This window comes from Niallia taxi (assembly GCF_032818155.1).
GTDB classification, from domain to species: domain Bacteria; phylum Bacillota; class Bacilli; order Bacillales; family Cytobacillaceae; genus Niallia; species Niallia taxi_A.
On the sequence record NZ_CP102589.1, the window covers coordinates 253,015 to 347,500 of the forward strand.

The 94,486-nt window shown below is 39.8% G+C and carries 100 protein-coding genes, 8 tRNA genes, 5 rRNA genes, 1 riboswitch and 2 other annotated features (2 of these 116 running past the window's edge); of the genes, 7 read left to right on the forward strand and 106 right to left on the reverse strand.

Annotated elements, in window-relative coordinates; genetic code table 11:
- The 7 genes from sat to NQZ71_RS01260 form a co-directional block, all read right to left on the reverse strand.
- Positions 1 to 709, reverse strand: partial view of a sulfate adenylyltransferase gene (gene sat / locus NQZ71_RS01230; RefSeq protein ID WP_275009660.1) — the 5' portion only. 440 nt of this gene lie to the left of the window's left edge; 709 of the gene's 1,149 nt are visible here — the first part of the coding sequence; the start codon lies at positions 707 to 709; its stop codon lies off the left edge, out of view.
- Positions 710 to 788: 79 nt separating this feature from the next.
- Positions 789 to 1,862, reverse strand: a complete 1,074-nt coding sequence (locus tag NQZ71_RS01235; RefSeq protein WP_186304150.1) for a sulfate permease — start codon at positions 1,860 to 1,862, stop codon at positions 789 to 791.
- 22 nt (positions 1,863 to 1,884) lie between these two features.
- Positions 1,885 to 2,601 carry a phosphoadenylyl-sulfate reductase gene (locus NQZ71_RS01240; protein ID WP_317011208.1) on the reverse strand — a complete coding sequence of 239 codons (717 nt, stop codon included), beginning with the start codon at positions 2,599 to 2,601 and terminating at the stop codon, positions 1,885 to 1,887.
- Between the two features lie 114 nt (positions 2,602 to 2,715).
- A complete protein-coding gene (locus NQZ71_RS01245; RefSeq protein ID WP_127740649.1) occupies positions 2,716 to 2,865 on the reverse strand; it encodes a YezD family protein in 150 nt (49 codons plus the stop codon).
- A 94-nt stretch (positions 2,866 to 2,959) separates the two neighbouring features.
- A riboswitch (SAM riboswitch) is annotated at positions 2,960 to 3,073 on the reverse strand.
- Positions 3,074 to 3,276: 203 nt separating this feature from the next.
- Positions 3,277 to 3,699, reverse strand: a complete 423-nt coding sequence (locus NQZ71_RS01250; protein ID WP_260054744.1) for a CBS domain-containing protein — start codon at positions 3,697 to 3,699, stop codon at positions 3,277 to 3,279.
- 111 nt (positions 3,700 to 3,810) lie between these two features.
- A complete protein-coding gene (locus tag NQZ71_RS01255) occupies positions 3,811 to 4,395 on the reverse strand; it encodes an ECF transporter S component (RefSeq protein ID WP_144457504.1) in 585 nt (194 codons plus the stop codon).
- 147 nt (positions 4,396 to 4,542) lie between these two features.
- A complete protein-coding gene (locus tag NQZ71_RS01260) occupies positions 4,543 to 5,451 on the reverse strand; it encodes a LysR family transcriptional regulator (RefSeq protein WP_144457506.1) in 909 nt (302 codons plus the stop codon).
- A 292-nt stretch (positions 5,452 to 5,743) separates the two neighbouring features.
- Here NQZ71_RS01260 and NQZ71_RS01265 point away from each other — a divergent pair, with 292 nt between their 5' ends.
- Together NQZ71_RS01265 and cysI are read left to right on the forward strand one after the other, a co-directional pair.
- Entirely contained in the window at positions 5,744 to 7,570 is a 1,827-nt protein-coding gene (locus NQZ71_RS01265) for an assimilatory sulfite reductase (NADPH) flavoprotein subunit (protein WP_317011717.1), read from the forward strand.
- Between the two features lie 24 nt (positions 7,571 to 7,594).
- A complete protein-coding gene (cysI, locus tag NQZ71_RS01270; RefSeq protein WP_260054743.1) occupies positions 7,595 to 9,319 on the forward strand; it encodes an assimilatory sulfite reductase (NADPH) hemoprotein subunit in 1,725 nt (574 codons plus the stop codon).
- Positions 9,320 to 9,359: 40 nt separating this feature from the next.
- On the opposite strand, the gene NQZ71_RS01275 is transcribed toward cysI, so the two are convergent.
- The 14 genes from NQZ71_RS01275 to sigW form a co-directional block, all read right to left on the reverse strand.
- Entirely contained in the window at positions 9,360 to 10,007 is a 648-nt protein-coding gene (locus NQZ71_RS01275; protein ID WP_260054742.1) for an SDR family oxidoreductase, read from the reverse strand.
- Between the two features lie 108 nt (positions 10,008 to 10,115).
- Entirely contained in the window at positions 10,116 to 10,826 is a 711-nt protein-coding gene (locus tag NQZ71_RS01280) for a YjjG family noncanonical pyrimidine nucleotidase (protein WP_144457512.1), read from the reverse strand.
- Between the two features lie 102 nt (positions 10,827 to 10,928).
- Entirely contained in the window at positions 10,929 to 11,819 is an 891-nt protein-coding gene (locus NQZ71_RS01285) for an aminoglycoside 6-adenylyltransferase (protein ID WP_317011209.1), read from the reverse strand.
- Between the two features lie 4 nt (positions 11,820 to 11,823).
- The gene (locus NQZ71_RS01290) at positions 11,824 to 12,507 is read right to left on the reverse strand and encodes a YukJ family protein (protein WP_144457514.1); all 684 of its coding nucleotides are present in this window, start codon (positions 12,505 to 12,507) and stop codon (positions 11,824 to 11,826) included.
- Positions 12,508 to 12,669: 162 nt separating this feature from the next.
- Positions 12,670 to 13,473: an ABC transporter ATP-binding protein gene (locus NQZ71_RS01295; RefSeq protein WP_127740632.1), complete on the reverse strand. Its 804-nt coding sequence runs from the start codon at positions 13,471 to 13,473 to the stop codon at positions 12,670 to 12,672.
- Positions 13,473 to 14,510: a FecCD family ABC transporter permease gene (locus tag NQZ71_RS01300; protein WP_317011210.1), complete on the reverse strand. Its 1,038-nt coding sequence runs from the start codon at positions 14,508 to 14,510 to the stop codon at positions 13,473 to 13,475. Before NQZ71_RS01300 ends, NQZ71_RS01295 begins: the two co-directional genes overlap by 1 nt.
- The gene (locus NQZ71_RS01305) at positions 14,507 to 15,547 is read right to left on the reverse strand and encodes a FecCD family ABC transporter permease (protein WP_144457518.1); all 1,041 of its coding nucleotides are present in this window, start codon (positions 15,545 to 15,547) and stop codon (positions 14,507 to 14,509) included. The genes NQZ71_RS01300 and NQZ71_RS01305 overlap by 4 nt, the downstream gene beginning before the upstream one ends.
- Positions 15,540 to 16,592, reverse strand: coding sequence for an iron-siderophore ABC transporter substrate-binding protein (locus NQZ71_RS01310; RefSeq protein WP_144457519.1), 1,053 nt, complete (start codon positions 16,590 to 16,592; stop codon positions 15,540 to 15,542). Before NQZ71_RS01310 ends, NQZ71_RS01305 begins: the two co-directional genes overlap by 8 nt.
- A 252-nt stretch (positions 16,593 to 16,844) precedes the next feature.
- Positions 16,845 to 18,647 (reverse strand): glutamine--fructose-6-phosphate transaminase (isomerizing), encoded by a 1,803-nt coding sequence (gene glmS / locus NQZ71_RS01315; RefSeq protein ID WP_317011211.1) that lies wholly within the window; start codon positions 18,645 to 18,647, stop codon positions 16,845 to 16,847.
- 457 nt (positions 18,648 to 19,104) lie between these two features.
- Entirely contained in the window at positions 19,105 to 20,454 is a 1,350-nt protein-coding gene (gene glmM, locus NQZ71_RS01320; protein WP_144457523.1) for a phosphoglucosamine mutase, read from the reverse strand.
- Positions 20,455 to 20,497: 43 nt separating this feature from the next.
- Positions 20,498 to 21,814, reverse strand: coding sequence for a CdaR family protein (locus NQZ71_RS01325; RefSeq protein WP_317011212.1), 1,317 nt, complete (start codon positions 21,812 to 21,814; stop codon positions 20,498 to 20,500).
- The gene (gene cdaA / locus NQZ71_RS01330; protein WP_317011213.1) at positions 21,811 to 22,632 is read right to left on the reverse strand and encodes a diadenylate cyclase CdaA; all 822 of its coding nucleotides are present in this window, start codon (positions 22,630 to 22,632) and stop codon (positions 21,811 to 21,813) included. Before cdaA ends, NQZ71_RS01325 begins: the two co-directional genes overlap by 4 nt.
- 233 nt (positions 22,633 to 22,865) lie before the next feature.
- The gene (locus NQZ71_RS01335; protein ID WP_144457527.1) at positions 22,866 to 23,513 is read right to left on the reverse strand and encodes an anti-sigma factor family protein; all 648 of its coding nucleotides are present in this window, start codon (positions 23,511 to 23,513) and stop codon (positions 22,866 to 22,868) included.
- Positions 23,514 to 23,530: 17 nt separating this feature from the next.
- Positions 23,531 to 24,094 carry an RNA polymerase sigma factor SigW gene (gene sigW / locus NQZ71_RS01340; RefSeq protein WP_127740614.1) on the reverse strand — a complete coding sequence of 188 codons (564 nt, stop codon included), beginning with the start codon at positions 24,092 to 24,094 and terminating at the stop codon, positions 23,531 to 23,533.
- A gap of 454 nt (positions 24,095 to 24,548) precedes the next feature.
- Here sigW and NQZ71_RS01345 point away from each other — a divergent pair, with 454 nt between their 5' ends.
- Positions 24,549 to 24,707 (forward strand): aspartyl-phosphate phosphatase Spo0E family protein, encoded by a 159-nt coding sequence (locus NQZ71_RS01345; RefSeq protein ID WP_127740612.1) that lies wholly within the window; start codon positions 24,549 to 24,551, stop codon positions 24,705 to 24,707.
- 132 nt (positions 24,708 to 24,839) lie between these two features.
- Here NQZ71_RS01345 and NQZ71_RS01350 read toward each other — a convergent pair.
- From NQZ71_RS01350 to NQZ71_RS01405, 12 genes are all read right to left on the reverse strand, one after another.
- Positions 24,840 to 24,912, reverse strand: a tRNA-Lys gene (locus NQZ71_RS01350).
- A gap of 1 nt (position 24,913) precedes the next feature.
- Positions 24,914 to 24,988 (reverse strand) — tRNA-Gln (locus tag NQZ71_RS01355).
- A 32-nt stretch (positions 24,989 to 25,020) separates the two neighbouring features.
- A tRNA-Tyr gene (locus tag NQZ71_RS01360) sits at positions 25,021 to 25,104 on the reverse strand.
- 34 nt (positions 25,105 to 25,138) lie between these two features.
- Positions 25,139 to 25,214, reverse strand: a tRNA-Thr gene (locus NQZ71_RS01365).
- 30 nt (positions 25,215 to 25,244) lie between these two features.
- Positions 25,245 to 25,320, reverse strand: a tRNA-Val gene (locus tag NQZ71_RS01370).
- A 10-nt stretch (positions 25,321 to 25,330) separates the two neighbouring features.
- Positions 25,331 to 25,405, reverse strand: a tRNA-Glu gene (locus NQZ71_RS01375).
- A gap of 17 nt (positions 25,406 to 25,422) precedes the next feature.
- Positions 25,423 to 25,495 (reverse strand) — tRNA-Thr (locus NQZ71_RS01380).
- A gap of 30 nt (positions 25,496 to 25,525) precedes the next feature.
- A tRNA-Asn gene (locus tag NQZ71_RS01385) sits at positions 25,526 to 25,600 on the reverse strand.
- A gap of 10 nt (positions 25,601 to 25,610) precedes the next feature.
- Positions 25,611 to 25,727, reverse strand: a 5S ribosomal RNA gene (gene rrf / locus NQZ71_RS01390).
- A 229-nt stretch (positions 25,728 to 25,956) separates the two neighbouring features.
- Positions 25,957 to 28,891: ribosomal RNA gene (locus NQZ71_RS01395) — 23S ribosomal RNA — on the reverse strand.
- Positions 28,892 to 29,221: 330 nt separating this feature from the next.
- Positions 29,222 to 30,771 (reverse strand): 16S ribosomal RNA (locus NQZ71_RS01400).
- Together the 16S, 23S and 5S rRNA genes with 8 tRNA genes alongside form the textbook arrangement of a ribosomal RNA operon.
- Positions 30,772 to 31,042: 271 nt before the next feature.
- Positions 31,043 to 31,276, reverse strand: coding sequence for a hypothetical protein (locus NQZ71_RS01405; protein WP_127742482.1), 234 nt, complete (start codon positions 31,274 to 31,276; stop codon positions 31,043 to 31,045).
- A 206-nt stretch (positions 31,277 to 31,482) separates the two neighbouring features.
- Here NQZ71_RS01405 and pdaB point away from each other — a divergent pair, with 206 nt between their 5' ends.
- Together pdaB and gerD are read left to right on the forward strand one after the other, a co-directional pair.
- Positions 31,483 to 32,232 (forward strand): polysaccharide deacetylase family sporulation protein PdaB, encoded by a 750-nt coding sequence (gene pdaB / locus NQZ71_RS01410; protein WP_144458313.1) that lies wholly within the window; start codon positions 31,483 to 31,485, stop codon positions 32,230 to 32,232.
- A gap of 164 nt (positions 32,233 to 32,396) precedes the next feature.
- Positions 32,397 to 32,969, forward strand: coding sequence for a spore germination lipoprotein GerD (gene gerD, locus NQZ71_RS01415; RefSeq protein WP_144458315.1), 573 nt, complete (start codon positions 32,397 to 32,399; stop codon positions 32,967 to 32,969).
- 35 nt (positions 32,970 to 33,004) lie between these two features.
- Here the strand turns inward: gerD and NQZ71_RS01420 are convergent, their stop codons facing one another.
- The 3 genes from NQZ71_RS01420 to NQZ71_RS01430 form a co-directional block, all read right to left on the reverse strand.
- Positions 33,005 to 34,048 carry an Mrp/NBP35 family ATP-binding protein gene (locus tag NQZ71_RS01420; RefSeq protein WP_186304185.1) on the reverse strand — a complete coding sequence of 348 codons (1,044 nt, stop codon included), beginning with the start codon at positions 34,046 to 34,048 and terminating at the stop codon, positions 33,005 to 33,007.
- A gap of 129 nt (positions 34,049 to 34,177) precedes the next feature.
- The gene (gene cwlD / locus NQZ71_RS01425) at positions 34,178 to 34,894 is read right to left on the reverse strand and encodes an N-acetylmuramoyl-L-alanine amidase CwlD (RefSeq protein ID WP_144458319.1); all 717 of its coding nucleotides are present in this window, start codon (positions 34,892 to 34,894) and stop codon (positions 34,178 to 34,180) included.
- 106 nt (positions 34,895 to 35,000) lie between these two features.
- Positions 35,001 to 35,441 carry a DUF2521 family protein gene (locus tag NQZ71_RS01430; RefSeq protein ID WP_144458321.1) on the reverse strand — a complete coding sequence of 147 codons (441 nt, stop codon included), beginning with the start codon at positions 35,439 to 35,441 and terminating at the stop codon, positions 35,001 to 35,003.
- Positions 35,442 to 35,621: 180 nt separating this feature from the next.
- Here NQZ71_RS01430 and NQZ71_RS01435 point away from each other — a divergent pair, with 180 nt between their 5' ends.
- Positions 35,622 to 35,873, forward strand: a complete 252-nt coding sequence (locus NQZ71_RS01435; protein WP_144458322.1) for a sigma-G-dependent sporulation-specific acid-soluble spore protein CsgA — start codon at positions 35,622 to 35,624, stop codon at positions 35,871 to 35,873.
- Positions 35,874 to 35,932: 59 nt separating this feature from the next.
- Here NQZ71_RS01435 and NQZ71_RS01440 read toward each other — a convergent pair whose 3' ends face one another.
- The 3 genes from NQZ71_RS01440 to NQZ71_RS01450 all read right to left on the reverse strand — a co-directional run bounded on the left by NQZ71_RS01440 (position 35,933) and on the right by NQZ71_RS01450 (position 38,797).
- Positions 35,933 to 36,703 (reverse strand): TraR/DksA C4-type zinc finger protein, encoded by a 771-nt coding sequence (locus tag NQZ71_RS01440; RefSeq protein ID WP_144458323.1) that lies wholly within the window; start codon positions 36,701 to 36,703, stop codon positions 35,933 to 35,935.
- 121 nt (positions 36,704 to 36,824) lie between these two features.
- Positions 36,825 to 38,303 carry a PH domain-containing protein gene (locus NQZ71_RS01445; RefSeq protein WP_317011215.1) on the reverse strand — a complete coding sequence of 493 codons (1,479 nt, stop codon included), beginning with the start codon at positions 38,301 to 38,303 and terminating at the stop codon, positions 36,825 to 36,827.
- Positions 38,303 to 38,797 carry a PH domain-containing protein gene (locus NQZ71_RS01450; RefSeq protein ID WP_275009682.1) on the reverse strand — a complete coding sequence of 165 codons (495 nt, stop codon included), beginning with the start codon at positions 38,795 to 38,797 and terminating at the stop codon, positions 38,303 to 38,305. The genes NQZ71_RS01445 and NQZ71_RS01450 overlap by 1 nt, the downstream gene beginning before the upstream one ends.
- A gap of 289 nt (positions 38,798 to 39,086) precedes the next feature.
- Between NQZ71_RS01450 and NQZ71_RS01455 the strand changes: the two genes are divergently transcribed.
- The gene (locus tag NQZ71_RS01455) at positions 39,087 to 41,624 is read left to right on the forward strand and encodes a LamG-like jellyroll fold domain-containing protein (protein ID WP_317011216.1); all 2,538 of its coding nucleotides are present in this window, start codon (positions 39,087 to 39,089) and stop codon (positions 41,622 to 41,624) included.
- Between the two features lie 110 nt (positions 41,625 to 41,734).
- Here the strand turns inward: NQZ71_RS01455 and rpsI are convergent, their stop codons facing one another.
- The 67 genes from rpsI to NQZ71_RS01790 form a co-directional block, all read right to left on the reverse strand.
- Complete coding sequence (gene rpsI, locus NQZ71_RS01460) at positions 41,735 to 42,127, reverse strand: 30S ribosomal protein S9 (protein ID WP_144458327.1); 393 nt, start codon at positions 42,125 to 42,127, stop codon at positions 41,735 to 41,737.
- Between the two features lie 21 nt (positions 42,128 to 42,148).
- The gene (rplM, locus tag NQZ71_RS01465; RefSeq protein ID WP_144458328.1) at positions 42,149 to 42,586 is read right to left on the reverse strand and encodes a 50S ribosomal protein L13; all 438 of its coding nucleotides are present in this window, start codon (positions 42,584 to 42,586) and stop codon (positions 42,149 to 42,151) included.
- Between the two features lie 208 nt (positions 42,587 to 42,794).
- Complete coding sequence (gene truA / locus NQZ71_RS01470; RefSeq protein ID WP_144458329.1) at positions 42,795 to 43,532, reverse strand: tRNA pseudouridine(38-40) synthase TruA; 738 nt, start codon at positions 43,530 to 43,532, stop codon at positions 42,795 to 42,797.
- A 12-nt stretch (positions 43,533 to 43,544) separates the two neighbouring features.
- The gene (locus tag NQZ71_RS01475) at positions 43,545 to 44,342 is read right to left on the reverse strand and encodes an energy-coupling factor transporter transmembrane component T family protein (protein WP_127742455.1); all 798 of its coding nucleotides are present in this window, start codon (positions 44,340 to 44,342) and stop codon (positions 43,545 to 43,547) included.
- Positions 44,339 to 45,211, reverse strand: coding sequence for an energy-coupling factor ABC transporter ATP-binding protein (locus NQZ71_RS01480; protein WP_144458330.1), 873 nt, complete (start codon positions 45,209 to 45,211; stop codon positions 44,339 to 44,341). The genes NQZ71_RS01475 and NQZ71_RS01480 overlap by 4 nt, the downstream gene beginning before the upstream one ends.
- Entirely contained in the window at positions 45,187 to 46,026 is an 840-nt protein-coding gene (locus NQZ71_RS01485; RefSeq protein ID WP_317011217.1) for an energy-coupling factor ABC transporter ATP-binding protein, read from the reverse strand. Before NQZ71_RS01485 ends, NQZ71_RS01480 begins: the two co-directional genes overlap by 25 nt.
- A gap of 388 nt (positions 46,027 to 46,414) precedes the next feature.
- The gene (gene rplQ, locus NQZ71_RS01490; protein ID WP_127742449.1) at positions 46,415 to 46,777 is read right to left on the reverse strand and encodes a 50S ribosomal protein L17; all 363 of its coding nucleotides are present in this window, start codon (positions 46,775 to 46,777) and stop codon (positions 46,415 to 46,417) included.
- Between the two features lie 59 nt (positions 46,778 to 46,836).
- On the reverse strand, positions 46,837 to 47,781 hold the full coding sequence (locus NQZ71_RS01495) for a DNA-directed RNA polymerase subunit alpha (RefSeq protein ID WP_127742484.1): 945 nt from the start codon (positions 47,779 to 47,781) through the stop codon (positions 46,837 to 46,839).
- A gap of 175 nt (positions 47,782 to 47,956) precedes the next feature.
- Positions 47,957 to 48,346, reverse strand: coding sequence for a 30S ribosomal protein S11 (gene rpsK, locus NQZ71_RS01500; RefSeq protein ID WP_009791303.1), 390 nt, complete (start codon positions 48,344 to 48,346; stop codon positions 47,957 to 47,959).
- A gap of 21 nt (positions 48,347 to 48,367) precedes the next feature.
- Positions 48,368 to 48,733, reverse strand: coding sequence for a 30S ribosomal protein S13 (gene rpsM / locus NQZ71_RS01505; protein ID WP_127742447.1), 366 nt, complete (start codon positions 48,731 to 48,733; stop codon positions 48,368 to 48,370).
- A gap of 22 nt (positions 48,734 to 48,755) precedes the next feature.
- A complete protein-coding gene (rpmJ, locus tag NQZ71_RS01510) occupies positions 48,756 to 48,869 on the reverse strand; it encodes a 50S ribosomal protein L36 (protein ID WP_000868344.1) in 114 nt (37 codons plus the stop codon).
- Between the two features lie 37 nt (positions 48,870 to 48,906).
- Positions 48,907 to 49,125: a translation initiation factor IF-1 gene (gene infA / locus NQZ71_RS01515; RefSeq protein WP_016204578.1), complete on the reverse strand. Its 219-nt coding sequence runs from the start codon at positions 49,123 to 49,125 to the stop codon at positions 48,907 to 48,909.
- Between the two features lie 850 nt (positions 49,126 to 49,975).
- Positions 49,976 to 50,626: an adenylate kinase gene (locus NQZ71_RS01520; protein WP_127742445.1), complete on the reverse strand. Its 651-nt coding sequence runs from the start codon at positions 50,624 to 50,626 to the stop codon at positions 49,976 to 49,978.
- A 66-nt stretch (positions 50,627 to 50,692) separates the two neighbouring features.
- Positions 50,693 to 51,988, reverse strand: a complete 1,296-nt coding sequence (gene secY / locus NQZ71_RS01525) for a preprotein translocase subunit SecY (protein ID WP_317011218.1) — start codon at positions 51,986 to 51,988, stop codon at positions 50,693 to 50,695.
- Positions 51,988 to 52,428: a 50S ribosomal protein L15 gene (gene rplO, locus NQZ71_RS01530; protein WP_127742435.1), complete on the reverse strand. Its 441-nt coding sequence runs from the start codon at positions 52,426 to 52,428 to the stop codon at positions 51,988 to 51,990. Before rplO ends, secY begins: the two co-directional genes overlap by 1 nt.
- A 32-nt stretch (positions 52,429 to 52,460) precedes the next feature.
- Positions 52,461 to 52,643: a 50S ribosomal protein L30 gene (rpmD, locus tag NQZ71_RS01535; protein WP_127742433.1), complete on the reverse strand. Its 183-nt coding sequence runs from the start codon at positions 52,641 to 52,643 to the stop codon at positions 52,461 to 52,463.
- A gap of 13 nt (positions 52,644 to 52,656) precedes the next feature.
- Complete coding sequence (rpsE, locus tag NQZ71_RS01540; RefSeq protein ID WP_127742431.1) at positions 52,657 to 53,163, reverse strand: 30S ribosomal protein S5; 507 nt, start codon at positions 53,161 to 53,163, stop codon at positions 52,657 to 52,659.
- Positions 53,164 to 53,187: 24 nt separating this feature from the next.
- Positions 53,188 to 53,550, reverse strand: a complete 363-nt coding sequence (gene rplR / locus NQZ71_RS01545) for a 50S ribosomal protein L18 (protein WP_127742429.1) — start codon at positions 53,548 to 53,550, stop codon at positions 53,188 to 53,190.
- Between the two features lie 32 nt (positions 53,551 to 53,582).
- Entirely contained in the window at positions 53,583 to 54,119 is a 537-nt protein-coding gene (gene rplF / locus NQZ71_RS01550) for a 50S ribosomal protein L6 (RefSeq protein ID WP_144458333.1), read from the reverse strand.
- A 31-nt stretch (positions 54,120 to 54,150) separates the two neighbouring features.
- Positions 54,151 to 54,549, reverse strand: coding sequence for a 30S ribosomal protein S8 (gene rpsH / locus NQZ71_RS01555; RefSeq protein WP_127742425.1), 399 nt, complete (start codon positions 54,547 to 54,549; stop codon positions 54,151 to 54,153).
- A 29-nt stretch (positions 54,550 to 54,578) separates the two neighbouring features.
- Positions 54,579 to 54,764 (reverse strand): 30S ribosomal protein S14, encoded by a 186-nt coding sequence (gene rpsN / locus NQZ71_RS01560; protein WP_009499044.1) that lies wholly within the window; start codon positions 54,762 to 54,764, stop codon positions 54,579 to 54,581.
- A 25-nt stretch (positions 54,765 to 54,789) separates the two neighbouring features.
- Positions 54,790 to 55,329 carry a 50S ribosomal protein L5 gene (rplE, locus tag NQZ71_RS01565; RefSeq protein ID WP_127742423.1) on the reverse strand — a complete coding sequence of 180 codons (540 nt, stop codon included), beginning with the start codon at positions 55,327 to 55,329 and terminating at the stop codon, positions 54,790 to 54,792.
- Positions 55,330 to 55,355: 26 nt separating this feature from the next.
- Positions 55,356 to 55,667 carry a 50S ribosomal protein L24 gene (gene rplX, locus NQZ71_RS01570; protein WP_127742421.1) on the reverse strand — a complete coding sequence of 104 codons (312 nt, stop codon included), beginning with the start codon at positions 55,665 to 55,667 and terminating at the stop codon, positions 55,356 to 55,358.
- Positions 55,668 to 55,703: 36 nt separating this feature from the next.
- Complete coding sequence (rplN, locus tag NQZ71_RS01575; protein ID WP_016204567.1) at positions 55,704 to 56,072, reverse strand: 50S ribosomal protein L14; 369 nt, start codon at positions 56,070 to 56,072, stop codon at positions 55,704 to 55,706.
- 40 nt (positions 56,073 to 56,112) lie between these two features.
- Positions 56,113 to 56,376, reverse strand: a complete 264-nt coding sequence (rpsQ, locus tag NQZ71_RS01580) for a 30S ribosomal protein S17 (RefSeq protein ID WP_127742419.1) — start codon at positions 56,374 to 56,376, stop codon at positions 56,113 to 56,115.
- Between the two features lie 20 nt (positions 56,377 to 56,396).
- Positions 56,397 to 56,600 (reverse strand): 50S ribosomal protein L29, encoded by a 204-nt coding sequence (gene rpmC / locus NQZ71_RS01585; protein ID WP_003351417.1) that lies wholly within the window; start codon positions 56,598 to 56,600, stop codon positions 56,397 to 56,399.
- Complete coding sequence (rplP, locus tag NQZ71_RS01590) at positions 56,590 to 57,024, reverse strand: 50S ribosomal protein L16 (RefSeq protein WP_127742417.1); 435 nt, start codon at positions 57,022 to 57,024, stop codon at positions 56,590 to 56,592. The genes rpmC and rplP overlap by 11 nt, the downstream gene beginning before the upstream one ends.
- 2 nt (positions 57,025 to 57,026) lie before the next feature.
- Positions 57,027 to 57,683, reverse strand: a complete 657-nt coding sequence (rpsC, locus tag NQZ71_RS01595) for a 30S ribosomal protein S3 (protein ID WP_127742415.1) — start codon at positions 57,681 to 57,683, stop codon at positions 57,027 to 57,029.
- A 3-nt stretch (positions 57,684 to 57,686) separates the two neighbouring features.
- Positions 57,687 to 58,028, reverse strand: coding sequence for a 50S ribosomal protein L22 (rplV, locus tag NQZ71_RS01600; protein ID WP_127742413.1), 342 nt, complete (start codon positions 58,026 to 58,028; stop codon positions 57,687 to 57,689).
- A gap of 18 nt (positions 58,029 to 58,046) precedes the next feature.
- Positions 58,047 to 58,325 (reverse strand): 30S ribosomal protein S19, encoded by a 279-nt coding sequence (gene rpsS / locus NQZ71_RS01605; protein ID WP_127742411.1) that lies wholly within the window; start codon positions 58,323 to 58,325, stop codon positions 58,047 to 58,049.
- A gap of 60 nt (positions 58,326 to 58,385) precedes the next feature.
- Entirely contained in the window at positions 58,386 to 59,216 is an 831-nt protein-coding gene (gene rplB / locus NQZ71_RS01610) for a 50S ribosomal protein L2 (protein WP_127742408.1), read from the reverse strand.
- A gap of 29 nt (positions 59,217 to 59,245) precedes the next feature.
- Positions 59,246 to 59,530, reverse strand: coding sequence for a 50S ribosomal protein L23 (gene rplW, locus NQZ71_RS01615; protein ID WP_144458335.1), 285 nt, complete (start codon positions 59,528 to 59,530; stop codon positions 59,246 to 59,248).
- On the reverse strand, positions 59,530 to 60,153 hold the full coding sequence (gene rplD / locus NQZ71_RS01620; RefSeq protein WP_127742403.1) for a 50S ribosomal protein L4: 624 nt from the start codon (positions 60,151 to 60,153) through the stop codon (positions 59,530 to 59,532). Before rplD ends, rplW begins: the two co-directional genes overlap by 1 nt.
- A 28-nt stretch (positions 60,154 to 60,181) precedes the next feature.
- A complete protein-coding gene (gene rplC / locus NQZ71_RS01625; RefSeq protein WP_127742401.1) occupies positions 60,182 to 60,808 on the reverse strand; it encodes a 50S ribosomal protein L3 in 627 nt (208 codons plus the stop codon).
- Between the two features lie 38 nt (positions 60,809 to 60,846).
- Positions 60,847 to 61,155, reverse strand: coding sequence for a 30S ribosomal protein S10 (gene rpsJ, locus NQZ71_RS01630; protein WP_009336571.1), 309 nt, complete (start codon positions 61,153 to 61,155; stop codon positions 60,847 to 60,849).
- Positions 61,156 to 61,543: 388 nt separating this feature from the next.
- Complete coding sequence (tuf, locus tag NQZ71_RS01635) at positions 61,544 to 62,731, reverse strand: elongation factor Tu (RefSeq protein ID WP_260055502.1); 1,188 nt, start codon at positions 62,729 to 62,731, stop codon at positions 61,544 to 61,546.
- Between the two features lie 111 nt (positions 62,732 to 62,842).
- On the reverse strand, positions 62,843 to 64,918 hold the full coding sequence (fusA, locus tag NQZ71_RS01640; RefSeq protein ID WP_127742397.1) for an elongation factor G: 2,076 nt from the start codon (positions 64,916 to 64,918) through the stop codon (positions 62,843 to 62,845).
- A 45-nt stretch (positions 64,919 to 64,963) separates the two neighbouring features.
- Complete coding sequence (rpsG, locus tag NQZ71_RS01645; RefSeq protein WP_127742395.1) at positions 64,964 to 65,434, reverse strand: 30S ribosomal protein S7; 471 nt, start codon at positions 65,432 to 65,434, stop codon at positions 64,964 to 64,966.
- A 41-nt stretch (positions 65,435 to 65,475) separates the two neighbouring features.
- Positions 65,476 to 65,898 (reverse strand): 30S ribosomal protein S12, encoded by a 423-nt coding sequence (gene rpsL / locus NQZ71_RS01650; protein WP_127742393.1) that lies wholly within the window; start codon positions 65,896 to 65,898, stop codon positions 65,476 to 65,478.
- A gap of 103 nt (positions 65,899 to 66,001) precedes the next feature.
- A complete protein-coding gene (locus NQZ71_RS01655) occupies positions 66,002 to 66,250 on the reverse strand; it encodes a 50S ribosomal protein L7ae-like protein (protein WP_144458337.1) in 249 nt (82 codons plus the stop codon).
- A gap of 189 nt (positions 66,251 to 66,439) precedes the next feature.
- On the reverse strand, positions 66,440 to 70,039 hold the full coding sequence (rpoC, locus tag NQZ71_RS01660) for a DNA-directed RNA polymerase subunit beta' (protein ID WP_260055501.1): 3,600 nt from the start codon (positions 70,037 to 70,039) through the stop codon (positions 66,440 to 66,442).
- Positions 70,040 to 70,159: 120 nt separating this feature from the next.
- Entirely contained in the window at positions 70,160 to 73,720 is a 3,561-nt protein-coding gene (gene rpoB / locus NQZ71_RS01665) for a DNA-directed RNA polymerase subunit beta (RefSeq protein ID WP_275009677.1), read from the reverse strand.
- Positions 73,721 to 73,965: 245 nt separating this feature from the next.
- A complete protein-coding gene (locus NQZ71_RS01670; protein WP_144458341.1) occupies positions 73,966 to 74,571 on the reverse strand; it encodes a class I SAM-dependent methyltransferase in 606 nt (201 codons plus the stop codon).
- Positions 74,572 to 74,699: 128 nt separating this feature from the next.
- On the reverse strand, positions 74,700 to 75,062 hold the full coding sequence (gene rplL, locus NQZ71_RS01675; RefSeq protein WP_127742383.1) for a 50S ribosomal protein L7/L12: 363 nt from the start codon (positions 75,060 to 75,062) through the stop codon (positions 74,700 to 74,702).
- 61 nt (positions 75,063 to 75,123) lie between these two features.
- A complete protein-coding gene (gene rplJ, locus NQZ71_RS01680) occupies positions 75,124 to 75,624 on the reverse strand; it encodes a 50S ribosomal protein L10 (protein ID WP_144458343.1) in 501 nt (166 codons plus the stop codon).
- A 29-nt stretch (positions 75,625 to 75,653) separates the two neighbouring features.
- Positions 75,654 to 75,798, reverse strand: a sequence feature (ribosomal protein L10 leader region).
- Between the two features lie 59 nt (positions 75,799 to 75,857).
- Positions 75,858 to 76,547 (reverse strand): 50S ribosomal protein L1, encoded by a 690-nt coding sequence (gene rplA / locus NQZ71_RS01685; protein ID WP_127742379.1) that lies wholly within the window; start codon positions 76,545 to 76,547, stop codon positions 75,858 to 75,860.
- Between the two features lie 114 nt (positions 76,548 to 76,661).
- A complete protein-coding gene (rplK, locus tag NQZ71_RS01690) occupies positions 76,662 to 77,087 on the reverse strand; it encodes a 50S ribosomal protein L11 (protein ID WP_141434103.1) in 426 nt (141 codons plus the stop codon).
- 173 nt (positions 77,088 to 77,260) lie between these two features.
- Positions 77,261 to 77,794 (reverse strand): transcription termination/antitermination protein NusG, encoded by a 534-nt coding sequence (gene nusG / locus NQZ71_RS01695; RefSeq protein ID WP_275009676.1) that lies wholly within the window; start codon positions 77,792 to 77,794, stop codon positions 77,261 to 77,263.
- 186 nt (positions 77,795 to 77,980) lie between these two features.
- Positions 77,981 to 78,163: a preprotein translocase subunit SecE gene (secE, locus tag NQZ71_RS01700; RefSeq protein WP_127742375.1), complete on the reverse strand. Its 183-nt coding sequence runs from the start codon at positions 78,161 to 78,163 to the stop codon at positions 77,981 to 77,983.
- 51 nt (positions 78,164 to 78,214) lie between these two features.
- Positions 78,215 to 78,358 (reverse strand): 50S ribosomal protein L33, encoded by a 144-nt coding sequence (gene rpmG / locus NQZ71_RS01705; RefSeq protein ID WP_127742373.1) that lies wholly within the window; start codon positions 78,356 to 78,358, stop codon positions 78,215 to 78,217.
- Between the two features lie 107 nt (positions 78,359 to 78,465).
- A complete protein-coding gene (sigH, locus tag NQZ71_RS01710; protein ID WP_127742371.1) occupies positions 78,466 to 79,125 on the reverse strand; it encodes an RNA polymerase sporulation sigma factor SigH in 660 nt (219 codons plus the stop codon).
- Positions 79,126 to 79,195: 70 nt separating this feature from the next.
- A complete protein-coding gene (locus NQZ71_RS01715) occupies positions 79,196 to 79,705 on the reverse strand; it encodes an NYN domain-containing protein (protein ID WP_127742369.1) in 510 nt (169 codons plus the stop codon).
- Positions 79,706 to 79,707: 2 nt separating this feature from the next.
- A complete protein-coding gene (rlmB, locus tag NQZ71_RS01720; RefSeq protein ID WP_144458345.1) occupies positions 79,708 to 80,451 on the reverse strand; it encodes a 23S rRNA (guanosine(2251)-2'-O)-methyltransferase RlmB in 744 nt (247 codons plus the stop codon).
- Between the two features lie 13 nt (positions 80,452 to 80,464).
- Positions 80,465 to 80,872 carry a Mini-ribonuclease 3 gene (locus tag NQZ71_RS01725; protein ID WP_127742365.1) on the reverse strand — a complete coding sequence of 136 codons (408 nt, stop codon included), beginning with the start codon at positions 80,870 to 80,872 and terminating at the stop codon, positions 80,465 to 80,467.
- A gap of 3 nt (positions 80,873 to 80,875) precedes the next feature.
- Positions 80,876 to 82,273, reverse strand: coding sequence for a cysteine--tRNA ligase (gene cysS / locus NQZ71_RS01730; RefSeq protein WP_144458349.1), 1,398 nt, complete (start codon positions 82,271 to 82,273; stop codon positions 80,876 to 80,878).
- Between the two features lie 8 nt (positions 82,274 to 82,281).
- Positions 82,282 to 82,923 (reverse strand): serine O-acetyltransferase, encoded by a 642-nt coding sequence (cysE, locus tag NQZ71_RS01735; RefSeq protein ID WP_144458351.1) that lies wholly within the window; start codon positions 82,921 to 82,923, stop codon positions 82,282 to 82,284.
- 110 nt (positions 82,924 to 83,033) lie between these two features.
- Positions 83,034 to 83,294, reverse strand: a binding site (T-box leader).
- Positions 83,295 to 83,339: 45 nt separating this feature from the next.
- Complete coding sequence (gltX, locus tag NQZ71_RS01740) at positions 83,340 to 84,797, reverse strand: glutamate--tRNA ligase (RefSeq protein ID WP_144458352.1); 1,458 nt, start codon at positions 84,795 to 84,797, stop codon at positions 83,340 to 83,342.
- A 75-nt stretch (positions 84,798 to 84,872) separates the two neighbouring features.
- Positions 84,873 to 85,355: a 2-C-methyl-D-erythritol 2,4-cyclodiphosphate synthase gene (ispF, locus tag NQZ71_RS01745; protein WP_144458353.1), complete on the reverse strand. Its 483-nt coding sequence runs from the start codon at positions 85,353 to 85,355 to the stop codon at positions 84,873 to 84,875.
- Positions 85,356 to 85,381: 26 nt separating this feature from the next.
- Positions 85,382 to 86,065, reverse strand: a complete 684-nt coding sequence (gene ispD / locus NQZ71_RS01750; RefSeq protein WP_144458354.1) for a 2-C-methyl-D-erythritol 4-phosphate cytidylyltransferase — start codon at positions 86,063 to 86,065, stop codon at positions 85,382 to 85,384.
- Positions 86,066 to 86,083: 18 nt separating this feature from the next.
- Entirely contained in the window at positions 86,084 to 87,163 is a 1,080-nt protein-coding gene (locus tag NQZ71_RS01755; RefSeq protein ID WP_144458355.1) for a PIN/TRAM domain-containing protein, read from the reverse strand.
- 222 nt (positions 87,164 to 87,385) lie between these two features.
- Entirely contained in the window at positions 87,386 to 88,765 is a 1,380-nt protein-coding gene (radA, locus tag NQZ71_RS01760; RefSeq protein ID WP_144458356.1) for a DNA repair protein RadA, read from the reverse strand.
- A gap of 106 nt (positions 88,766 to 88,871) precedes the next feature.
- On the reverse strand, positions 88,872 to 91,322 hold the full coding sequence (gene clpC, locus NQZ71_RS01765; protein ID WP_260055500.1) for an ATP-dependent protease ATP-binding subunit ClpC: 2,451 nt from the start codon (positions 91,320 to 91,322) through the stop codon (positions 88,872 to 88,874).
- Between the two features lie 24 nt (positions 91,323 to 91,346).
- Positions 91,347 to 92,414 (reverse strand): protein-arginine kinase McsB, encoded by a 1,068-nt coding sequence (locus NQZ71_RS01770; RefSeq protein WP_144458358.1) that lies wholly within the window; start codon positions 92,412 to 92,414, stop codon positions 91,347 to 91,349.
- Positions 92,415 to 92,417: 3 nt separating this feature from the next.
- Entirely contained in the window at positions 92,418 to 92,966 is a 549-nt protein-coding gene (locus NQZ71_RS01775) for a protein-arginine kinase activator protein McsA (protein WP_317011221.1), read from the reverse strand.
- Positions 92,967 to 92,990: 24 nt separating this feature from the next.
- Entirely contained in the window at positions 92,991 to 93,452 is a 462-nt protein-coding gene (locus NQZ71_RS01780) for a CtsR family transcriptional regulator (protein ID WP_127742343.1), read from the reverse strand.
- Between the two features lie 334 nt (positions 93,453 to 93,786).
- A 5S ribosomal RNA gene (rrf, locus tag NQZ71_RS01785) occupies positions 93,787 to 93,903 on the reverse strand.
- A gap of 75 nt (positions 93,904 to 93,978) precedes the next feature.
- Positions 93,979 to 94,486 (reverse strand): 23S ribosomal RNA (locus tag NQZ71_RS01790); it runs 2,426 nt beyond the window's last position.

Sequence of the window (94,486 nt, forward strand, 5' to 3'; positions counted from 1 at the left end):
ATAGCACTTGGTAGCTTTCCATACGCACATCTGCAGGAATATCATCTGATTTTGTTTCACCTACCAGCGGGTTCAAGAATAAACCATCTACTGTTTCCAAAGCAGTCTTTTGAATATATTCGTGTGCACGGTGCACAGGATTTCTTGTTTGGAAGCCGACAACTGTGCTCCAGCCTTTATTTTCGAACACTTCTCGCGTATCCTTTGGTTCCAAATAGAAGCTTTCAAATTTAGTGCGTTTTAGTTTTTTTAATAATTTGATAGCTCCTCCAACATACACATCGCCTCTATCAAATACTTTCTTCACACCTGGGTGATCCAAGTCTGCTGTGCGGTAAACAGCCTCTGCCTCTTTTGTTTTGTTTGGTGTAAATTTATCTTCCACTGTAAGTACACCATAGACCTCTCCATTATGAACAAGCTTAACTGTTTCGTTTAGTTCTAGATTATTTGCTTGCTCCTCTGAAACAGGAAGTGTAATCGGAATACTCCAAATTTGCCCTGAAGCAAGCCTCATATTTTGTACAACAGATTCATAGTCCTTTTGAGATAAAAATCCAGTCAATGGACTGAAAGCACCATTGCCGATTAATTCAAGATCACTTAATGCAACCCCATCGATTTCAAGCTCCTTCGTTAATCCACTGATATCATAATTAGGTTCCCATAAATTGATTAGTGTTCCTCCATGAGGTTTGCTTAATGCCATATTGTTTGCACCTATCCTTCCAGTTACTAGTTAGTTATATTATTAGTATTATATTTTAATAGAAACGGCTTTGACCCTATCAAATGCCGCCCCCATCCTCATATACAGAGCGACTGTCTTCCTTTATAGATTTAACAAGACTTAGTGTTCCTAATGTAGCGATACATACACTTGTCAAAACAAGTACATTGTAAAAATCATTTTTGATGAAAAGCTGCACAAGGCAATAGGATATGACGAGAGACAAAACAGGTGAAACAATCCATACCTTTATAATGCGATGAATCATTTGCTTTTTGAATAGCACCATTCCATTCTTTGCAACGCCAATGCCAATGATTGCTGTACTCGTAACTTGAGTCAGTGGCACAGGCAATCCGAAAATAGAGGCAATTGTTACTAACGTTGCTCCTATGCTGGAAATAATCCCGCCCTCAAGCTTGCTGAATTGGACAATTTTTTTTCCGTTTGTTTGCAGTACTCTTCCACCAAGCAGCATAGCACCAACACTGATTGCCAAGCCTCCTAATATAATTCCACTGTTCATCGAAATAAGGTTGGCTCCTACCATTGGTCCAACAGCATTAGCAACATTGTTCATGCCTGCCGAAAATGCTTCAAAAAAGCCAACAACAATAACAAAAACAGATAAGTACCGCTGCGATTTGCTTGCTTTAAGCCAGTTGTATTTCCTTTCAGCTCTTATAATCATTTTCCCTGCTGCAAGTGCAATCCCAAAAGAAATGAAAGGAATAAGAACCCAAAAGAAAACAATCCATAAAATATGTCCTATAAAAATACTTTTATATGCAACTCCAACACCAACAACACTGCCTACAGTGATTTCACTTGTTGATAAGGGTATTCCCATTAGATTTGCGATAAACAGGGAAAGGGCAGCAGAGGACAAAATAATCAAAACAATATTTGCGTTTAATAAGCTGCTCGGGATAAGGTCCTCCCCGATTGTCTTGACTACTTCGCTTCCCCCTAATACAGCTCCTAGAAAAATCGCCACACCACATATAAGAAGGGCGTGCCTTTTTTTCGGGATAGCACCTGAACCATATGCAACCCCAAGGCTTGCTGCTGCTCCACTTGCTCCGATGTTCATTGCAAAAAATAACGACATTAAACCGGCAAGAATAATCATCATAATAGTTTTTTCCCTCTAGTTATTGTAAATGCAGCCCACATTCTGTTTTCCCTTTTCCTGTCCATCTTCCAGAGCGTAAATCATCCATTGAGAACGCAGGCTGTGTGCATGTTCTGCAGCCGATGCTCGGATAACCATTATCATGAAGAACATTATAGTCAAGTTGGTTTTTATGAGCGTATCTCCATACATCCTTCCAAGTCCAGTGAATAAGGGGACATACTTTAATGCTTTTAAATTTTTTGTCTGTATTAATATACTCAGTGTTAGCCCTCGCACCGCCCTGTTCTCTTCTCAAGCCTGAAATCCAAGCTGTGGAACCAGAGAGAGCAGAATTCAACGGAATAATTTTTCTGATATCACAGCATTTATTAGGATTCGTTGTCCAAAGCTCATCTCCATACTGTTCCGCTTGCTCGTCCAAGGTCAATTCTGGTTTTTTCATTTCAATTTGCAAATGTGGATATTTCTTTTTCACTTTTGCAATTAATTCATATGTTTCCTTAAAGTGCACATCAGTATCTAAAAACACAATCTTAGCATTTTCTTTTACCTTCGATATTAGATCAATCAGAACGATTCCTTCTATTCCAAAACTGCAAGCATAAACAATTTCTTCTTCATAAGTATCATAGGCCCATTCCAGAACTTCCAAAGCGCCTTTTGTTTCCGTATCGCTTGGAAAGGCTGGCAGTCTATAACTATCGATATTTTCATAAGTTAATAGATCACTCAAGTTGCATACTCCCTTTCACTTTGTGTGCATTGCACCGTTTTACACGCGCAAAAAAGACAGCTTTAACACGATGCATATGTGCCAAAACTGCCTCTAGTTTCTCTAGTCAGCATTTTATTTACCAAGTCGAATTTTTTCACTTTTTTCAATTTGAATGACTTTTCCATCCTGAACAATTAAAGTAATGGAGCCGAACTTCATATTCTTTAACATTTCCTCCAACTGATCTTTAATTTTGTCCAGTTGATTTGTTGTTTCCCCCATTAACAAATCCCTCCTACAAACAAAAAACTGTTACTGTTAATCATGGCAATAAAAAAATCTTTCCATCTTCGGAAAGAAACAAGGTAATATCACTACCTTATCTTTCAAAATGGAGACCATTTTGTTGGACTTAGCACCTTGCCTTTTTTTTCAATTGCAGGTTGCTGGACATCATCGGGCCAATTCCCTCTGTCACTCTTGATAAGCAATGTTTTTTCTAAATTTTATCACAATTGATTATATTGTCAACAAGTTTTACTAGGTGTTTAGTCGGAATTAAAACATTAAACATTTATAATTTTCCAATAACCATATACTAGCATATGCAGAAATAAAATATAAGCAGCATGTCTTAAAAAACATAATGCCAAAAAAACCCACTTTTGACAGTGGGTCTTTTTTTTGTAGCAATTAATGGAGTGGATCAGATATATTACTTAAGGCTTGTCCTGCTTCATCAATGTGAATATTGACTCTTGCAAGGTCCCCAATTGCACAAATACCGACAAGCTCTCCATTCTCAACAACAGGCAGGCGGCGGATCTGCTGTTCTGACATGATGTTAGCACATTCATGAATATCCATATCTGGAGTGCAAGTTGTTACATCCGTTGTCATAACATCATGACAATGAACCGAATTACCGTCTTTGCCATCTGCAATTGCTTGGATGACAATATCACGGTCTGTAATCATTCCAATCACCTTTTTCCCTTCACATACAGGAACAATCCCAACATTAACATCACGCATAATTTTAGCAGCTTCCACGATAGCGTCATGGGGCTGACATACCTTAACATCAGTTGTCATTATCTCTTTAACAGTAGTCAAAACAACTCACCTCCAAAATTGATCTCTAATATTTTCCCGTTTTAAAAAAATATTATGACAGCCACCATTTATTGCCAATGATTAACATCACAAAAAAAGCAGCCAAGGCGGCTACTTTCTTAATCTTAATAACGGTTTTGAAATAATGGGCGCAAGTATACCGGAAAGGATTGCTTCTGTTACACCATTAGTACCTACAATTGTTAAAAGCGCAGGCAAGAGCTTATCCATGTCCATTTCTAAAAAGTTCGCATATGGCTCACGATAAAATAAATAGATCAGTCCAAGTACTAAAACAGTGTTTGTTAATGACCCGAGCACACCAGCAATACTCATTCTTACTGTTTCACTAAGCTTTTCACTAAGAATTCGATGAAATACATATGCAGCAACAACACCAATTAAAACCCGAGGCAGCACAGATATAAGCGGATTTGTGAAAACAATTGGCGCAATTGGACTAGTTGGAGCTACAAATGCTCTGATAAATGTGATAAGTCCCCAAATACCACCAACAATGGCCCCTTCCTTTGGTCCAAGGACAATTGCTGCGATAATGACAGTCACCTGAATAATCGTCAAACTAAGCGGTCCAATCGGTATATATCCTAAAAACGGGATCGTCGTTTGAATAATAATAATGGCAGAAAGCATCCCTAATAGGACAATTCGGAATGTCTTATTTTTCTTGTTCATAACTTAACTCCTTTTAACGAAAAAAATCTTCTTCGTTATCATACTACAAAATACGCAAGAGACAATAGGTGACAGACTAAAAAAAGCCTTATTTCTAGCTATTTGCGGTTTACCGTTTCTTATGCATTTTTTCATATAAAAGAATATCTATTTATCCTGCTCCTCTTCATGAAACGGATATTTCTTATTCAATGCTTGAATGAATGTTTTTACGTTTTGTTTTTCCTTCATAATTGGCGAATATACATAGGAGAGTGTCCTTTTGAATACTTCCTTCTCAAGAGTGATTGCAAAAAGATTGCCTGCCTGAATATCTCTTTCAATCACACATTTAGATAAAAGCGTCAAACCCATACCATTAATGACCGTTTCTTTAATTGCCTGGTTGCTGCTTATTGTCAGAAGTGTCCCTACCTTCAATGCGTTGGAACGAATTACATGATCCAAATACTCCCTTGTACCTGAACCTATCTCGCGAGTTATCCATGCTTGGTTTTGCAGGTCCTTCATAGGCACCTTTTCCTTATTAGCAAGTGGGTGCTTAGCAGAAGAAACAACAAACAGCTCGTCCTCCATAAAGGGATGGACAGAAATTTCCTTGTCATTTGTCTGCCCTTCAATCAGCCCAATATCAACTTGGTAGCGTCTTACTGACTCTACTACCTCTTCCGTATTACCAATTGTTACTTGTAAGGCCAAATCTGGATGAGTTGTTTGAAGCTCAAGCAGCAGTGGCGGTAATATATACTCACCTATAGTAAAGCTCGCACCTATTTTTAAATCTCCTTTAATGGCATGATGGTGCTCTAATATATTCTGCCTTGTCTGTTCATATAAAGTGATCATCTGAACTGCACAGTCATAAAGAATTTCTCCAGTAGGAGTCACCTTTAAATATTTTGGCGACCTTTCAAACAATTTAGTTTGAAATTCCTTTTCCAAATTTTTTATATGCAGACTTACACTTGGCTGAGACATCAAAAGAATTTCAGCTGTTTTAGTGAAATTCTTTACTTCTACAAGTGTGACAAATGTTTTTAACGCATCATATTGCAACAAAAACACTCCCTTTCATCAGATGAATTCATATTTATTATAATAGCTATTATTAAGATTATTAATAGCTCCAATAAGTTAAATGTATTTTACTAATTCTTTAACATCCAGTAAAGTACAATTATATATGCACTAAGAATATACTTTTTTTACAGAAAAAGATTCTGCCTAAAATCCGATTTGTCTTATTGGATTAATAAATTTAGAATCTAATCTTAGTTCCGAATGAAAAATATGATTAAAAATAACAAAGTTGAAAATGAATCGATTTTTTTTAAAGAGGTGAATATTGTTGCAATTACTAGTAACGAACAGTCCTTTTAACCAGGAACAGACAGAGCTGTTGAACCGTCTTTTGCCAACCTTATCCGAAAGTCAGAAAATATGGCTGAATGGCTATCTTTCTGCATCATTATCAGCCAGCGCAAATGCAGCCGTTCAAACAGCCGAAACTCCTGCTGCAGCGATGGCACCAGTTGCTGTAGAACCAGCCTCTAAGGAGGTCACAATCCTTTTCGGATCACAAACAGGAAATGCGCAAAACCTTGCCAAAAAAAGTGCGAAAATACTGACAGATAAAGGTTTTCAAGTTACTACATTATCAATGAGTGACTTTAAGCCAAATAATATTAAGAAACTCAATAACTTACTTATTATTGTCAGCACACATGGAGAAGGAGACCCACCAGATACAGCATTAACATTCCATGAATTCCTGCATGGCAAAAGAGCACCAAAATTAGAGAACTTAAACTTCTCCGTTTTGTCTCTCGGCGATAGTTCTTATGAATTCTTCTGTCAAACTGGTAAGGAATTTGATGAACGCTTAGAGGAAATCGGCGGCAAGCGCCTGTTACCACGCGTCGACTGTGATTTAGATTTTGAAGAACCTGCAAATGAATGGCTTGAAGGTGTGTTGAACGAGCTTGGAAACACAAGCACAGCCGCTCAAAGCGCAGAAACAAAAGAATTAGCAACAATCTCAGAAACAGAATATTCAAGATCAAACCCTTTCCTTGCAGAGGTACTCGAAATCCAAAACCTTAACGGCAGAGGCTCAAATAAAGAAACACTTCATATTGAGCTTTCGCTTGAAAACTCTGGTCTAACATACAAACCTGGTGACAGCCTTGGAATTTATCCAAAAAATGAGCCAGAGCTTGTTGACCTGCTGCTAACGGAGCTGTCCTTTCATGCACAGGAAACTGTTTCTATAAATAAAAAAGGCGAGATACGCTCCATTAAGGAAGCTCTGCTTTCCGAATTTGAAATAACTGTTCTTACAAAGCCTTTAATAGAAAAATACGCAGCGTACTCGACAAACGAATCGTTGCAGGATCTTCTTAAAAAGGAAAACCAGGAAAAATTGAAAGCGTATATTGATGGACGAGACCTGCTCGATTTAATTAAGGACTTCGGACCTTGGAATTTTACCGCGCAAACCTTTGTTGCACAATTACGTAAATTACCTGCCCGTCTGTATTCTATAGCTAGCAGCTATACAGCAAATCCTGAAGAAGTTCACCTGACGATCGGAGCTGTCCGCTACAACACACATGACCGAAATCGGAAAGGTGTTTGCTCCATTCTTTGTGCGGAGCGCTTAAACCCAGGTGATAAAATTCCTGTCTTTATTCAGGAGAATGAGAACTTTAAGCTTCCTGAAAATCCCGAAACTCCTGTCATTATGGTAGGACCCGGAACAGGAATCGCTCCATTCCGATCCTTCCTGCAAGAACGTGAGGAAGCAGAAGTTGAAGGAAAATCATGGCTGTTCTTTGGAGATCAGCATTTTGTCACAGACTTCCTTTATCAAACTGAATGGCAAAATTACCTTAAAAATGGGGTATTAACAAAAATGAACGTCGCATTTTCCCGCGACACTGCCGAAAAAGTTTATGTCCAGCATCGTATGCTTGAGCACAGCAAGGAATTATTCGAGTGGTTGCAGGAAGGTGCTGCAGTTTATATTTGTGGCGATGAAAAGCATATGGCTCATGACGTGCACCAAACATTAATTAACATCATTGAAAAAGAAGGCAATTTCAACCATGAAGATGCCGAAAAATACCTTGCAGCAATGCAGCAGGACAAACGCTACCAGCGTGATGTTTATTAAGATTAACTGAAAGGAGTTTTTCTAATGGCTAGACCAATACTAACTGCACCAGAAGGACCGCCCTCACCAAATGAACAATTAAAAATAGACAGCAACTATTTGCGCGGAAGCTTGAAGGATACGATGCAAGAGCAGCTAACATCAGGTATCCCACACGATGATAACGTGCTAATGAAATTTCACGGAAGTTATCTGCAGGATGACCGTGACCTTCGTAATGAACGTCAAAAGCAAAAGTTAGAGCCTGCCTATCAATTCATGCTTCGAGTTCGGACTCCCGGAGGTGTCGCAACACCTGAGCAATGGCTGAAAATGGATGATCTTGCTCAGCGTTTTGGAAACCAAACGTTAAAGCTTACAACACGCCAAGCATTTCAAATGCACGGTATCTTGAAATGGAATATGAAAAGTACGATTCAGGAAATTCACCAATCCATGCTTGATACCATTGCAGCTTGTGGTGACGTTAACCGGAACGTAATGTGTAATCCTAATCCATACCAGTCAGAAGTACATGGCGAGGTATTCAGCTGGTCTAAAAGATTAAGTGACTACTTGCTTCCACGCACACGCGCTTATCATGAAATTTGGCTGGATGAGGAAAAAGTAGCTTCTTCTCCAACAGTAGAGGAAGACATAGAGCCAATGTACGGTCCTGTTTATTTGCCAAGAAAGTTTAAAATAGGAGTAGCTGTTCCACCTTCCAATGATGTGGACGTTTACTCACAAGATCTGGGCTTTATCGCAATCGTTGAAAGTGGAAAATTGGTTGGTTTCAATATTTCCATCGGTGGTGGTATGGGTATGACACATGGTGATACAGAAACATATCCGCAGCTCGGTAAGGTTATCGGCTTCTGTGAGCCTGAGCAAGTATTAGAGGTTGCAGAAAAAGTAATTACAATCCAGCGCGACTATGGAAACCGTTCTGCACGTAAAAATGCCCGTTTCAAATACACAGTCGATCGCCTCGGCGTAGAAAATGTCAAAGCAGAGTTAGAATACCGCCTTGGCTGGAGCTTACAAGAAGCAAGAGAATTCCACTTTGATCACAATGGCGACAGATATGGCTGGGAAAAAGGCGTCAAAGGAAAATGGCATTACACATTATTTGTCGAAGGCGGCCGTATTAAAGACTTTGATGACTACAAGCTGATGACAGGCTTACGTGAAATCGCAAAAATCCATACAGGTGATTTCCGCCTAACTGCTAATCAGAATTTAATAATCGCTAATATTTCATCGAAAAATAAGAAAAAAATTACCGAGCTGATTGAACAATACGGATTATTAGATGGCAAGCGCTTCTCCGCGCTGCGCAGAAGCTCTCTTGCTTGTGTTTCTTTGCCGACATGTGGTCTTGCAATGGCAGAGGCTGAGCGCTACCTGCCTCGTTTAATTGATAAAATTGAAGAAATCGTTGATGCAAACGGCTTGCGTGATAAAGAAATCACCATCAGAATGACAGGCTGCCCTAATGGGTGTGCTCGACATACAATAGCTGAAATCGCATTTATCGGAAGAGGCCCTGGCAAATACAACATGTATCTTGGCGCAGCCTTTAACGGCAGCAGATTGAGCAAGCTGTACCGTGAAAATGTCGGTGAAGAAGAAATCTTAAGCGAGCTTGGTGTCCTTCTGCCGCGCTACGCAAGAGAAAGATTAGAAGGCGAACACTTTGGAGACTTCGTCATTCGTGCCGGTGTTGTCAAAGCAGTAACAGATGGAACAAACTTTCACGCTGTATAAACATATAAAAACGAGATAGGTAAAATCCTATCTCGTTTTATTATGCCAACCCATTAAAAGCTTCTGGTAGTTGTGCTTCCCCTGAAACCAAATCAAAGGAACGCTTATATGTTCTTGAATCATCAAGTGATGCTACTATCACTTTTGCAACATCTGCTCTCGGAATATAGCCTCTCGTGAGGTTTTCCTCGATTTGCACCAGTCCTGTACCAGGTTCATCTGTAAGACCACCTGGTCTGATAATTGTATAATTAAGCTTGCTAGCGAGCAACATACGGTCAGCATAATGCTTAGCAACATAGTAAGGTAAAATATGCTCATTCCAGTTTTCTCTTGTTTGTGCCTGTAAAGCACTAACCATTATAAAGCGTTCGATTCCAACCTTTTCAGCTGCCTCTATCGTTTTCACAGCACCGTCTAAATCAATTAATAACGTCTTATCAGCACCAGTGCTTCCACCAGAACCAGCAGTAAACACAATCGCATCACAGCCTTCCATTGCTTTGCTCAACTCATCAACACTTCCTTCTAAGTCTGCAAGCACTGCTTCCACACCTTGGCTTGTGTAAGCTTCCTTTTGCTCTGCTGAACGAACCATTGCACTGACAGTATGCTTATCCTCTTCCTTAAGCAAACCTACAAGGATTTTTCCAATCTTCCCGTTTGCGCCTACAACTAAAGTTTTCATATATATAACCTCCTTTTCTTCTATATAGATTGTCTCATTCCACCTATAATAACATCAAATAGTTTGACTCTATAAAAAAAAGGCCATCTGCAAAAGATGGCTCAACTATTAAACAGATTCTGTCTTCCTTGTAACTTCTAAAACATTGTAAAGCTCATCCAAGCTCTTCACTTCATAGGTAGGCTTCCATTCTGTTGTGTTTTCAATACCATTAGGATTCACCCAACAAGTATCAATACCTGCTAAAATGCCACCTTTAATGTCTGCAGTTAATGAGTCTCCAATAATCAGTGTTTCACTTAGTTCGCAATTAGGAATTCTCTCAAAAACAAAGTCAAAAAACCCCTTCATCGGTTTCTGGAAGCCTGTATCCTCTGATACAAAAACAGCTTTAAAAGATGGAAAAAGCCCTGACAGCTTTAAACGTCGATCCTGTGTTTGCGAAATACCATTTGTCACAATATACAAATCAAAATGGTCCTTCAGTTCTGTAATAACTTCCAACGCACCACTCATGAGATAATGTCCCTCTCCAAGTCCCCTGCGGTAATGCCTTTCCAATTCCGGGCCGTCAACTGACTTTCCAAGCTCCTTAAACAGCAGGGTAAAGCGCGTGTTGAACAATTCATCACTTGAAATCAGCCCTTCTTCAAAGGATTTCCAAAGTCGTTTGTTAATTTGCGAATAAATTTTATGGTTTTCAGCATCATATAAAACTCCTTGGCTTTCCAGCAGCATACTCAGTGACGCTCGCTCAGCTGCAGCAAAATCCAATAAAGTATCATCTACATCAAACAGCAATGTTTTGTATTTTCTCATGAAGTATTCCCCCTAAGCGCTAGAAAACTGCCTCTTTTACCTGTGCGCAATTCTATCTTCTAACTATATCGAAAGGGAAAACAAAAATAAAGACCACAGTCCTTAAAAGATATTTTCTGCATTAATAGGCATGCTCCTGAGTCGCTTCAAATATTTTGTCATTTTTATATCATCTTCAGCTGGATAACTTAAATTCTGCTGCTTTGCTATCTCTTCTCCCAGAAGCCTGAACAAGTCATTCATCATAAATAAGGACTGCCACATATTTTCATCACTACTGTCCCCGTAGGTCTGTCTATACATATCCCAATATTCTTCTGGTAAATATTCACGAAAGTATTTACCCATCTTACCTGAGCTCACCTGGAAATTATGATTCATGCCAATCCACCATGACACAATTTCATCAAGCATAGGTCTGACAATTGTTTCTGCCATATTTTTGGCATATGGAATCTCCTTGCGCCAAATTCCTTTTGCGACATTTTGCTGACACCACCAAAACTCATTGCAAACATGGAAATATCGTATGGCAGTTGGTTCCTTTACATAATAGCTGTGATCAGAGGCAAATGGTATTTCCGGGAGAATTCCGTCCTTATCAAGCAAAGGTATTGTCAGTGAATCTTTTCCATATTGCTCAAGCATCGCTTCCTTTGTCTCAATATGAAGATCAATCCGATTGCCGTCTGTAAACAGCATTAAATAACTATATGATCGGCTGACGTCCACCTCAAGACCTGCAGCTAAATCCATTCTATTAGGCTCCTGTAGCATGATAAGCTCGCCAAACACATGAATCCATGCTTCATCCTCTATAAAGAGTCCTGTTTTTGTGACAACATAAACAATATCATAATCCTGGAGAATATCCTTTTTAACCTTTGGGTTTGCTCTAGATCCATTCATATACACCGCTCTAATTCTGTTATCGCCTTTAGCTACATTAAGGATAAGCTCGTGCATTTCTTGTTCTGTTCTAATGACGCACACCCCTTTACTTTACCGTTAAATAACTGCAATCCTCAACAGGCTTAATAGCATGTCCGTTTTCATCTGTGCACCATGATTGTGATTGGAACGCAAGGAAAATACCTACCCAGCGATTTTCCCCCTCAAAGTGAATAAGGATGCCGCCATCCTGCCAAACACCATTATCCTTTTTCCATCTGCCCACATTGCCTTGATTCATATGAATATCATGAATGCCATTACCAGGCTTAAAGTGGAAATAACGATCAGCCAAATTATTCTCTGGCCCCCATCTTTCCCCAAAGGCATAGATAACAGCATTCCTTTCAAGCGCCTCTTTCACATAAAACTGCAGCTTCTCATTCAGGTCATTGTCCGCTCCATCAATATCTGCTGGTAGTGGAACCATTTTTTGAGGATCAAAGAGATTGCCTCTAACATAATCAAGTCCAATGTCAGGGTTATTATCTTTTATTAACGTAAACCCGTGTTTTAACGCAGGCAGCTTAGAGATGTCCTCTGAATTAAAATTTTCTCCCACATAGAAAAGAACCTCAGATGGATACGACTGTGACTCAATATTGACTGCAATCCGGTAATCGACGCCTTCATCGTCCCGTATATGAATTTGATAATGAGGATTTTCTCCGCTTCCCATCATCACATCAACTGCTTTACCCTTTAGCACACCGTACTTGTTTAAAGACATTCTAACTCCTCCTCTTATTTAATTTATAGCTTACTATCAAACCTTTTCGAGAGTCATTACGAATATCCTTTTTAAAAGTTACAATACAGCTAAAATAAGCACCAAGACCTAAACCAGCTAAAATAAAAAACCTCCAGTCTTCTTAAACTGGAGGGATTGCTATTATGGTTTAACATGATACCTGCCTTTAGGTACAACTAAAGGTGTTGCTGAAACAGGGTCATTAATAACTGTACAATTCAGACCAAATATCTCTTTTACTAATGTACTTGTAATTATCTCTGATGGCTTTCCTTCTCCTACAAGCTTTCCCTTTTCAAGGGCAAATATATAGTCAGCATAACGAGCTGACAAATTGATATCATGGAGAACCATTACAATTGTCGTGCCGTATTTCCGATTAAGATCTGTTAACAAATCTAATATCTCCACTTGATAAGTAATATCTAAAAAGGTTGTCGGCTCATCGAGAAATAAAATATCCGTTTGCTGTGCGAGTGCCATTGCAATCCAGACACGTTGTCTTTGACCGCCAGACAGCTCATCAATGTCATGATTTGCAAACTCCGTAATCTTCATGATTTCCATAGCTTCTGCAACGGCATCATAATCCTTTTTTGACCAGCCACTTAACAAAGATTGATGCGGGAATCTTCCACGGCCAATTAAATCAGCTACTGTTATCCCCTCTGGAACAACAGGTGATTGCGGTAAAATACCTAAAACCCGTGCTAATTGTTTTGGTGGAATTTTGCTGATTGCTTTACCATCAAGAGTAACCTCACCAGATGATGGCTTAATTAATTTAGCCAAGGTTTTTAGCAGCGTCGATTTCCCGCAGCCATTTGCGCCTATAATAACACTTATTTTATTGCTGGGAATTTTCAGCTCAATTTCGTTTAATATCATTTTATTATCGTAGCCGGCTATTAATTTTTGCGCTCGAAAATCATGTATCGTTTCCATTACAATTCTCCCTTCCGATTCATTCGAATTAATAGCAAGATTAAGTATGGTGCACCAAGCAAGCCTGTTATGACACCGACTGGAAATCTGTATACAAATGCAAATTGTCCAACTAAATCTGCTACTAAAACTAAGCTGGCTCCTACAAGACCTGCCGGCAAAATATTAGAGAATCCAGCGCCTACTAATCTATTAGCAATCGGTCCTGCAAGGAAGGAGACAAACGCAATGGGACCCGTTGTAGCTGTTGCAATAGCAATCATAAAGACAGAACTGACAATAAGTAAAACTCTTGTTTTATCTGTTGAGACACCAAGCGAAGATGCCATTTGCTCACCAAGCTCCAAAATATTCAATTGCTTACCTAACAAGAGAACAATTGGAGTAAATATAATGACTGTAATAATAAGTGGAGGCAATTCTTCTATTTTTGAACCATTAAGACTGCCATTAAGCCATCTAAGTGCTGCTGGAATATCCTGCTGTGAACCAATTAACAAAAGATAGGATATGACTGCATCAAGTATAGCCTGTATCCCTATCCCAATAAGAATTAATCGACCAATCGAAAAGGATTTTCCCCGAGAAAGCAAATACATAAAAACAACAGTTATGAGACCTGCAATAACAGAAGCAAAGGAAACAACTGCATTGCTCGTATGGAACATCGTAATACATAAAACAGCCGCAGCACTTGAGCCAGATGTAATACCTAATACGTTTGGGTTTGCAAGTGGATTACGCAGCATTGTTTGAAAGATGTAGCCTGCAACGCCGAAAGCAAACCCAGCAAATAGACCAGCTAGCATTCTTGGTAAACGTATCGTATTTACAGCAAAAGTAACACCTGCAATCCGCTCACCTGAAAGTGAACGAATCACTTCCTGAATCGGGTAAATAGTGTTTCCAAGCAAGAGCATCGCGCAGCAAAGAATACAAGTTAGCACAAACAGTAAGCTAGTAACTTGTATCCAGCGCCACCGTCTTTTCCTGATGCCTGTCATAATAAAGTTTATTTCACCAAATTGATTTTTCATAATGACCGCACTTTCGATTTCTTAGCTAATATAATGAGGATTGGTGCACCTATAAATGCCGTAACTACACCAACCTCGAGTTCTCCAGGACTAGCAATTAGTCTTCCAATGACATCAGAAAACGTTAAAATAATTGCCCCTGTAATAGCTGACATAGGTATTACAAAACGTACATCCGGGCCAAGAATAAGTCTCATAACATGTGTAGACATCAGACCAATAAAGCCAATTGGACCTGCTAACGCAGTAGCTGCCCCACATAGCACAACTCCACCTATTGCTCCTCCAAGACGCAAAAATCCAGGCCTCACACCGAGTCCTGTTGCAACATCATCCCCTAAAGCAAGAGCGTTCAATGCTGGGGCCGAAATAAAGGCAATAAGAATGCCAATAGCCAAAAAAGGAAGGAAGGTTGTGATGGAATTCCATGTACCTGAGCCTACACTGCCTACCTGCCAAAATCTGAATTGATCCATGGCATAAGAATTTGGAATTAAAATAGCGGTGACAAGGGAAGAGAGAGCTGCAGTTGTTGCAGCTCCCGCCAATACAAGCTTTATTGGTGTTGCTCCGCCCCGTCCCATTGAACCAATTCCAAAAACAAATGCTGCTGTTAATGCTGCTCCCAGTAAAGCGAACCAGATATATTGATTTGCTGTACTAATATTAAAGAATGCTAGTCCACAAACTACAAATAATGATGCCCCAGTATTCACACCAAGTATGCTGGGATCTGCCAGTGGATTTCGCGTAATAGCCTGCATCAGTGCGCCAGATACTCCAAGTGCTGCTCCGCATAACAAACTGAAAACCGTTCTGGACAAACGTTTACGTACAATATTTGCCCCAAACGAATCTTCATTTTTGCCAGTCAAACCATCTAAAATGTCTTGAAAACTGACTACACGAGCACCGAATGCTAGTGAAGCTACAATACAAGCAATCAACAATATAATGGATACAATTATAGTCAGCTTAAAGTTTTTTGGAACATGCAGGTCCATCTGTTTACCTTTTGGAACGAAGAAACTACTCATTTATTTTATCAATTGCTCCGCCAATTAGCTCAAGGTAATCATCAATAGTGTATTCGATTGAAAGCGGAGTTGGTGTTCCCGCAGCAACCAATGGTGTGTCACTTGCAATAAATGCTACTGAACCTCTTTTAACTGCAGGAATATTTCCAAGCAACGGATCAGCTTTAATTGTGTTATATAGCTCATCATTACCATAACCAACAATTACGTCAGCATCATTAAGAGCCTCTACGTTTTCAGCACTCAATTCTAGAGAATAACTGTTAGGGTCTGTAATTAAATCCTTCACACTATCTGGATAGTCTAGACCAAGTTCTTTTAAGAAGGCAACACGTGAATCAACTGGTGTGTATAGATGCAATTTAGACAAGTCATCTGCTGAGAAGTTAACCCAAACAACTTTTTTACCTTCAATTTGAGGGTATTTAGCTGCTTTCTCTTTAAGCATAGCTTCAATATCTGTGATAAGCTTTTCGCCCTCTTTTTTCATTCCCATACCAGTTGCATTTAATTCAACTTGTTCACGCCAAGTTGTTGCCCAAGCTGCAGTTGGATATGCAACAACTGGAGCAATTTCAGAAAGAGTATCGTAATCTTCTTGTGTAATACCAGAGTAAGCTGCAAGAATTACATCAGGCTTTGCATCTGAAATAGCCTCAAAATCAAGTCCGTCTGTATCTTGGAATACGTTAGGGTCTTTCACACCAAGCTCGTCCAGCTTTTCTGCTGTCCAAGGCAGTAAACCACTGTCATCTTGTACTCCAAAGTTTGCTGCTGAAAAACCTACAGGAGTCACTCCAAGAGCTAAAGCTACATCTTGATTTCCCCATTGGATTGTAACAACACGTTCTGGTTTCTTTTCAATAACCGCTTCGCCTAAAGCGTGTTTAATTGTTATTGGATATTCAGAATCTGAATTGGAAGAAGCAGATTCATTTTTATCTGAGTCATTCGATGAAGAATTTGAGCAACCTGCTAAAACCAGGATTGCTACAATTGAAAATAGCAATAGCTGAAGAAATGGATTTCTACGTTTTGTATGCATGACTTAATCCCCTCTTATATATTAATAGTTTATTAGTGGCAAAAGTGATAAAGGTACTTGCTTTTATAATTTATGTTAAGCACAGCTCGATTCACCACATTTTACAATGATTATCATTCTCAACTATAATAATTGTTTTTTACTTTTCTGTCAATTGTTTATTAAAAAGACAAGAATCTGCTTTTTTGGTTAACACTTACTTTTTAAAAAAACCCCTGCAGTCTGGAGACTACAGGGGCACTTAAATAATTATTATTCAACAGTAACAGATTTAGCCAAATTACGTGGCTTATCAACGTCACAGTCTCTATGAAGTGCTGCATAATAAGAGATAAGCTGCAGCGGTAATACAGAGATAAGGGGTGTCAATAGCTCATGCACAGCTGGAACGATAAAGCGGTCACCGTCCATTTCCAAGCCTTTCATAGAAATGATACACGGATTTGCACCACGTGCAACTACCTCTTTAACGTTTCCACGAATGCTCAAGTTGACACTTTCCTGTGTTGCTAAGGCAATGATTGGTGTTCCATCTTCGATTAAAGCGATTGTGCCGTGCTTTAATTCACCGCCTGCAAAACCTTCTGCCTGGATGTAAGAGATTTCTTTTAGCTTAAGCGCACCTTCTAGACCAACATAATAATCGATTCCGCGGCCAATAAAGAATGCATTTCTTGTTGTAGCTAGGTATTCTCTGGCAATCGTTTCAAGTTCTTCTTTTTGTTCAAAAACAACTTCCATTGCGTTAGCGATAATGCCTAGCTCATGCACTAGGTCAAAGCTGAATTCATAACCTTTGCTTCTTCCTGTCACTTCTGCAAGGATGGACAATACTGCCATCTGTGCAGTGTAAGCCTTCGTAGAAGCAACAGCAATTTCAGGGCCAGCGTGCAGAAGCAATGTATAATCTGCTTCACGAGAAAGTGTAGAGCCAGGAACATTTGTTACCGTGATAGCAGGATAACCAAGCTCCTTCACTTGTACAAGCACAGCTCTGCTGTCAGCTGTTTCTCCACTTTGAGTAATAAAGATAAACAAAGGCTTTTCAGAAAGCAACGGCATATTATAGCTAAATTCACTCGCAACATGAACCTCTACTGGAATCTTCGCCAAGCTTTCGATAAATTGCTTACCGAGCAAACCTGCATGATAAGAAGTACCTGCAGCAATAATATACAAACGGTCTGCTTCTTTAACAGCATCAATGATAGCCGGATCAATTGTCAGCGTCCCATCTTCAGCTCTATATTGTTGAATGATTTTGCGAATAGCAAGCGGCTGCTCGTCAATTTCCTTCAACATATAGTGTGGGTAAGTTCCTTTTTCAATATCGCTAGCATCCAATTCTGCCGTATAAGCTTCCCGGGAAATAACTTCTCCATCTAAAGTCTCAATAACTACTTTATCTTTTGATACAAGTACGATTTCTTTATCTACTAGCTCAACATATTGATCTGTCACTTGCAGCATAGCCATCGCATCGCTCGCTACTACATTGAAGTCTTCACCAAGGCCGACAAGAAGCGGGCTTTTGTTTTTGGCAACATATATTACATCTTTGTTTTGTTCATCTAATAATGCAAAAGCATAAGAGCCTTTTAGCATTTTTAATGTTTGCACAAACGCTGCTTTAACATCTTTGCCGCTTTCAACAAAGTGTTCAATTAACTGAATGACCACTTCTGTATCCGTATCGCTTTTCATTTCGACATCTGCCAAGTATTCCTTTTTTAACAGATCATAGTTTTCAATAACTCCGTTGTGAACAATTGTGAAACGATTAGAAGCACTTTTATGCGGATGTGCGTTTAATCTGCTTGGTACTCCATGTGTTGCCCAACGAGTATGGCCAATTCCTATTTCAGCAGTGACCGTTTCATCCACAACGCTGCGCAAATCTGCAATTCTGCCTTTTTCCTTGAAGACCTTTACTCCAGCCTCATTGCTAAGAGCAATACCTGCAGAGTCATATCCTCTATATTCAAGCTTTTCTAGTCCCTTTAATAAAATCTCTTTTGCATCCGGGTTTCCGATAATACCAACAATACCACACATACTTCTTTTCCTCCGTTCTAGGGGAGCAAGAAGCCTTACTAGGGGACAACTTGCTCCCCTATCTCTGTAATTTTTTATAAACATTTATATTAGCATGCCCTATTCTTTGTGCATTAAGTTGCCTTAATGTTTTAAAATAAAGCTCTCGATCTGCTACATAACCGGGAGGTATCCGCCGAAATATCGATAAACCTCCTCCTCGTCAACTAGCACACGCTTCGTCCACTGCTAGTTCAGGCGCTTTGTATAACTAATCTTCTTAATCTCCCTCCTTTTCTTCCATTTGCTTTTTTCACAAAAGCAGATTAATCATACCTTACTTACAAATAATTCGTCAAATACTAATACATAATACATATTACTTTTTATGAAAAAAGAGGATAAAGAAGATTCAATCAGCGAACTTCCTTACCCTCTATCCTATTCAGCTTATATAATAATGTGACTGAGTGACTTACTATTCCTTCAATCCCATTTCCTTTTCTACTACTTCAGCAATAATATTGACATATGCATCACATAATTCACTAGTAGGAGCCTCTGCCATTACGCGAACAAGAGGTTCTGTACCTGAAGGTCTGACTAAAATTCTGCCGTTTCCTTTCATGTCCTCTTCCACTTTACTGATGACTTCTTTTACTTTCTCATTATCTGTTACATGATACTTGTCCGTTACCCTTATGTTCACAAGTTTTTGCGGGAATTTTTTCATTTCTCCGGCAAGCTCTGATAAAGGCTTCTTCGTTGCTTTCATAATATTCACAAGCTGTAAACCTGTTAATAGTCCGTCACCAGTAGTATTGAAATCAAGGAAAATAATATGACCAGATTGCTCTCCGCCAAGATTATAACCATTCTTACGCATTTCCTCCACTACGTAACGATCTCCTACTGCAGTTGGAATGCTTTTAATACCATGCTGTTCCAAAGCCTTATAAAAACCTAAATTACTCATTACAGTGGATACAACGGTATCTTGCTTCAGTCGGCCAGTCTCTTTCATGTACTTAGCACATATATACATGATTTGATCCCCATCAACAATATCACCTTTTTCATCGACCGCAATCAAACGATCACCGTCGCCGTCAAATGCCAATCCAACATCAGCTTGCTTTTCCTTCAAGAATTCGGCTAATGTTTCCGGATGTGTAGAACCTACGCCATCATTGATATTTAATCCATTTGGAGATGCTCCCATTGTTGAAATGTCCGCATCCAAATCTGCAAATAAGTGCATAGCAAGAGCGGATGTTGCACCATGTGCACAGTCAAGGGCAACATGGATTCCTTCGAACTCTTCATCCACAGTTTGCTTTAAGAACTGAAGATATTTCTGACCGCCTTCGAAATAGTCATTAACTTGTCCAAGGTCAGCTCCAGTTGGTCTTGGTAGTGAGTCAACATCCTGATCAATTAATGCTTCAATTTCCAATTCCTGCTCATCTGAAAGCTTAAAGCCATCTGGACCGAAAAACTTGATGCCATTATCGGCAACAGGGTTATGGGATGCGGAAATCATTACTCCAGCCTGTGCTCCCAAAACTTTTGTTAAATAGGATACACCCGGTGTAGATATGACACCTAAACGCATTACCTCTGCACCAATGGAAAGCAATCCTGCTACGAGGGCTCCCTCCAGCATATGGCCTGAAATACGAGTGTCACGACCAATTAACACTTTAGGTCGATCTTGATCTTTTGTTAGGACGAAGCCACCGAACCTTCCAAGCTTAAATGCTATCTCAGGTGTCAGTTCACTATTTGCTACTCCTCGTACTCCATCCGTACCGAAATATTTACCCATTCCTAAATCGCTCCTTCTAACTAATATGAATCTTTATCAATTTTTAAGCATCTTTTTCCGTTATTGAAACACTTGCTGTCTCTTTTGCCAGTTCCCAGCTAATATCATCCGGACCTTCGACCATAATCTGGACCTCATGCTCCCCAGCAGACATTCCTGTCAGATCTAGAAACAGAGAAAAATCTGATGCAGCCAAGCCTTTTACAATGTCGTTTGCTCCTGTTACATCAAGGCTAGCGCTTTTATCAACCGGGTCTGTTATCTCAGCCTCAAACTCATTTCCCAAACCCTGTATACTTATTGGTATTCCACTTATTGTTCTCGTGCTCGTTTTTTCTACAGTTGCTGTCTCATCTGAATCCTCTTCCTCATTTGCAGATTCATTTGAACTTGTATCTTCCTTCCCTACTGTCACCTTAACGGTAGCAGTTACCAATTCTGGTTCTACAGCTGTTACCCCGTTTGAGATGATCACAGGAAGCTCTATATTTTGATCCTTGTCTATATCACTCAGGTCAACTTCAACTCTTGTACTGTCCACTTCTTTTAGTATATCTTCTGGACCTGAAATTGTCGCTTCTGTTTTGTTTAATGTTATGGAATCAATTGTAACATTAGCTGGCGGATCTCCCTTTTCCACAATATTGATTGGAACTGTTTTACTTGTTCTTGTTACAGGGATATTCACTTCCACCGTTTCTGGTTCCACTTCTACATCTAATTTATTTAAACTGCTGTCTAACGCAGATATTTTAGCTTTTTTGCTAATATCCTTGCTAGTCCCTTCTTCAAGCTCTACGTTTGCTTTCACATAAGCTATTTTGTCAATTTCATCTTTTGCACCTGTCACCGTTACAGTGGAAGGATTGATTGTTGCTGTTCCAGTCGAATAACCTTTTGCAATCAAGCTGCTGTTATACTCAGCTTCCACATTCACTACTTTTGAGACTTTTTCCTTCAATGTAACCTCGATAGTGGCCGGCTCGATGACTGCTTCCAGCTTATCAGAAAGATCCTTGACTTGAAGAGCAACCTCTTTTGTACCAATTTCCGCATCAGTCAAATCAACATACACTTCAAAATTCTTTTGGAGTCTTGCTGATTGAACATGGACAGTCGGACCTGTAAGTTTCACATCCACTGTTTCCGGAATTCCAGAAACAATAAGATTATCTGTATCGTAATACACTTTTACAGGCATATCCTCTACCAGTCCAGAGTCTTCTGAACCAGGGACGTTCACATCATTAGATTTGTCGCTGCCGTCGTATACATATAAAAACAGCAACAATGCCAATGCAAAGGCAATTACCTTCATAAACCAATTACTTTCTCCGATTCTGTCAAATAACTTATTCATTTATTCTTCCCCTTCCAGCCCCACTTAACAGAAGAAGCATGTCTGGCAGAAGGTGCAATTAACGCACTGGACAGTAGTTCTTTAAATGCTTCCAATTTAAGCTCTCGATGGAGATCACCATTTTTAGTAATAGATATGGACCCTGTTTCTTCAGAAACAATGATCGTTATGCTATCTGTTACCTCACTGATGCCAAGCGCTGCTCTGTGCCTTGTTCCCAGCTCCTTTGATATAAATGGACTTTCTGATAATGGGAGATAACAGGCGGCAGCAGCAATATTATTTTTCTGCAATATAACGGCACCATCATGCAGAGGAGTATTTGGAATAAAGATATTTATTAGTAATTCAGATGATATTTTTGAGTCTAAGGATATTCCGGTTTCAATATAATCATTCATGCCCGTCTCCCTTTCAATGGAGATAAGCGCACCAATCCTTCTTTTTGCCATATAATCGACTGCTTTTACAATGGAATCGACCACATGCTGTTGTGCCTGGTCTTCTGGTATTCCGCTTCGTGAAAAGAACTTTCCTCTGCCAAGCTGTTCAAGCGCCCTTCTAAGCTCCCCTTGGAAAATGATGATAAGCCCAAGAGCACCCCACTGAATCACTTGCTCCATCATCGTTCCCATTGTCTGCAAGTTAAAATAATCACTTAGCAGCTTTACAATCAGTATCACAAAGATACCTTTTAATAATTGGACTGCTTTTGTGCCCTTTACTATCATAAGGATTTTATAGATGACATACCACACAAGGAGAATGTCCACTGTATTCGCTAAATATTTTAAAAAAGGGAAATCTGCTAACGACATTTTCCTTCCTCCAAAGCATATATATTTCATAAGCAATCGCTGCTTCTTTTTGTTTACCTACAATTATCATATTATATCACATTTGCGTTTAATACCAATCTGGACAAACTAAATTTAAAAAACAGAAGAATGATTTAGGTAATTGTACATACAGAAAGGAAAAATCTTGATTTTATTATATGATTCATCTAATATTTTTAACCCAACTATTTACAATAGAAAAAACCCTGCAATCAATATGCAGGGAGACTTCCACTACTTCCTTCTTCACTTTTAAATACATTAGTTATATCCTCAAAAGTGCTCTTAATATAGTACCAAAGCCAATCAAAGACCTCATTTACTTCCTCTATCTCACCTGTGACCTGATTGGATGAGGCCATATATTTCTGCCCATTTATAACGGTGACATTTCCGTTTACTTGTCCTTCTATCTTTATATTACCGTTCCGAACTACAATGTCCCCTTCAACAACTTCTCCCTTAGGAACAATGACCGTATCATTTTCAACGACAAGATTAGGCTGCTTTGACACCGAAAATTCATGGTTTTCATTCCATGCAGAAAGGAGACTTGAAACCATCAGCACAATGAATAAAGATGCTGCTGCAAAAATAGGATGATTACGCACCCATCTTTTGAAAACTGCCTGTTTCTTTTCCTTTGGCAAAAGTCCAAGCACATTCTCTGTGAAATTTGCTGGAGCCTGTATATGGGAGGTGCTTTGAACTAATGCAATCGTCTTTTTCAATTCATGAAAATGAATTGCACAGTCCTCACACTCATCCAGATGTTTTTTTAACTTTAATTTATCTTGTTCTAGGATTTCTTCATCAAGATATTGATGCATATACTCTATAACTTCTGATGAACAAGTCATATTCTTTCACCTTCTTATTAGACATGCCGTAATTGCTTTCTTAAAGCTTCCCTTCCCCTGTGAATGCGTGTTTTCACTGTACCAAGAGGCAGCTCAAGAATTTCACTAATCTCGTTTAGAGACAGCTCTTCAATATATTTCAGTACAATCACAGATCGATATTTCTCTGGCAGCTTTGATATTTCACGCTGTATCAACGCTTGCAGTTCCAAGCTTTCCACATCTTCTTCAGGCAGCCTTGTATCTGAAGAAATTTGTGAGTACATATTCAGACCATCAGTACCTGGTACTTCAGCATCCAAATAATAGTCTGGCTTTTTCTTTCTAATCCTGTCGATACATAAATTTGTCGCAATTCGATAAAGCCATGTAGAAAACTTCAAGTCCATGTTAAAACGATTTATATTAACATATGCTCGAAGAAAGGCTTCTTGTGAAATATCCTCCGCTTCATGTCTATTCCCTAGCATCCGGTAACAAATTTGAAACACTTTGTCCTTGTAAATGTCAATAATATCACCGAACGCATTTTGATCCCCTTTTATCACTTGCTTAATTCTCTTTTTTATTAATGCTTCCATCTATTTACCCCCGCTCTAAATGCGGCTAATCGATTAATACGTATCGATAGCGAATAAGGTTTCACTTTTTTTTATATTTTTCCTATATTAGCTTAATAAATTTAATTCCAATGCTCCGAACAAAAAAAAAGAGTTAACAGAAATTATTCAATTGGATGTCTGCCCTTCCAAAAGAAACCAAAGTAAAAGAATAATGTTTTTTCTTGTAAAAACTTTTATATCCATCTTCCTTCTAAAGAGGAACAGGAAAGCAAGTCACTTTAAATATTTTTCTTCTTAATATGTATATTTACTACTTTTGAATGACTTTACTACTATTTTAACAAATTATGACAACATATGGTTTAATTTTTTTCAGATTGGTTATAAAAAAAGGGAATAATATGTTAAAATCATGACAATATAATTTTTTTCAGATAGAATGAAAATTAACTAATGGATGAGGGTGAAGCCAATGTGTGAGCAAAAGTTGTTAAAAGATATTGAGGAGCATCGAGAAAAGATGATCTATTTAGCAAATCTCACTTCTTTTTCGCACCCAAAAGTGATTGATATAAGCGCAAAATTAGACGAATTGCTGAATAAGTATGACAGTTTCATTAAAGCAAACTGATAAAATTCATTAACTGCGTAATATGCCTCCTATATACTATTACAGTACATTGGAATTAATGTCTCGCATATTAATGAATCAAAAATACATAAAAAAAACCAAGCAATAGTTTGCTTGGTTTTTATATAAGTATGAGCCATGCAGGATTCGAACCTGCGACCCTCTGATTAAAAGTCAGATGCTCTACCAACTGAGCTAATGGCTCTTGGCTGGGCTAGCTGGATTCGAACCAACGAGTGACGGAGTCAAAGTCCGTTGCCTTACCGCTTGGCTATAGCCCAAAAATAAAAGGACATTCTCTGTCCAATTGAAATGGTGGAGGGGGACGGATTCGAACCGCCGAACCCGAAGGAGCGGATTTACAGTCCGCCGCGTTTAGCCACTTCGCTACCCCTCCGAATATTGGATTACAATAATTCTTATTTCATAAATGGTGCCGACGAGAGGACTTGAACCCCCAACCTACTGATTACAAGTCAGTTGCTCTACCAATTGAGCTACATCGGCGCATATCTAAAATCTTCTATTATATTAAAATGGTGGAGGATGACGGGATCGAACCGCCGACCCTCTGCTTGTAAGGCAGATGCTCTCCCAGCTGAGCTAATCCTCCATATATATATTGGTGACCCATACGGGATTCGAACCCGTGTTACCGCCGTGAAAGGGCGGTGTCTTAACCGCTTGACCAATGGGCCTTTATTGTTTTGTTCTAAGCTTCCAACCGGGCTCGAACCGGTGACCTCTTCCTTACCATGGAAGTGCTCTACCTGCTGAGCTATGGAAGCAAGCTGCTAACATATTACTCAATGTTTTTATGGCTCCGCAGGTAGGATTCGAACCTACGACCGCTCGGTTAACAGCCGAGTGCTCTACCACTGAGCTACTGCGGAATAATGGTATGCCTGGCGACGTCCTACTCTCACAGGAGGAGAACCTCCAACTACCATCGGCGCTGAGAAGCTTAACTTCCGTGTTCGGTATGGGAACGGGTGTGACCTTCTCGCTATCGCCACCAGACTTTTTTAAGAACAGATTATATAATATCATATCCTTAAATATTTTGTCAAGGTTTTATTCCCTGAAAACTAGATTATGTTGTAAGAAAAAAGATATATGAGTAATCTTTCATGTCCAGCTTCAAAAGCTAAATCATACGGCTGTTTCACACACTCACACACAGTCTTACGACTGCTACTCGCGCGATCAACACCCTATCGATTTAAGCGGGCTTTTTCCGCTTTTCGTTTTAGTTAAGTCCTCGATCTATTAGTATTTGTCAGCTCCACGTGTCACCACGCTTCCACCTCAAACCTATCAACCTGATCATCTTTCAGGGATCTTACTAGCTTACGCTATGGGAAATCTCATCTCGAGGGGGGCTTCATGCTTAGATGCTTTCAGCACTTATCCCTTCCGCACATAGCTACCCAGCTATGCCTTTGGCAAGACAACTGGTACACCAGCGGTGCGTCCATCCCGGTCCTCTCGTACTAAGGACAGCTCCTCTCAAATTTCCTACGCCCACGACGGATAGGGACCGAACTGTCTCACGACGTTCTGAACCCAGCTCGCGTACCGCTTTAATGGGCGAACAGCCCAACCCTTGGGACCGACTACAGCCCCAGGATGCGATGAGCCGACATCGAGGTGCCAAACCTCCCCGTCGATGTGGACTCTTGGGGGAGATAAGCCTGTTATCCCCGGGGTAGCTTTTATCCGTTGAGCGATGGCCCTTCCATGCGGAACCACCGGATCACTAAGCCCGACTTTCGTCCCTGCTCGACTTGTAGGTCTCGCAGTCAAGCTCCCTTGTGCCTTTACACTCTACGAATGATTTCCAACCATTCTGAGGGAACCTTTGGGCGCCTCCGTTACTTTTTAGGAGGCGACCGCCCCAGTCAAACTGCCCACCTGACACTGTCTCCCACCCCGATAAGGGGTGCGGGTTAGAATGTCAATACAGCCAGGGTAGTATCCCACCAATGCCTCCACCGAAGCTGGCGCTCCGGCTTCCAAGGCTCCTACCTATCCTGTACAAGCTGTACCAAAATTCAATATCAGGCTACAGTAAAGCTCCACGGGGTCTTTCCGTCCTGTCGCGGGTAACCTGCATCTTCACAGGTACTATAATTTCACCGAGTCTCTCGTTGAGACAGTGCCCAGATCGTTACACCTTTCGTGCGGGTCGGAACTTACCCGACAAGGAATTTCGCTACCTTAGGACCGTTATAGTTACGGCCGCCGTTTACTGGGGCTTCAATTCAGAGCTTCGCGCGAACGCTAACCCCTCCTCTTAACCTTCCAGCACCGGGCAGGTGTCAGCCCCTATACTTCGCCTTACGGCTTCGCAGAGACCTGTGTTTTTGCTAAACAGTCGCCTGGGCCTATTCACTGCGGCTCTCTCGGGCTTGCACCCAAAAGAGCACCCCTTCTCCCGAAGTTACGGGGTCATTTTGCCGAGTTCCTTAACGAGAGTTCTCTCGCTCACCTTAGGATTCTCTCCTCGCCTACCTGTGTCGGTTTGCGGTACGGGCACCTTGAATCTCGCTAGAGGCTTTTCTTGGCAGTGTGGAATCAGGAACTTCGGTACTATATTTCCCTCGCCGTCACAGCTCCGCCTTCACGGTAATGGGATTTGCCTCATTACCAGCCTAACTGCTTGGACGTGCTAATCCAACAGCACGCTTACCCTATCCTCCTGCGTCCCCCCATCGCTCAAACGATTCATAAGGTGGTACAGGAATATCAACCTGTTGTCCATCGCCTACGCTCTTCAGCCTCGGCTTAGGTCCCGACTAACCCTGAGTGGACGAGCCTTCCTCAGGAAACCTTAGGCATTCGGTGGATGAGATTCTCACTCATCTTTCGCTACTCATACCGGCATTCTCACTTCTAAGCGCTCCACCAGTCCTTACGGTCTAGCTTCAACGCCCTTAGAACGCTCTCCTACCACTGACATCATAGATGTCAATCCACAGCTTCGGTGATACGTTTAGCCCCGGTACATTTTCGGCGCAGAGTCACTCGACCAGTGAGCTATTACGCACTCTTTAAATGGTGGCTGCTTCTAAGCCAACATCCTGGTTGTCTAAGCAACTCCACATCCTTTTCCACTTAACGTATACTTTGGGACCTTAGCTGGTGGTCTGGGCTGTTTCCCTCTTGACTACGGATCTTATCACTCGCAGTCTGACTCCCAAGGATAAGTATTTGGCATTCGGAGTTTGTCTGAATTCGGTAACCCGATGGGGGCCCCTAGTCCAAACAGTGCTCTACCTCCAATACTCTTACCTTGAGGCTAGCCCTAAAGCTATTTCGGAGAGAACCAGCTATCTCCAAGTTCGATTGGAATTTCTCCGCTACCCACACCTCATCCCCGCACTTTTCAACGTGCGTGGGTTCGGGCCTCCATCCAGTGTTACCTGGACTTCACCCTGGACATGGGTAGATCACCTGGTTTCGGGTCTACGACCACATACTCTATCGCCCTATTCAGACTCGCTTTCGCTGCGGCTCCGTCTCTTCAACTTAACCTTGCATGTAATCGTAACTCGCCGGTTCATTCTACAAAAGGCACGCTATCACCCATTAATGGGCTCTAACTACTTGTAGGCACACGGTTTCAGGATCTATTTCACTCCCCTTCCGGGGTGCTTTTCACCTTTCCCTCACGGTACTGGTTCACTATCGGTCACTAGGGAGTATTTAGCCTTGGGAGATGGTCCTCCCTGCTTCCGACGGGATTTCTCGTGTCCCGCCGTACTCAGGATCCACTCAGGAGGGAACGAAGTTTCGACTACAGGGTTTTTACCTTCTGTGACTGGCCTTTCCAGACCTATTCATCTACCCCGTTCCTTTGTAACTCCATGTAGAGTGTCCTACAACCCCAAGAGGCAAGCCTCTTGGTTTGGGCTAATCCCGTTTCGCTCGCCGCTACTAAGGGAATCGCGTTTGCTTTCTCTTCCTCCGGGTACTTAGATGTTTCAGTTCCCCGGGTCTGCCTTCAGTTACTCTATGTATTCAAGTAACGATACTATCCCATTACGGATAGTGGGTTTCCCCATTCGGAAATCTCCGGATCAAAGCTTACTTACAGCTCCCCGAAGCATATCGGTGTTAGTCCCGTCCTTCATCGGCTCCTAGTGCCAAGGCATCCACCGTGCGCCCTTTCTAACTTAACTTGTTTTCGGCTAAAGATAAACTTCGCATTTCTTTGTCAGCTTCTTCGCTGTGCTCCTCACGTACTCTCGTACGCTCCGGTGCTCACTCCGTCGCTTCCTCGACCTGCTCGTTTCTCTTTACCCTCAATTTCTCTAATTATTAGAGAATCTAAGATGGCGATTACTCGGTTTTATCTTGGTTCTTACTATACATAATCTAGTTTTCAAGGAACAAATCGGCTATTGATTAAATTACTTATCAATACCCTTGTGTTTTGAGGAATTGCTCCCTCAAAACTGAACAACAAACTGTCAACAATCTATGAATGGAATAAATCCATTTTTCCTTAGAAAGGAGGTGATCCAGCCGCACCTTCCGATACGGCTACCTTGTTACGACTTCACCCCAATCATCTATCCCACCTTAGGCGGCTGGCTCCCAGAAGGGTTACCCCACCGACTTCGGGTGTTACAAACTCTCGTGGTGTGACGGGCGGTGTGTACAAGGCCCGGGAACGTATTCACCGCGGCATGCTGATCCGCGATTACTAGCGATTCCAGCTTCATGTAGGCGAGTTGCAGCCTACAATCCGAACTGAGAATGGTTTTATGGGATTGGCTCGACCTCGCGGTTTTGCTGCCCTTTGTACCATCCATTGTAGCACGTGTGTAGCCCAGGTCATAAGGGGCATGATGATTTGACGTCATCCCCACCTTCCTCCGGTTTGTCACCGGCAGTCACCTTAGAGTGCCCAACTAAATGCTGGCAACTAAGATCAAGGGTTGCGCTCGTTGCGGGACTTAACCCAACATCTCACGACACGAGCTGACGACAACCATGCACCACCTGTCATCCTGTCCCCCGAAGGGGAACGTCCTATCTCTAGGATTGTCAGGAGATGTCAAGACCTGGTAAGGTTCTTCGCGTTGCTTCGAATTAAACCACATGCTCCACCGCTTGTGCGGGCCCCCGTCAATTCCTTTGAGTTTCAGCCTTGCGGCCGTACTCCCCAGGCGGAGTGCTTAATGCGTTTGCTGCAGCACTAAAGGGCGGAAACCCTCTAACACTTAGCACTCATCGTTTACGGCGTGGACTACCAGGGTATCTAATCCTGTTTGCTCCCCACGCTTTCGCGCCTCAGCGTCAGTTACAGACCAAAGAGTCGCCTTCGCCACTGGTGTTCCTCCACATCTCTACGCATTTCACCGCTACACGTGGAATTCCACTCTTCTCTTCTGCACTCAAGTCCCCCAGTTTCCAATGACCCTCCACGGTTGAGCCGTGGGCTTTCACATCAGACTTAAAGGACCGCCTGCGCGCGCTTTACGCCCAATAATTCCGGACAACGCTTGCCACCTACGTATTACCGCGGCTGCTGGCACGTAGTTAGCCGTGGCTTTCTGGTTAGGTACCGTCAAGGTACGAGCAGTTACTCTCGTACTTGTTCTTCCCTAACAACAGAGTTTTACGATCCGAAAACCTTCATCACTCACGCGGCGTTGCTCCGTCAGACTTTCGTCCATTGCGGAAGATTCCCTACTGCTGCCTCCCGTAGGAGTCTGGGCCGTGTCTCAGTCCCAGTGTGGCCGATCACCCTCTCAGGTCGGCTACGCATCGTCGCCTTGGTGAGCCGTTACCTCACCAACTAGCTAATGCGCCGCGGGCCCATCTGTAAGTGACAGCGTAAACCGTCTTTCAGCTTTTCCACATGAGTAGAAAAGGATTATCCGGTATTAGCTCCGGTTTCCCGAAGTTATCCCAGTCTTACAGGCAGGTTGCCCACGTGTTACTCACCCGTCCGCCGCTAACTTAAAAAGCAAGCTTTTTAAGTCCGCTCGACTTGCATGTATTAGGCACGCCGCCAGCGTTCGTCCTGAGCCAGGATCAAACTCTCCGATAAAGAGTAAGATTAGCTCATTGCTAAACTCTAGCTTTTGTTACTTGTTTTGTTTCTATAACGAAAGTTATAAAAACGATTATTGTTGACGTTTGTTTGTTCAGTTTTCAAAGAGCAATTTACGTCACTCTCTCAAGCGACTTTATCAATTTAACATAATCAAAATTTAATGTCAAATGTTTTTTTAACTATTTATTTTTGATGATTATGTCGAAGTGACGTTTATTAATATAGCAAGTTATCACATCTTCGTCAATAACATTTTTACTATTTTTTAAATTTTTTCATCCAAGTATTTATCGTCCTTAAGAATATAGTTCAAGCAGTCTTTTGGGGAAGCGATTCTTTTGAATAAGGAAAACAGTTCCTTATACCTTTCCACCATCGATTTTTTTACAAGTATATCTATTCTTTCGTCTCCTAAATCCATTAGTATTTCTTCTAATTCCCTTTTGATCATATATTCTATTTCTTTAACTTCCCTTTGACTCAATAATAGTCCTACCATATGGCTCCTCCTTGGTGTACGTATATAAAAGTGCCCGCATTTTGTAAACCTCCTAACCAAGACGGCTCAGAAACTCTACTAAGAAGTGACTTTGTCTCAGGTATTATTGCCATCTTATATTTTTTTATGAATAAACTTTTTGTTATTTTCATTTCTGTCTTTGCATAGGATGAACCAAGCAGTAAATTGGACGAGGTGAGATTAGTATGAACAAATTTTATGTACTGAATGGAAAAAGAGTAAAGCAATTGACATTAATTCTTGTTGTATCTTTTTTTACCGCTTGGTTTTTGTATATGGAAAATATCGTACAAGTACCAGTGTTCTCATCCAAGGATGGACCCAAAGCAGTTTACAAAGGAGAAAAAGGGATTGCATTAACATTCAACATCGGGTGGGGTGATGAAAAGGCTGAACCGATATTGGATATATTAAAAAAGGAAAAGGTGACCGCAACCTTTTTCTTAGCAGGATCTTGGGCAGAGCGACATCCTGATTTAATTGCAAGAATCTCGAAGGAAGGCCATGAAATTGGTATACTTGGCTATGATTATGTGGATTATTCAGAAGTAAAGGAAGAAAAGATAAACCAAGATGTTTCCAAAGCAAAAACAGCCTTTGAAAAACTGAAGGTCGAGAATATTTCCTTATTCAGAGCCCCAACAGGGCATTTTGATCAAAATGCGTTAACTATTACAAATCGATACAAATATACCCTTGTACATTGGAGTATTGATTCTAAAGATTGGACAAATCCAGGAACAGACCAAATTATTAAAAATGTCTCACCCGCCAAAAAGGGAGATATTGTTTTACTCCATGCGTCCGATTCTGCAAAACAAACAGCTAACGCATTGCCTGGAGTAATTGACAATCTGAAAGGAAAAAACCTTAAGTTTGTCACCGTTACAGAAATGCTGTCAAATGCTGACTCCAGCTCCAAAGAAGTAAATTAATCATCCTACAGTAAAGGCCCTTTCGTTAAGAATAAGGGTCTTTTTTCTTCTACCCCCCTCTTATTGCTTCAAAACTAACGCTTCAAACAATTTCGACGAATATTTTCTAAAAATAAAAGCATGCTAATGAATAGGGATAATTCCTTTTGAAAGGAGCAGCTGCAATGTTCAAAAAATACAGCATCGTTCTGCTTTTATCGCTTTCCATTTTGAGCGGCTGTTCAGCTGGAGAAACGGCACAACAGATGGATTATGATCAGACCAAAAAGATGGTAGTAGATATTTTAAAAACAGATGACGGAAAAAAAGCAATTCGTGATGTTATTGGGGATGAAGAAATTAAGGAAAATCTCGTAATGAATGAGGATGCGGTTACGAAAACCATTGAAAAGACTTTGGTTTCTGATAAGGCATCAAAATTTTGGACAGAGAAATTTAAAGATCCGGATTTTGCAGAAACAATGGCAAAAAGCATGAAAACAGAGAACCAAAAGCTCCTGAAAGACTTGATGAAGGACCCGGATTACAGAAAAATGATGGTAGAATTATTGCAGGATCCTGCAATAGAATCCGACTTGAAAAATGTGTTGAAAAGCACAGAATACCGGGAACATTTACTTGAGGTCATGCAGGAATCCATGGATACACCAGAATTCAAGAAGAAATTTCAAGAGATGCTTGATAAAGCCGCTAAAGAGGCAGCTTCTGGAATTGAAGTACAGACAATTCAACTCTAGTCCAAATATTAAAGCAGGGGAATCCCCCTGCTTTTTTATACATTATCTGCTTTTTCAATAACTTTTTTGGCTATATCTATATAAATACTGCCAATTCTATCTTGCTGTGAGTAAACAGAAGGAGCAAAATCGTCCTTGTCCCAATCAGGCTGGCCAAGCGGCAGTTGACCTAAAACAGAGGTTTGGAGATCCTCTGCCAGCTTCTTCCCTCCGCCTTTACCGAAGACATATTCCTTTTCACCAGTCAATTTACTCTCAAAATAAGACATATTTTCAATTACACCAAGAATCTCATGTTCTGTTTTTATTGCCATTGCTCCAGCTCTGGCAGCTACAAATGCGGCTGTTGGATGCGGAGTAGTAACAATTACTTCTTTACTGGAAGGCAGCATAGTATGTACATCTAAAGCAATATCACCAGTTCCAGGAGGCAAATCTAAAATCAGGTAATCTAATTCTCCCCACTCTACTTCCTGCAGGAAGCTTGTCAGCATTTTCCCAAGCATTGGTCCTCTCCAGATAATAGGAGCATTATCCTCAACAAAGAATCCCATAGAAATTACCTGAACGCCAAATCGTTCTACAGGAATAATTCTGTCATTTACCACTTCAGGCCTTTTTGTTATTCCCATCATATCAGGAACACTAAAGCCGTATATATCTGCATCAAGAAGACCTACCTTCTTGCCAAGTCTCGCCATGGAAACTGCCAAGTTAACAGAAACAGTCGATTTACCGACTCCGCCCTTACCACTAGCTACAGCTATATATGTGGGAAGCTTCTGACTATTGATATCAGTCTGTTCCGCTTGTATTTCTTGAACAAGCTGACTTGGAAGCTGCGCAAATCGCATTCCAACACTTTGTACTCCATTTTGCTTCAACATACCGACTATCTGCTGCTGCAATTCAATTTGTGCGGGAGACCCAATCTCTGCAACTGCCAGCTTAATGCTGACATGAGATTTTTCTTGATCCCACCTTAAATCTTTAATCGAATTCAATTCTAATAACGACTTATGTAAAAAAGGATCTGTTATCTGTTCTATCATGCGTTCAATAGCTTCTGCGTTTAAAATGACAATCCCCTCCCCTTTAATATTAGTATAACATAGAGAATGATAACCTTTGCATTTTTAAAATTCTGATATATATTCCCCGGGATATTACGATATTTACCTAAAAAGAACAAGGAGAATTAGCCTATGCTATTCCCCTTTAATTGCATCCTCATTTGAAAAGTATCGATTGACACCTTTATAAACAGATGCAGCTATTTTATTTTGATAATCCACATTCATTAAATTCTGCTTTTCTGCAGGATTAGAAAGAAACCCTATCTCAACAAGAGCACCCGGTTTCTCAGCATACTTCAATATATAGACACTACTTAACGGCTTTGCTTTTCTTGTTGTGTTTTCCAAGTTGTCTATTAGTTCAGCTTGAATAAATTTTGCCGCAACCTCGTTATCCTCTAGCTGTGGAGAAAAGAAAGTTTGTGCACCGCTCCACTTAGAAGACGGAATTGCATTCAAATGGATGCTTAAAAACAAATCAGCATCAGATGAGTTAATAATATTCAATCTTTCCTTAAGGTCAGCTACCTTCCGGTTACGATATCCCTTTACATCATCTCCTGCTAAATCCTTATCTTCTTCTCTCGTCATGATGACCAATGCACCTTGTTCTTGAAGATAATCACGAATCTTAAGGGATACATTCAGAGCAATATCTTTCTCTAACACTTCCTCATCACCTGCTCCGCCATCTGGCCCTCCATGACCAGGATCAATGACAATTATTTTCCCAGTTAAAGGCAGATTCCAAGCATCCCATGAATCATCATCCGAGAAATCAAATTGCAAAATGAAAAATAGAAGAATAAGCCCCGCTGTAAATATACTGATTTTTAATTTCTTATTCACTGTCCTAGTCAATCCCTCCTGCCTGTCCTTATCCTAAATATATGGGACAAGAAGGGGGTTTAGAACAAGCCTAAAAAAAAATCAAGCGGTGCGCGACCGCCTGATTTCAATGTAGCCTGAGCTTTCTTCTTTTATTTGCTTTATGAAATCCTTCTAACCACCATGCATCAACGAATTGTTCACATAAATAGTACAAAGATTCATTTTTACTGCTTTCTTCACTACCCCAGTATAAAAGAAAATGAAATAAAGTATCCTTTAAATGTTTATCTTCTTCCAAACATCTATTTTTAATCGTGGAGATATCCTCTCCCCATTCATTAAATTTGCTAAAGTTTGCACCTAATAAAAAGGCTTCTATTGCTACATCAAAGCACGCTTCCTCCATACCTTCGTTTATGATGACACTTTTCGTCAACTGAGAAGATCCAAAGTAATGAGCAACCTTCGCCTTTAAGTCCTTTAAAGAAAGCTCCTTAAGTACAGACCTTTCATATTTAATTTGTTTTTCTCTTTTTTTCAAATCGAAGTCCATAATAACTGTCACTGCTTTCACCTCTTAAAAATAGTTTCGACTAAATCCAAAGGGAAATTCAAGGAGAGATGTGATTTCCATATCCAATTAATATGGATGTTTCTATAAATGGAAAATGTATGTTGCTATTAATAAAACTAATAAAAATAAACCATAATAAAACTGAAAAAAATCAAAAGTAAGAGGTGCAGGATGATTCAATCTATAGCATATGTAAGAGAAGTTCTATCCCTATACACAGACCGTTCAGATACAGGAAAAAGCATTTATGGGAAAATGAAGAATGGACATTACAAATCAGAAGAAGCTTTTGTTCGAGATCTAACAGAGGAAGAGATTAACTTCCTCAATCAAGTGCTGGCAGAAGAAATTCAGCACGCAGAAAATGAACAAGATTCCGAAAGAGTCCACCATTTAAACGACATTTACGAGCTATTGTTTTAAACAAAAAAGGTCAGGCAGCGCACTAGATCTGAAGTCTAGTTATGCTGCCTGACCTGCCTTTAAAACCGTTCCTTATCATCTGTATCTTCCACATAAGGTTCATGCTCATATGCGGGTAAATCCCCAAAGCTCGTCATAATGCCCTCTTCATCTAAACTGTGCTCATATCTTTTATGCTGTGGATTAGGATATACAGTGATGTTTTTCCCCTCTATATCTACCCCAACAAAATTTTCATATTCCTCGACATACCCAACATTTTCGTAAGAATCAATAGAAAGATCATTATAGTGATCAACAGGATCGATAAAATCAGATGGAGTTTCTGAGGTCCCAAAGCTCTCAACATCCTGCCAGGAATCCTCTGCATCATAAGCTACATTTTCATCTTGTTCATCCATATCAAACTTTCCAAACGGCGGCATGAGCACACCCTCTTCAACTGGGCGCTCATGAGAGACAACTTTATCCGGAGTATGTTCTATACAGTATAAAGCCGTAGGAAGAGCCTCCAGACGTTCAAGAGGAATCTCCTTGCCGCATTCCACACATTTTCCGTATGTCCCATTCTGAATCGCCTTTAATGCATGAACCACGCCTTCATACTCAAATCTATAATGTTCATTTAGAGCAATATCTTTTTCTCTTTCATATAATTCCGTTCCTTCATCACCTGGATGATTATCATAGCTCGAAAGCTCACCTACAGAATCATGCGCGTGGCTTCTAATTAAATTTAAGTGATCATTTATGTCATATCTCTCTTCTATGTCTTGCTTATGTTCTTCTAACAGCGATTGAAAATCATTAAGTTGTTGTTTAGTCAGCATGAGATTTGTCCTTTCATTAAATCTTTTGCCTTATTAGTATGAACGAAAAAACCAAGAACATTGAAGGAAATATGTACTTGTATACACTTTAATTAATGGGGAACGATATAAAAAGATTTAATTATCGTTTATCAATACGAATGTCTTTTCCCCTCATCTTATACCAATAATAAAAGTCAACAGCCGCTTCGTAAGGGACATCCTTAATAGAAGTATGAACGATTGGCTTAGAGCGGTTAACGATCCCCATTTCTGCTAAACCAAACCGCCTTTGCCATCTGGACTGTGCCACTTCAACCTCAATAACTTTACTTCTCTTCGTAAGGAATAAGGACGTTTGGAGGCTGCCTGTTTTCAACTGCATATATTCATCTTTTACAATATAGCTGCTGTTTACAAAGTCCAGTAAGCGCAAAATATAAACGATCAGCAATACCGCAAAGGAGACATACCATAAGTTTTGCTTAAAGATAAGAAGTCCTATCAATGCTGCAAGCCACAAAATACTTGGTCTTAACATTTTTGCCACAAGCGCAGTTTTCGGTAAGCTTGTCATGTTTGGGATGATTTTATATTCAGGTAATAGTTCATGAACAATTTCATATGCCCTATTTACCGGTAAAAATGGGTATAAAGAATTTGTTTTCAAATCCTCTTCTCCTGTTTCACCTGCACTGACCAGTTTAACCTCAGCAAGTCGTAGGATTCTTTTCAGTGGTGATTGGATTACCTCAATAGCCTGAACCTTCTCTTTTAAGATGGAAAAAGCAACCTCGTCCACCAAACCCTTTCTAATATAAATCCTTTTACTGTCAGATAAAATCTGGTATTTACCATACCTCCAATAAGTAGTAATTACACCAAATGCAATTGCGATGAATGTAAAGATAACCAACGTAATAGCAATCATCCACCAGTATCTCATGATGGCTTTTAGCCAATCCCCCATAATGCTTGTGACTGGCAACAGGTCTTCAATATTGGAATATATCGTAAACACAACAGGTATAAGTGCAAAAAAGCTTAATGATGTGAAAGATGCCTTCAATACATCTTTTTTAGATGCAATAAAATGAATCTCTCTTTCATTCTGTGTCTCCACTATATAATCAGGATCCTTTTCCTCCTCGGAGGCTTCTGAAATTTCCTCATCATAAACACTTGATGCAATAGTCTCCAGCCAATCTGCTTCTTTTTTAGAAACAGCAGCTAATGCAATTGACCCATTATCGCCTGACTCCCCGGTCTCCATCGTAATGGAAGAAATATTGAATAGTTTATGGATAACAGTAGTACGCTTTTGAATATTTTGGATCTTACTTAAAGAGATTACCCGTTCTGATTTCTTAATGACACCAGATGAAATATGAATAGCCTCGTCTTTTACTGTATACCGGTAGAAACACCAATTAAAGAAGTTATAAACAATTGCAAAAAGAATAAACACGGCAAATAAATACTGGGAAGCAAGCCAAAGTTTGCTGTCTGTACCAAAATGAATAACGTAAAGAAAGAAAATGATTATAAAATTGGTTTTAATCAATGAAACGAAATCCAGCAGCATTTTTACCGGATGCAGCCTTGCTGTTCTTCCTTCCATTACTCCACTTCCTTAATCTTTGCATAATGAGCTATTTGGTTCCTTAGTTCTAGTGCTTCTTCTTCTGGGATAGCTGGAATTTGATGACTGCTTCCCATCGTACCGACAGAGATAGAATACAGCTTGTATTTTCTTAAAAGCGGCCCTTGCACAAGTTCAACCGACTGTACCTTTGTCATTGGGATGAGTTGATGCTGTTTTTTCCATATTCCTGATTTCAACTGGATGAATTCTTCGTCCACATCATAACGCCAATATTTCTGCTTTAACGACGGTTCAATAATAATTCCCCAGATTGCAGATAATACAGTTAAACCAATAAGGCCAAGAATAATCCAGCCAATCCAGTACGTCCACTCAAAATAATCATCTAAGTAATATAAAACACCAAGCACTACAAGTATCCCCACATTTATTATGGTCTCTGATATGCGCCAAACTTTCATTGCTTTTTCTGATATGCTTTTCTTCGGTTCCTCTATTTTAGAGTACATTCTAGCACCTCCTACTTATAATGTTAATACGATTTATCAGCGGATTAGTTCCTGTTTTTAATAGAAATATGCAGTTTTTGTAAAAAATAGGTCAATAGATTCTGTTCCACTAATATTGTTAACGTATGATAGATTATGAAAGCGTTTTTAATTTAAAAAACGAAAGGAGGTTCATACGGTACAATCTTACTTTGGAGCCGCTCCCCATACATAGTACAACGCCTCATAGAATTGGAGCTGTCCATTACAAGCACTATGGCTTCCATTTCAAAAAGAAGGAGTTATGTCGATGAGAAAAAGTAATTTGCGGCTTTTACTGACCGCCACTTTAGCTTTAGTACTTACTATTCCAAGCGCTGCATTTGCAGAAAAAACAAATCAAACAAACCTCGCCAGCGCAAAACCTGCAATTCCTGATTATCAAGACGTATCTGTCCATGATCCATCCATAGTAAAGGATGGTGATACTTACTATGTTTTCGGCTCACATATTGAAGCAGCGAAATCAGATGATTTAATCAACTGGGAAACCTTCACAAATGGTTATACAACTCCAAATAACAAGATATATGGTGACTTATCGAAAAACTTAGCAGGCTCTTTTAAATGGGCTGGAGAAGATGATTCTGACAGCAAGGGCGGTTTCGCAGTATGGGCTCCTGATGTTTTTTGGAATAAAAACTATGTCAATAAGGATGGCAGCAAAGGTGCCTACATGATTTATTATAGTGCATCATCCACTTATATACGATCTGCAATCGGCTATGCTGTATCACAAGACATTGATGGTCCCTATGAATATGTTGATACAATTGTCTATTCTGGTTTTACAAAAGAAAGTGCAAAAGACGCTAATAGCAATGTTGACAAAAAGTGGGTCAACACAAACATCCAAGGCTTAATTAATTCTGGAAACCTGAAAAGTGAAAATGACAACTGGTTTAATTCAGACGGCTCCTATAACAATAATCTTTATCCTAATGCTATTGATGCTAATGTGTTCACTGCTGCTGACGGCAAACTGTGGATGACATATGGCTCTTGGTCTGGCGGTATCTACCTGCTGGAGATAGATAAGAAAACCGGAAAACCAATCTATCCTGAGAAGGATGGCAAAACAAAGGACGGCAGAATGATTGACCGCTACTTCGGCACAAAAATTGCCGGCGGCTTTTACAAATCTGGAGAGGGCCCATATATAGTCTATGATAAAAATACGAAATATTATTATCTATATGTGACATATGGCTGGTTAGGTGCTGATGGCGGTTATAATATGAGGCTGTTTCGCTCCAAATCACCAGATGGCCCATATGTAGATGCAAGCGGCCAATCTGCGGTGCTACCTGGAAATGTAGACAATTCACCATATGGAAATAAGGTTATGGGAAATTTCCTGTTTGAACGGAGAATTGGAGATCCTGGTACTGGTATAGGAGTCGGCTACGTATCACCAGGACATAATTCTGCTTTCATTGATTCTGAAACAGGGCAGCATTTCTTAGTGTTCCATTCCCGCTTCCCTCAAGCAGGTGAAATGCACGAAGTGCGAGTTCATCAAATGTTCATGAACAGTGAAGGCTGGCCTCTTGCGGCACCATACCGCTATAGTGGGGAAAAGCTCGAAAAAGTAAATAAGCAAGCTTTGATTGGCCAATATCAGTTCATTAATCATGGAAAAACCTATTCAGGCGATATCACAGAATCTGTATATATCGAGCTGACTAAAAATGGAAAAATAATAGGAGATGTGACTGGTACTTGGAAAAAGACAAGTCATAATGAAGCGGAAATAAAAATCGATGACAATACCTACAACGGTGTGTTTGTCCGCCAATGGGATGAAGTATCCAAAAGCTATGTGATGGCATTTACAGCCATGTCAAACGAAGGAGTCACAATCTGGGGCAGTAAAATGGAAGATAAGACAGACAAGGAAATCGTACAGGATGTTAAAACTGACCTAAATCTTGGCGATACAGCTAACGTAGTTTCTAATATATCCTTACCGACAGAGGGAACCCGCCATACAACAATCACATGGAAAACCTCTGATTCAAATGTCATCTCAGCAACAGGTGCCATAACACGTCCCGAGGCTGGCGCTGCAAGTAAAGATGCTACGTTGACCGCAACCATTACAAAAGGCAAGTTCACAACAACTAAAAACTTTGTCATTACTGTTTTGCCATATAAGGAAAATGGTTTGGCTGCACAATACTCCTTTGAAGGAAATTTAAATGACAGCAATGCACAATTCGACAGCGGCATAATAACAGGAAATAGAATTGATAATACCGGTGGGACCATTTCCTATGCAGATGGAGTAAACGGCGGGAAAGCAGCAAAATTTGATGGTGCTTCAGGCATACGATTGCCAAACGGATTAATATCAAGCGACAGCTATAGTGTTTCCCTCTGGATTAAACCAGAACAGCTGACGCAATACACTACTACTTTCTTCGGTGCAAGAGACAGTAACAACTGGATAAGTCTCCTTCCATATGGTACAGGAAACGGTAGCACAGAAGTATGGTCAGGCAGCTCTACATGGTATGATGCATCAGTCGGCAGCCAAATAAAAACTGGTGAATGGACTCACCTAGCTTTTACAGTAGATAATGATGCTATTTCCGTGTACGTTAACGGAATAGAAAAGTATAAAGGCACAGGTTTCCCTAATATATTCACGACAGCAAATGCAAGCTTCAGTCTTGGTGTAAACTGGTGGGACTCACCATTTAAAGGTTTCATGGATGAATTAAAAATTTATGATGGTTCACTTACAGCGGAAGAAATAAGTAAGCTTGCCCAGGAAAATAAGTGAGTTTTAGAAGCCCCGTATGTAGGACATACGGGGCTTTTGATTAACATATAAGAACGAAAGAAAAAAAAGACCCTCAAGCAATAAGCTTGAGAGTCTTTTGAAAAGTAAAATTAACGTTTTGAGAACTGAGGTGCACGACGAGCGCCTTTAAGACCGTATTTTTTACGTTCTTTCATACGAGCGTCACGAGTTAACAATCCAGCACGCTTAAGTGTTGGACGGTACTCAGGATCTGCTTGAAGTAAAGCACGAGCGATACCGTGACGGATAGCTCCAGCTTGACCAGTGTATCCTCCACCGTTAACGTTTACTAGGATATTGTAGCTTCCAGTAGTTTCAGTAGCTACTAATGGTTGTTTTACAACTTCACGTAAAGCTGCAAAAGGAATGTAGTTTTCAATTTCACGACCATTGATGATGATTTGACCGTCGCCTGGTACTAAACGTACACGTGCAACGGAACTTTTACGACGACCAGTACCGATATATTGAACCTGTGCCATTTTTTTTACCTCCCTTATTAATTATCCGCGAAGTTCGTAAACTTCTGGTTGTTGTGCTTGGTGCGGATGCTCGCTACCAGCGTATACATGTAATTTTTTGAAGATTTGACGACCAAGAGAATTCTTTGGAAGCATGCCTTTGATAGCAAGCTCAAGCATTTTCTCAGGGTAGTTTGTACGCATTTCTAAAGCAGTTCTTTGCTTTAGTCCACCTGGATGCATAGTGTGACGGTAGTAAATTTTATCAGTCAATTTTTTACCAGTCAATTCGATTTTTGAAGCATTTAAAAGAATAACATGATCACCAGTATCCACATGTGGTGTGAAAGTTGGTTTATGTTTTCCACGTAGGATTGATGCTACTTCACTAGCAAGACGACCTAAAGTTTTGCCTTCAGCATCAATCACGTACCATTTACGGTCAACAGTGTTTGAATTAGCCATGAACGTTGTACGCATGAGTTTCCCTCCTGAATGTTTAAGTTTTTAATTTTTTTGTTGTTTTAATGATTTACGTCTATATGTTCACACAATTAAGTTTCCGGGGCTTAATGTGGGTTTATAATACATACCATATTATGATATATGCTAGAGTGCCATATGTCAAGAAAATGTTACACCAGGTTTAGTTGTTATGAAAATTTCTTTTCGGCTTGATATTTTCTACTTAATAGTAGACCTTCCATAAATACAATCCGTTTGCAGAAGCAGTCTTTCCTGCCGCTTTACGGTCTTTTTTCGTTAGAATTGCTTTAATGGATTCTGGCTTTCGTTTGCCTCTGCCTACGTCCAACAGTGTTCCAATAATGATACGCACCATATTATAAAGGAAACCATTTCCTTTAAAGCTAAAAATAAGCATATCGCCATCTTCCACTAGTTCCATTGACGTAATAGTCCTTACCTTATCTTCCTTGTCCGTCTTCATGGAGCAAAAGCTTGTGAAGTCATGTTCTCCAATAAAATATCCAGTAGCATCACGAATTGCCTCGATATCCAATTTATATGGATAATAATAAGCATGGTTACGCTTGAATGGATCTCTTCTTTCAGAGAGATGGATAAAATAACGGTATTCCTTGCCCGTTACATTGTATCTTGCATGGAAGTCCAAATTTACTGGTTCTATGGTGGAAAATACAATATCATGGGGCAGCAGTGCATTTATTGCAAGCTCCCACTTTCCAGCAGGTATATCCAGATCTGAATCAAAATGGATGACTTGTCCTTTTGCATGGACGCCCGCATCTGTACGGCCTGACGCTTGAATCTTTATTTCACTGCCTTTATGGAGCTTTTTTAAAGCTTTTTCTATTTCACCTTGAACAGTACGGTCTCTTGGCTGAAGCTGAAAACCACAGTATTCTGTGCCATCGTAGCTGACTATCCCTTTATATCTTTGCATCACTTTTCTCCATTATGATTTAAATACAAGCAGCAAAACTGCTACAAGTACTAATAATACTATCATGATACTATCCGATTGCTTCCAAACTAGCTGACGATATTTCGTTCTGCCCTCTCCACCTTGGTAGCCTCTCGCTTCCATAGCAGTAGCCAACTCCTCGGCTCTCTTGAAGGCATTGACAAAAAGCGGAATTAACAATGGAACAATTGCTTTTATTCTGCTTTGAATAGGACCACTCGAAAATTCCACCCCTCTTGCCATCTGCGCCTTCATTATCTTCTCCGTTTCATCCATGAGTGTTGGGATGAAGCGTAAAGATATGGACATCATTAAGGCAAGTTCATGGACTGGAAAACGAATCTTTTTCAGAGGTCCCAGCAATGTCTCCAATGCATCAGTCAGCTCAATTGGTGTTGTCGTTAATGTCAGCAAGGAAGTCATGATTATAAGCAGAAAGAAGCGTAGTGAGATGAGTATCCCCATCCTTAGTCCTTCTGAATAAATTTTTATCCAACCGTATTCAAATAATAGGCTGCCATCTTTAGTAAAAAACAAATGAAGACAGAAAGTGAATAATATAAGCCAAAGTATTGGCTTTAATCCTAGATAAATATATTTAAAAGGAACCTTTGACAACATAATCATCAAACCTACATAAGCAGCAAGTATAAAATAAGTGGCTGCATTGTTGGCCAGGAAAACAATACATATAAATAAAAATACAATTATAAGCTTTGAACGAGGATCCATTCTGTGCAGAAGTGAGTCAATCGGAACAAAACGACCTATTATCATTTTCCCCATCATTGATGATCCTCATTTTTCTTTAAGTAATCCGCTAGTTCCATAATAAATGTCTCCATATTTAAATGCACTTTATCAAGTTTAAAGCCAAGCTGTGATTCTAATTTCCTTTGAAATCTAACTATATCAGGAACATTCAATCCAATTTGCACTAAATCTTCGCTTTCCGAGAATATTTCCTCAGCAGTTCCTTCTCTATAAACATTACCTTTATTCATAATGACGATTTTGTCTGCATACAATGCTGCATCCTCCATACTATGTGTAACCAGTATAGTCGTCAGGTTTCGTTCTTTATGCAGTCTATAGAACATTTCCATGATTTCTTTTCTGCCTCTTGGGTCTAGACCTGCAGTTGGCTCATCTAAAACAAGCACCTCAGGCTCCATAGCCAGAACACCGGCAATTGCCACACGTCTCATTTGCCCGCCTGACAGATCAAATGGAGATTTGTTCAAATAGTCTTCCGAAAGTCCTACTTCCTTTAAAGCCCGTTTAGCTCTGATTTTTGCCTCTTCCTCTTTTACTCCAAAGTTCATTGGTCCAAAGCAGATATCTTTTTCTACTGTTTCCTCGAATAACTGGCTTTCTGGAAACTGAAAAACAATTCCTACCTTTTGGCGAATTGGAGCAAGGTTCTTGTTCTTACGGCCAGCTTCTATTAACCTGTCACCTATTGCAACACTTCCACTAGTGGGTGTTAACAAGGCATTCAAATGCTGAAGAATTGTGGATTTTCCAGAGCCTGTATGACCAATGATAGCCATATAAGAACCTGAGGTTATATTTATGTCCACATTCTCAATTGCCAATCTTTCAAACGGTGTATTCTCTTGATAACGATAGGCTACTTTTTGAAGTGAGATGTCCATAGCTCAGTCACCAACTCTTCTTCTGTCAATGTTATTTTGTCTACCTTTATCCCCTGCGCTTCAAGACCACTTCTTAGTCTTATGGCAAATGGGATATCAAGTCCGATTTCAATTAGTTCCTTCTCTAACTGGAAAATTTCAGAGGGCTTACCCTCCTGATAAACCTGCCCTTTATTCATGATGATAATCCGGTCTGCTCTTGCTGCTTCATCAAGGTCATGGGTGATAGAGATTACAGTCATATTTTCCTGCTTCAGCTCTTTTATTAAGTCAAGCACTTCCTGTCTCCCCTGAGGATCAAGCATAGACGTCGCTTCATCAAGAACAATAATGCTTGGTTTCAAAGCAATAACACCAGCAATTGCTACACGTTGTTTTTGTCCACCTGATAGATGGTGCGGCTCTTGATCAAGAAAAGATAGCATATTAACTTTTTCTAAAGAAGCTTCCACCCGTTTATGCATTTCCTCTCTAGGGATAGCATTGTTTTCTAACCCAAAAGCCACATCATCTTTAACTGTTGTCCCTACAAATTGATTATCAGGGTTTTGAAAAACCATACCTACTCTTTTTCTCGCATCCCAAACTGTTTCTTCTGATATGACTATGTCTCCAATGCGGATAGATCCTTCTTTTGTGAAATACAACCCGTTTAATAGCTTAGCAAGTGTTGATTTTCCTGAACCATTATGACCGACGATAGCTACCCATTCTCCCTCCTTAATTTGGAAGGAAACGTTATCTAGTGCCTTTGTCTGCTGATCTTCATACATAAAGGATAAGGAGTCGACTGATACCAAAACTTTATGGTTCATATAATACCCCACTCATTTTTCTTTTGCCAAAAAGAAAACTCGCCTTACGGGCGAGCTCTGAATTGGTTCTACATAAGATATAAATTTGAAGTAAATACCTATGTCCCTGAATACAGGAAATGTTGTAAATGAATCTTATGATATTCCTATTCTCGCACCCTGAATGCTTCTGTTAAAAACGAAAAAAGCCCGCACCTCCAATTCGACCTGAATTGCAGAGGTGCTAGAGCTAGACGAGACATTTGTTCTTTATTCTTTCCTAATGCTCATCGTAACACTCTGTTTTGGCTTGATAGCATATAGAATGAGACTACTAAAGAAAAAGGGTACTTGAACAAGTTTCATAGCAATATAAACTGTCCGGCACCCTATGTTCCTTAAATCTCTATTATACTAACTCGATAATTACCATTGGTGCACCGTCTCCGCGACGAGGTCCCATTTTCATGATACGTGTGTATCCACCTTGACGTTCAGTGTAACGAGCAGCGATGTCGCTGAACAATTTTTGAACAGCATCTTGGTTTTCTTCAACGTTAGCAACTTCATTACGTACGTAAGCAGCAGCTTGACGACGTGCATGAAGATCTCCACGTTTACCAAGTGTAATCATTTTTTCTACAACAGAACGAAGTTCTTTTGCACGAGCTTCAGTTGTTTCAATGCGCTCGTTGATGATTAAGTCTGTTGTTAAGTCACGTAACATAGCTTTACGCTGTGCGCTAGTGCGTCCTAACTTTCTGTAACCCATGTGTGATTCCCTCCTTTTGTTGTTATTCAAGCAGCTGGGTAATCAAAAACGGCTGTTTATCAGTCGTCTTTTCTTAGGCCTAAACCTAGTTCTTCCAGTTTATGCTTAACTTCTTCCAGAGATTTTCTACCAAGATTTCGAACCTTCATCATATCTTCTTCTGTCTTATTAGCCAATTCTTGCACTGTGTTAATTCCAGCACGTTTTAGGCAGTTATAAGAACGAACAGATAAATCAAGCTCTTCAATCGTCATCTCAAGAACTTTTTCTTTTTGATCTTCTTCTTTTTCTACCATTATCTCAGCATTTTGTGCTTCATCAGTTAAACCAACGAAGATGTTTAAATGCTCTGTCAAAATCTTTGCACCAAGTGCAATAGCATCTTGAGGACCTGTACTACCGTCAGTCCAAACGTCAAATGTTAGTTTATCATAATTAGTCAATTGACCAACACGAGTATTCTCAACTTGATAATTCACTCTAGAAACTGGAGTAAAGATAGAATCAATTGGAATTACTCCAATAGGTTGATCCTCACGTTTGTTTTGTTCAGCAGGTGTGTAACCACGACCACGCTTTGCAGTTAAACGCATGCGAAGATTTCCGTTGCTGCCCAATGTAGCGATATGAAGATCTGGATTCAAGATCTCTACATCACTATCATGAGTGATGTCCGCTGCAGTGACAACTCCTTCACCTTGCATATCAATCTCTAAAGTCTTTTCATCATCAGAGTAGATTTTAAGTGCCAGTTTTTTGATGTTCAATATGATAGATGTTACATCTTCCACGACGCCTTCAATTGTTGAGAACTCATGAAGTACCCCATCAATTTGAATGGATGTGATAGCGGCACCAGGAAGTGAGGATAATAGAATACGACGTAAGGAGTTACCCAAAGTAGTACCATATCCACGCTCAAGTGGCTCTACGACGAATTTGCCGTATTTGGCATCATCGTTGATCTCAACCGTTTCGATTTTTGGTTTTTCTATTTCGATCATCAAAATATACCCTCCTTCAAAACGTCGAAACCCCGGCTATATTAGTAACCGAAATTCCCCATGTTTACGTTCCCGCTTTGTGCACAACAACTGGGTTAATAATTCTGTACGGGCTTTTAAAAAGTTTTAATCAAATCCCAGTATAGACAAGGATAAATGATTTTATACAGAAAAATTAAACGCGGCGACGTTTAGGTGGTCGGCAGCCATTATGAGGAACTGGAGTTACGTCTCTGATAGCAGTAACTTCAAGGCCTGCAGCTTGAAGAGCACGGATTGCAGCTTCACGACCAGCACCTGGTCCTTTTACAGTTACTTCAAGAGTTTTCATGCCATGTTCCATTGATGTTTTAGCAGCAGTTTCAGCAGCCATTTGAGCAGCGAAAGGAGTAGATTTACGAGAACCTCTAAATCCTAGAGCTCCTGCACTTGACCAAGAAAGAGCATTACCATGTACATCAGTGATTGTTACGATTGTGTTATTGAATGTTGAACGAATGTGTGCAATACCAGATTCGATATTCTTTTTCACACGACGTTTACGAGTATTCGTTTTACGTGCCATTTAAAGTACCTCCTTTACGGATTATTTTTTCTTGTTAGCTACAGTCTTACGAGGACCTTTGCGTGTACGAGCGTTGTTTTTCGTGTTTTGTCCGCGAACTGGAAGACCACGGCGGTGACGAAGACCACGGTAGCAACCGATCTCCATTAGACGTTTAATGTTAAGTGAAACTTCACGACGAAGGTCACCTTCAACTTTTAATTTGTCAATGATATCACGGATTTTGTTAAGTTCATCTTCCGTTAAGTCACGAACACGAGTATCTTCAGAAACACCAGCTTCTGCTAATACTTTTTGTGCAGTAATTTTTCCGATACCAAAAATGTATGTTAAAGATATTACTACGCGTTTTTCACGTGGAATATCCACACCAGCAATACGTGCCATCTATATGCGCACCTCCTTATAATTAACCTTGTTTTTGTTTATGTTTAGGGTTTTCACAGATAACCATAACTTTCCCACGTCTGCGGATAACTTTGCATTTTTCGCAGATAGGTTTAACAGATGGTCTAACTTTCATTATCCTAACCTCCTTGATAGTACGGAGTGCAATCAGATTATTTAAAGCGGTAAGTAATTCTTCCGCGAGTCAAGTCATATGGAGATAACTCAACCGTTACTTTATCACCAGGTAAAATACGAATAAAATGCATGCGGATTTTACCAGAAACGTGAGCCAATACAGTATGACCATTTTCTAATTCTACCTTAAACATGGCGTTCGGCAAAGTTTCAGTGATTGTGCCTTCAATTTCGATTACATCGTCTTTAGCCATCGAATAAATTCTCCCTTCATTTTAAAATGCGAAATACTTAAAACTAACTATAGCAAAGTGTAGTTCTTCTCTTTTGTAACACGATCGGTGTACATCAACTACTCTGAACTGCTCTATAATATACTAATTTGTCATATAACTGCAACTAATAGATTATAACATAATGTTACACACACGTCGCTATTAATAACAAATTAATAATAAAAATTATAAACTTCCATCAGAATCGACCAATGTGACCACCAACACAGCTAATACTCGTTTAAATGAACTGCCATAAAGCTATATTATATGAAATATTTCTCGCAAACAGTACGATAGAAACAAATAGCCAGTGCTAACTGCGGCGTTTCATCATTTATCGTAATTTCCGCAAAAAAATAAAGTTAAAGCTTCTTCAAGAGTCTAACCGTATTCTTTGCATCACATACACAATTGCTTGATGAATTGCCGTTAAGATCTTCGCATTCCGATATTAAAGAGGAATTACCGATAGCGCACACCTGGTCCAATACCTTATGTCCATAATAGAAAGAATAATAGTTACCTTCTTCACTACTAGATAAAAAAGCAATTCAAGCGGAGCTACCATGAAATCCAAAATACTCTGCACCAATTATCTTAAATTGATTATTCTTCTAACTCACATAAACAGAACAAAGTTCATATTTATGCTTTACTTGTTACAGATATAACCATAGGAATTATTATACCTTTTGAAAAAAGGAAATGCATCATGTTTAGGAATAAACTCCTTAGCCATTTCATCCCAATTCTTCTATTTGATTCTCTGATTTTAGTCCATGCTAGAACAGATTAGTCTAAGCAAAAGTGTTTTATGAATTAAGGATTACTTTAAAGTACTTAGTAATTCATCCAAATCTGAAAATACTTTCGAAATATCTTGTTGGCCATTGATGTTTTTCAGATAGCCTTTTGACTCATAAAAATCAAGTAATGGTTGAGATTGTTTGATGTTAACATCCAAACGGTTTTTAACAGTAGCTTCGTTATCATCTGCACGTTGATATAACTCTCCGCCACAGCGATCACATGTTTCTGAATTAGCCGGCGGGTTGAACACTAAATGATAAGTGGCCCCACAGCTTTTACAGATACGGCGTCCTGTTAGTCTTTCCATTAATATTTCTTGATCAACTTGAACATTGATCACATAATCAAGTTTTTTTACTAAATCAGACAAAATGGATTCTAAAGCTTCAGCTTGTGGAACAGTACGAGGGAATCCGTCTAGAAGAAAACCCTTTTCACAGTCATCCTTACTAAGTCTTTCGCGAACAATACCAATTGTAACTTCATCTGGTACTAATTCACCTTTATCCATAAATGATTTTGCTTTTAGTCCAAGCTCTGTCTCATCTTTCATTGCAGCACGAAACATATCACCAGTTGAGATATGAGGGATGCCATATTTCTCGACAATCTTCTCGGCTTGTGTACCTTTGCCTGCGCCAGGGAGCCCCATTAAGACTAAATTCATGCGTATTCCCCCCTAAATAAAGTCTTGCACATATAATTCAAGGGACAAGCAGTCCCCTAAATTAATTTATTTAATAAATCCTTTATAGTGACGTTTAACTAGCTGTGATTCAAGCTGTTTCATTGTTTCCAGTGCAACACCGACAACGATGAGTAAACTAGTTCCCCCAATTTGAGCAGATTGCGGCAAGCCAGCAATATTGATAAAGAAAACTGGAAGAATAGCTATAACAGCTAAGAATAATGCTCCAACTAATGTTAAACGGTAAAGAACACGAGTCAAGTATTCTTGCGTACTCTTTCCTGGTCTGATACCAGGAATGTATCCACCTTGCTTCTTCAAGTTCTCAGAAACTTGTTCTGGATTAACTTGAATGAAAGCATAAAAATAAGTGAAAGCAAGAATTAATACTGTATAGATAACCATTCCAATAGGATGCGTATAGTCGAATACTTTTTGTATCCATGTTGTAACAGCATTTTGTTCAAAGAATGATGCGATCGTTCTTGGTGTTACCAGGAATGAAACCGCAAAGATAACTGGGATAACCCCAGCGGAGTTCACTTTAAGTGGAAGATGTGTAGATTGTCCTCCAACAGAGCTATTTCCATTCGTCATTCTTTTCGCATATTGGATTGGAATCTTTCTAAGTGCTTGCTGGATGAAGATTACTCCTACAACAATTGCTATCACTGCAACTACGATAAGAAGCACTGTAGCGATGCGCAAGAATAACTGATCACCAGGATTTGCAAACTGTTGTGCGTATATTTGGTTTGCTATTGATGGAATACCAGCAGCAATCCCAGCAAAGATGATAATGGAAATACCATTACCTACACCTTTTGATGTAATTAGTTCACCTAACCACATTAAGAAGGCAGTTCCAGCTGTTAACACAACAGAGATTACTAAGTAGGAACCAAATCCAGGATTAGTAATCAGAGCACCACCAGCTAGGTTGTTAAATCCATATGACATTCCAAACCCCTGAATGAAGCCTAAGACGATAGTGAAGTATCTCGTAAATTGAGTCAATTTACGTCGACCAGCATCACCTTGTTTAGACCATTCAGTGAACTTAGGTACAACATCCATCTGCAGCAAGCTGACAATGATAGATGCAGTAATATATGGCATAATCCCCATAGCGAGTATTGAAAAGTTTTTCAGTGCCCCACCACCGAATGTGTTTAATATTCCGAAGGCACTAAAAGTATCCTGTGCTTGTAAATAATCTGCATTAACATAAGGTACCGGTATGAAAGTACCGATACGGAATATAATCAACATTAATAGGGTGAATATGATTTTACGTCTTATTTCACCCACACGCATAAAATTGGAGATTGTCTGAAACATTAGATCACCTCTGTTTGACCGCCGGCAGCTTCAATAGCTTCCTTTGCAGCAGAGGAGAATTTATGTGCTTTAACAGTAAGCTTTTTCTCTACTTTGCCTTTTGCAAGAATCTTAATTCCTGCTCTTTCGTTGCTCACAACACCAGTTTCGATAAGAAGTTCTGGAGTTACTTCCGTTCCATCTTCGAAGCGGTTTAGAGCGTCAAGGTTTACAATTGCATATTCTTTACGGTTGATGTTTGTAAAACCACGTTTTGGTAAACGACGGAATAAAGGAGTTTGACCACCTTCAAATCCTGGTCTTACACCCCCACCGGAACGTGCATTTTGACCTTTATGACCTTTACCAGCAGTCTTACCAGTACCAGAACCGATACCACGACCTAAACGCTTGCGTTCTTTACGAGAACCTTCTGCAGGTTTTAATTCATGAAGTTTCATATTGGCACCTCCTTATTGAAGAAGAATGATTTTTAGTTTTCTTTAACAGATACTAAATGTGATACTTTAGTGATCATACCGCGGATAGCAGCATTATCATTTTGTTCTACTGTTTGGTTTACTTTACGTAGACCTAACGCTTTAACTGTTTCGCGTTGGTCTTGAGGACGACCAATTACGCTTTTAGTGAGGGTAATTTCCAGTTTGTTTGCCATCTAATTTCCCTCCTTATCCTAACAGTTCTTCTACTGATTTACCACGTAACTTCGCTACGTCTTCAGCACGTTTTAATTGTTTTAAACCGTCTAAAGTTGCACGAACCATGTTAATTGGTGTGTTTGTTCCTAAAGATTTAGATAGGATATCAGCAACACCAGCTAACTCAAGTACTGCACGCACTGGGCCACCAGCGATAACTCCAGTACCTTCAGAAGCAGGTTTTAGCAAGATTTCACCAGCACCGAAGTGTCCGATAATTTCATGTGGAATTGTTGTACCAACCATAGGTACTGCCACAAGATTTTTCTTCGCATCTTCAACTGCTTTACGGATTGCATCTGGTACCTCTTGAGCTTTACCAGTACCAAAACCAACATTGCCATTTTTATCTCCAACAACTACAAGTGCAGAGAAACGGAAACGACGTCCACCTTTAACAACTTTCGCTACACGGTTGATAGTAACAACGCGTTCTTCAAGTTCAAGTTTGTTTGGATCAATACTACGACTACGCATCTATTTTTGTCCCTCCTTTGACTATTAAAATTCTAAGCCGTTCTCACGAGCAGCATCAGCTAAAGCTTTTACGCGACCATGATATAAATATCCACCGCGGTCAAAAACAACTGATTTAACGCCTTTTTCTACAGCACGTTTTGCAACTGCTTCACCGATCTTAACAGCAGCATCAACATTACTAGCAGATTCTAAGTTAAGCTCTTTATCTAAAGTAGACGCACTAGCGATTGTTACACCATTAACATCATCAATAAGTTGAGCGTAAATGTGTTTGTTTGAACGGAACACATTTAAACGAGGACGAGCTTGAGTACCGCTTAATTTAGAACGCACACGTGCGTGTCTTTTTTTACGGGTTACATTCTTGTCAGCCTTCGTAATCATTCAGGTCACTCCTTTCATTTGCCTATATGGCATTACTTACCTGTTTTACCTTCTTTTCTACGTACGAATTCGCCTTCATAACGAATACCTTTACCTTTGTAAGGCTCTGGTGGACGAACGTCACGGATGTTTGCAGCAAGTGCTCCAACGCGCTCTTTGCTAGATCCTTTAACAATAACTTTAGTTGCAGAAGGAACTTCAATTTCAATTCCTACTTCTGGTTCGATCTCAACTGGATGAGAGTAACCTACGTTAAGAACAAGTTTGTTTCCTTGTTTTTGCGCACGGTAACCTACACCGATAAGTTCAAGACCTCTTTCAAAACCTTTAGAAACACCTTCGACCATGTTAGCTAACAAAGCGCGAGTTGTTCCGTGCAATGCACGATGTTCCTTCGCATCAGAAGGACGAGTCACGTTAATTACGTTCTCTTCAACGTTGATTGCGATATCAGAGTTAAAAGTACGAGTTAATTCGCCTTTAGGACCTTTAACCGTTACAGTACTGTTATCGATAGTAACTGTAACGCCTGCTGGTACTTCGACTGGTTTTTTACCTACACGAGACATTTAGTTGCACCTCCATTCATTTAAACCTTTATTACCAAACGTATGCTAAAACTTCTCCGCCAACTTGTTTAGCGCGAGCTTCTTTATCAGTAATTACTCCTTGAGAAGTAGAAACTAGTGCGATTCCAAGACCGTTTAGTACGCGTGGAACTTCAGTTGCTTTCGCATATACACGAAGACCAGGTTTACTAATACGTTTAAGTCCAGTAATTACACGCTCATTGCTAGAACCGTATTTAAGGAAAATGCGGATGATTCCTTGTTTGTTATCTTCAATATATTCAACATCACGGATGAAACCTTCACGCTTCAGGATTTCAGCGATTTCTTTTTTCACATTAGAAGCAGGAACCTCTAATTTTTCGTGACGTACCATATTCGCATTACGGATTCTTGTAAGCAAATCTGCAATTGGATCTGTCATAACCATTGTATTAACCTCCTTCCCATAATGGGGTTTTACCAGCTAGCTTTTTTCACACCAGGAATTTGTCCCTTATATGCTAATTCACGGAAACAAATACGGCAAAGCTTAAATTTACGGTACACAGAATGTGGACGACCACAACGTTCGCAGCGTGTATATTCTTGTACTTTATATTTAGGCGTGCGTTTTTGTTTCGCAATCATTGACTTTTTAGCCACATTTACGCCTCCCTCTAATTAAGGATTACTTTTGGAACGGCATTCCAAATTGAGTTAATAATTCACGAGCTTCTTCATCAGTGTTAGCTGTTGTAACAATAACAATATCCATACCTCTAACTTTGTTTACTTTATCGTAATCAACTTCAGGGAAGATCAATTGTTCTTTAACACCTAGAGTGTAGTTACCACGGCCGTCAAAAGATTTCTTAGAAATACCGCGGAAGTCACGAACACGTGGTAGAGAAACAGATACTAGTTTATCAAAAAACTCATACATGCGTTCTCCACGAAGTGTAACTTTCGCTCCGATTGGCATACCTTCACGTAGACGGAAGCCTGCGATAGATTTTTTTGCACGAGTAACAACTGGCTTTTGACCAGAAATTACTGTCAATTCTTCAACTGCAATGTCCAATGCTTTTGCGTTAGCAACTGCTTCACCAACACCCATGTTGATAACAATCTTCTCAAGCTTTGGAACTTGCATTACAGATTTATAATTGAACTTGCTCATAAGAGCAGGTACAGTTTCTTTTGTGTACTTTTCTTTTAGGCGGTTCATCCATAGTACCTCCCTTCTTTTTTAAACTATTTATCTAGAATTTCACCGGATTTTTTCGCTACGCGTACTTTTTTACCGTCAACAGATGTTGAACCTACACGAGTAGGTGTACCTGTTTTAGGATCGATTAGCATAACGTTGGATACATGAATAGCTGCTTCCTGGTCATTGATTCCACCTTGTGGATTCAACTGGGATGGCTTATTGTGTTTCTTAACAATGTTGATTCCTTCAACTAGCACACGGCTTTTTTTAGGGAATGCTGCAAGAACAACACCAGTTTTGCCTTTATCCTTACCAGAGATGACCATTACTTTGTCACCTTTTTTAACATGCATCTTTCGCACCTCCTTAAAGGCAATTGTATTTATGATTTATAGTACTTCTGGAGCTAATGATACAATCTTCATGAAGTTGTTATCGCGTAATTCGCGAGCAACTGGTCCAAAGATACGAGTTCCACGTGGACTCTTATCATCACGGATAATTACACATGCGTTTTCATCGAAACGAATGTAAGTACCGTCTGCGCGGCGTACACCACTCTTAGTTCTTACTACTACTGCTTTTACTACGTCACCTTTTTTAACAACGCCACCTGGTGTTGCTTGTTTCACAGTAACAACGATGATATCACCGATATTTGCAGTTTTGCGGCCAGAGCCACCAAGAACTTTAATAGTTAGTACTTCACGAGCACCAGAGTTGTCAGCAACTTTCAAACGTGATTCTTGTTGAATCATGTGTGTAACCTCCCTTCGGGATGAAGCTTATTCCGAACAATTATATAATAACTGCTTTTTCTACTACTTCTACAAGACGGAAACGTTTTGTAGCTGATAATGGACGTGTTTCCATAATACGTACAACATCGCCAATTTTAGCTGTATTTTGCTCATCGTGAGCTTTATACTTTTTAGAGTATTTCACGCGTTTGCCATATAATGGGTGCTTTTTGTAAGTTTCTACAACAACAGAAATGGTTTTATCCATTTTGTCAGAAACAACACGGCCAGTATAGACTTTGCGTTGATTGCGTTCGCTCATCTTACGAACCTCCTCTCACGTTATCGATTATTGACGCCGATTTCTCTTTCACGAATAACTGTTTTCATGCGAGCAATCGCTTTGCGTACTTCACGAATACGAGCTGTATTTTCAAGTTGTCCTGTCGCTAATTGAAAGCGAAGGTTGAAAAGCTCTTCTTTTAAAGATTTAACTTTTTGTTCAATTTCTGCAGTGGTAAGGTCACGAATTTCATTAGCTTTCATTAGTTTCACCACCAATTTCTTCACGTTTTACAAACTTACATTTAACTGGAAGTTTGTGTGATGCAAGGCGAAGTGCCTCACGAGCGATCTCTTCAGAAACACCAGCAATTTCGAACATAATTTTTCCAGGCTTAACAACTGCTACCCAACCTTCTGGAGCACCCTTACCGGAACCCATGCGGACTTCTAGAGGCTTTGCAGTGTAAGGCTTATGTGGGAAAATTTTGATCCAAACTTTACCGCCACGTTTCATGTAACGAGTCATCGCGATACGAGCAGATTCAATTTGACGGTTAGTAATCCAAGATGCTTCTAAAGATTGCAAACCATATTCACCGAAAGTTACTTCTGTGCCGCCTTTTGCTTGACCGCGCATTTTTCCACGGTGTACACGACGGTATTTAACACGTTTAGGTAGTAACATTATTATTTGCCTCCTTCCTCAGTTTTCTTCTTCGTTGGAAGGATCTCTCCACGATAGATCCAAACTTTAACGCCTAATTTACCATAAGTAGTATCTGCTTCAGCTGTAGCATAATCAATGTCAGCACGTAGAGTGTGCAAAGGAACAGTTCCTTCACTATATGACTCAGAACGAGCGATATCTGCACCGCCAAGACGACCTGATACCATTGTTTTAATACCTTTAGCACCCGCACGCATTGAACGTTGGATAGCTTGTTTTTGAGCACGACGGAAAGATACACGGTTTTCTAATTGACGAGCAATGTTCTCAGCAACAAGTTTTGCATCCATGTCCGCTCTTTTGATTTCAAGAATATTGATGTGTACACGTTTACCAGTAAGTGAGTTAAGAGCTTTACGTAAAGCTTCAACTTCTGTACCACCTTTACCAATAACCATTCCTGGTTTAGCAGTGTGAACAGTAACATTCAAACGGTTAGCTGCACGTTCGATTTCAACTTTAGAAACAGAAGCGTCATTTAAACGTTTTGTAATGTATTCACGTACTTTAAGGTCTTCGTGTAAAAGATCAGCATAGTCTTTGCCTGCGTACCATTTAGATTCCCAATCACGGATGATCCCGACACGCAAACCGACTGGATTTACTTTTTGACCCACTGATTACCCCTCCTTCTTTTCTGATACAACGATAGTGATGTGGCTAGTACGTTTATTGATCTGACTTGCACGACCCATAGCACGTGGACGGAAACGTTTAAGTGTTGGTCCTTCGTTAACGTATGCTTGTTCAACCACTAAGTTATTGATATCCATTTCGTAGTTATGCTCTGCATTTGCAATAGCAGATTTAAGAACTTTTTCTACGATAGGTGAAGCAGCTTTTGGAGTTAACTTCAAAATTGCTACCGCTTCGCCTACTTGCTTACCTCGAATTAAATCTACGACTAAACGAGCTTTACGAGGAGCAATACGAACTGTATTTGCAACAGCTTTAGCTTGCATATGAATGCCCTCCTCTCATTAACGTCTTGTTTTCTTATCGTCACTTGCATGACCTTTGTAAGTACGGGATGGAGCGAATTCTCCAAGTTTGTGACCTACCATGTCTTCAGTAATGTAGACAGGTACATGCTTACGACCATCATAAACTGCGATTGTTTGACCGATGAATTGTGGGAAGATAGTAGAACGACGAGACCAAGTTTTGATAACTTGTTTCTTATCAGACTCACTTAATTTTTCGATCTTTGATAGTAAATGATCATCAACAAAAGGTCCTTTTTTTAAGCTGCGACCCATGAGTGAACCTCCCTTCGTGATTGTTCTACGGTTCTAGTTATGAACCGTAGTTCAACCCCGTTATTTTTTACGGCTACGTACGATAAATTTATCTGATTTGTTTTTCTTCTTGCGAGTTTTAGCACCAAGAGTTGGTTTACCCCAAGGAGACATTGGTGATTTACGTCCGATTGGAGCGCGTCCTTCACCACCACCGTGTGGATGGTCGTTAGGGTTCATTACAGAACCACGAACTGTTGGGCGTTTGCCTAACCAGCGAGAGCGTCCTGCTTTACCAATCTTAATTAATTCGTGTTGCTCGTTACCTACTTGACCGATTGAAGCGCGGCATGTAGCAAGAACTAAACGAACTTCACCAGAATTTAAACGTACAAGTACGTATTTACCTTCTTTACCAAGAACTTGTGCAGAAGTACCTGCAGAACGAACCAATTGTCCGCCTTTACCTGGTTTTAATTCGATGTTGTGGATAACAGTACCCACTGGAATGTTAACTAATGGTAGTGCATTACCTGGCTTGATATCAGCCTCAGGTCCTGACATTACTTCTAAGCCAACTTCTAGATTTTTTGGTGCAAGAATGTAGCGTTTTTCTCCGTCTACATAGTTGATTAACGCGATGTTAGCAGATCTGTTTGGATCATACTCGATTGTAGCAACGCGTCCTGGAATGCCATCTTTATCGCGTTTGAAATCGATGATACGATATTGACGCTTATGACCTCCACCTTGATGACGAACAGTTAACTTACCTTGGTTATTACGGCCGCCTTTTCTGTGTAAAGGAGCAAGCAATGATTTTTCTGGAGTACTTGTAGTGATTTCACTAAAGTCAGAAGACGTCATGTTGCGTCGACCATTAGAGGTAGGTTTGTATTTTTTAATCGCCATTTGTGTTCCCTCCTCTTCTCAGTTATATATTAAGCTTCGAAAAATTCGATTTCTTTGCTGTCAGCTGTTAGTTTAACAATTGCCTTACGACGTTTGTTAGTGTAGCCTCCGAAACGGCCCATACGCTTGAACTTACCTTTGTAGTTCATGATGTTAACTTTCTCAACTTCAACGCCGAAAATTTCTTCTACAGCATCTTTAACTTGAGTTTTATTAGCTCTAACATCAACTTCAAACGTATATTTTTTCTCAGCCATTAAGTCAGTAGAACGTTCTGTGATAACGGGGCGCTTAATAGTATCGCGTGCATCCATTATGCAAGCACCTCCTCTACTTTTTCAACTGCTGCTTTCGTCATGATTAATTTATCATGATTTAATACATCTAATACTGTAACATCAGAAGCAGATACAACAGTGATTCCAGGGATGTTACGAGCAGATAATGCTACGTTCTCATCTAGGTCAGCTGTAACGATAAGTGCTTTCTTCTCTACAGATAGATTACCTAAAACAGTTTTGAATTCTTTAGTTTTTGGTGCATCGAAAGCTAGGCTTTGCAATACTAAGATGCTTTCTTCTAATACTTTAGTAGAAAGTGCAGATTTGATTGCAAGTCTGCGTACCTTTTTAGGTAATTTGTAGCTATAGCTACGTGGAACTGGTCCAAACACTGTTCCACCACCACGCCATTGTGGAGATCTGATAGAACCTTGACGTGCACGTCCTGTACCTTTTTGGCGCCATGGCTTACGACCACCACCAGCAACCTCAGAACGAATTTTAGTTTTATGTGTACCTTGACGTAAAGAAGCTCTTTGCATAACAACTGCTTCAAATAGAACGCTGTTGTTAGGCTCGATACCGAATACAGAATCCTTTAATTCGATATCTCCAGCTTGAGTACCGTCTTGGTTGAATAATGCAACTTTAGGCATTCTTGTTTCCTCCTTTCCGGTTTACTAATTATGCTTTAACCGCACTTTTAACTTTTAGTAGAGCTTTTTTAGCTCCAGGAACATTACCTTTGATCAATAGAAGGTTACGCTCAACATCAACCTTAACGATTTCAAGGTTTTGAACAGTTACTTGCTCTCCGCCCATACGTCCTGGTAATGCTTTACCTTTGAATACACGGTTTGGAGCTACTGGGCCCATTGAACCTGGACGACGGTGGTAGCGAGAACCGTGAGACATTGGTCCGCGAGATTGTCCGTGGCGTTTGATTGAGCCTTGGAAACCTTTACCTTTAGATATTCCTGTTACATCTACGATGTCGCCTTCAGCGAAAACATCAACTTTGACTTCTTGACCAACTTCGTACTCTGCTAAGCTAACTTCTCGCAATTCACGAACGAAGCGCTTAGGAGCAGTGTTTGCTTTAGCAACGTGCCCTTTTTCAGGTTTGTTAGACAACTTTTCACGTTTATCTTCGAAACCGATTTGAACAGCTTCATAGCCGTCAGTTTCAATAGATTTCTTTTGAAGTACAACGTTTTGAGCAGCTTCAACTACTGTTACCGGGATAAGATCGCCGTTTTCAGCAAAAACTTGAGTCATACCAATTTTTCTTCCTAAGATTCCTTTGGTCATTTCAGTCACACCTCCTGGTAGTTATATATTTATTTAAATTATAGTTTGATTTCGATATCTACACCTGATGGTAAATCCAAACGCATTAATGAATCTACAGTTTGTGGTGTTGGGTTAACGATGTCGATTAGACGTTTATGCGTACGCATTTCAAATTGCTCACGAGAATCTTTATATTTATGAACCGCACGTAGGATTGTGTAGATAGACTTTTCAGTTGGTAACGGAATAGGTCCAGATACAGCAGCACCAGAGCGTTTTGCAGTTTCAACAATTTTCTCAGCAGATTGATCAAGGATTCTATGATCATACGCTTTTAAACGAATACGAATTTTTTGTTTTGCCATTATTTTCCCTCCTTTTCGCCTATTTTAGAATAGACAGTTCTCCGCAAAAATTTCCCACACACTCGCCATGGCAAAGCGGCCGGGTGTGTCAGCAACCTTCTGCTTCATCGCAGTCAAAGACCAACATTGTCTATTATACATAAACATTGTAAGAAAAGCAATACCTAAATTATTTTTCTTTATACGTTTTGTACACTTTGATTATTATACAGCGACAATCAATATATTTCAACCCATTAATGAATAGTCATAAAATTACAATCTATTCTACTGTGATCATAATTAAATAATAATCATTGAATTTAAAACATATATATAGAAGGAATTAGAAATAACTCTATTCACATAAAAACAGACCGGATTAAACCGGCCTGTTTATTAAAGATTATTATTCAACGATTGTAGCAACTACGCCAGCGCCTACAGTACGTCCACCCTCACGGATAGAGAACTTAGTACCTTCTTCGATAGCGATAGAAGAAATCAATTCAACATCCATTTCGATGTTGTCGCCAGGCATAACCATTTCTACACCTTCAGGAAGGTTGCAGATACCAGTTACATCAGTTGTACGGAAGTAGAACTGTGGGCGGTAGTTTGTGAAGAATGGAGTATGACGTCCACCTTCTTCTTTAGACAATACGTAAACTTCAGCTTTGAATCTTACGTGTGGAGTAATTGTGCCTGGTTTAGCCAATACTTGACCACGTTGGATATCTTCACGAGCAACCCCACGAAGAAGTGCACCAATGTTGTCACCAGCTTCAGCATAATCAAGCAATTTACGGAACATTTCAACACCAGTTACAGTAGTTGATTTTTTCTCTTCAGCAAGACCGATAATGTCGATAACGTCTCCGACTTTAACTTGTCCACGCTCAACACGTCCAGTAGCAACTGTACCACGACCTGTGATAGAGAATACGTCCTCTACAGGCATCATGAATGGTTTTTCAGTGTCACGAGCTGGAGTTGGGATGTACTCATCAACAGCAGCCATAAGCTCGTTGATTTTTTCTTCCCATTCTGCTTCGCCTTCAAGAGCTTTAAGAGCAGAACCTTTGATAACTGGAATGTCATCACCAGGGAACTCATACTCAGAAAGAAGATCGCGAACTTCCATTTCAACTAGTTCAAGAAGCTCTTCGTCATCAACCATGTCACATTTGTTCAAGAATACAACTAGGTGAGGTACACCAACTTGGCGAGACAATAGGATGTGCTCACGAGTTTGTGGCATTGGACCGTCAGTTGCAGAAACAACTAGGATACCGCCATCCATTTGAGCAGCTCCAGTGATCATGTTTTTAACATAGTCAGCATGTCCTGGGCAGTCTACGTGCGCATAGTGACGAGTAGCTGTTTCGTACTCAACGTGTGCAGTAGAGATTGTGATACCACGCTCGCGCTCTTCAGGAGCAGCGTCGATTTGGTCGTAACCTTTAGCTTCACCGCCACCTGCTTTTGCAAGTACAGTAGTGATAGCAGCTGTTAGAGTTGTTTTACCGTGGTCAACGTGACCAATAGTTCCGATATTTACATGGGGCTTTGAACGATCGTATTTAGCTTTTGCCATTAGGAAAATCCTCCTTTGATTTGTAAAAATTAAGTATTGAGCTGTGACATTATATCACAGCTTTATTGCTTACATAGTAGTTATACTTCATTAAAAGGGTAAAATCAATCATTACCCTTTATTTTTTTTGATGATCTCTTCAGAGATTGATTTTGGTACTTCTTCGTAGTGATCAAATGTCATTGAGAACACACCACGACCTTGAGTGCTTGAACGTAAAGTTGTAGCATAACCAAACATTTCTGATAGAGGTACCATTGCACGAACAACTTGTGCGTTACCACGAGCTTCCATACCTTCTACACGTCCACGACGTGAAGTGATGTTACCCATGATATCACCCATGTATTCTTCTGGAATGATAACTTCTACTTTCATGACTGGCTCAAGGATTACAGGATTACATTTTGAAGCAGCATTTTTAAGTGCCATAGAAGCGGCAATTTTAAACGCCATTTCAGATGAGTCGACATCATGGTACGAACCATCAAACAATTTAGCTTTGATGTCTACCAATGGGTAACCTGCAAGAACTCCTCTATCTAATGCATCTTCAAGACCAGCTTGAACTGGAGCGATATATTCACGTGGAACTACCCCACCAACGATTGCATTTTCAAATTCGAAGCCTTTACCTTCTTCGTTCGGAGCGAATTCGATCCAAACGTGTCCGTATTGTCCGCGTCCACCAGACTGACGTGAGAACTTACCTTCAACTGAAGCAGAAGAACGGAATGTTTCACGGTAAGCAACCTGAGGAGCACCAACATTAGCTTCAACCTTGAATTCACGACGCATACGGTCTACTAAAATGTCCAAGTGAAGCTCACCCATACCAGCAATGATTACTTGTCCAGTTTCCTGGTTAGTATGTGCACGGAATGTAGGATCTTCTTCTTGTAATTTTTGTAGCGCAGTTGTCATTTTATCTTGGTCAGCTTTTGATTTTGGTTCAATTGATAATTCAATAACTGGCTCTGGGAATTCCATAGACTCTAGAATAACTAGGTTTTTGTCATCACAAAGAGTATCTCCAGTTGTTGTATCTTTTAAACCTACAGCAGCAGCGATGTCACCAGCATGTACTTCTGTAATCTCTTCACGGCTGTTAGCATGCATTTGTAGGATACGTCCTACACGCTCACGCTTACCTTTAGTAGAGTTTTGTACGTATGAACCAGAGCTCAAAGTACCAGAGTATACGCGGAAGAAAGTTAATTTACCAACATAAGGGTCAGTCATAACTTTAAACGCTAAAGCAGCAAATGGCTGATCATCACTTGATGGTCTTGTTACTTCTTCATCAGAATCAGGGATAGTACCTTTAATAGCAGGTACATCTAATGGAGATGGCAAGTAATCAATAACTGCATCAAGCATTTTTTGAACACCTTTGTTTTTGAAGGCAGAACCACAAATTACAGGGTAGAATTCAACGTTTACAGTTCCTTTACGGATTGCAGCTTTCAATTCTTCTTTAGTGATTTCTTCTCCACCAAGGTATTTTTCCATTAAGTCTTCATCAAGTTCTGCTACTGCTTCAACCAATTTTTCACGGTATTCATCAGCAAGATCTTTGTACTCTTCAGGAATTTCTCGGTCTTCGATATCAGTTCCAAGGTCATTACCATAGAACGTAGCCTTCATTTCAACTAGGTCAATGATGCCTTCGAATTGATCTTCAGCACCGATTGGAAGTTGGATTGCATGAGCATTTGCTTGTAAGCGTTCATGCAATGTTTTTAATGAATAAAGGAAGTCTGCACCAATTTTATCCATTTTGTTAACAAATACAACACGAGGTACACCGTATGTTGTTGCTTGACGCCAAACTGTTTCAGTTTGTGGTTCAACACCAGACTGTGCATCCAATACTGCTACAGCACCATCTAATACACGTAGAGAACGTTCAACTTCAACAGTGAAGTCTACGTGCCCTGGAGTATCGATAATGTTTACACGATTACCTTTCCATTGTGCAGTTGTTGCTGCAGATGTGATCGTGATACCACGTTCTTGTTCTTGCTCCATCCAGTCCATTTGAGATGCACCTTCGTGAGTTTCACCAATTTTGTGGATACGACCAGTATAGTAAAGTACGCGCTCAGTTGTAGTCGTTTTACCGGCATCGATGTGAGCCATGATACCGATATTACGAGTATTTTCTAAGGAGAACTCTCTAGCCATTGGTATTTCTCCTTCCATAAGAAAGTATTTTTGAAATTCTTAATCCTACCAGCGGTAATGAGCAAATGCTTTGTTTGCTTCCGCCATTTTGTGTGTATCTTCACGTTTCTTAACAGATGCACCAGTGTTGTTAGCTGCATCTAGAATTTCGTTAGCCAATCTCTCTTCCATCGTTTTTTCTCCACGAAGACGAGCGTAGTTAACTAACCAACGAAGACCTAAAGTCGTACGTCTGTCTGGACGAACCTCCACTGGTACTTGATAGTTAGAACCACCAACACGACGAGCTTTAACTTCAAGTACTGGCATGATGTTCTTAAGAGCTTGATCGAATACTTCGATTGCCTCTTGTCCAGAACGTTGTGCAACGATATCAAAAGCTGAGTATAGGATAGCTTGAGATTTACCTCTCTTACCATCTATCATCATTTTGTTAATCAAACGAGATACAAGTTTAGAATTGTATATTGGATCTGGTAATACGTCTCTTTTTGCTACAGGACCTTTACGTGGCATTTGATTTCCTCCTTTCAACCGATTGTTATATTATTAGTTTATTATTTTTTTGCTGGTTTTGGTCTTTTCGTACCGTATTTAGAACGACCTTGCATACGACCGTTAACACCAGCTGTGTCAAGAGCACCACGTACGATATGGTAACGTACCCCTGGTAAGTCTTTTACACGTCCTCCACGGATAAGTACAACGCTATGTTCTTGTAGGTTGTGTCCTATTCCTGGAATGTAAGCTGTAACCTCGATACCGTTAGTCAAACGCACACGAGCATATTTACGTAACGCTGAGTTTGGTTTCTTCGGTGTCATTGTACCAACACGAGTACATACCCCGCGTTTTTGAGGTGAAGATACATCAGTTTGTGATTTTTTGAAGCTGTTATAACCTTTGTTTAACGCAGGAGACTTCGACTTCTCTTGAGCAGATTGACGAGGCTTGCGTACTAATTGGTTAATAGTTGGCATTTAATTTTCCTCCCTTCCATTTATGTTTGAAGTCCACACATCCAGGTGGTTCATATTAGGGCAAAAACAAAGTCTTCATGGTTAAGTTCCATAAAAACAGTTTTTAAATATTTATCGCAACAGTCGTCGCGCCTACTTCTATTCCACATGACTTGCCGAGCTTTATCATGGAGTCTACGAGTATGACAGGTACATTTGCTTCTTTGGCAGCTTCCACTACCTTTCCAATTAAAATCGGATCAGCATCTTCTGCTACAATCACTTCCACAACTTTCCCAGTCTTTAACGCTTTTACCGTTTGCTTTGTTCCTACTACTATTTTTTTGGCCTGTGATACTTTTTCATAAGACATAAAATGATATCCTCCAAAGCAACAGGTGAATAGGAGCACCTTTGATATAGTATCATCTATGAAAATAGATGTCAATTCTTTTCCCAAAAAAATTATAGGTTTATTACAATATACCAAGAGCAGTGCTAAAAACTATGGTTATGTCTTTAGCACATGCTTATTGGTATCATATTAATTTATCTCATTAAATTATTCTACTGAAACGGATTCTTCTGTTGTTTCAGCCACTGTAATTGGCTCTGCATTGCGGTATCTTGGCATACCTGTTCCAGCTGGAACTAGTTTACCAATGATAACATTTTCTTTCAGTCCAAGCAGTTCATCACGTTTACCTTTAATAGCAGCATCTGTAAGAACTCTTGTAGTTTCTTGGAATGAAGCTGCAGATAGGAATGAATCAGTTTCAAGAGATGCTTTTGTTATACCTAACAATACTGGTCTTCCAGTTGCAGGCAATTTGCCTTCTCTTAAAGCTTTCGCATTTGCATCAGTAAATTGGTGGATATCTAGTAGTGTTCCTGGTAGTACTTCTGTTTCACCAGCATCAACTACACGCACTTTTCGAAGCATTTGGCGCACCATTACTTCAACGTGTTTATCCCCGATTTCAACACCCTGCATACGATAAACCTTTTGCACTTCACGAAGAAGATATTCCTGTACAGCAGTAACGTTCTTCACTTTGATCAATTCTTTTGGATCTATTGAACCCTCAGTCAATTCTTGCCCTTGTTCTACTACATCATCTATCTTAACTTTAAGTCTAGCAGTATAAGGCGCTGTGTAAGTTCTTGTTTCAAGTTCTCCTTGAACCACGATTTCATGCTGACGGTCTCTTCCTTCGTTGATTCCGACAACAACCCCTGCCATCTCTGTAATTACAGCCTGACCTTTTGGGTTACGTGCTTCAAAAATTTCCTGAATACGAGGTAGACCCTGTGTGATATCGTCTCCAGCAACCCCACCTGTATGGAAAGTACGCATCGTTAACTGTGTTCCTGGCTCACCGATAGATTGGGCAGCGATAATACCAACTGCTTCACCAACTTCAACTTCTTGACCAGTTGCAAGGTTACGTCCGTAACATTTTTTACATACACCATGGCGAGTGTTACATGTAAACGCAGAACGAATCCACACTTCTTTAATGTCAGCTTCTACGATTTCAACAGCAAGATCTTCTGTAATAAGTTCGTTTTCTGCCACAATAACTGCTTTTGTTTCTGGGTGTTTAATTGCTCTTCTTGCATAACGTCCAATTAAACGCTCATCCAATGGCTCAATAATTTCTGTGCCTTCTTTAAGAGCTGCAACAAGCAATCCTCTGTCAGTTCCACAGTCATCATCACGTACAATGACATCCTGAGCAACGTCAACAAGACGGCGAGTCAAGTAACCCGAATCGGCTGTTTTTAGTGCTGTATCGGCAAGACCTTTACGAGCACCATGTGTAGAGATGAAGTATTCCAATACTGTTAATCCCTCACGGAAACTTGAGATGATAGGTAACTCGATGATTCTACCAGCCGGGTTGGCCATCAATCCGCGCATACCTGCAAGCTGTGTAAAGTTAGATGCGTTACCACGGGCACCGGAATCACTCATCATGAAGATTGGGTTTCGTATATCCAATGACTTCATTAGTTTCGCTTGGATGACATCCTTAGCAGCACTCCAGATAGAGATTACTCTGTCATAACGCTCTTCTTCTGTGATTAGACCACGTCTGAATTGCTTCATAACATTATCTACTTTACCTTGTGCTTCATCAATAATTTCTTGTTTTTCTCCAAGAACCACGATATCCGCAACACCAACAGTAATACCTGCTTTTGTTGAGTGTCTAAAGCCAAGATCCTTCATTCTATCAAGCATCTTAGAAGTTTCAGTGATTTTGAATCGCTTGAACACTTCAGCGATGATATTTCCAAGTATTTTCTTCTTGAATGGCTCAATGATTGGCATAGCTTGAATAGCTGCACGTACATCTGTACCTTGCTCCACAAAGAATCTTTCTGGAGTTTTTTCTTCAAGATTAGATTTTGTTGGTTCGTTAATGTACGGGAAAGATTCAGGAAGAATTTCGTTGAATACTAATTTCCCTACAGTTGTCAAAAGAAGCTGGCTGTTTTGTTCTTCTGTGAATGTTTGGTTATTCAAAGAACTTGCACGCACAGCAACACGAGTATGCAAATGAACATAACCATTTTGGTATGCCAATAATGCCTCACTCGTATCATTGAAGATCATACCTTCACCAACAGAGTCTTCTCTTTCAAGTGTCAAGTAGTAGTTACCAAGAACCATATCCTGTGACGGCGTAACAACTGGTTTTCCATCCTTAGGGTTCAAGATGTTCTGAGCAGCAAGCATTAGCAATCTAGCCTCAGCTTGTGCTTCGGAAGACAATGGAACATGGACAGCCATTTGGTCACCATCGAAGTCAGCGTTATAAGCTGTACAAACAAGTGGATGCAAACGGATAGCGCGACCTTCTACTAGTGTTGGTTCAAACGCTTGGATACCTAGTCTGTGCAAAGTCGGTGCACGGTTAAGCAATACTGGATGCTCTCTGATAACTTCTTCTAAGACATCCCATACTTCTGGTTGAACTCTTTCAATTTTGCGCTTAGCAGATTTAATGTTATGCGCCAAACCTTTTTCAACCAATTCCTTCATAACGAAAGGCTTAAATAGCTCTAACGCCATTTCTCTTGGAAGTCCACATTGATACATTTTCAAGTTTGGTCCAACTACGATAACTGAACGACCTGAGTAGTCAACACGTTTACCAAGCAAGTTTTGACGGAAACGACCTTGTTTCCCTTTAAGCATGTGAGAAAGTGATTTAAGCGGTCTGTTCCCTGGACCTGTAACAGGACGGCCACGACGACCATTGTCGATAAGCGCATCTACTGCTTCTTGAAGCATACGCTTTTCGTTTTGCACAATGATACTTGGAGCACCTAAATCCAATAGTCTTTTCAGACGATTGTTACGGTTAATTACACGACGGTATAGGTCATTTAGATCTGATGTTGCAAAACGTCCACCATCCAATTGAACCATTGGTCGTAATTCTGGAGGAATGACAGGAAGAACATCTAAAATCATCCATGAAGGCTCATTACCTGAACCACGGAATGCTTCAAGAACTTCCAATCTTTTAATTGCACGAGTACGGCGTTGACCTTGTGCTGTTTTCAATTCTTCTTTTAAACCTTCTACATCTTTGTTTAAATCGATGTCAGAAAGAAGCTTTTTGATAGCTTCAGCACCCATGGATGCTTGGAACTTAACACCATACTTATCTCGGTATGCACGGTACTCTTTCTCTGAAAGAAGCTGTTTCTTTTCAAGTGCAGTATCACCTGAATCAGTTACTACATATGAAGCAAAGTAAATAACTTCTTCTAAAGCACGTGGTGACATATCTAAAACAAGACCCATGCGGCTCGGAATTCCTTTGAAGTACCATATGTGAGATACAGGAGCTGCTAATTCGATATGACCCATACGTTCACGACGCACTTTTGCACGAGTTACTTCTACTCCGCAGCGGTCACAAACTACACCTTTATATCTTACACGCTTGTATTTCCCACAATGACATTCCCAGTCTTTTGTAGGACCAAAAATACGCTCACAGAATAAGCCGTCTTTTTCTGGTTTTAAAGTTCTATAGTTAATTGTTTCAGGTTTTTTTACCTCACCAAATGACCATGAACGGATTTTATCTGGTGAAGCTAAACCGATTTTCATGAATTCAAAATTATTTACATCCAACAAGGGTCCTACCTCCCTTTTGATCTTCAGGCTAAGCCCTACATACATTTGCTAAAAAAAGTCTAATCTAGGAAGGCTGACCCTTTTTCACTAGTGTCAGCCTTCCTCCAAAATTACGTCAAGTTACTCTTGCATGCCTACTTTTTCTGATGCAGGCTCTTGTGCATCTGGTGCTATAGTTAGAGATTCAGCTTGTTGAATATCATCATCATCTTCTGTATCTCGCATTTCTATTTCTTCTTCTGTGCTAGAAAGGATTTTAACATCCAATCCTAAGCTTTGAAGCTCCTTCATCAATACGCGGAATGATTCTGGAACACCTGGTTCTGGTACATTTTCACCTTTAACAATTGCTTCATACGTCTTCACACGACCAACAACGTCATCTGATTTAACAGTAAGAATCTCTTGTAAAGTATAAGCTGCACCATAAGCCTCAAGTGCCCAAACCTCCATCTCACCGAAACGCTGTCCACCAAATTGAGCTTTACCACCCAATGGCTGCTGCGTAACAAGAGAGTAAGGACCAGTTGATCTAGCGTGAAGCTTATCATCAACCATGTGAGCAAGTTTAATCATGTACATGACACCAACAGATACCCTGTTATCAAATGGTTCGCCTGAACGTCCATCATAAAGTACTGTTTTAGCATCTTGTGCCATTCCAGCTTCTCTAATTGTTTCCCAAACATCTTCCTCGCGTGCACCATCAAATACTGGAGAAGCCACATGGATATTCAGGCTTCTTGCAGCCATACCCAAGTGAAGTTCAAGCACCTGTCCGATGTTCATACGAGAAGGAACGCCTAGTGGGTTTAACATGATATCAACAGGTGTACCATCAGGAAGGTAAGGCATATCTTCTTCAGGTAATATGCGGGAGATAACCCCTTTATTACCGTGGCGTCCTGCCATTTTATCGCCTTCATGAATTTTACGTTTTTGTACAATATAAACACGAACAAGCTGGTTTACACCTGGTGGAAGTTCATCGCCGTCTTCACGGTTAAACACTTTAACGTCGTGGACAATTCCGCCGCCGCCATGTGGTACACGAAGACTTGTGTCACGTACTTCACGTGCTTTTTCACCAAAGATTGCATGAAGCAGACGCTCTTCTGCTGTAAGCTCTGTTACCCCTTTAGGAGTTACTTTACCAACAAGAAGATCTCCATCCTTAACTTCAGCACCTACACGGATAATACCACGGTCATCCAAGTTGCGAAGGGCATCTTCACCAACGTTTGGAATGTCACGTGTAATTTCTTCAGGTCCTAGCTTTGTATCACGAGACTCAGATTCATATTCCTCAATATGGATGGAAGTATAAACATCGTCTTTAACTAATCGTTCACTCATGATGATGGCATCCTCATAGTTGTAGCCATCCCAAGTCATGAAGGCAACAAGGACGTTTCTTCCTAGAGCTAATTCTCCCAATTCCATAGAAGGTCCATCAGCAAGGATTTCGCCCTTAGTCACTCTATTCCCAACAGCCACGATAGGTCTTTGGTTGTAGCATGTTCCTTGGTTAGAACGAATGAACTTAAGCATTTTATATTTATCTAAATTGCCTTTTACTTCTTGGCCGTCAATAACAGTAATTCTTCTTACCCAAACTTCACGCGCTTCTACATGTTCAACAATACCTTCGTGCTTACAAATAACAGCTGCACCTGAGTCTTTACCTGATACATATTCCATACCAGTACCAACTCTTGGAGCTTCTGGCTGCATCAAAGGTACAGCTTGACGTTGCATGTTCGCTCCCATTAGGGCACGGTTCGAGTCATCGTTTTCTAAGAACGGAATACATGCTGTCGCAGCGGACACAACTTGCTTTGGAGATACATCCATATAGTCAATGCGATCGCGCTTAACAACAGTGTTTTCCCCTCTGAAACGTGACACTACTTCTTCATCAAGGAATGACCCGTCATCACCAAGACGAGAGTTCGCCTGTGCAACAACATAGTTGTCTTCCTCATCAGCAGTCAAGTAATCGATATGATTCGTTACTTGGCCTGTTTCTGCATCAACACGTCTGTAAGGTGTTTCAATGAAACCAAAACGGTTCACTTTAGCAAATGAAGACAAGGAGTTAATCAAACCAATGTTTGGTCCCTCTGGAGTTTCGATTGGACACATACGTCCATAGTGAGAATAATGAACGTCACGCACTTCAAATCCAGCACGTTCACGAGTCAAACCACCAGGTCCTAATGCAGACAAACGACGTTTGTGTGTCAATTCAGCAAGTGGATTTGTTTGGTCCATGAACTGAGAAAGCTGTGAGCTTCCGAAGAACTCTTTAATGGATGCAATAACAGGTCTGATGTTAATCAGTTGCTGTGGAGTGATCGTGTTTGTATCCTGGATGGACATTCTTTCACGCACTACACGCTCCATTCTTGATAAACCAATGCGGAATTGGTTTTGAAGCAATTCACCAACAGAACGAAGACGTCTGTTACCTAAATGGTCAATATCATCTGTAAGACCTACACCGTGAAGCAAGTTAAAGAAATAACTGATTGAAGAAATAATATCTGCAGGAGAGATGTTTTTAACAGCTTCCTCCACATATGCATTACTTATAACATTAATTTCTTTTTCTCCATCATCAATAGGTGCATAGATTTTAACCGATTGAACTGTTACATCATCTTCTAAAACGCCAGCATAAGGGCTAAGTGTCTTGAAGCCGATGTTGTTTTCCAAATTAGGAATAATACGGTCCAATGCACGGCGATCTAAAAGTGTACCCTTCTCAGCAATAATTTCACCAGTTTCAGGGTCTACAAGCGTTTCTGCTAGACGTTGACCGAACAATCTATTTTTTATATGAAGCTTTTTGTTAATTTTATATCTACCTACGTTTGCTAAGTCATATCTTTTAGGATCAAAGAATCTTGATACTAATAGACTTTTAGCATTTTCAACAGTAGGTGGCTCACCAGGACGTAATCGCTCATAGATTTCTAATAGAGCTTTTTCCGTACCTTCAGTATTGTCTTTTTCTAAAGTATTTCTCAAGTATTCATTGTCACCGATTAAATCAAGAATTTCTTGATCGGATCCAAATCCTAACGCACGCAATAATACAGTAATCGGAAGTTTCCGTGTACGGTCAATACGTACATATACAACATCCTTTGCATCCGTTTCATACTCAAGCCAAGCACCACGGTTTGGAATTACAGTAGCTGTAAAACCTTTTTTACCGTTCTTATCTAATTTACCATTATAATAAACACTCGGAGAACGCACTAACTGCGAAACGATAACACGCTCTGCGCCGTTAATTACGAACGTACCAGTCTCTGTCATAAGTGGGAAATCACCCATGAACACATCTTGGTCCTTTACTTCCCCTGTTTCTTTGTTAACAAGACGCACCTTTACACGCAATGGCGCGGAATATGTAACATCTCGCTCTTTTGATTCCTCGACAGAGTACTTTGGTTCACCTAAGCTATAGTCGATAAAATCTAATGATAAGTTGCCAGTAAAATCTTCAATTGGTGAAATATCTTGGAACATTTCACGCAATCCCTCATCTAGAAACCATTGATAGGAAGAGGTTTGGATTTCTATTAGATTTGGTAATTCTAAAACTTCACTAATTCGTGCGTAGCTTCTGCGCTGGCGGTGTCGTCCATACTGAACAAGTTGACCTGTCAACTGATTCACCCCTCAAATCAAACGTTATAGTACATCTATTAACATCTTATAAGCAGCATATAACGCTATTTATAAGACAAAAAGAAAAAGGGTTTTCAAAACAAAAAACCGCATTTTTCATATTTCTAGTATTATTTTGTTAGCTTTTCCGAAATCCACCATATTTATACAATAAATAAATAAAAATAATGGATAAAAGAAAAATAATATATTGGCATTATACAATGCTATCACAACGATTCGGACTAGTCAATCCTTTTTGCTTTTATAATAAAATATCCTTTTTGCTTTTCTACAACTTCCACTTCTTGAAACAATTGCTCTAGCTTCTCTAGAGCAGAAGGTGCACCTTGCTTTTTCTGAATTACAACCCACAACTCTCCATTATGGATAAGATGCTCAAAACTTTGCTCAAAAATATCATGGACTACCTTTTTTCCTGCACGAATTGGCGGGTTTGTTAAGATAGCAGCAAATTTATTCCCTTTTACCTGCAACAACCTGTCACTTTCATAAATTAAAACATTATCAATATGGTTGATTTCCGCATTTTCTTGCGCAAGATTCAATGCTCTTTCATTCACATCAACCATGTGTATAGTTCTGCCCTTCCCCTCTTTTGCTACAGAAAGTCCAATCGGTCCATATCCGCAGCCGACATCAAGTATGTCGCCATCCACTTCCGGATATGAAAATGCTTCTATTAATACACGCGAACCGAAGTCGACTTCTTTTTTCGAAAAAACACCGTTATCTGTTTTAAAGCGAAACCTGTTTCCTTTCAGGGTGAAATCCCAATGATTTGGATCACTGCTAACATTTTGGGAACGAGAGTAATAATGTTCAGTCATACTTGACCACCTCCATGGAGAAATTTATAGAAGAATAATACCGAGGATATTGACAAAACTTATTTTAACAGGTGTTCATTTCAAGGTCAAAAAAGCCCGCCTATGCAGCGGGCTTTTCCAAACTAACATTACTTAACTTCAACGTTAGCTCCAACTTCTTCAAGTTTAGCTTTGATTTCTTCAGCTTCTTCTTTAGTAGCTCCTTCTTTAACTGCTTTAGGAGTGTTGTCAACAAGTTCTTTCGCTTCTTTAAGACCAAGGCCTGTGATTTCACGAACAACTTTGATAACTTTGATTTTTTGATCTCCAGCAGATGCAAGAACAACATCAAATTCAGTTTGTTCAGCTGCAGCTTCTCCGCCAGCAGCACCAGCAACAGCAACAGGAGCTGCTGCAGTTACACCGAATTCTTCTTCAATAGCTTTAACTAGGTCGTTTAGTTCTAAAACAGTCATGTTTTTAACTGCTTCTAAGATTTGTTCTTTAGACATTATAAATTTCCTCCTTGTTTTGTATGTGTTTTATTAGGATACTTGATAGTAGCGTAAAAGATTACGCTCCTTGTTCTTCTTTTTGATCTGCAACTGCTTTTGTAGCAAGAGCCAAGTTGCGGATTGGTGCTTGAAGCACGCTGAGAAGCATAGAAAGAAGTCCTTCGCGAGATGGTAGCTCAGCAAGAGCTTTAACATCTTCAACAGAAGCGATATTTCCTTCGATTACACCCGCTTTAATTTCAAGCGCTTCGTGTTTCTTAGCAAAGTCATTAATGATTTTTGCTGGTGCAACTACATCTTCATTACTGAATGCAATAGCGTTAGGACCAGTCAAAGCATCATTAAGACCGCTTAGTTCAGCAACTTCAGCAGCGCGGCGTGTCATTGAGTTCTTGAAAACTTTGAATTCAACGCCAGCTTCACGAAGTTGTTTACGAAGTTCAGTTACTTCAGAAACAGTAAGACCACGGTAGTCAACAACGATTGTTGATTTACTTGCTTTCAATTTATCTGCGATATCAGATACAATTTGCTGCTTTTGTTCGATAATGCTGCTCATCTTTACACCTCCTGTAGAATTACATTCATACCGGCAAATAAAATCCTCCATATCAGGAAAAGACATGGAGGAATATACAATAGTCGTTTACACAACTGTTAAGTCTATCGTATTACCTCGGCAGGAAATTAAGCTTAATGCACCTGCTGTCTTTGGTATAAATGTTTATATTTATTTTAACAACAAGATGAAGTATATGCTATTCATCTTATTTTGTCAAATGCCAATTTTTATCAAACAGTAGAAGGATCTACTTTAACGCCAGGTCCCATTGTTGAAGTAACAGAAACGTTCTTCATGTAAGTTCCTTTAGCTGCTGCTGGCTTAACTTTTTGCATTGTATCAAAAATAGTTGTGAAGTTATCAACTAGTTGAGCATCTTCGAAAGATACTTTACCGATTGGTACGTGGATGTTTCCAGCTTTATCAACACGGTATTCTACTTTACCAGCTTTAATTTCGTTAACTGCTTTTGTTACATCAAAAGTAACTGTTCCAGTTTTAGGGTTTGGCATTAAACCTTTAGGTCCTAATACGCGACCAAGTTTACCAACTTCACCCATCATGTCTGGAGTAGCAACGATAACGTCAAAATCGAACCAACCTTGTTGGATTTTAGTGATATATTCAGCATCTCCAACAAAATCTGCACCTGCAGCTTCTGCTTCTTTAAGTTTTTCACCTTTAGCAAAAACTAACACGCGTTGAGTTTTACCAGTACCGTGTGGAAGAACAACTGCTCCACGGATTTGTTGGTCAGCTTTCTTAGGATCTACTCCTAGACGGAAAGCAACTTCAACTGATGCATCAAATTTTGTAGTGCTTGTTTTTTTAACTAGTTCAATTGCTTCTGCAACTGGGTAAGCTTTAGTACGATCAACTTGTTTGATAGCTTCTAAATACTTCTTACCTTTTTTAGCCATAACATATTTCCTCCTTGAATTGTGGTTTTAGCGGAATTACCTCCCACGAATAAAGGTTGCGACGCTAACAAAAGATGTCGCAACCTTAATCAACAGAACCATATTGGATATGGTTTAGTCTTCAATAACAATACCCATGCTGCGGGCAGTACCTTCAACCATACGCATAGCTGCTTCAACGCTAGCTGCATTTAGATCAGGCATTTTTGTTTCAGCAATCTCGCGTACTTTATCACGCTTAACAGTTGCTACTTTATTACGGTTAGGTTCACCAGAACCAGACTCAATACCAGCTGCTTTTTTCAATAAAACTGCAGCAGGTGGAGTTTTTGTAATAAATGTAAATGAACGGTCTTCAAAAACCGTAATCTCAACAGGAATGATTAAACCAGCTTGTTCAGCTGTACGAGCGTTAAACTCCTTACAGAATCCCATGATGTTAACACCTGCTTGACCTAATGCTGGTCCAACTGGTGGCGCCGGATTTGCTTTAGCTGCTGGAATTTGCAATTTAACAACCTTAATTACTTTTTTAGCCACGAGACACACCTCCTTAAAGTCCGTGATGTGGTAATAGGGGTTTTCCCCTCCCACTCAACACATATGATCTTTATATCATCATAAAGAATTCGACAATATCTTGTCTCTTTATTTGAGACATACTGACCTTTGAAATATTAACACTTTTTCGTGCTCATTTCAAGTTTTTCAGATTAAAATTTTTCAATTTGTGTAAAATCAAGCTCCACAGGAGTATCTCTGCCGAACATATTCACTAAAACCTTCACTTTTGCTTTGTCAGTATCGATCTCTTCAACTGACCCAGTAAAGTTTGCAAACGGACCTTCATTTACCTTAACTGTTTCACCTAATTCAAATTCAATTTCAATGCGTTGCTCGTCAACACCCATTCTCTTAAGGATGACTTGCACCTCATCAGGCATAAGTGGTGTTGGCTTTGAACCAGAACCAGCAGAACCAACAAACCCTGTTACTCCTGGCGTATTGCGGACAACATACCAAGAATCATCTGTCATGACGATTTCCACAAGCACATAGCCTGGGAAAACTTTTCTTTTAACAATTTTTGTCTTGCCGTTTCTTACATCTGTTTCTTCTTCTTCTGGCACGATTACACGGAATATCTTATCTTGCATTCCCATTGTTTCAACGCGCTTTTCCAAGTTAGTTTTAACTTTATTCTCATAACCAGAGTAAGTATGAACTACATACCAATTTTTTTCCATATTAGAGGACTGTTATGTCCGTCCCTCCTTAACGCTTTTACTCTTTATGCCTTATGTAACCTGCTCCTATAAAAAAGAGCTATCGCATAAAAAAGCTTTTTTATTATTTTCAAGCAATGAAAAAACCCGTTTCCGGGCTTTGTGTGTTTCCTATTGTGTTACCATTATACCATGAGTGGACAACAGTTATTCAAGTATTAAACGAATTAGTTCAGAAATTCCCATATCAACAAGTGCAAAGAACACAGAAAAGAATATTACTGTCGCAAGAACAGTGATTGTATAGTTAGTCAGTTCTTTTCTCTTCGGCCAACTAACCTTTTTCATTTCTCTGCCTACTTCACGGAAAAAGTTAACAGTGCGTTGCATTTCGTTACCTCCATATTTAAAAGCGGGTAGCCTGTCTTAAGCAGTAATTTGCTATTTTGTCTCTTTATGAACTGTATGTGCATTGCATGTTTGACAATATTTCTTTACTTCAAGGCGATCTGCGGTTTTGCTGCTCATTGTAGAATAGTTTCTAGAGCTGCACTTCTCACAAGCCAGTACAATCTTATTTTTCATTTAAATTACACCTACTACGTCCTTTATATCTCCCCAAACTGTAACATGGACATGAATGTATGTCAATATTAGTCAGTTATTTGCCTTTTCTTACGAATTCGCTCTTATTAAAGTGAAAACTCACGAATCTCTAAATAACGCTCAAGCTTTCTCTTTACCCTTTGAAGAGCATTATCTATCGACTTCACATGTCTGTTTAGCTCTTCTGAAATCTCTTGATAGGATTGGCCATCTAAATAGAGGGCCAGCACTTTTCTTTCCAAATCACTAAGAAGCTCCGACATTTTCACTTCAATATGGTCAAACTCTTCCTGATTGATAATCAACTCTTCTGGATCTAATATCTTTGCTCCAGAAATAACATCCATTAATGTTCGATCTGACTCTTCATCATAAATTGGCTTATCAAGAGAGACGTAGGAATTTAAAGGAATATGCTTCTGTCTTGTTGCTGTCTTAATAGCAGTTATAATCTGCCTGGTTATGCATAATTCGGCAAATGCTTTAAACGACGAAAGCTTGTCCCCTTTAAAATCACGGATTGCCTTATATAAGCCGATCATGCCTTCTTGGACAATATCTTCTTTATCAGCACCAATTAGGAAATAGGATCTAGCTTTAGCTCTTACAAAATTACGATACTTCTGGATGAGAAAGTCTAATGCATCACTTTCTCCTTTATGAACTAATTCGACCAGTGTTTCATCTTCAAGCTCTAAATACTTCTCAACACTTTCATTGCTTTTACTCCTGTTGTCAGTACTCATACAGATCCCCCCGACCGCGCAATCATGGATAAAACCATTATACAGTAGGGTTTTTTTAAGCGTCAACAACTCATTTTTCGCCACGGCGCCATTTTTCAAATAATTCTTCCATTTCTTTCGAAAGCGGTATCTTGATTACTGGCTTTCTTTCCTTAATTCGCTTCACTTTTTTTTCAATATTTTTTTCTATCTCTGCCATTTCAATCAGAAGCTCTCTTGCTGAGATTCTTAGAGCTCCTTGTCCAAAAATAGCCCACTGTTCCGTAAAGTCAGATGTGGCAACATGGATTTGTGTTCTCCTGTTGCTGAGCTCCTTGGCAAGCTTTTCAATTCTTTCATCAGCCGTTTCATTTTCCTTTGTGAAAATGACCTCAACCTTGGAGTTCTTAAGCTTCTTTTCTGTGCCCCTAACATAATAAGCATCAAAAACGACAATAACACGATAGCCTGAGAATCCCTGATATTCAGCCATTTTCTCTAAAAGAGCATCTCTTGCAGCAGATAAATCCTTGTTTTTCAGCTTGTTGAGCTCTGGCCATGCTCCAATAATGTTATAGCCATCAACTAAGAGTATATCCATTGTTATCCCTCAAGTGGATGGCGTTTACGATAAACCTCATACATTAAGAGTGCTGCAGCTACAGATGCATTCAATGATGTAACTGCTCCTGCCATTGGTAGCTGAATTAGAAAATCGCACTTATCACGGATGAGCCTTCCCATGCCCTTTCCTTCACTTCCAATTACAAGTCCAAGCGGCATCGTCCCATCAAACTGGCGATAATCCTCTTTCCCTTTAGCATCAGTTCCCGCAATCCAGACTCCTCTTTCCTTCAGTTCATCGATTGCTCTAGCCATATTTGTTACCCTAACCACAGGAATATGCTCAATTGCACCTGTTGATGCTTTAGCAACTGTTGCAGTGAGGCCAACAGCTCTCCTTCTTGGGATAATAATACCATGAGCTCCTACAGCATCCGCAGTCCTCATGATAGATCCTAAATTATGAGGATCCTCTATCTCGTCCAGCAGCAAGAAAAATGGTGCCTCATTGCGTTTTTCTGCAAGAGCAAACAAATCATCTATCTCAGCATATTGATATGCCGCTACCTGTGCCACAACACCTTGGTGGTTCGCATCCACTAATGTATCTAACTTTTTCTTTGGTACAAACTGGACAAGCACATTTTCACTTTTCGCCAAACCTATAACAGTTTGCATCTGTCCTTTTTGTGAACCCTCTGCAATAAGGATTTTATTTACATCCCTTTCGGATTTTAACGCTTCAATTACGGCGTTTTTCCCAACAATATAATCATTATCCACTTTTTTGTTCCTCCTACTGCTTTTCAATGATGGACAGTGCGGCTTGGATAATCTCCTCAAGCCGCTTCTCATCCTCAGTCAAATATAGATATCCAAGCACAGCTTCAAATCCTGTACTGTACCTGTATGTTTGAACATCTGTGTTCTTAGGGATACTTCCTGATTTTGCGTTTCTTCCTCTTTTCATTACCGCAAATTCCTCAGGTGTAAAGAATTCATCTTCTATAAGTGCATGAACAACTTTTGCCTGCCCCTTTGCAGAAACATACTTTGTTGCTTCTCTATGCAGCTGGTTTGGTCGCACCTTCCCACTGTATAAAAGATGTCGTCGTACATATATCTCCAGAACAGCATCACCCATATAAGCAAGCGCCAAGCTGTTCAATTGTTTTTCATCAAGTTTCTTATCATAAAGGAGCATCCATTACCCTCTTTTCCAGCGAATGCCCTGTGGTGTATCTTCTAAAATGATGTTCATCGCCTTCAGTTGATCTCTAATTTGGTCTGCCAACTGGAAGTTGCGGTCCTTACGAGCTTGGTTCCGCTTCTCAATAAGTGCTTCAATCTCCTCATCAAGCAGTTCTTCCTTCACAAGAGAAAGTCCAAGAACACCAAACAACTCTTCAAATTCTTTTATGAAAGCATTAATGACTGTAGCAGACGTTGTCTTTTCCAGCAAGTAATAGTTTGCTTGCTGTGAAAGCTCAAATAGAACAGAAATTCCGTTAGCCGTATTAAAATCGTCATCCATGCTTGTGATAAACTGTTCATGTAAGCCGTTAATCTTATTTAGCCACTCCTCATTTGTATCCGTTAAGTCAGTACTTGTGACCTTACGATGCAGCAGATTGTCATAAGAAGTTCTGATTCGTTCCAATCCAGCTCTTGTATTCTCTAATACTTCTTCACTGTAATTAATCGGGTTACGGTAATGAACTGACAGCATGAAGAATCTTAATACTTGTGGATCATGAATCTTCAGGATATCGTGAACTGTAATAAAGTTACCTAATGATTTAGACATTTTTTCATTATCTATATTAATATATCCGTTGTGCATCCAATAGTTTGCAAACGTCTTTCCGGATAATGCCTCAGATTGGGCAATTTCATTTTCATGGTGAGGGAAGGCTAAATCCTGTCCTCCTGCATGGATATCAATTGTGTCTCCTAAATACTTCTTAACCATTGCTGAGCACTCTATATGCCAACCAGGTCTTCCTTGCCCCCATGGACTATCCCAAGAAATCTCTCCTTCTTTCGCGTTCTTCCATAGCGCAAAATCAAGAAAATCCTGTTTTTTCTCTCCAACAGCTATTCTTGCACCAGACTTCAGTTCATCAATTGATTGATGAGATAATTTACCATAACCCTCAAACTTCCTTGTATGGTAATACACATCTCCCTCAGACTCATAAGCATAGCCTTTCTCTATCAGTGCCTCTATAAATTCAATAATGATGTCCATGCTTTCTGTTACACGCGGATGAGTATCCGCTTTTTTGCAGCCTAATGCAGTAACATCTTCAAAATATGCTTCAATAAAGCGGTCTGCAATTGCAGGAACCTCTTCACCTAACTCATTGGCAGCTCTGATAAGTTTATCGTCAACATCAGTGAAATTAGAAACAAAGTTAACATCATATCCTCTAAATTCTAGATATCTCCTTACTGTATCAAATACAATGGCAGGTCTTGCGTTTCCAATATGGATATAATTGTATACCGTTGGACCGCAAACGTACATTTTAACCTTACCCTCTTCTAATGGGACAAACTCTTCTTTTTCCCTTGATAATGTATTATAAATTTGAATAGACATTATCTATGTCACCCTTCCTTTTTCAACTCATTCAATTCATTTTTCAAATTAAGCAACTCATTTTCAAGTTCCTTCATTCGCTCTGCAAACGGGTCAGGTAAATCGGAATGGTTTAAGTCTTTTTTTATCCTAATACCATCCTGCACCACTACAGTCCCAGGAATACCTACAACAGTAGAATTAGGTGGCACATCTTTCAAAACGACAGACCCGGCACCAATTTTTGCATTTTCTCCAATTATTATTGATCCTAACACCTTTGCTCCTGTTGCAATCAGAGCATTATCATTAACGGTCGGATGTCTCTTTCCTTTCTCTTTCCCTGTTCCCCCTAAGGTTACCCCTTGAAATATCGTGACATTATCTCCTATTTCACAAGTTTCCCCTATAACAACTCCCATGCCATGGTCAATAAAGAGTCTTCTTCCAATTGTTGCACCTGGATGTATTTCTATTCCAGTTAGTAAACGGCTGAATTGAGATATTGTACGGGCTAGAAAATACCATCCATGTTTATAGAAACGATGCGCAATGCGATGATGCCATATTGCGTGTACTCCAGAGTAAGTAAGGATTACTTCAATTGAGCTTCTCGCTGACGGATCTTGTTCAAATACTACTGATATATCTTCTTTAATGCGCTTAAACATTTTAACCCTCCCAATTCATCCTCTATCTATTTACATGAAAGCCGACTAACTTGTATCTCAGCTTTATTTATATACCGAACTACATAAAAAAAAGCGTCTCTGTCCCAAAAGACAGAGACGCTTTTACGCGCGGTTCCACTCTGTTTAGATTACTCCCTAGGCAATAATCTCCACTCAAACCTTGTTAACGGTTAGGTACCGCCTCTATTTACTAAACCAAAGTCCTAGGCTTTTATTCTGCCTATGCTTAGTTGTTCAATACAGGACTCAGAGGGGCACTTCAAAAAAGGAGAGGCTTGAACCACTTTCAGCCGATGATGATTCTCTCTAATAAGCATCCTTTTTTTACTTTTCCTCTTCTACGTTTTTGTTATTTAGACGTTTTTTCTTTACTATATTACATTTTCATCAGAATGTTAACTAATTAGTGATAATAATCTTTTTTCGATCTTAGCAGCTCCGAGCAATTCAATTGCTTTCGGCAGATCTGGACCATGGGTTTGACCAGTTGCAGCTACACGAATTGGCATAAATAAGTTCTTGCCTTTTTGGCCTGTTGATTTTTGAACACTTTTTATAGCAGCTTTAATATTATCTGCATTCCAATCAGTTAAGTTAGCAAGCTCTTCCTTAAAGGCAGAAAGAACATCCTTCACTTGCTCACCAGCTAAAACCTCTTTTGCTTCTTCATCATACTGAATATCCTCACTGAAGAATAAAGAAGACAGTCCGACAATATCAGCACCACAGCTCATTTGTTCTTGATATAAGCCAATTAGGTTATTAACCCATTGATCTTCTTCAGTGGAACGGTTCTCTTGCACAAGTCCTGCTTTAATAAGATGTGGCAATGCTAAATCAATAACTTTGTTTAAGTCGGCCTTTTTAATGTATTGGTTGTTCATCCATGCTAGCTTATTCTGGTCAAACAAAGCTGGTGACTTCGATAATCTTGCAGCATCAAAAATTTTGATGAACTCTTCCTTCGTAAATAGTTCCTCTTCACCTTCTGGAGACCAGCCTAGCAGTGTAATGAAATTGAAAAGCGCTTCTGGCAAGTAGCCAAGCTCTTCATATTGCTCGATAAATTGAATGATGGACTCATCACGTTTGCTCAATTTCTTTCTGCTTTCATTAACGATTAAAGTCATATGACCAAAAATCGGTCTTTTCCAGTTAAGTGCATCATAAACCATTAACTGTTTTGGTGTATTTGTAATATGGTCATCTCCTCTAAGAACATGAGAGATTTCCATTAGATGGTCATCTATAGCAACCGCAAAGTTATAAGTAGGTGTGCCATCCTTTTTAACGATAACATAATCGCCAATTGTTTCTGATTCAAAGGAAACAGAACCTTTAACCATATCTTCGAACTCATAAACAACATTCTCTGGAACTTTAATGCGAATGCTTGGCTGTCTGCCTTCTGCCTCTAGCTTCGCTTGATCTTCCTTTGTCAAATGACGGCATTTACCTGAATATTTAGGTGTCTCATTGTTGTTAACTTGCTCTTCACGCTCTGCTTCAATTTCAGCTTCTGTACAATAGCATTTATATGCTAATCCACGATCAAGCAATTCTGTGTAATATTTCTTATAAATATCATTTCGCTCAGATTGGCGGTATGGCCCAAATTCTCCACCAACATCTACGCTTTCATCCCAGTCGATGCCTAGCCATTTCAAGTACTTTAATTGGCTTTGCTCTCCACCTTCGATATTGCGTTTTTTATCTGTATCCTCAATTCGGATGATAAACTTCCCACCTAAATTGCGTGCATATAAATAATTAAATAATGCAGTACGTGCATTCCCTATGTGCAAATGTCCCGTTGGACTTGGGGCATAACGAACACGTATTTCGTTAGTCATGGTTCTGCCTCCTTGATTTTGTTTCAACATATTTCTTGTTTATTCTATCATTTAGTATTTTCCATTAAAAGAGTGTTACTGTACTTTTCTCTGTAAAAGGACTACTGCTAATGAAGCAATGCCCTCTCCTCTTCCAGTAAAACCTAGTTTTTCAGTCGTCGTTGCCTTTACATTGACATTTTCCGGTTCTGTTTCTAACAGTTCAGCAATCCTTGATTGCATTGCTTTAATATGTGGAGCCATTTTAGGCTGCTGTGCCATGATGGTGCAATCAGCATTAACTAATTCATAACCTTTGGATTTCACCAAGCTCCAGACCTCTTTTAACAGAATTGCCGAATCAAAGTCCTTAAATGCTTGATCTGTATCAGGAAAATGCTTACCGATATCTCCTTCTCCAATTGCTCCTAAACAAGCATCTGCTATAGTATGTAAAAGTACATCTGCATCTGAGTGCCCAAGTAGACCCTTTTCATGTGGAATTTCAATGCCGCCAATGATGAGTGGTCTTCCCTCTACTAATTGATGCACATCAAAGCCTTGTCCTATTCGTAACATATTACGTACTCCTTTTGCTGTTATATTTAGACTTTATATTTCTGAATAATTGCTTCAGCAAAATATAAATCCTCTGGTGTCGTTAATTTTATATTGTCATAGTTACCCATGACTATTTTTACATTTTGCCCCAATCTTTCTACAAGACTAGCATCATCTGTACCAAGAAACTCCTCACGAATTGCTTTTTCATGAGCCTCTTTTAATAAGGAAATACGAAAAGCTTGTGGGGTTTGGATAGCCCACAAGCTAGAACGATCTACTGTCTCTTCGACTATGTCACCTGTTACCTTTTTAACGGTATCTTTAATCGGGACTGCTAAGACAGCTGCTCCATTCATTGCTGCAACTTCTGTCAATTCCCTCATTTGGTGAACATCAATGAATGGTCTGGCGGCATCATGGACTAATACAATAGCATCTTTAGAAATTTCCTTTACAGCATTGTATACACTATATTGTCTTTCATCTCCACCATCAACAATAGCAGCAATTTTCGTTATTTTATTCCTTTTTATTAGCGAATGCATTTCTTGTTTATCCTGGGGGCTGGTCACCAGCCAAATCTTACTGCAGTTTTCATCCTTTTCGAATACCTTTAAAGTATGAATAAAAACTGGCAGACCGTCTATTTTAAGAAACAGTTTATTTTTTCCTGCTCCCATTCTTTTCCCCTGACCAGCGGCCGGTATAATGACTTCATAAGCCATAAAACAAACTCCCATCCATTACAATGCTTTTTCTAATAATTTCGGTTTTGCAAAAATCATTCTTCCTGCAGATGTCTGTAAAACACTCGTTACAAGGACATCAATATGTTTTCCGATAAAGTTGCGACCTTCTTCTACAACGATCATTGTGCCGTCATCTAAGTAGGCTACACCTTGATTATGTTCTTTACCGTCCTTAATAATAAGAATCTTCATTTCTTCACCTGGAAGTACCACTGGTTTAACAGCATTAGCTAAATCATTAATATTAAGAACAGCTACTTGCTGTAATTCACAAACTTTGTTTAAGTTAAAGTCATTTGTAACTACAACACCATTTGTTATTTTAGCCAGCTTTACAAGCTTACTGTCCACTTCTGTAATCTCTTCAAAATCGCCTTCATATATCTCTACCTTAATCGCAAGTTCCTTTTGAATACGGTTGAGAATATCTAGTCCTCGTCTACCTCTGTTTCGTTTCAATGCATCAGAGGAATCAGCTATATGCTGCAATTCTCCAAGCACAAATTGAGGTATCACAATCGTTCCTTCAAGAAAACCAGTTTGGCAGATATCAGCGATTCTTCCGTCAATAATGACACTTGTATCTAGTATTTTCAAATTGCCCTTTTCTGTTTTTAATACTTCTTCTTCATTTGATTTTTTCTTTCTAGCCGCAAAAAGATTGGATAGCTCGTCTCTCTTTTTGAATCCTACTTGAAAACCTAAATAGCCAAAAAGTAAAGTTAAAAGAATAGGCGCGACCGTATTGATTAACGGTACTTTTATGGCGGTAAGTGCATAGCCGATCAAAAAGGCCAATATCAGTCCGAAAGCTAAACCGACACTTCCGAAAATAATATCAGTGATTGGAGCCTTTACAAGGGTTTCTTCCACCAGCTTGATAAAATTAACAATATAATCTATCGCCCATAAAGTAATAAAATAAAAAATAATGGCACCAAGTATTGCCGATACGTAAGGGTTATTTATTAAATTATGATTTAGATTTACCATATTTAATAAATCAGGAATAAAGACTATTCCTAAAGTACCCCCAATAATTAAAAAACATGCCTGTACAATCCGTCTTAACAATACTTACACCTCCTCTTTCACATTATAAACAAATTCCCGAATTTGAAACCTAATATTACAGAGAATTTTTTTATTTGTAATGAAAAAGTTAATTAGCAAACTTTTTGTTCTTTTTTGGCTATTTTTAGAGTAGCATTATTGGTAATTCACTGTCAAATTATTTAAACATTACATTTTATCATACCAATAATGCAACATCAAACGTTTTTTTACGAAAGACGGTTATTCTCCTAATGCTGCCTTTAACGCCTCTCCGACAGAGCTGACACCTATTAGCTGAATACCTTCAGGAGCCTTGAGACCAGATAGGTTATTGGTAGGCAATATAACGCGCTCAAATCCCAATTTAGCCGCTTCTTGGACTCTTTGTTCAATCCTCGATACTCGACGCACTTCTCCAGTTAACCCAACTTCCCCGATAATACAATCAGTTGCTCTGGTTGTCTTATCTCTAAAGCTGGATGCAATACTAACTGCAATAGCTAAGTCAATTGCTGGTTCATCAAGCTTAACCCCTCCTGCAACCTTTAAATAGGCATCTTGATTTTGGAGCAGCATTCCTACCCTTTTCTCAAGAACAGCCATTAACAGTGGCACACGATTATGGTCTATCCCTGTTGCCATCCGCCTTGGATTTCCAAAGCTTGTTGGAGAAATAAGAGCTTGAATCTCAACAAGTACTGGTCTTGTTCCTTCCATAGAAGCAACAACTGTTGAACCAGCAGCACCTTGTGAGCGTTCCTCCAGGAAAATTTCTGAAGGATTTTCCACTTCCTCCAGTCCAAATTCTTTCATTTCAAAAATGCCCATTTCATTTGTAGATCCGAAACGGTTTTTTACTGCTCTTAATATTCTGTATGTGTGGTGTCTTTCCCCTTCAAAATATAGAACAGTGTCTACCATATGCTCAAGCAGCCTTGGACCTGCAATAGACCCTTCCTTCGTCACATGACCAACGATAAAGATAGCAATCCCTTTCGTCTTTCCTATCCGCATTAGCTCAGCCGTACACTCTCGCACTTGAGATACACTTCCTGGGGCAGATGTGACTTCTGGATGAAAAATTGTTTGGATAGAATCTATAACGACAAAATCAACTTTCGAATTTTCTATTGTTCTGCTGATTTCCTCTAAATTAGTCTCTGAATATACAAGGAGCTGATCAGACATTACTCCAAGCCTGTCTGCTCTTAATTTTGTTTGTTTTTGAGATTCCTCACCTGAAACATATAGGACAGATTGTTTCTTCAGTGCTAGTTGAGCAGACACCTGAAGAAGCAGCGTCGATTTTCCGATTCCAGGATCTCCTCCAATTAGGACAAGGGAACCAGGCACTACACCACCACCTAAAACGCGGTTAAGCTCTCCTAAGTCTGTTTTTATTCTAGGTTCATTAACTGTTTCAATGCTTGTAACAGGGATAGGCTTAGCAGCTAACGTCATCCCTTGAGAATGAGCAAAGGCACCTTTTCTCTGTGCAGGTGCTTTTTCAACTTCCTCCACCATCGTATTCCAGTTTCCACAGCCAGGACATTTACCCATCCATTTTGCAGATTCATAGCCGCATTCCTGACATAAGAATTTAGTCTTTCTTTTCGCCATTCTTGTATCTCCTTACCTTTTGTCAATCAGGTAACCTTTTAAGGCCCCTATAAAGAACAAATGACACACGCAATAGTAAAACGTGTGCCATTTATGATATTAACCGTTATTTTTGCAAGTTTGTCAATTGCTGTGCGTCCTTCACATTTACAGTGAATTCCCCATCAGCTACATCTAAATCAATATGCTGACCATTTAAGACAGTACCTTTAAGGAGCTCTTCTGACAGACGGTCCTCAATATGCTTTTGAATGGCCCTGCGCAATGGTCTTGCTCCGTATTCAGGATCATACCCCTCCTCAGCAATCTTCGCTTTAGCTGCATCTGTAATAGTAAGATTAATATCTTGCTCTTTAAGTCTGCTAACTAACTGATCAGCCATTAGAGAAACGATTTCTTGAAGATGTTTCTTCTCTAAGGAATGGAATACGATAATTTCATCTATACGGTTCAAGAACTCTGGGCGGAATGCTCTTTTCAGCTCTTCCATCACACGCCCCTTCATATCCTTATAGTCTTGTTCTCCGTCCTGAATATTGAAGCCTACATATTTATTTGATTTTAATGCAGATGCACCAACATTTGATGTCATAATAAGCACAGTATTTCTGAAGTCTACTGTTCGGCCTTTAGAGTCAGTTAAGCGCCCATCTTCTAACACCTGCAATAGGATATTGAAAACATCAGGGTGGGCTTTTTCTATTTCATCTAAAAGTACAACTGAATAAGGTTTTCTTCTTACTTTTTCAGTAAGCTGTCCGCCTTCCTCATAACCCACATATCCTGGAGGTGAACCTACCAGTCTAGAAGTGGAATGCTTCTCCATATACTCAGACATATCAATACGGATCATCGCATCCTCGTCTCCAAACATTGATTCAGCAAGGGCACGGGCAAGCTCTGTTTTACCAACACCTGTTGGACCTAAGAAAATGAAGGAGCCGATTGGACGTTTTGGATCCTTTAAACCTGCTCTTGCTCTTCTGACAGCTTTAGAGATTGCTTTTACTGCTTCCTCTTGACCGATTACTCTGTTATGAAGAATGCTTTCCATATTAAGAAGCTTATCAGTTTCTGTTTGTGCCAATCTTGATACAGGAATTCCAGTCCAGCTTGATACGACACTTGCAATATCTTCAACTGTCACTTCTGTATTTTCCTGACCTTGTTTCTCTTTCCAATTTTTCTTCGTTTCTTCTAGCTGTTCACGAAGTCTTTGCTCTGTATCGCGTAATGAAGCAGCCTTTTCAAATTCTTGACTTTGAACAGATGCATCCTTCTCATTACGCACCTCTTCTAGTTTAACCTCTAATTCTTTTAAATTAGGAGGAGTTGTATAAGATCTTAATCTTACTTTCGAACCAGCTTCATCGATTAAATCAATTGCTTTATCTGGCAAGAAGCGGTCAGAAATATATCGATCTGATAATTTTACCGCTGCTTCAATTGCTTCATCAATAATGGACACTCGGTGATGTGCTTCATATCTGTCACGCAATCCTTTGAGAATCTGAATAGACTCTTCCATTGTTGGTTCATCAACTGTGATTGGCTGGAAGCGTCTTTCTAATGCTGCATCTTTTTCAATATACTTGCGGTATTCATCAAGTGTTGTTGCACCAATACATTGCAGCTCTCCTCTTGCTAATGACGGCTTTAATATGTTGGATGCATCGATAGCACCTTCTGCTCCACCTGCTCCAATTAACGTATGCAACTCATCAATGAATAAGATGATGTTCCCTGCTTGGCGAATTTCATCCATCACCTTTTTCAAGCGATCTTCAAACTCACCCCGGTACTTTGTTCCTGCCACAACAGTACCCATATCTAAAGTCATAACCCTTTTATCTCTCAAAATCTCAGGAACTTCATTTTGAACAATTTGTTGGGCCAAGCCTTCTGCTATAGCCGTTTTACCGACACCCGGCTCCCCGATTAGTACTGGATTATTCTTTGTTCTTCTGCTCAATACTTCAATAACACGTTGAATTTCCTTACTTCTGCCGATAACCGGATCAAGGCTGCCTTCTCTTGCAATCGCAGTCAAATCCCTTGCAAGGCTATCTAGTGTTGGAGTATTTGCACTTGCAGCAGAGCTTCCTTGATGACCACCTGATTCACTGCTTCCAAGCAGCTGTAGTACCTGCTGTCTCGCCTTATTTAAACTTACACCTACATTATTCAATACACGTGCTGCTACACCTTCTCCTTCACGGATAAGTCCAAGGAGAATATGTTCTGTTCCCACATAGGAGTGGCCAAGTTTTCTTGCTTCATCCATAGATAGTTCAATTACCTTTTTTGCTCTAGGAGTATAATGAATTGTTTGAGAGCCCTCTTGCCCACGGCCAATAAGATTTTCAACTTCTTCTTGAATTTTTTCAGGTCCTAATCCAAGAGCTTGCAATGCCTTTGCAGCAATGCCTTCTCCCTCGCGGACTAATCCAAGCAAAATATGTTCTGTTCCAATATTGTTATGTCCTAAGCGGATTGCTTCTTCTTGTGAAAGTGCCAATACCTTCTGTGCTCTTTCTGTAAAACGTCCAAACATCATAATGTCATCCTCCCAATTATATAATTACTCTGTTTCCAACAATAATCTTTCTCTTATTAAGGATGCGCGGCGAATGTCGCGATCATTTGGATTCATTTGCCCGCCTGAATAAAGCTGGAGAAAACCAGGCTGAGTCAAGATAAGCAGTTCGTTAAGTATACCTTTTGAGACATTTTTAATAAAACCCAGGTCAATTCCCAATTGAAGATCTGATAAGCATTTAGCTGCTTCTTTTGTTTCGATGATTCGGCTGTTACAGAGGATTCCATATGATCGGAAAACTCTATCTTCTAATTGTATGTTTGAAGTTCTTGCTAATGCCTCTCTTGCAGCTCTTTCTTGCTCAATAAGCTGAAGTACTACACTTTTTAATTCTTCTACTATATCTGTTTCTGATTTGCCTAATGTTATTTGGTTGGATATTTGAAATATATTCCCTAAAGCTTCGCTGCCCTCCCCATAAATTCCTCTTACAACAAGCCCTAATTGATTAATGGCTGGTATAATTCTATTCATCTGCTGGGTTAAGACCATCCCTGGGAGATGCATCATGACAGAGGCCCTTAAACCTGTGCCTATATTTGTGGGACAACTCGTTAAATACCCTAATTCAAGATGATACGCATAATCTACAGATTCTTCTAACCAATTATCTATATCGTTGGCTTTATCTAATGCTTCCATTACCTGTAGTCCAGGTTTGATGCACTGGATCCTGATATGATCCTCTTCATTAAGCATAATACTTACTTCTTCATCGTCTGATAGAACACACGCTCCATAGACTGCTTCATTAGCAAGAAGAGGACTGATTAAATGCTTTTCAACAAGCACCCTTTTTTCAAGTTGTTGAAGTTCTTCCATCTTCAATAGCTCTAAATTTCTTGCATTTTCATTGGTTTGGTCAGCAAGCTTTTCACTAACCTTATGAATCACAGATTCTGCTTCCTCATTAGAAAAAAGGATTGGAAATCTAAGTGTGTTTATATTTCTGGCTAATCTGATTCGAGAGGTTAGTACAATATCAGAGTCAGGTCCATCTGAACACATCCAGGATGTTTTTGCATTATTAATGAATTTTTCAAAAGACAACTCCTACTCTCCCCTCTCATCAAAAGTTACCAGTTGTTTTTCCTTTTTTCTAATGTCATCTCTGACTTCAGCAGCCTTTTCAAACTCTTCCTGGATAATAAGTTCCTTTAAGTGTTCTCGTAGCTTACCAATTTCCTTTTTAATTAGAATATGGCCTCCAACTCTTGCAGGAACCTTGCCTTTATTTTCAACATTTCCGCCATGAAGTCTTTTAAATATAGGTTGTAATCTGTCCTTGAATGTATCATAGCAATTAGGACAGCCAAATCTTCCTATCTTCGTGAACTGTGGGAAAGTCATTGAACATTCCTTGCATTGAAGATCTGCTTCTTTATGGTACGTATCATGTTTAATTTGCTGAAAGCTAGGTTCCATATTTAGCAAACTGGCTAAAAGGCTGTTGAATGAAAATCCAGGAGATTCATTTGCAACAAATAAGTCACCCTTTTCTTTAGCACAATATTCACACAGATGAAACTCAGTTTTGTTACCATTAATGGTTTTAGAAAAATGAAGTGTTGCAGGCCTTTGCTGACATTCTGAACAGTTCATGCTTTCACCTCACAGCTAACATTCTTATTTATATTTTAATGTTGTTAACATTGCCTTTAAAAGTCTTGCTCTTAATTCATCTCTATATGGAAGGTCAAGGTACAGCACAGAGCGATCAATTACACTCAGCATTATTTTCGCTTCTCGTTCATTAATTACCTCTTCTTCAACGAGCCGGAAAATAACGTCTTCTGCACTGCTTTGAGGTATTCGACTTTGTATAAGGGATAGTAATTGGTCAATGAGATCAGCGGAATCATGTGATTGCACCTTCATTATTCGGATGAAGCCGCCTCCACCTCGTTTACTTTCAACCATGTATCCTTTTTCAATTGTAAATCGAGTATTGATGACATAGTTTATTTGTGATGGTACACAATCAAATCTATCGGCAACTTCACTTCTTTTAATTTCAACAAGTGATTTTCCGCTCATCTCTAACACTTGTTTTAAATAATTCTCAATTATATCCGAAATATTTCTCACCAAGCCTCCCCCTTCTGACTTTGACTATATTTGACTATAATTATACATGATAAAAAAGATTTTTAGCAAGATTGATGTTTTATTAATTTTCCCATTATTACTCAATCTCAAACCTGAAAGGGGCGAACTTTTATTAATGAACAGTAAGTTTTTACAATTAAATTATATATACTATAGTCTGATTTGAATCGATTATCAAGTGAGAGCTATAGACCCTGTAGAATTAATCTTAGAAAATGAAGGGATTTAGAGGGGAAGTATCTTAGATGTATGTTTAAAATCTTTATAAATACATAAAAAGGCCTTAAAAGCTAATGCTTTTAAGGCCTTAGGTGCCTGGCGACGTCCTACTCTCACAGGGGGAGAGCCCCCAACTACCATCGGCGCTGAGAAGCTTAACTTCCGTGTTCGGTATGGGAACGGGTGTGACCTTCTCGCTATCGCCACCAGACTATTATGTTTTTATGAGTTGTTCTCTCAAAACTAAATCATATAGGAAGAAAAACACAGGAACCAAGTAATCTTTTTAGTTAAGTCCTCGATCTATTAGTATTTGTCAGCTCCACGTGTCACCACGCTTCCACCTCAAACCTATCAACCTGATCATCTTTCAGGGATCTTACTAGCTTACGCTATGGGAAATCTCATCTCGAGGGGGCTTCATGCTTAGATGCTTTCAGCACTTATCCCTTCCGCACATAGCTACCCAGCTATGCCTTTGGCAAGACAACTGGTACACCAGCGGTGCGTCCATCCCGGTCCTCTCGTACTAAGGACAGCTCCTCTCAAATTTCCTACGCCCACGACGGATAGGGACCGAACTGTCTCACGACGTTCTGAACCCAGCTCGCGTACCGCTTTAATGGGCGAACAGCCCAACCCTTGGGACCGACTACAGCCCCAGGATGCGATGAGCCGACATCGAGGTGCCAAACCTCCCCGTCGATGTGGACTCTTGGGGGAGATAAGCCTGTTATCCCCGGGGTAGCTTTTATCCGTTGAGCGATGGCCCTTCCATGCGGAACCACCGGATC

Excerpts from the sequence above, each read along its gene's own strand:
- NQZ71_RS01255 (WP_144457504.1), bottom strand. The coding sequence starts at position 4,395 with ATGAACAAGAAAAATAAGACATTCCGAATTGTCCTATTAGGGATGCTT.
- NQZ71_RS01290 (WP_144457514.1), bottom strand. The coding sequence starts at position 12,507 with ATGTCTTTAAACAAGTACGGTGTGCTAAAGGGTAAAGCAGTTGATGTG.
- ispF (WP_144458353.1), bottom strand. The coding sequence starts at position 85,355 with ATGTTACGAATAGGACAAGGCTTTGATGTGCATCAATTAGTAGAGGGA.
- rplN (WP_016204567.1), bottom strand. The coding sequence starts at position 56,072 with ATGATTCAACAAGAATCACGTTTGAAAGTTGCTGACAACTCTGGTGCT.
- truA (WP_144458329.1), bottom strand. The coding sequence starts at position 43,532 with ATGCAAAGATATAAAGGGATAGTCAGCTACGATGGCACAGAATACTGT.
- rplO (WP_127742435.1), bottom strand. The coding sequence starts at position 52,428 with ATGAAACTTCATGAATTAAAACCTGCAGAAGGTTCTCGTAAAGAACGC.
- rplB (WP_127742408.1), bottom strand. The coding sequence starts at position 59,216 with ATGGCGATTAAAAAATACAAACCTACCTCTAATGGTCGACGCAACATG.
- clpC (WP_260055500.1), bottom strand. The coding sequence starts at position 91,322 with ATGATGTTTGGACGTTTTACAGAAAGAGCACAGAAGGTATTGGCACTT.
- NQZ71_RS01725 (WP_127742365.1), bottom strand. The coding sequence starts at position 80,872 with ATGCTCCTTTATGATAAGAAACTTGATGAAAAACAATTGAACAGCTTG.
- NQZ71_RS01715 (WP_127742369.1), bottom strand. The coding sequence starts at position 79,705 with ATGGATATACTCTTAGTTGATGGCTATAACATTATTGGAGCATGGCCA.
- sigH (WP_127742371.1), bottom strand. The coding sequence starts at position 79,125 with ATGAGTACTGACAACAGGAGTAAAAGCAATGAAAGTGTTGAGAAGTAT.
- ispD (WP_144458354.1), bottom strand. The coding sequence starts at position 86,065 with ATGGCTTATGAAGTCATTATACCGGCCGCTGGTCAGGGGAAAAGAATG.
- nusG (WP_275009676.1), bottom strand. The coding sequence starts at position 77,794 with ATGGAAAAAAATTGGTATGTAGTTCATACTTACTCTGGTTATGAGAAT.
- NQZ71_RS01235 (WP_186304150.1), bottom strand. The coding sequence starts at position 1,862 with ATGATTATTCTTGCCGGTTTAATGTCGTTATTTTTTGCAATGAACATC.
- rpsK (WP_009791303.1), bottom strand. The coding sequence starts at position 48,346 with ATGGCACGTAAAACGAATACTCGTAAACGTCGTGTGAAAAAGAATATC.
- rpsS (WP_127742411.1), bottom strand. The coding sequence starts at position 58,325 with ATGGGTCGCAGCTTAAAAAAAGGACCTTTTGTTGATGATCATTTACTA.
- NQZ71_RS01345 (WP_127740612.1), top strand. The coding sequence starts at position 24,549 with ATGTGTGAGCAAAAGTTGTTAAAAGATATTGAGGAGCATCGAGAAAAG.
- rplE (WP_127742423.1), bottom strand. The coding sequence starts at position 55,329 with ATGAACCGCCTAAAAGAAAAGTACACAAAAGAAACTGTACCTGCTCTT.
- NQZ71_RS01310 (WP_144457519.1), bottom strand. The coding sequence starts at position 16,592 with ATGCATACAAAACGTAGAAATCCATTTCTTCAGCTATTGCTATTTTCA.
- rplC (WP_127742401.1), bottom strand. The coding sequence starts at position 60,808 with ATGACCAAAGGAATCTTAGGAAGAAAAATTGGTATGACTCAAGTTTTT.
- cysE (WP_144458351.1), bottom strand. The coding sequence starts at position 82,923 with ATGTTTAAGCGCATTAAAGAAGATATATCAGTAGTATTTGAACAAGAT.
- rplQ (WP_127742449.1), bottom strand. The coding sequence starts at position 46,777 with ATGGGTTACAGAAAGTTAGGACGCACTAGCGCACAGCGTAAAGCTATG.
- pdaB (WP_144458313.1), top strand. The coding sequence starts at position 31,483 with ATGAACAAATTTTATGTACTGAATGGAAAAAGAGTAAAGCAATTGACA.
- secY (WP_317011218.1), bottom strand. The coding sequence starts at position 51,988 with ATGTTTCAGACAATCTCCAATTTTATGCGTGTGGGTGAAATAAGACGT.
- NQZ71_RS01450 (WP_275009682.1), bottom strand. The coding sequence starts at position 38,797 with ATGTACTCTAAAATAGAGGAACCGAAGAAAAGCATATCAGAAAAAGCA.
- sigW (WP_127740614.1), bottom strand. The coding sequence starts at position 24,094 with ATGGAAGCATTAATAAAAAAGAGAATTAAGCAAGTGATAAAAGGGGAT.
- rplR (WP_127742429.1), bottom strand. The coding sequence starts at position 53,550 with ATGATTACGAAGGCTGACAAGAATGTAACCCGTAAAAAAAGACACGCA.
- NQZ71_RS01295 (WP_127740632.1), bottom strand. The coding sequence starts at position 13,473 with ATGGAAACGATACATGATTTTCGAGCGCAAAAATTAATAGCCGGCTAC.
- NQZ71_RS01440 (WP_144458323.1), bottom strand. The coding sequence starts at position 36,703 with ATGCTGACTAAACAACAACTTAATGATTTTCAATCGCTGTTAGAAGAA.
- gltX (WP_144458352.1), bottom strand. The coding sequence starts at position 84,797 with ATGACTAACGAAATACGTGTTCGTTATGCCCCAAGTCCAACGGGACAT.
- glmM (WP_144457523.1), bottom strand. The coding sequence starts at position 20,454 with ATGGGTAAATATTTCGGTACGGATGGAGTACGAGGAGTAGCAAATAGT.
- NQZ71_RS01325 (WP_317011212.1), bottom strand. The coding sequence starts at position 21,814 with ATGAATAAGTTATTTGACAGAATCGGAGAAAGTAATTGGTTTATGAAG.
- NQZ71_RS01280 (WP_144457512.1), bottom strand. The coding sequence starts at position 10,826 with ATGAGAAAATACAAAACATTGCTGTTTGATGTAGATGATACTTTATTG.
- rplV (WP_127742413.1), bottom strand. The coding sequence starts at position 58,028 with ATGCAAGCTAAAGCTGTTGCAAATACAGTTCGTATTGCTCCTCGTAAA.
- rpsG (WP_127742395.1), bottom strand. The coding sequence starts at position 65,434 with ATGCCACGTAAAGGTCCTGTAGCAAAAAGAGACGTATTACCAGATCCA.
- NQZ71_RS01305 (WP_144457518.1), bottom strand. The coding sequence starts at position 15,547 with ATGAGTAGTTTCTTCGTTCCAAAAGGTAAACAGATGGACCTGCATGTT.
- fusA (WP_127742397.1), bottom strand. The coding sequence starts at position 64,918 with ATGGCTAGAGAGTTCTCCTTAGAAAATACTCGTAATATCGGTATCATG.
- rplP (WP_127742417.1), bottom strand. The coding sequence starts at position 57,024 with ATGTTACTACCTAAACGTGTTAAATACCGTCGTGTACACCGTGGAAAA.
- NQZ71_RS01775 (WP_317011221.1), bottom strand. The coding sequence starts at position 92,966 with ATGAACTGTTCAGAATGTCAGCAAAGGCCTGCAACACTTCATTTTTCT.
- rpmC (WP_003351417.1), bottom strand. The coding sequence starts at position 56,600 with ATGAAAGCTAATGAAATTCGTGACCTTACCACTGCAGAAATTGAACAA.
- cdaA (WP_317011213.1), bottom strand. The coding sequence starts at position 22,632 with ATGTCGTTAGCAGATTTCCCTTTTTTAAAATATTTAGCGAATACAGTG.
- rpsL (WP_127742393.1), bottom strand. The coding sequence starts at position 65,898 with ATGCCAACTATTAACCAATTAGTACGCAAGCCTCGTCAATCTGCTCAA.
- rplD (WP_127742403.1), bottom strand. The coding sequence starts at position 60,153 with ATGCCTAAAGTTGCATTATTCAACCAAGACGGTACTCAAGCTGGAGAT.
- cysI (WP_260054743.1), top strand. The coding sequence starts at position 7,595 with ATGGCTAGACCAATACTAACTGCACCAGAAGGACCGCCCTCACCAAAT.
- NQZ71_RS01495 (WP_127742484.1), bottom strand. The coding sequence starts at position 47,781 with ATGATCGAAATAGAAAAACCAAAAATCGAAACGGTTGAGATCAACGAT.
- rpsE (WP_127742431.1), bottom strand. The coding sequence starts at position 53,163 with ATGCGTAGTCGTAGTATTGATCCAAACAAACTTGAACTTGAAGAACGC.
- secE (WP_127742375.1), bottom strand. The coding sequence starts at position 78,163 with ATGCAACGCACTGTTAACTTTTTCCGTGAAGTAGGCAGAGAAATGAAA.
- tuf (WP_260055502.1), bottom strand. The coding sequence starts at position 62,731 with ATGGCAAAAGCTAAATACGATCGTTCAAAGCCCCATGTAAATATCGGA.
- rplJ (WP_144458343.1), bottom strand. The coding sequence starts at position 75,624 with ATGAGCAGCATTATCGAACAAAAGCAGCAAATTGTATCTGATATCGCA.
- NQZ71_RS01485 (WP_317011217.1), bottom strand. The coding sequence starts at position 46,026 with ATGAACCATAAAGTTTTGGTATCAGTCGACTCCTTATCCTTTATGTAT.
- NQZ71_RS01245 (WP_127740649.1), bottom strand. The coding sequence starts at position 2,865 with ATGGGGGAAACAACAAATCAACTGGACAAAATTAAAGATCAGTTGGAG.
- NQZ71_RS01275 (WP_260054742.1), bottom strand. The coding sequence starts at position 10,007 with ATGAAAACTTTAGTTGTAGGCGCAAACGGGAAGATTGGAAAAATCCTT.
- rpmG (WP_127742373.1), bottom strand. The coding sequence starts at position 78,358 with ATGAAAAATAAGATTGTACTGGCTTGTGAGAAGTGCAGCTCTAGAAAC.
- rplL (WP_127742383.1), bottom strand. The coding sequence starts at position 75,062 with ATGTCTAAAGAACAAATCTTAGAAGCAGTTAAAAACATGACTGTTTTA.
- rpmJ (WP_000868344.1), bottom strand. The coding sequence starts at position 48,869 with ATGAAAGTTAGACCATCTGTTAAACCTATCTGCGAAAAATGCAAAGTT.
- NQZ71_RS01445 (WP_317011215.1), bottom strand. The coding sequence starts at position 38,303 with ATGGAAGGAAGAACAGCAAGGCTGCATCCGGTAAAAATGCTGCTGGAT.
- rpsI (WP_144458327.1), bottom strand. The coding sequence starts at position 42,127 with ATGGCACAGGTTCAATATATCGGTACTGGTCGTCGTAAAAGTTCCGTT.
- rplW (WP_144458335.1), bottom strand. The coding sequence starts at position 59,530 with ATGGATGCACGCGATACTATTAAGCGCCCCGTTATCACAGAACGTTCT.
- rplM (WP_144458328.1), bottom strand. The coding sequence starts at position 42,586 with ATGCGTACAACGTTCATGGCTAATTCAAACACTGTTGACCGTAAATGG.
- NQZ71_RS01455 (WP_317011216.1), top strand. The coding sequence starts at position 39,087 with ATGAGAAAAAGTAATTTGCGGCTTTTACTGACCGCCACTTTAGCTTTA.
- NQZ71_RS01335 (WP_144457527.1), bottom strand. The coding sequence starts at position 23,513 with ATGACTTGTTCATCAGAAGTTATAGAGTATATGCATCAATATCTTGAT.
- NQZ71_RS01300 (WP_317011210.1), bottom strand. The coding sequence starts at position 14,510 with ATGAAAAATCAATTTGGTGAAATAAACTTTATTATGACAGGCATCAGG.
- NQZ71_RS01405 (WP_127742482.1), bottom strand. The coding sequence starts at position 31,276 with ATGGTAGGACTATTATTGAGTCAAAGGGAAGTTAAAGAAATAGAATAT.
- radA (WP_144458356.1), bottom strand. The coding sequence starts at position 88,765 with ATGGCGAAAAGAAAGACTAAATTCTTATGTCAGGAATGCGGCTATGAA.
- rpsQ (WP_127742419.1), bottom strand. The coding sequence starts at position 56,376 with ATGAGCGAACGCAATCAACGCAAAGTCTATACTGGCCGTGTTGTTTCT.
- cysS (WP_144458349.1), bottom strand. The coding sequence starts at position 82,273 with ATGTCTATTCAAATTTATAATACATTATCAAGGGAAAAAGAAGAGTTT.
- infA (WP_016204578.1), bottom strand. The coding sequence starts at position 49,125 with ATGGCTAAAGACGATGTAATCGAAATTGAAGGCACAATCACTGAAACT.
- NQZ71_RS01670 (WP_144458341.1), bottom strand. The coding sequence starts at position 74,571 with ATGACTGAACATTATTACTCTCGTTCCCAAAATGTTAGCAGTGATCCA.
- rpsM (WP_127742447.1), bottom strand. The coding sequence starts at position 48,733 with ATGGCACGTATTGCTGGTGTGGATATTCCACGTGAAAAACGCGTAGTA.
- glmS (WP_317011211.1), bottom strand. The coding sequence starts at position 18,647 with ATGTGTGGTATTGTTGGTATTATCGGAAACCCGGATGCAAAAGAGATT.
- rpmD (WP_127742433.1), bottom strand. The coding sequence starts at position 52,643 with ATGGCAAACAAACTGGAAATTACCCTCACTAAAAGCGTAATTGGTCGT.
- NQZ71_RS01655 (WP_144458337.1), bottom strand. The coding sequence starts at position 66,250 with ATGTCTTATGAAAAAGTATCACAGGCCAAAAAAATAGTAGTAGGAACA.
- rplX (WP_127742421.1), bottom strand. The coding sequence starts at position 55,667 with ATGCATGTTAAAAAAGGTGACAAAGTAATGGTCATCTCTGGTAAGGAT.
- rpsJ (WP_009336571.1), bottom strand. The coding sequence starts at position 61,155 with ATGGCAAAACAAAAAATTCGTATTCGTTTAAAAGCGTATGATCATAGA.
- rpsH (WP_127742425.1), bottom strand. The coding sequence starts at position 54,549 with ATGGTTATGACAGATCCAATTGCAGATTTGCTTACAAGAATCCGTAAT.
- rplA (WP_127742379.1), bottom strand. The coding sequence starts at position 76,547 with ATGGCTAAAAAAGGTAAGAAGTATTTAGAAGCTATCAAACAAGTTGAT.
- NQZ71_RS01520 (WP_127742445.1), bottom strand. The coding sequence starts at position 50,626 with ATGAATTTAGTCTTAATGGGGCTCCCTGGCGCAGGCAAAGGTACACAA.
- NQZ71_RS01435 (WP_144458322.1), top strand. The coding sequence starts at position 35,622 with ATGATTCAATCTATAGCATATGTAAGAGAAGTTCTATCCCTATACACA.
- rplF (WP_144458333.1), bottom strand. The coding sequence starts at position 54,119 with ATGTCTCGTGTAGGTAAAAAACCAGTCGAAGTACCAGCAGGCGTTACA.
- NQZ71_RS01480 (WP_144458330.1), bottom strand. The coding sequence starts at position 45,211 with ATGGACATCTCACTTCAAAAAGTAGCCTATCGTTATCAAGAGAATACA.
- NQZ71_RS01475 (WP_127742455.1), bottom strand. The coding sequence starts at position 44,342 with ATGATGGGGAAAATGATAATAGGTCGTTTTGTTCCGATTGACTCACTT.
- gerD (WP_144458315.1), top strand. The coding sequence starts at position 32,397 with ATGTTCAAAAAATACAGCATCGTTCTGCTTTTATCGCTTTCCATTTTG.